Annotated in this window: 73 protein-coding genes; 27 read left to right on the top strand and 46 right to left on the bottom strand. The window is 64.8% G+C overall.

Annotated elements, in window-relative coordinates; genetic code table 11:
• The coding region (locus RBA40_RS24905) for a ShlB/FhaC/HecB family hemolysin secretion/activation protein (protein ID WP_306650830.1) at positions 1-913 on the bottom strand (913 nt) is incomplete at its 3' end.
• Between the two features lie 470 nt (positions 914-1,383).
• Here RBA40_RS24905 and RBA40_RS24910 point away from each other — a divergent pair.
• On the top strand, positions 1,384-1,905 hold the full coding sequence (locus RBA40_RS24910; RefSeq protein ID WP_306650831.1) for a hypothetical protein: 522 nt from the start codon (positions 1,384-1,386) through the stop codon (positions 1,903-1,905).
• Positions 1,906-2,066: 161 nt separating this feature from the next.
• Here RBA40_RS24910 and RBA40_RS24915 read toward each other — a convergent pair whose 3' ends face one another.
• The 7 genes from RBA40_RS24915 to RBA40_RS24945 all read right to left on the bottom strand — a co-directional run bounded on the left by RBA40_RS24915 (position 2,067) and on the right by RBA40_RS24945 (position 8,036).
• Complete coding sequence (locus RBA40_RS24915) at positions 2,067-2,402, bottom strand: hypothetical protein (protein WP_306650833.1); 336 nt, start codon at positions 2,400-2,402, stop codon at positions 2,067-2,069.
• A 203-nt stretch (positions 2,403-2,605) separates the two neighbouring features.
• Positions 2,606-2,815, bottom strand: coding sequence for a TrfB-related DNA-binding protein (locus RBA40_RS24920; protein WP_306650834.1), 210 nt, complete (start codon positions 2,813-2,815; stop codon positions 2,606-2,608).
• Positions 2,812-3,072 (bottom strand): hypothetical protein, encoded by a 261-nt coding sequence (locus RBA40_RS24925; protein ID WP_306650835.1) that lies wholly within the window; start codon positions 3,070-3,072, stop codon positions 2,812-2,814. Before RBA40_RS24925 ends, RBA40_RS24920 begins: the two co-directional genes overlap by 4 nt.
• Positions 3,073-3,185: 113 nt before the next feature.
• Positions 3,186-4,235, bottom strand: coding sequence for an aldose epimerase family protein (locus tag RBA40_RS24930; RefSeq protein ID WP_306650837.1), 1,050 nt, complete (start codon positions 4,233-4,235; stop codon positions 3,186-3,188).
• Positions 4,235-5,458 (bottom strand): XylR family transcriptional regulator, encoded by a 1,224-nt coding sequence (locus tag RBA40_RS24935; RefSeq protein ID WP_306650838.1) that lies wholly within the window; start codon positions 5,456-5,458, stop codon positions 4,235-4,237. The genes RBA40_RS24930 and RBA40_RS24935 overlap by 1 nt, the downstream gene beginning before the upstream one ends.
• A gap of 348 nt (positions 5,459-5,806) precedes the next feature.
• Positions 5,807-7,027: a hypothetical protein gene (locus RBA40_RS24940; protein WP_306650839.1), complete on the bottom strand. Its 1,221-nt coding sequence runs from the start codon at positions 7,025-7,027 to the stop codon at positions 5,807-5,809.
• Positions 7,028-7,118: 91 nt separating this feature from the next.
• Positions 7,119-8,036 carry a LysR family transcriptional regulator gene (locus RBA40_RS24945; RefSeq protein ID WP_306650935.1) on the bottom strand — a complete coding sequence of 306 codons (918 nt, stop codon included), beginning with the start codon at positions 8,034-8,036 and terminating at the stop codon, positions 7,119-7,121.
• 135 nt (positions 8,037-8,171) lie between these two features.
• On the opposite strand from RBA40_RS24945, the gene RBA40_RS24950 reads away from it, so the two are divergent.
• Positions 8,172-9,386 (top strand): MFS transporter, encoded by a 1,215-nt coding sequence (locus RBA40_RS24950; RefSeq protein WP_306650840.1) that lies wholly within the window; start codon positions 8,172-8,174, stop codon positions 9,384-9,386.
• A 187-nt stretch (positions 9,387-9,573) separates the two neighbouring features.
• On the opposite strand, the gene RBA40_RS24955 is transcribed toward RBA40_RS24950, so the two are convergent.
• On the bottom strand, positions 9,574-10,563 hold the full coding sequence (locus RBA40_RS24955) for an MBL fold metallo-hydrolase (protein WP_306650842.1): 990 nt from the start codon (positions 10,561-10,563) through the stop codon (positions 9,574-9,576).
• A 103-nt stretch (positions 10,564-10,666) separates the two neighbouring features.
• Here RBA40_RS24955 and RBA40_RS24960 point away from each other — a divergent pair, with 103 nt between their 5' ends.
• The 5 genes from RBA40_RS24960 (at position 10,667) to RBA40_RS24980 (ending at position 16,300) form a co-directional block, all read left to right on the top strand.
• Positions 10,667-11,560 (top strand): LysR family transcriptional regulator, encoded by an 894-nt coding sequence (locus RBA40_RS24960; protein WP_306650843.1) that lies wholly within the window; start codon positions 10,667-10,669, stop codon positions 11,558-11,560.
• Between the two features lie 158 nt (positions 11,561-11,718).
• Positions 11,719-14,082 carry a WG repeat-containing protein gene (locus RBA40_RS24965; RefSeq protein WP_306650844.1) on the top strand — a complete coding sequence of 788 codons (2,364 nt, stop codon included), beginning with the start codon at positions 11,719-11,721 and terminating at the stop codon, positions 14,080-14,082.
• A gap of 80 nt (positions 14,083-14,162) precedes the next feature.
• Positions 14,163-14,585: a hypothetical protein gene (locus tag RBA40_RS24970; protein WP_306650845.1), complete on the top strand. Its 423-nt coding sequence runs from the start codon at positions 14,163-14,165 to the stop codon at positions 14,583-14,585.
• Positions 14,586-14,863: 278 nt separating this feature from the next.
• Complete coding sequence (locus RBA40_RS24975; RefSeq protein WP_306650846.1) at positions 14,864-15,346, top strand: hypothetical protein; 483 nt, start codon at positions 14,864-14,866, stop codon at positions 15,344-15,346.
• 66 nt (positions 15,347-15,412) lie between these two features.
• Entirely contained in the window at positions 15,413-16,300 is an 888-nt protein-coding gene (locus RBA40_RS24980) for a hypothetical protein (RefSeq protein ID WP_306650847.1), read from the top strand.
• A 19-nt stretch (positions 16,301-16,319) separates the two neighbouring features.
• Here RBA40_RS24980 and RBA40_RS24985 read toward each other — a convergent pair whose 3' ends face one another.
• On the bottom strand, positions 16,320-16,640 hold the full coding sequence (locus tag RBA40_RS24985; protein WP_306650848.1) for a hypothetical protein: 321 nt from the start codon (positions 16,638-16,640) through the stop codon (positions 16,320-16,322).
• A gap of 179 nt (positions 16,641-16,819) precedes the next feature.
• Here RBA40_RS24985 and RBA40_RS24990 point away from each other — a divergent pair, with 179 nt between their 5' ends.
• The gene (locus tag RBA40_RS24990) at positions 16,820-17,287 is read left to right on the top strand and encodes a hypothetical protein (RefSeq protein WP_306650849.1); all 468 of its coding nucleotides are present in this window, start codon (positions 16,820-16,822) and stop codon (positions 17,285-17,287) included.
• Between the two features lie 10 nt (positions 17,288-17,297).
• On the opposite strand, the gene RBA40_RS24995 is transcribed toward RBA40_RS24990, so the two are convergent.
• From RBA40_RS24995 to RBA40_RS25010, 4 genes are all read right to left on the bottom strand, one after another.
• On the bottom strand, positions 17,298-17,834 hold the full coding sequence (locus tag RBA40_RS24995) for a gluconokinase (RefSeq protein WP_306650850.1): 537 nt from the start codon (positions 17,832-17,834) through the stop codon (positions 17,298-17,300).
• 468 nt (positions 17,835-18,302) lie between these two features.
• On the bottom strand, positions 18,303-19,118 hold the full coding sequence (locus RBA40_RS25000) for a M48 family metallopeptidase (protein ID WP_306650852.1): 816 nt from the start codon (positions 19,116-19,118) through the stop codon (positions 18,303-18,305).
• Between the two features lie 9 nt (positions 19,119-19,127).
• Entirely contained in the window at positions 19,128-19,583 is a 456-nt protein-coding gene (locus RBA40_RS25005) for a YbjQ family protein (protein WP_306650854.1), read from the bottom strand.
• A 4-nt stretch (positions 19,584-19,587) separates the two neighbouring features.
• Entirely contained in the window at positions 19,588-19,902 is a 315-nt protein-coding gene (locus RBA40_RS25010) for a YbjQ family protein (RefSeq protein ID WP_099877330.1), read from the bottom strand.
• 561 nt (positions 19,903-20,463) lie between these two features.
• Between RBA40_RS25010 and RBA40_RS25015 the strand changes: the two genes are divergently transcribed.
• On the top strand, positions 20,464-23,217 hold the full coding sequence (locus tag RBA40_RS25015) for a TonB-dependent receptor (RefSeq protein ID WP_306650856.1): 2,754 nt from the start codon (positions 20,464-20,466) through the stop codon (positions 23,215-23,217).
• A 105-nt stretch (positions 23,218-23,322) separates the two neighbouring features.
• On the opposite strand, the gene RBA40_RS25020 is transcribed toward RBA40_RS25015, so the two are convergent.
• A complete protein-coding gene (locus RBA40_RS25020; RefSeq protein ID WP_306650857.1) occupies positions 23,323-25,221 on the bottom strand; it encodes a GmrSD restriction endonuclease domain-containing protein in 1,899 nt (632 codons plus the stop codon).
• Positions 25,222-25,667: 446 nt separating this feature from the next.
• Here RBA40_RS25020 and RBA40_RS25025 point away from each other — a divergent pair, with 446 nt between their 5' ends.
• Both RBA40_RS25025 and RBA40_RS25030 read left to right on the top strand, forming a co-directional pair.
• Positions 25,668-26,615 carry a radical SAM protein gene (locus RBA40_RS25025; RefSeq protein WP_306650859.1) on the top strand — a complete coding sequence of 316 codons (948 nt, stop codon included), beginning with the start codon at positions 25,668-25,670 and terminating at the stop codon, positions 26,613-26,615.
• Positions 26,612-27,211, top strand: coding sequence for a D-glycero-alpha-D-manno-heptose-1,7-bisphosphate 7-phosphatase (locus RBA40_RS25030; protein WP_306650860.1), 600 nt, complete (start codon positions 26,612-26,614; stop codon positions 27,209-27,211). The genes RBA40_RS25025 and RBA40_RS25030 overlap by 4 nt, the downstream gene beginning before the upstream one ends.
• 29 nt (positions 27,212-27,240) lie before the next feature.
• Here RBA40_RS25030 and RBA40_RS25035 read toward each other — a convergent pair whose 3' ends face one another.
• The 15 genes from RBA40_RS25035 to RBA40_RS25105 form a co-directional block, all read right to left on the bottom strand.
• Complete coding sequence (locus RBA40_RS25035) at positions 27,241-27,957, bottom strand: nucleotidyltransferase family protein (RefSeq protein WP_306650862.1); 717 nt, start codon at positions 27,955-27,957, stop codon at positions 27,241-27,243.
• Positions 27,954-30,098: a peptidase domain-containing ABC transporter gene (locus RBA40_RS25040; RefSeq protein WP_306650863.1), complete on the bottom strand. Its 2,145-nt coding sequence runs from the start codon at positions 30,096-30,098 to the stop codon at positions 27,954-27,956. Before RBA40_RS25040 ends, RBA40_RS25035 begins: the two co-directional genes overlap by 4 nt.
• Positions 30,095-30,595, bottom strand: coding sequence for a hypothetical protein (locus RBA40_RS25045; protein ID WP_306650865.1), 501 nt, complete (start codon positions 30,593-30,595; stop codon positions 30,095-30,097). The genes RBA40_RS25040 and RBA40_RS25045 overlap by 4 nt, the downstream gene beginning before the upstream one ends.
• 34 nt (positions 30,596-30,629) lie before the next feature.
• The gene (locus RBA40_RS25050; RefSeq protein ID WP_306650867.1) at positions 30,630-32,864 is read right to left on the bottom strand and encodes a TonB-dependent receptor plug domain-containing protein; all 2,235 of its coding nucleotides are present in this window, start codon (positions 32,862-32,864) and stop codon (positions 30,630-30,632) included.
• A 58-nt stretch (positions 32,865-32,922) separates the two neighbouring features.
• Entirely contained in the window at positions 32,923-34,212 is a 1,290-nt protein-coding gene (locus tag RBA40_RS25055) for a UDP-N-acetylglucosamine 2-epimerase (RefSeq protein WP_306650868.1), read from the bottom strand.
• Positions 34,209-35,267 (bottom strand): LLM class flavin-dependent oxidoreductase, encoded by a 1,059-nt coding sequence (locus tag RBA40_RS25060; RefSeq protein WP_306650870.1) that lies wholly within the window; start codon positions 35,265-35,267, stop codon positions 34,209-34,211. Before RBA40_RS25060 ends, RBA40_RS25055 begins: the two co-directional genes overlap by 4 nt.
• 25 nt (positions 35,268-35,292) lie before the next feature.
• Positions 35,293-36,105, bottom strand: a complete 813-nt coding sequence (locus RBA40_RS25065) for a glycosyltransferase family 2 protein (protein WP_306650872.1) — start codon at positions 36,103-36,105, stop codon at positions 35,293-35,295.
• The gene (locus RBA40_RS25070; protein ID WP_306650874.1) at positions 36,102-37,583 is read right to left on the bottom strand and encodes a glycosyltransferase family 4 protein; all 1,482 of its coding nucleotides are present in this window, start codon (positions 37,581-37,583) and stop codon (positions 36,102-36,104) included. Before RBA40_RS25070 ends, RBA40_RS25065 begins: the two co-directional genes overlap by 4 nt.
• Positions 37,584-37,721: 138 nt before the next feature.
• Positions 37,722-39,365: a hypothetical protein gene (locus tag RBA40_RS25075; RefSeq protein ID WP_306650875.1), complete on the bottom strand. Its 1,644-nt coding sequence runs from the start codon at positions 39,363-39,365 to the stop codon at positions 37,722-37,724.
• Positions 39,366-39,542: 177 nt separating this feature from the next.
• Positions 39,543-39,716, bottom strand: a complete 174-nt coding sequence (locus RBA40_RS25080) for a hypothetical protein (protein WP_306650876.1) — start codon at positions 39,714-39,716, stop codon at positions 39,543-39,545.
• 280 nt (positions 39,717-39,996) lie between these two features.
• Positions 39,997-40,179, bottom strand: coding sequence for a hypothetical protein (locus RBA40_RS25085; RefSeq protein ID WP_306650877.1), 183 nt, complete (start codon positions 40,177-40,179; stop codon positions 39,997-39,999).
• Between the two features lie 349 nt (positions 40,180-40,528).
• A complete protein-coding gene (locus RBA40_RS25090) occupies positions 40,529-40,699 on the bottom strand; it encodes a hypothetical protein (RefSeq protein WP_306650878.1) in 171 nt (56 codons plus the stop codon).
• 163 nt (positions 40,700-40,862) lie between these two features.
• Complete coding sequence (locus RBA40_RS25095; RefSeq protein WP_306650880.1) at positions 40,863-41,942, bottom strand: GHMP family kinase ATP-binding protein; 1,080 nt, start codon at positions 41,940-41,942, stop codon at positions 40,863-40,865.
• On the bottom strand, positions 41,939-44,356 hold the full coding sequence (locus RBA40_RS25100; protein WP_306650882.1) for a S9 family peptidase: 2,418 nt from the start codon (positions 44,354-44,356) through the stop codon (positions 41,939-41,941). The genes RBA40_RS25095 and RBA40_RS25100 overlap by 4 nt, the downstream gene beginning before the upstream one ends.
• A gap of 266 nt (positions 44,357-44,622) precedes the next feature.
• Complete coding sequence (locus RBA40_RS25105) at positions 44,623-44,895, bottom strand: hypothetical protein (protein WP_306650884.1); 273 nt, start codon at positions 44,893-44,895, stop codon at positions 44,623-44,625.
• 274 nt (positions 44,896-45,169) lie between these two features.
• On the opposite strand from RBA40_RS25105, the gene RBA40_RS25110 reads away from it, so the two are divergent.
• Positions 45,170-45,973: an alpha/beta fold hydrolase gene (locus tag RBA40_RS25110; RefSeq protein WP_306650885.1), complete on the top strand. Its 804-nt coding sequence runs from the start codon at positions 45,170-45,172 to the stop codon at positions 45,971-45,973.
• 5 nt (positions 45,974-45,978) lie between these two features.
• Positions 45,979-47,553 (top strand): hybrid sensor histidine kinase/response regulator, encoded by a 1,575-nt coding sequence (locus tag RBA40_RS25115; protein WP_306650887.1) that lies wholly within the window; start codon positions 45,979-45,981, stop codon positions 47,551-47,553.
• A gap of 18 nt (positions 47,554-47,571) precedes the next feature.
• Here RBA40_RS25115 and RBA40_RS25120 read toward each other — a convergent pair whose 3' ends face one another.
• The gene (locus RBA40_RS25120; RefSeq protein WP_306650889.1) at positions 47,572-48,177 is read right to left on the bottom strand and encodes a phosphatase PAP2 family protein; all 606 of its coding nucleotides are present in this window, start codon (positions 48,175-48,177) and stop codon (positions 47,572-47,574) included.
• A gap of 4 nt (positions 48,178-48,181) precedes the next feature.
• On the opposite strand from RBA40_RS25120, the gene RBA40_RS25125 reads away from it, so the two are divergent.
• A complete protein-coding gene (locus RBA40_RS25125) occupies positions 48,182-49,468 on the top strand; it encodes a hypothetical protein (RefSeq protein ID WP_306650890.1) in 1,287 nt (428 codons plus the stop codon).
• Here RBA40_RS25125 and RBA40_RS25130 read toward each other — a convergent pair.
• From RBA40_RS25130 to RBA40_RS25160, 7 genes are all read right to left on the bottom strand, one after another.
• On the bottom strand, positions 49,460-50,029 hold the full coding sequence (locus RBA40_RS25130) for an SRPBCC family protein (protein WP_157778604.1): 570 nt from the start codon (positions 50,027-50,029) through the stop codon (positions 49,460-49,462). The two genes, RBA40_RS25125 and RBA40_RS25130, sit on opposite strands and share 9 nt — an antisense overlap.
• Positions 50,026-51,096 carry an NAD-dependent epimerase/dehydratase family protein gene (locus tag RBA40_RS25135; RefSeq protein ID WP_306650892.1) on the bottom strand — a complete coding sequence of 357 codons (1,071 nt, stop codon included), beginning with the start codon at positions 51,094-51,096 and terminating at the stop codon, positions 50,026-50,028. The genes RBA40_RS25130 and RBA40_RS25135 overlap by 4 nt, the downstream gene beginning before the upstream one ends.
• Positions 51,097-51,107: 11 nt before the next feature.
• Entirely contained in the window at positions 51,108-53,246 is a 2,139-nt protein-coding gene (locus RBA40_RS25140; RefSeq protein WP_306650893.1) for a DUF362 domain-containing protein, read from the bottom strand.
• Between the two features lie 7 nt (positions 53,247-53,253).
• Positions 53,254-53,649, bottom strand: a complete 396-nt coding sequence (locus RBA40_RS25145) for a hypothetical protein (RefSeq protein ID WP_306650895.1) — start codon at positions 53,647-53,649, stop codon at positions 53,254-53,256.
• A gap of 95 nt (positions 53,650-53,744) precedes the next feature.
• The gene (locus RBA40_RS25150) at positions 53,745-54,548 is read right to left on the bottom strand and encodes a phosphate/phosphite/phosphonate ABC transporter substrate-binding protein (protein WP_306650897.1); all 804 of its coding nucleotides are present in this window, start codon (positions 54,546-54,548) and stop codon (positions 53,745-53,747) included.
• Positions 54,517-55,527: a fatty acid desaturase gene (locus RBA40_RS25155; RefSeq protein WP_306650898.1), complete on the bottom strand. Its 1,011-nt coding sequence runs from the start codon at positions 55,525-55,527 to the stop codon at positions 54,517-54,519. Before RBA40_RS25155 ends, RBA40_RS25150 begins: the two co-directional genes overlap by 32 nt.
• A gap of 98 nt (positions 55,528-55,625) precedes the next feature.
• Entirely contained in the window at positions 55,626-57,944 is a 2,319-nt protein-coding gene (locus tag RBA40_RS25160; protein ID WP_306650899.1) for a TonB-dependent receptor, read from the bottom strand.
• Between the two features lie 405 nt (positions 57,945-58,349).
• Here RBA40_RS25160 and RBA40_RS25165 point away from each other — a divergent pair, with 405 nt between their 5' ends.
• On the top strand, positions 58,350-58,892 hold the full coding sequence (locus RBA40_RS25165; RefSeq protein ID WP_306650901.1) for a hypothetical protein: 543 nt from the start codon (positions 58,350-58,352) through the stop codon (positions 58,890-58,892).
• A 26-nt stretch (positions 58,893-58,918) separates the two neighbouring features.
• Here RBA40_RS25165 and RBA40_RS25170 read toward each other — a convergent pair whose 3' ends face one another.
• Together RBA40_RS25170 and RBA40_RS25175 are read right to left on the bottom strand one after the other, a co-directional pair.
• On the bottom strand, positions 58,919-62,200 hold the full coding sequence (locus RBA40_RS25170) for an eCIS core domain-containing protein (RefSeq protein ID WP_306650903.1): 3,282 nt from the start codon (positions 62,198-62,200) through the stop codon (positions 58,919-58,921).
• Positions 62,201-62,281: 81 nt separating this feature from the next.
• A complete protein-coding gene (locus RBA40_RS25175) occupies positions 62,282-62,446 on the bottom strand; it encodes a hypothetical protein (RefSeq protein ID WP_306650905.1) in 165 nt (54 codons plus the stop codon).
• A gap of 32 nt (positions 62,447-62,478) precedes the next feature.
• Between RBA40_RS25175 and RBA40_RS25180 the strand changes: the two genes are divergently transcribed.
• The 3 genes from RBA40_RS25180 (at position 62,479) to RBA40_RS25190 (ending at position 66,577) form a co-directional block, all read left to right on the top strand.
• Positions 62,479-63,555: a tetratricopeptide repeat protein gene (locus RBA40_RS25180; protein WP_306650907.1), complete on the top strand. Its 1,077-nt coding sequence runs from the start codon at positions 62,479-62,481 to the stop codon at positions 63,553-63,555.
• A gap of 36 nt (positions 63,556-63,591) precedes the next feature.
• A complete protein-coding gene (locus RBA40_RS25185) occupies positions 63,592-64,518 on the top strand; it encodes a GGDEF domain-containing protein (protein WP_306650909.1) in 927 nt (308 codons plus the stop codon).
• Positions 64,519-64,693: 175 nt separating this feature from the next.
• On the top strand, positions 64,694-66,577 hold the full coding sequence (locus RBA40_RS25190; protein ID WP_306650911.1) for a DUF3857 domain-containing transglutaminase family protein: 1,884 nt from the start codon (positions 64,694-64,696) through the stop codon (positions 66,575-66,577).
• Between the two features lie 76 nt (positions 66,578-66,653).
• Here the strand turns inward: RBA40_RS25190 and RBA40_RS25195 are convergent, their stop codons facing one another.
• Entirely contained in the window at positions 66,654-67,778 is a 1,125-nt protein-coding gene (locus RBA40_RS25195) for a YiiX/YebB-like N1pC/P60 family cysteine hydrolase (protein WP_306650913.1), read from the bottom strand.
• Positions 67,779-68,445: 667 nt separating this feature from the next.
• Between RBA40_RS25195 and RBA40_RS25200 the strand changes: the two genes are divergently transcribed.
• Both RBA40_RS25200 and RBA40_RS25205 read left to right on the top strand, forming a co-directional pair.
• Positions 68,446-73,845 (top strand): PAS domain S-box protein, encoded by a 5,400-nt coding sequence (locus tag RBA40_RS25200; RefSeq protein WP_306650914.1) that lies wholly within the window; start codon positions 68,446-68,448, stop codon positions 73,843-73,845.
• Positions 73,842-74,729 (top strand): GGDEF domain-containing protein, encoded by an 888-nt coding sequence (locus tag RBA40_RS25205; protein ID WP_306650915.1) that lies wholly within the window; start codon positions 73,842-73,844, stop codon positions 74,727-74,729. Before RBA40_RS25200 ends, RBA40_RS25205 begins: the two co-directional genes overlap by 4 nt.
• 67 nt (positions 74,730-74,796) lie before the next feature.
• Here the strand turns inward: RBA40_RS25205 and RBA40_RS25210 are convergent, their stop codons facing one another.
• Positions 74,797-75,651, bottom strand: coding sequence for a pirin family protein (locus tag RBA40_RS25210; protein ID WP_306650936.1), 855 nt, complete (start codon positions 75,649-75,651; stop codon positions 74,797-74,799).
• A gap of 5 nt (positions 75,652-75,656) precedes the next feature.
• Positions 75,657-76,259, bottom strand: coding sequence for an isochorismatase family protein (locus RBA40_RS25215; RefSeq protein WP_306650916.1), 603 nt, complete (start codon positions 76,257-76,259; stop codon positions 75,657-75,659).
• Between the two features lie 93 nt (positions 76,260-76,352).
• Here RBA40_RS25215 and RBA40_RS25220 point away from each other — a divergent pair, with 93 nt between their 5' ends.
• The gene (locus RBA40_RS25220; RefSeq protein WP_306650918.1) at positions 76,353-77,309 is read left to right on the top strand and encodes a LysR family transcriptional regulator; all 957 of its coding nucleotides are present in this window, start codon (positions 76,353-76,355) and stop codon (positions 77,307-77,309) included.
• A gap of 86 nt (positions 77,310-77,395) precedes the next feature.
• On the opposite strand, the gene RBA40_RS25225 is transcribed toward RBA40_RS25220, so the two are convergent.
• Positions 77,396-78,148, bottom strand: coding sequence for a substrate-binding periplasmic protein (locus tag RBA40_RS25225; RefSeq protein WP_306650920.1), 753 nt, complete (start codon positions 78,146-78,148; stop codon positions 77,396-77,398).
• 409 nt (positions 78,149-78,557) lie between these two features.
• Here RBA40_RS25225 and RBA40_RS25230 point away from each other — a divergent pair, with 409 nt between their 5' ends.
• Positions 78,558-79,541: an esterase/lipase family protein gene (locus tag RBA40_RS25230; RefSeq protein ID WP_306650922.1), complete on the top strand. Its 984-nt coding sequence runs from the start codon at positions 78,558-78,560 to the stop codon at positions 79,539-79,541.
• Positions 79,542-79,616: 75 nt separating this feature from the next.
• Here the strand turns inward: RBA40_RS25230 and RBA40_RS25235 are convergent, their stop codons facing one another.
• Positions 79,617-81,017, bottom strand: a complete 1,401-nt coding sequence (locus RBA40_RS25235; protein WP_306650923.1) for a diaminobutyrate--2-oxoglutarate transaminase — start codon at positions 81,015-81,017, stop codon at positions 79,617-79,619.
• Between the two features lie 40 nt (positions 81,018-81,057).
• Positions 81,058-83,112, bottom strand: coding sequence for a TonB-dependent receptor (locus RBA40_RS25240; RefSeq protein ID WP_306650925.1), 2,055 nt, complete (start codon positions 83,110-83,112; stop codon positions 81,058-81,060).
• Between the two features lie 224 nt (positions 83,113-83,336).
• Between RBA40_RS25240 and RBA40_RS25245 the strand changes: the two genes are divergently transcribed.
• The 5 genes from RBA40_RS25245 to RBA40_RS25265 all read left to right on the top strand — a co-directional run.
• Positions 83,337-84,278: a TauD/TfdA family dioxygenase gene (locus tag RBA40_RS25245; RefSeq protein ID WP_306650927.1), complete on the top strand. Its 942-nt coding sequence runs from the start codon at positions 83,337-83,339 to the stop codon at positions 84,276-84,278.
• A 33-nt stretch (positions 84,279-84,311) separates the two neighbouring features.
• On the top strand, positions 84,312-87,788 hold the full coding sequence (locus tag RBA40_RS25250) for a condensation domain-containing protein (RefSeq protein ID WP_306650928.1): 3,477 nt from the start codon (positions 84,312-84,314) through the stop codon (positions 87,786-87,788).
• A 24-nt stretch (positions 87,789-87,812) separates the two neighbouring features.
• Positions 87,813-88,847 (top strand): TauD/TfdA family dioxygenase, encoded by a 1,035-nt coding sequence (locus RBA40_RS25255; protein WP_306650930.1) that lies wholly within the window; start codon positions 87,813-87,815, stop codon positions 88,845-88,847.
• A gap of 12 nt (positions 88,848-88,859) precedes the next feature.
• Positions 88,860-92,414 carry a non-ribosomal peptide synthetase gene (locus tag RBA40_RS25260; RefSeq protein WP_306650932.1) on the top strand — a complete coding sequence of 1,185 codons (3,555 nt, stop codon included), beginning with the start codon at positions 88,860-88,862 and terminating at the stop codon, positions 92,412-92,414.
• Between the two features lie 41 nt (positions 92,415-92,455).
• A partial coding sequence (locus tag RBA40_RS25265; protein WP_306650934.1) for a non-ribosomal peptide synthetase occupies positions 92,456-97,622 on the top strand: 5,167 nt, incomplete at its 3' end.

Here is a 97,622-nt window from a genome sequence, read left to right on the forward strand (position 1 = left end):
GGTCGTGGAAGCGCTTGTCGTCGTAGGCAAGCAGCATGGAATGGTTGCTGTTGCGCGTGCGCACCAGCGGGTAGCTGACAAACACGCTGGCGATGCCGGCCCGGCCGTGGGCGTGCAATGGGGCAAATTCCTCGCTCAGTTTGTAGCGCAACATGCTGTACGCCGCACCCGCCCGTGCCTTGCCAAATTGCATCTGGTAAGCGACGCGCGCATAGTTCAAGCCCGCCCCGGATGTGAGCACGTACACGCCGAGCACGTCACCCATGCCCAGCAGCTCGTTGACGTTGAGATTGGCGCCAATCCGGTATTGGCCAGTGTAGCGGTTGCCCGCGTTGTCGGCATCGACGCTTCCGGACATCGACTTCCCGGGCGTGACATCGACGATCAGGTCGGACGTGCCGAGCGATGCGCCCGGCACCAGGGTCGATTTGATATTGACGCCGGGAATGTCCGAGAGCCGCAAAAGCCGGCTCTCGAGCGGCGCGCTGGTGACAACGTCGCCGCTATCGAGGCCCGCCAACTGGCTATGGACAAATTGATCCGACAGCCTGGAAGTGTTGCGCACCGCGATCTTGCCGTACTGGCCTTCCATGACCGTCATGGTCACGGCGCCGTCCTTGATGTCTTGCGCCGGCAAAAAGACCTGCGCCAGCAAATAGCCATCGCCGTGGTAGCGCGCACGGATTGCCGCCGCCATGCGCATCAGCTCGGACATGGTCAATTCGCTGTCCGGCTTGAAGCCTGTGAGGGCGAGCAGTTCCGCCTCCGGATAGGCGCGCGTGCCCGTCAGGCGCAGGCTGTCGACGACGATCTTCACCTGGTCCGCCGCGCTCGGCCCGGGCTTGGTGTCCGCGTCGATGCGTATCACCGGCTCGCTCTTGGGCACCGTCGGGGGGGCGGGAATTTGCTGCATCTGGCTGCCGGCGGTGGGCGCCTGCGCCGAAGCGACTGCCTGGACCAAGGCGGACAACGCAATGGGTAATATTTTGTTATATAACATGAAACTGCCCCTTTACATGCTAACCGGATGCCATCTTCTACATTGAAAATTTTACTCCAATGCAATATTTGATCCGTACGCAACCGTACGGACAGCACGGATATCGGCAATGTGTTGCTTTCGGGGGTAATCGACATGTTGCACAGTCGTCGCGACTTCCGTGCGATGGTCCGCGAGGTCTGTCGGGCTGGTATTCCCGTGCACTGACGCGTCCCACCTGGGCCTTCATTGGGAGGCGCAACGCAGCGCGCGCCGCACGTGCGGCCGGCCCGCTTTGCCCATCGAGTTGTATGATGTGTGGTTTTCGGGCTGCGGATCGCTGCCGGGCCCGGCGAACAAACTTTGATTATTTGAAAATGCCGCAATGACGGCAAGTGCGCGCCATGCTTCATCTCTCGATTCGACTTGTCTTCTACTTTGCGCTCGGCTGGCTGATCGCCATGCCATTGGGCGGCTTTTTCGGCGCGATGCTGCCGCTTGTATTGATTTTGTGGTGTGTGGGCGGGTGCATGCATTTTGCCGCCGATTTCATCAATATCGTGCCGGCGATCAGGCGCTCGGCGCGCCGCTCGGCCTGCGAAAAATGGAATGGCCGCTATTACGCGTACTACGGCGCTCAGATCCGCTTGTGCCTGGTGGACAACATGGTCTGGATCGTGGAAGAAGATGTGCGGGCGATCATGTCACCCGCCGTCAGCGAGCGGGAAAAACGCTTGTCCGGCGTCGATTACGCAGTCATTCCCGGCACCGTGCTGCATGGCTATAGTGAGCAGGGTTTGTTACGGCTGATTAAAGTCCGTCTGATGCGACGGGGTGGCGAAGCTGACATGAAGAAATTCATTGTCTGGCTTCAAAACGAAGCGCTACCGAATGTCAAACGCGTTCCGACTTCATCCGCGATATGAGTCAGCCGCTACCGGTCCATGCCGCGCCTTGGATCGATCGCCAGTGGGGACAGCAGGCCAGGCGGTGCCACGGCACCCGGACCATCTTCCCTTCCTGGCCGGACGAAAAGGCCGACGCTGCGAGGAGCAATTTGTCGGCCATCAAGCCACTCGAATGCCTGTCAAAAAATGTGCATGCCGGAGTTGACATGCCCGACGCCACCTACCAGTTCGATCGTACCGGTCCTTGGGTCTAACCGGCTTACGGCGATACACACGTTATTGATACTGTGGATGTAGCCAATCGCACCTGCAGGCATGTTACGGACCCGGGTCGATCGATGCAGGCCCGTCACGCCCTGCGCGGTGCGCCAGATGATGTCTTGATGCTCAGAAACAATCCCAGTAAGCGCATTAGGAAAGCTGACACGCGCGACCCGAACCCGGGAAGGTTGCCCTTGCGGTACTGGCTGGACAGCTGCCCCAGTCTGGTCACGGCGAATATTTAAACGTGGCATTCATTCTCCTGGTGTTGGAAAGTGGTGGGACAGCACTCATCGACTGCACCCGATGCAAACGGTGCTGCGAAAGTCGCCATCGTTTTCAACGAATTCCAGATCCGCTGGCCCACAATCATGAAGAATGATTTTCCAGTGTCGCCGCGCAGAAGTGTACTTCTGACAACCATTATAGATGTCTAGACGTTACATTGCAGCATTATTTACAATGTTTTCTTGTACGCTGCGATGATCTTTTCGTCCGCTGTCTTGAATCGCGCGACTGCATTGGAAACGGACTGCGAGGACAAGCCGCACCGCTCTGCGGCCGCCGTGGTTGTTGCTCCTTCGATCAGCACCAGGCGCGCTGCCGCACGGGCCGGATCGCGCGAGCCGAGCAGTTCGGCGACCACATCGAATTGGGCCGGCGTCATCGAAACACTCGCGCCGTCATGGCGCCCAGGCGCACCGGGTCGGCATCAATGAGCGACCTGGCGGCACCTACCGTTTTCATGGCCCACCGTACTTTGATGTGCTTCAGGTTGATGTGCTTGCGCGCCAGCCGTGCGGGGAACCTGCGGCTGACTTCCGCCGCTTTGAGCAAGTGTGTCAATGGGTGATCTTCGATAAAGGGTGCTTTTGCCATCCGTTGGGTGGACTTTTTGGTGTTATTCAGAACCAGCCGGCTCAAGAATATGCGCAAACAAGGCTGCAAGCAAGTACGCGTCCGAAGTTCGGGGAAAAGCCGGCAACGGCGTTAAAGCGGTGCTGCGCAAAAGCTGGACGGTTTGGCTGGGCGCCCGGCTAGGATTGCAGCGACAGCCGGTACACCGTCGTCTGACGGTACACCTGCCCCGGCCTGAGAATCACCGCCGACGCACACTGCCCGTTCAACTGATCCGGATACGCGTGCGCTTCCAGGCAAAACCCGTCGTGCCGCGCGTACGGCCGTTCCGCCCGGCCCTGCACGCCATCGAGCCAGTTGCCGCTGTAGAACTGCAATCCCGGCTCGGTGGTCGACACCTGCAGGCGCCGCCCCGATCCCGGGTCGACCACGCGCGCCACCTCGCGCAGCGGCCCGGCCCTGCCCATCGCATGCGGCTTGACGCAGTAACAGTGATCGAAGCCGCCCGCCAGGCGAATCTGCGCATCCGGCCAGCCGAGGCGCGGCCCGATCGCGGCCGGCTGACGGAAGTCGAACGGCGTGCCGCCCACCGCCGCCACCCCGACCGGAATGCCGCCCGGGTCGGTCTCGAGATAAAAATCGGCATCGATCTGCAGCATGTGGTCGCCCACGTCGGCGCTGCCGCCATTCAGGTTGAAATACGGATGCGCGGTCAGGTTGACCGGAGTCGGCGCGTCCGACACCGCCTCGAAGTCGATCGTCAGGCGGCCTTCGTCATCGAGACGGTAATGCACCTGCACGTCGAGCTTGCCGGGAAATCCGCCGTCTCCATCGGGCGAGCTAAGACGCAGCGACACGCCCGCGTTCGATGCGCTCAGCTTCCAGCGCGCCTTGTGAAAGCCATCGTCGCCGCCGTGCAGATGGTTGCCGCGGTCATTCACGGCCGCCTGCACCGGCGCGCCGTCGAGCATGAAGCGGCCCTGCGCGATGCGGTTGGCCCAGCGTCCGATCACGGCGCCGAAATAGGCGCTGTTATCGGCATAGCCATGCGCGTCGCGATAGCCGAGCAGCACGTCGGCCACCTTGCCGTACCGGTCCGGCGCCCACCACGACACCAGCGCCGCCCCGCGCTCGCTGATGGTCAGGCACATGTCGTTGGCGTTGCGCAGGGTGAACAGCTGGTCTGCGGCGCGCAGCGGGGGTGTGGCAAGGAATTGGTTGGTCGTCATTACGAATCTGCATGTTGAAATTGGGGGTCCGGTGCCGGCTCGGCCTGGCCTTGCAGGGCCTGGTCCTGGTAGGCGCGCGGGGTGCAGCCAAGCTCGCGCTTGAACACCGAGTGCATGTACTGGCTCGACGTGAAGCCGCAGCTGAGCGCCACATTGGCCAGGTTGCAGTCGCCGCGCCCGAGGATGGCAATCGCCGCGTCCAGGCGGAAGCGCAGGATTTCGTCATGCACGCTGCAGCCGAGCTCCTGGCGGAAATACGATTCCAGCGACGAGCGCGAAATGCCGACGTAATCGGCCACCTGCCCGGTCTTGATGCCCTGGCAGGCGTACTGGCGGATGAAGTGGCGCGCGCGCATCACGTGCGGATGCTTGGCCGGTTCGTGCTTGCTCGACGCCAGCACGTTGATGCCGGCCGGCGGCACCAGGATGCGCGTATCGGCCAGGCGCGCGCCGTGCAGCATCTGGTCGAGCAAATGGGCAGCGGCGCGGCCCATTTCCTGCGCGCCCTGGATCACGGAACTGAGCGGAATGCGGGTAAGCATGCGCGCCAGCGGGTCGTTGTCGATGCCGATCAGGGCCACCTGTTCCGGCACTTCGATGCCGGCGATCATGCAGGCCTGCATCAGCTGGCGCGCCCTGGCATCGGTCACGGCGATGATGCCGCACGGTTTGGGCAGGCTGTGCAGCCAGTTGATCTGCTGCTGCACCGCTTCGTCCCACGACGGCGCGCTGGTGCCCTGGCCGCGAAAGACTTCGGCTTCCATGCGGTCGCGCCGCATCAGGCTGCGGAACGCGTTTTCGCGTTCCTGGGCCCAGCGGTTTTCCTGCGCTTCGGGCAGGCTGAACAGGGCGAAGTGGCGCAGGCCGGCTTCGATCAGGTGTTCGTAAGCCAGTTTGATGAGCTTGAAATTGTCGGTGGCGACGTAGGGCACGCCGGCCGGGTAAGCGTTGACGTTTTCGTACGAGCCGCCCACGGCAACCACCGGAATGCGGCTGCGCGCGAGGGCGGCGGCGACCGCCGGGTCGTCGAAATCGGCGATCACGCCGTCGCCCTGCCAGTCTTCGATGCCGGGCAGGCGCAGGCGGAAGTCCTCTTCCAGGAACAGGTCCCACGAGCTGCGCGTGCTCGACAGATAAGCAGCGATTCCTTCAATAACTTCACGATCGAAAATCTTGTTTGCGTTAAACAGCAATGCGATTCGATGCGATTTTGGCATCAACATGGTCGATTGTCTCCTTAAGCCCCGCTGGCGCACCTCTTTATCGGGAGCGCTTCCTTTATTGATTGTATAGCCAAAACTAATTGCTTTAGTATCAATGAACTGGACGGTGTAGCGGGGCTGCGGCTCATTCTGCAAGCAACGGAACGGAGTTTCAATTATGAAAATCACCAAGCGGCGTAGCGATTCTCGGTGAAGGCAGCGTGTCGCATAGCGCGTCGCATAGCGCGCCGCATGGTTCGCGGGATGGGATGGGAAGCGCAAGCGCTTGCCGCTTGCGGGGCGGGGAACTGCGCACTTCGGGCACCCGCGCGCAGCCTCAGTCCCCATGCCGGCGCTTTGCCAGGACGCCTATGGCAGTTTGGCGCGCACGACACCCTTGTCCACGGTCACATACAAACGGCCATCCGCATCCATCGCCAGGCCCATCGGCGCTCCCAGCCCACCGGGCAACTCGCCGGTTTTGGTCTGCGCTTGCCCGGCCACGCCCAGGACCGTCGTAACCACGCCGGCGGGCGTGATCTTGCGAACCGTCGCATTGCCGCGGTCGAGCACGAACACATTGGCGACCTTGTCCACCACTAACTGGGTCGGCTGATTGAAGCGTGCAGCCGTACCGGTGCCGTCGGCGCTGCCCGCCTCCGTCACGGCGCCGGCAAAAATGCTGGCGCTTCCGGTCGGGGTGACCTTGATGATGGCATGGCGGGCCGTGTCGGCGATGTAGCCATTGCCCGCGCTGTCGACGGCCAGGCCGCCATCGTTACGGCCCAGCCGTCCCGCTGTCGCGCCAAGATCGGCGGGATACGTATACGTAAATGGGCCACGCGGGTCGTGCCTGCCGGGTGACGAGTGGCCCGATTCCTGCGAATACACAAGCCGCCCGCTGCCGTCGGGATTGACGGTCTGCCAGCCATTGAAGCTCACGCTGTACGAGCCAACAGTGGGGGTGCTGGACGGGGCATGGTAGCCGGCCCCGTAGGCATGAAGCGCACCGTCCGGGCCGATTGCCAGCGCGACCGGACGCTGCGCGATGGTGGTGGGCACCGGGCTGTAATTCGCATGGGTCGGCGTATCCGCCAGGCGGAGCGTGCCGACCACGCCAGCGGCGCTGATCGGACGGATGACGCCAAGAGAATAGGATGAGTCCATACCCATGTCGAGCGCATACAGGGTCTGGGTGGTGGAATTGAAGACCAGTTGAACGACCTGTCCCGGAGCCACCGCAGGGCCCGCGCCGGTATAGATGCTGGTTTGATTGATGAAGGGAGAAACCGTACCGGTTTGCGAAACCTTCACGACTTCAATGGTTGCCTCCGCGGGGCCCGAGGGCGGCAGTTGCGCCGGCAAACCGTTGCCGACGTAGATGGTGCCCGCTGCATCGACCGCGATACCGCCCGGCATGAACTGCTTTCCGACCATGCTTTCGCCCAGGAGCTTGACAGGTGGTTCAGGCGGCGGTGGCGTGACAGGCGCAGGTGTGCTGTCGGACGAACCGTGGCAGGCGCTGAGCAAGACGCCCGAAATAAGCAGGCACAAGGGATGGACTCGGAAGGAACGAAGGATCGGGATCATGGCCGCCATCTGAAAAGTATTGGGAAATCATTATTGCATGATGTATAACAATAAACCATATGCCTGGCCTGATCATCCTCCCATTCTTCATTCACCGCTGTCTGGCGGCTACCGCCAGATCCGGGTCGCTGTCGAACAGCGCCGTCAGCCACCCGGCAAACGCGGCCAGCTTTGGCGCCGCCATGCGCCCCTGCGGGTACAGCAGCGACACCGGCATGGGCGTGGGCGGCGTGTCCGCCAGCACCTGCACCAGCGAGCCGTCGGCCAGGTGCCTGCGTACCTGGTAGGTGGCGGCCTGCGTCAGCCCCAGCCCCTGCAAGGCGCAGATGAGGTTGGCGCCGGCATCGTTGACCGCAATCGGGCCGCTGATGGCGATTCTTGTCACCGTGTCGCCCACCACGAAATCCCAGTCGAAGGGCCGCCCCGTGCGCGCGGAAAAATGCACCACGCTGCGATGCGCATGCAGATCCGTAATGCTCTTTGGCACGCCATGGCGTGCCAGATAGGATGGCGCGGCGCAGGTGACAAAGCGCATCTCGCCAATCTGGCGCCCGATCATCGAGGAATCCTGCAACTGCCCCACCCGCACCGCGCAATCGATGCCATCGCGAATCATGTCGACCAGGCGGTCGGTGATACTGATGCCCAGTTCGACGTCGGGATACGCTTCATGAAAGGCGGCAATGTGCGGCAGGATCACGTGCCGCGCCACCGCCGACGGCAGGTCGATCCGCAGCTTGCCCTTGGGCCGGGTCGAACCGGCGCCGAAAAACGGTTGCTCGGAGGCGTCGATCGCGGCCAGGATCTCGATGCAGTGGGCGTAATATTGCGCGCCGTCGGGCGTCAGCGAGAGCTTGCGGGTGGTGCGCTGGAGTAGCTGGCGGCCGAGAAAGGATTCCAGGTTCTTCATCGTTGCCGTGAGCGAAGCGCGCGGCAGGCGCAGACTTTCGGCCGCACGCGAAAAGCTGTTCGCCTCCACGATCCGCACGAACGTGTGCATTGCTTTCACCTTGTCCAAGCGGCTTCTCCGATCGATTGTTCACATAATATGAAAAGTATAGGCGCATTATGAGCATATAATCACCTGAGCTGTTTTGTCTACAATGTCCTCAGTTCAACGCGAGTTGATTTTTGAGGATGCAATATGAAACCGAACACCGAACACGCAGGCGCCATGTCGTCCGGCATGGTGCTGCTGCTGGCGGTCGCCGCCGGCTTGATCGTGGCCAATCTGTACTACGCGCAAACGCTGGTGGGGCCGATCAGCCGCGCCACTGGCTTGTCCGCCGGGGCCGCCGGCCTGATCGTCACCCTCACCCAGATCGGCTACACCATCGGCCTGCTGTTCATCGTGCCGCTTGGCGATGTGCTGGAAAACCGTCGCCTGGTGATCGGCGCACTGCTGCTGACCGCCATTGCTCTGCTCACCGCGGCTTTCAGTACCGCCGGCTGGGTGTTCCTGGCGGCGGCGCTGGCCATCGGTTTGGGTTCGGTCGCCGCGCAAGTGCTGGTGCCGTTTGCCGCCCATCTGTCGCCGGAAGCGACGCGCGGCCAGGTGGTGGGCAAGGTCGTCAGCGGCCTGCTGCTGGGCATCATGCTGGCGCGTCCGGTGGCCAGCCTGGTGGCCGACGCCAGCAACTGGCACGTGGTGTTCGGCGGCGCCGCCGTGCTAATCCTGGTGCTGGCCGCCGTGCTGCGCGTCAAGCTGCCGCAGCGGGTGCCAGAGTCGACGCTGCCGTATGCGCGCCTGATCGGCTCGCTGTGGACCCTGTTCAAGACCACCCCGCTGCTGCGCCGCCGCGCCGCCTATCAGGCCGGCCTGTTCGGTGCATTCAGCCTGTTCTGGACAGTCACGCCGATGATGCTGTCCGGCCCGCAATTTCAACTGTCGCAGACGGGCATCGCGATTTTTGCGCTGGTGGGCATGGCCGGCGCCATCGCCTCGCCGATTGCCGGCCGCCTGGCCGACGCCGGGAAAACCCTGCCGGCGACCGGTGTCGCCCTGTCGCTTGGCGTGATTGCCTTTGCCCTGCCGTTGCTGATTCCCGGAGCGCGCGACGTGGCGCTGGCGGTGCTGGTGGTGGCATCCATCATTCTGGACATGGGCGTGGCGGCCAGCCTGGTGCTGGGCCAGCGCGCCATTTTCGGCATGGCGCCCGAGGTGCGCAGCCGCCTGAACGCGATTTACCTGGCGCTGTTCTTCGCCGGCGGTGCGCTCGGATCGGCACTCGGCGGATGGGTATTGGCGAGCTATGGCTGGCACGCCGTGTTGCTCGCCGGGATGGCATTTCCGGCGCTGGGACTGGGCCTGTGGCTGTCGGAATTGCGGCCCGCCCCGGCGATCCAAACGAGCAAATGAACGATGTCGCGCAGTCCGGCGCGATTTGTCTACCACAAGCTTCGCGCGCAGGCGAGCTAGCGCGATAGATGCAGATCGCGTCGCGCTGCCGTCAAGCGCATACGCTGCAAGTGTACGCCGCCTTTGGCATGCGGCGACAGGCTAGTCCGGTGGCCTCAACACCGGGCACCAGTTTCCCCTCCCCTGATTATTTGGCCGCTGGCGCAACGTGGTCGTTCATGTACGGCATCGGCACCCAGCGATAGCCGTCGCCATCGGCGCGCAGGCGGCCTACGCCCGGAAAGGCGATGTGGTCGCCCGCCACCCAGTATTTTTCCCTGGCCGCTTCGGCAAACGCGCGCTTGCGCTCGGCAGCCGCGGCTACCGGGTCGACATCGAACACGATGGTAACCGCCGGGTCCGGCATCTGCACTTCGGCCACGTGCAGCAAATCGCCCCAGAACACCAGTTTCTCGCCGCCGCTTTCAAGCACGTAAAAACTGTGCCCCGGCGTGTGGCCGTAGCTCGGCACCGAGCGCAGGCCGGGAACGAGTTGCGTGGCGCCGTGGAAGGGCTTGACCTGGCCGGCATCGACATACGGCCTTACCTTCATCAACGCCTCGTCGAAGTGCTGGCGTTTGTTGTCGGGCGCCCTGGCGCGGTTGGTGGCGCTCATCCAGTAGTCCAGCTCGCGCGCATCGACATGCAAGGTAGCGTTGGGAAACACCATGCGCTGGCCATTCATCAGCCCACCCGTGTGGTCGGTGTGGATATGCGTGATCAGGATGTCGGTGATCTGCCCGGGCTGGTAACCGACAGCCTGCAGGGACGCCACCAGTTTGTTGAGCGTCGGGCCGTACAGCTCGCCGCTGCCGGTATCGACCAGCACCAGCCGGCTGCCGCTCTCGATCAGGTAGGCGTTCACGGAAGCATGGACATGGGTGCCTTGGAACGTCGCCGCCAGGCGCGCGGCCACTTGCCCGGGCGCCACGTTGGTCAGCAGATCGCCCGGCGGAATCGCCAGGGTGCCATCGGACAAGGCCGTCACGTTCACATTGCCCACCTTGAAATGGTAATAGCCAGCCTGGGCCTTCGTCATGCTGCTCACCGGTGCGATCTGGGCCAGCGCGTGCGGCGCCAGCATGCCGAACGCGAGGAAAGCGGCGGCGAGACAGCCGGTCATGGCGGTGTTGTTCATGGTGCATCCTTGAAAGCGTTAAAGAAATCGATTATATTTATTTCACTTTCATTGATACATGAGCTAAAAATACAATGTCTATCTTCACAGCGTTGATAATCGGATGATCGACAACATACTCGATCTCAACATTTTCGCGCGGGTGGTGCATACCGGCAGCATGACCGATGCCGCGGGCGAACTCGACTTGTCGCTGGCCGTGGTCAGCAAGCGCATGGCGGCGCTGGAAGACCGGCTCGGTGTGCGCCTGCTCAACCGCACCACGCGCAAGCAGTCGCTCACGCAGGAAGGCGCACGCTTCCACCAGCGCTGCATCCGCATCCTGGCCGAGGTGCAGGATGCCGAGGCCGACATGACCGACAGCCGCACCAGCATCGCCGGCATGCTGCGGGTGGCGGCGCCGCGCGGCTTCGGGCGCCGTTACCTGAGCGGCATCGCGGCCGCCTTCCAGCGCCAGCATCCGGCCCTGTGCATCGAACTGAGTCTCGAGGACGCCTTCGTCGACCTGGTCGACTCGGCCATCGACGTGGCCCTGCGCTTCGGCAACCTGAACGATTCGAGCATGATCGCGCGGCCCGTCGCCACCGGTTACCGCATCATGTGCGCCTCGCCCGGCTACATCGAACGGCACGGCGAGCCGCTCACGCCCGAGGATCTGGTGCGGCACGCCTGCATCGTGTACCGGGCCGATTCGACCCGGCACTGGGTGTTCGAGCGCGACGGCAAACCGGTGACCGCCGCCATCACGCCCACCTTCTTCTGCAACGACGGCGACGCCGCCCAGGCCATCGCGCGCGAAGGCGGCGGCATCTTCTACAAAGCCTTGTGGGATGTGAGCGCGGATCTGGACGATGGCTCCCTGGTGCGCGTGCTCAAGCAGTACAGCGCGCCCAGCGAGCCGCTGCAGGTGGTGTATCCGCACGCGCTGCACCTGTCGCCGCGCGTGCGCCAGTTCGCCGACTTCGCCATCGAACGGCTGCGCGCGCAACTGCCCTGAGGCCATTTTGCGCCGGGGCGCGTTCTGCCGCGAAAAGAAGAAGGCGTTGGCGTTACCCTGTCGGTTATCTTGATGATTCATCACGCCGCGCGGGTAAAATGCATGAATGACAAGCGCGCCGGTGCGCGTTTGCACTCCTCATACACGACCCAGACACCATGCCGACGCAACCCATCCTGATCCGCAACCATCTGCGCGCAGCAGACGCGCCCTCCGAACTGCTGATGATCCATGAGGGACGGGTGATCACCCTGTCGCCCGCGCTGGTCAATGTGATCGGCGCCTTTTCCGACGACGGCCAGGGTGGCCTGATCGCCGCCGCCAGGGCCGCCAACGGCCGCTGCGGCTACATCAACGCGCGCGGCCACTGGCTGGTCGCGCCCGAACTGGACGACACCCGTGCCTTCGGCGACGGCACGCTGGCGCGCTATTGCGAGAACGGCCAGTGGGGTTACATGCACCTGAGCGGCAAGCCGGCAATCGCCCCGCGCTGGGCCAACGTGGCCCCCTTCCGCCACGGCCTGGCCGCGGTCCTGGTCGCGCAGGAGTCGTGGCGTTACATCGATGCCAGCGGGGAGTTCGCCTTCGATGGCGAATTCTTCGTTGCCAAGCCGTTCACCGCCAACGGCCTGGCGGCAGCGAGCACCGGACCGCGCGACAAGTTCGGCTACCTGGACCGCCAGGGCGCATGGGCCATTGCACCGCAATTCGAGCGCGCGCTTCAGTTTTCCGATGAGGGCGTGGCGCCTGCGTCGACGAAAAGCGATGCGCACGGCTTGATCGACGCCACGGGCAAGTGGGTGGTACGGCCGCGCTACTACTGGATGGAGGAATTCAATGCCGATGGCCTGGCGTTTTGCATTGAACGCGGCAAGGGCTGGTCGATGGACAACGGCTATCTGGATGCGAGCGGCACGAACGTTTTCAAGGACGCCCGGCATCTATCCGGGCACATGGTCGACGGCGTGGTGCGGCAGGACGAATGCATGTACATTTCGCGTGACGGCTACTTCCACGTTTCCAACAACATGGACTGGGGCACCGACTTCAACGCACACAGTTTTGCCATCGGACGCGCGTCGAACGCCTGGGAACGCGAACACGGCCAGCCCGACCTGCTGCCGGCGTGGGGCATCGTGCGCACCGATGGCCAGTTCACGCCGGCGCCGGCCAACGCCATCGAACCGATGACATCGAGCGACGGCATGTTCATGGAGACCGAATCGAACACGCCGCTGGCCGTCTTCATCGGCAACGACGACGACCTGCTGATGCTCGACCGCGATGCCAGCGTGGCGTACCGCCTGCGCCGCGAGCAAGGCGCGGATGGCCAGTTCGCGGCGCTGTACGACGACCAGGCGCGCCTGCTGTGGACCGGCGCCGTCGGCGAGGCGATTGCCGTACCGGCCCCCTTCTTCGCCGCTCCGGGCGCAACCCTGTTCGAGGAACTCAAGTCGGCCGACCACCTGATCGATTTCGCCAAAGCGATGCTGCTGGAGACCGAGCAAAAGCTGCAGCGGCTGGCGCGCGATCCCGAACTCGATATCGATACCGGAGAGGAAGACGATGACGATGACGATGACGACGATGACGATGACGATGACGATCTTGACGCCCAGATCGCGAATGATGTCTGCACCCGGCGCCGCATCGCCCGCTTCTACCTCGACGAAGGATTAAACGGCTACTACCCATTCCTCAACGAGATGCGCCGTGCCCTTCTCGACCGCATCCACGTGGACCTGGCGGCGCGGCTGACGGCGCAATTCGGCCCGAGCGACGACGATCCTGACTTCGCAGGCAGGCCGGCCGACGAATGGACGGACGCCTGGCCTTTCCGCCTGAACGAACCGCTGCCCGGCGGCGACGCCGACACGCTTGAAACGAACCGCCTGTGGCTCGGCCTGAGCTGGACCGGCGACACCGGCGACGGCGACGAATGGGGCAACCTGTGGCTCACGTGCGCACCAAGCGTCGCCACGCTGGAACTGGCGATCGACGCCTGCGCCAGCCTGGCCGCGCCAGACGAGGATGACGCTGCGGCGGAACCGGACGGCCTCGACCTGCTGGCCCTCGTCACCGACTCCGCCGAAGGCATCCTGGCGCTCGCGGAAGAACAGATCACCGCCGAACTGGCCGACGCCGCGACCAACGCCAATGCCGGCGCACTGGCATTCCTGCCCGCGCATTTCCAGACGCCCGCACGGCTCGACGCGCTGATCCGCAAGAACGTCCACTCCGCCCACGAAATCCCCAGCGTCTGCATGAGCGCGGACGGCCTGGCGCTGGCCCGCTCGCTGTACGGCGGCGACAAGCGCTGGAAAAAGCATGACGCCCACCGCTCCACGGCGCCCGAGCGCTGGGATGAGCACTGCGTGTCGGCGTACTGGGGCGCCCTGCTCGACGCCGGCACCAGCGAACGCGCCCTGCGCGCAGGCGCGCCATTGTCCGACATTCCGCTGTGGCTGCGCACGCCGGAACTTGAAGCGCTGGCACGCAGTCTGGCGCCCTCGACACCGTAAGACTTACCATAGCCTCGGCCAAGCGCTCGCCGGCGCGCCAGCACCGGCGCGTTCCCATCCACCTTTAACGAAAGCATGCCATGCGCGCTGCCCTCACCCTCACCTGTTCCCTGTTCATCGCCGCAGCCCTGACCGGCGGCGCCTCCGCGTTCGCCGCAGCGACACCACCCGCCGCCAACGACCAGGCCAATCTTGCGCGCGATGCGCAAGGCAAGGTCGATACCGACGCCATGTTCGCCTTCATGCGGGCACGCAGCGCAACCAAGGGCGAGGCGCTGAGCGAAAAGAAGCTGCAGTGTTACGGCGTATCGCGCGCGCAGTTCCTGGCGGCGGTCGATGCCTCGCTCGTCGCCTGCTATCCGCAGATCGCGCCGGAGAACAGGCTGCGCATCCTGCCCGAACATGTCATTCCCGCGCTCGGCCTGTGCGCGCGCAAGACACTGCTGGCAGGGTTGAAACTGGACCCCGGCACGGCCAACGCCTGCGTCGCCACGGCGGATTAATCCGGGTGCAGATGGCGCCAGCCGGTCGCCATGCCCGAAAAAAGGTCAACCAGAGACGATAACATGTAAGCAACCCCTGCGGCCGCATGTTGCAAATTTGGCCTCACCATCAACTTTTGTCACAAAGTCGAAACTATTGTCATGCATACTATTTCCTGCTCTGCGGTATAAATCAGAACCGATTTCCCCGACAACAAAGGCTCTCTGATTGACAAGTGCACCTATGGGTACCGGCTCATCCGGCACCTTCCCTTGAGGTATGAAACAGGAGAAGTAAATTGACCAAATCAATCTTTGCTCTGCTTTTGTTGTCCCAGTCGCTGTGCGCATTCGCTTCCGAGCAATCCACCTGCACGGCGAACAAGGGGGCCTACATTACCGGCACCGTCGTCAGTGCGCCCAAGTTTGCGTCCGCATCGACCACCATCGAGGGCGTGAAGCTGACCCACACGCGCCTGAACGTGCGCGCCGACCAGGATGGCAAGACCTACGACGTGGCTATCGGTAACGTGTACGCCGTCGACCATGTCAAGAACGCGTCCACCATGCCGCCGTCACTCGCTGCCATCAAGGTCAACCAACGGCTCGGCCTGTGCGGTAAAAAATACACCAGCGGCACCGGCATTCACTGGGTACACAGCAACTGCGGCGAGGTGCCGACCACGTCGGAGCCGAACGGCTGGGTCAAGGTGATTGCATCGTCCGGTTCGGTCAGCGCCAGCAAGACGCGCAGTCAGAACTATTGCTACCTCTGGGATTGAACGACCAACCCTGCACTGGCGCCGTGCGGAGCATTCCGCATGGCGCTGCCATCGTCGAGTAAGCTGATGAATGCACGCCTGCCCCTGTTGATTTGTCTCGGCCTTGGCGCCGCCGGCCTTGGTCTCTGGCTCGCGACCGGCCTGCTGGCGGGCGACGCGCCAGCGCCCGTCGTGGCCCCCCGGCCTGCCGCCGCCGCCACGCTCGCAGAGCCGCGCTGGTTTTCATCCGTGCCCGAGGCGGGCGCCGCCCGTCCGGGGCCAGGCATGCTGTCGGAAAGAAAGGCCCCGGTCTACGGCCGCAACGGCCGCGTCATCGAGCTTGGCGGCTTGAGCATCGCGCAGTACATCGGCACGCGCATCGCGGCCGCGCGCAGCGGCGACGCCAGGGCCGCCTACGAGGTGTACCAGGCCGAATCGGTGTGCGCGGCCAACGAGGACCCGGTGCCCGACTACAACGATCCGGCCGAACTGGCAGCCTTCCAGGCCGAGCGCAAGGAACTGACCGCATTGTGCGTGGGCATCTCTCCGGCCCAGGTACAGGAACGGCTGAGCTTTCTGAACCTGGCGGCGCGCTCGGGCAACAAGGCGGCGCAGATCGATGTGTACATGGAAGGCCCGTACGGGCGCAGCGTGGACCTGACGCAAAATCCCGACGACCCGATCGTCAAGCAATGGAAAGACGATGCGCTGGCCTACCTGAAACAGGCCGGCGACCAGTGCGACCATTTTGCGCTGGCCCTGCTCTCGACCGTGTACGACGCCGGGCAGATCACGGAGCGCGACTTGCGAACCTCGATGGCCTACAGCATCGCCGCCGCCATACCACGCAAGAAGCCGGTAACGCAGGAACAATTGCGTGACCGTTTTGGCGAGCAATTGTCGGCCGACGATTTCGCCGGCGCGCTTGCGCTCGGCGAGCAGCTTGGAAAACAGGCTTGCCCGGCGCGGCGCTAGCCCGTGCTCCGGCAGTCCTCTAGCGGCTGTCCTTGACCGCGATTTCGACCAGCGTTTTGCCGTCGGCGCTCACCACGCAACGGGCGATCATGGTCGAGGCGATATTCATTTCGTTCTTGGCGGAGAATTTGAGCGACAGCTCCAGCTGCCCATTGGCGGCGCGCGTGACGGCACTCGGTGTATCGCCGATATAGGAAACCGACTTGCTGTTGATGGCGCGCGACTCGATCGTGTTCATGCAGGTGCGGCGGGCGGCGGCGTCGAGCGGATTTTCCGGCGCGGCAGGCTTGCCGCAGGCCGCAAGGGCAAACATCATTGGCAGCAGTGTCAGTGTTTTCATCGTGTCCCCATCAAAGTCCGAAAATGATACATGACCCGGCAAGCCGCCAGCAAGTCCCCGAGCTGGGTTTCCAGATTCCCCCGATACGTAAAGACAATCACCACATGTGACGAAAAAGCACGTAGAATTGCAATTTAGGTAACCCATTTCAATTCAACAACCTTGAAAGTCCATTCTGTATGAACCACGCCCTGATCCGCACCCTGCTCGCCGTCGCCCTGTCCACGGTTTTCGCGAGTGCGCAAGCGCAACTGCCCGAGGCTACGGCGCAGGAACTCGCCGACCTCGAGAGCGCCGCGCCGAATCTGGTTGCCGCCATCGAATGCAAACGGAAACTGGTTTATACGGATGCGGTCAAGACGTTCGTGAAGGATCCGAACAGCTTCGAGAACATTATCCTGCCGGCGCCCGTGAGCATTTTCGGACTCAGGACCGTGGTGATCGGCGTGACCGAAGATGACGGCAACGGCGGCGGCGGCTATGTCGCCAAGTTCAGCAACGTGTCGCTGAAAGAAGTCGCCAAAGCCGCCAGGGTCAAGGGGCCTGACTATAAACGCAACGTCAAAGGCGGCGGCATGATCGAAGTGGGCAGCGAAGACAAGGAGACGGTCTACATCACCTGCATCCGCGGCGCGAGCGACGACTGATAGCGCGCCGTCATGCGCCGTTGATGGCGCCTTGTCCGAGAATGTGCGCGACCTGCTGGACGGGCGCGATGCCGATGTCGAGGACCACGCCCGCTTCGTCGGCCTGCAGCGGTTCGAGGTCGCGCAACTGGCTCTCGAGCAGCGACGGCGGCATGTAGTGATCGGCGCGCGCGCGCATGCGCCCTGCGATCAGATCGCGCGAGCCGTCCAGGTGGGCGAAACGCAGCGCCGGATCGCCCTGGCGCAGCAGGTCGCGGTAGCGCCGCTTGAGCGCCGAGCAGGATACGACCAGGCCGGCGCCGCGTTCCCGGGCATCGCGGATCTGCTCTTGCAGCGCACCCAGCCAGCCGGCCCGGTCGCTATCGTCGAGCGCCATGCCGGCGGACATCTTGGCGACGTTGGCGGCCGGATGAAACCGATCACCCTCCACAAAAGGTACACCGAGTTCATGCGCCAGGGCTTGCCCGACCGTGCTCTTGCCGCAGCCACTCACCCCCATCACCACCCAGCGAACCTCGTTGCCGTGCTTGCTGTCTGAATTGATCATTCTGCTGTCCAGGCGAAAGTTAGCGCTAACATAGAGCTCGAAGTCTAGCGCATTGGCCGAATTTGTAAAGACCTTTTGCAGAACGCCCTGGCGATGTCCACAGTTGTAAACAAATTCTGTGGATAAGTGTGTTAACAAGCACAGTGTGACAGCGCCAAGTCATTGCTTTTAAAGAGGAAAATGCCACTGCGCGCTTTTCGGGCAGTGTGGACAGTTGCCGCGTCGATGCAAGTTGCAAACAGAATCTGTGGATAAGTTTGTTAACAAGCCAGCCCTTCCCGTCCTAAGTCCTTGTTTATGAACGAAAGACCGGTGCTGCGCGCTTTTCAGGCAGTGTGGGCTGATGATGTTCGGAGTGCAACTTGCAAACAGAAACTGTGGATAAGTTTGTTAACAAGCCTGTCGCCCGCCCGCTAAGTCCTTGCTTTCAAACACAAATCTGCCGCTGCGCGCTTTTCGGGCAGAAAATCAGCGTGCCAGCCGCAAGGGCAGCACCGGGCCCAGCTTCATCCCGTTCGCCTTGATGGCGGCGTTGAGCGTATCGATGCGGTCCTGCATGGCCGGATGCGAGGCAGCGTAGTGGGACAAGCCGGCGAAGGCCTCGTCCTCCTCCTTCAGGGCGGCAAACAGCTCGGTGGCGCCGCCGGCATGGCCGTAGCGGCAGTTCAGGATGCGCAGGGCCGCGCCATCGGCGGCCGCTTCGCGGTTGCGTGAATACTTGGCCTGCCCCAAGTGATTCACGGGCGCCAGCAAGTCGCTCAGACCCGAATCGCTCCCGGTCAGCAGCGTCGATAAGCCGAACAGCACGATGGCCCGTCCCATGGCCCGCAAATGGTCGCGCTGGGTGATGTGCGCCAGCTCGTGCGCAAGCACGAAAGCGAGGCCATTCTCCGAGCGCACCTGCCCCAGCAAGCCGCTGAAGACGATGATATTGCCGCCCGGGACGACCGCCGCGTTGGGCGTGTCCGACTTGGTCAGCGTGATGGTGGCCGGCAAGCGCAAGCCGGCGCAGCTGCGCATGCTGTCGACCAGCGCCTGCAGCTGCACCTGCTGCGCACGCTCGGCGGGTGCGGTTTCCATCGCCTTCGCCGGCAGCAGCGCGTACAGGCGCGCTTCGCTTTCGTGGCTGAGGCGGTCGACCATGGCATCGACGGCCAGCCCGAGCAGCCAGAAAATGAGGAGCGTGGCCGCCAGCAGCCAGCCCGCGATGACGATGAAGTCCTTCAATGGGTGCTCGTACGACACATTGTCGTTATGCTCGGGCAGCGAGGGCTGGTATTTCATTGCGTTCTTTTACTTGGCGAAATAGATGGCGGTACCGTAGGCCAGCACTTCGACCGAGGTGACGCTGCCCGGGGTCTTGCCCGAAATCGACATCGCTTCCAGGCGCAGGTTGACGATCTCGTGCGCGCCGGGGCAGCTTTCCTTCAGCCGCAGCACCGCTTCACGGCGGGCACGGTCGATCAGCGTTTCGTGCGACTTGACCGCACCGCCGATGAACGAGCGCAAGCCGGCCACGGCCTGCTTGAAGTAATCGATCGAGACGACCACGTTGCCATACACCAGCTCGCTGCGTTCGACCGGACGGGCCGGATCGAGCAAGGTCTTAAGCGAGGTCGACGGCAGATGCAGCCAGGCTTTTTCGCGGCTGTGGATGGAGCGGTAGTGCTTGGCTTCGGCGGCACGGCCGCAGAAATAGCCGATCACGACCAGCCCCAGCCACATTCCCATGATGGCTAATTCAAACATCGTCTCAGCCCACGGTGACGGCGGTGCCGTACACATAGATTTCCGCGGCGCCGGCAGCAACGGACGAGGTCGAGAAGCGCACGTTGACGATGGCATTCGCGCCCATCTGGGTCGCCTGCGCCTGCATGCGTTCGATTGCGCTGTCGCGCGATTCATTGAGCAGCTCGGTGTAGCCCTTGAGCTCGCCGCCGACGATATTTTTCAGGCCGGCCATGATGTCGCGCCCAACGTGCTTGGCCCGCACCGTGCTGCCCGACACAACGCCGTGGCAAGTGATGATGGACTTGCCCGGAATGGTTTCGATGTTCGTCATTAACATAAATTAACTTTCTTGCTACTTTGGATGGAGATCAATTATAGTTGCAAACTTGCCAATCCCAAAGCTTTTCCGAGCTCCATGCCTACCTTCGCCCACAGCGCCCCGGGCAAAAACACAACAGTATCGATGAGCTAACGATCGCATTTCCGCATCCGCGGCGCATAGCCTTATGCCAACCACATGCACCGCCGTTGCTGGGCTTGCGCCTTCTGTCCGCCGCGCCAGCCTCACCCCGCTGGCGCGCTCGCGGGCCATGGTGGCGCCGGCTGGCACAGGAAACTATTGAGCTTTCGGCACGTTGTGCGTAAAGTGGAAAACTTGTTAAAAACTTACATGCGTGTCAGACAGGGAAAACAGCATACATTATTTACCCAGACAAGCTGCCAGCCGGGCCTGCCCAGGCGCCCGGCGCCGTGCAGGTGCCGCCGCCATGGCAGCCGCACCGTTGACGCAGAGGCCGGACACCGTCCGCCCGCGCGAGCGCGCCTGCCCTGACCCGGCCGGCCGGCGCCTGTCCACCCGCCTGCACCGCAATCCCCTTATCCCCACGGAGCCTCCAGCATGCGCAAGCCCTATCGCCAGTATTGTCATCCCCTCCCCGTTTCGCGCCTGACGCGCGCCGTCCGGCTGGCGCTCCACGCGGGCGCCGCCGCCGGCCTGCTGGCCCATGGTGCCGCCTCGGCCCAGGTAAGCGACGCGCCGATGCCGAAGGTGGAGATCACCGGTTCGGCCATCAAGCGCATTGAAACCGACACCCCGCTGCCGGTGCAGATCGTCACGCGCGAAGAGATTGAAAAAGCCGGCGTAACCACCGCCGCCGAACTGATGGCGCGCATTTCGTCCAACGTGGGCGGCCTGACCGACGGCGCCAGCATCAACGTCGGGGGCGACCAGCGCGGCTTCAACAGCGCCAACCTGCGCGGCATCGGCACCTCGTCCACCCTGGTGCTGCTCAACGGCCGCCGCATGGCCAACTTCGCCTCGCCCGGCGACGATACCGGCGTCGACCTGAACAACATCCCCGCGGCCGCCATCGCCCGCGTCGAAGTGCTGCTCGACGGCGCCTCGGCCCTGTACGGCACCGACGCGGTCGGCGGCGTAATCAACTTCATCACGCGCAAGGATTTCCGCGGGGTGGAAGCGAACGCCTACGCGCTCGGCACCAGGGAAGGCGGCGCCGGCAAGCGCGCCGCCACCCTGAGCCTGGGCACGGGCGAGCTGGAAAAGGATGGCTACAACGTCTTCGCCGTGCTCGACGTGCAGGGCACCGAGCGCCTCAACACGTCGCAGCGCAAGTTCGTGAGCGAGCTGAAGATACCGCAGCGGCTCGGCCATCTGCTGTCGAGCTTTACCAGCCCGGCGAATATCCGCCTGACCCCGGCGCAGCGCGACCACCTGCAGGAAACCGGCTTCCTGCTCAACGGCCGGCCGATCACCAACCGCCAGATCAACCTGTCGATCCCGGCCTGCGCGCCGCCGGCCAATCTGTACCTGCCCGATGGCACCGGCGGGGTCGATGCCTGCACCTACGACTACATGGGCGACACCGAGCTGTATCCGAAGTCGACCAAGCAGAACCTTCTCAGCCGCGGGGTGATCAAGCTCGGCGCCGACACCCAGGCGTATGCCGAAATGGCGCTGAGCCGCTCGCGCACCAACTATGTCGGCTCGTCGGCGCGCGTGATCGGCTACATCGATTACCGCAAGATTCCGGCCCTGGCCAATACCGGCCTGGACCAGCTCGATGACGACATCCCCGGCGAAATCCAGCTGCGCATGCGCCTGAACGAAGCCGGCATGCGCACCAGCGAACTGACCAGCGAAAGCCAGCGCTACGTGGTGGGCGTTTCCGGCGTCGCGGCCGGCTGGGATTACGACGCTGGCTACAACCGCAGCGTGAACACGGTCAAGGACAAGGACACGCACGGCTACGTGCTGAGCGACCAGCTGATGGCCGGCATCGCCGACGGCAGGATCAATCCGTTCGGTCCGTCCAGCGCCGAAGGCGTGGCGCTACTTAACAGCATCCAGGTCAACGATGTGGTGCGGCGCGCGCGCGGCACCATGGATTCGCTCGACTTCAAGGCCTCGCGCTCACTCATGACCCTGGCCGGGGGCGAGCTTGGCGTGGCGGTGGGCGCCGAAGCGCGCCGCGAGCGCACCGATTTCCGCCCATCGGCATTGCTGATGAGTAACAACATCAACAACGATGCCGCGCCCGAAGGCGGCAGAGCGACCAGCGACCAGCGCAAGGTGTACGCCGTGTTCGGCGAACTGCTGGCGCCGTTCACCAAGGAGTGGCAGGGCCAGCTCTCGGCCCGCTACGACCGCTACCAGCAGGTCGGCGGCGCCCTGAGTCCGAAAATCGGCATGGCCTACACCCCGAACAAGGCGCTCACGGTGCGCGCCTCGGCCGGCAAGGGCTTCCGCGCGCCATCGATGTCCGACCTGTACCGCCCGACCGTCTACGGTCTCACCGCCATCCTGCCCGACCCGGTCTACTGCGCCACCGTCGAGAACAATTACGCCGACTGCGCCGACGCCTGGGATACGCGGCGCTACAGCAATGTGAACCTGAAACCGGAAAGCAGCCGCCAGTTCTCGGCCGGCCTGGTGGTCGAGCCGAGCAAGCACTGGAACGCCAGCCTGGACTACTGGAAGATCAAGCGCACCGATCTGATCAGCGAGATCGGCGACGACATCATCCTCGGCAACCTGGGCAAATACGGCAACCTGGTGCACCGCGATGAAGACGGCGACATCGACTACATCGAGCTGCACAAGGAAAACCGCGGCGCCCAGCTTGCCAGCGGCCTGGACCTGGTGGTCAACCTGCGCAGCGTCAACACCGGCATGGGCCGCTTCGGCGCGCGCCTGAACGGCACCTACGTGCTCGATTCAAGCATCCAGACCAGCCCCGGCGACGCCTACATCAGCAACCTGGGCAAGTTCGTTACCGACGGCGTGGTGCAGCGCTGGCGCCACACGGTCAGCATGGACTGGGAACAGGGCCCGCTGTCGGCGACCTTGTCGAACACCTTTTCGGCATCCTACGACGACCAGAACTCGGCCATCAACATCGACGACGGCAGCGTGGTCGCGCCCAACCGCGTGAAAGCGTACTCGCTGTGGGACATGTCGCTATCCTACCGATGGAGCAAGAACCTGAAACTGCGCGCCGGCGTGCAGAATATGTTCGACAAGGCGCCGCCCTACTCGAACCAGGCCAACTTCTTCATTTCCGGCTACGATCCGACCTACACCGACCCGCGCGGGCGGCGCTTGTATGCGAGCGTAAATTACGCGTTCCGCTAAAAAGCCGCGTCCGCACGCCCAAGGAAAAACGCTCACCGTCCGTCCGGATAGTGAGCGTTTTTCGTCTCTGGCAGCCTTCGCCATGGCGGCCCGCGCTTCCTGGCGTTAGTTACCTGCTCCAGGCGCGTCTTCCGGTTCGGCTGCTTCGCTTTCAGCCTCGTTGGCGCCGGTGCTCAGGATCACCTCTTTCTGCATGGCGCCGGCAACCAGCCTGGCTAGTGCCTGGCTGCGTGCCGCGTAGAATGCGGCGAAATCGTCACAGCGCAAGTGCTCGGGTTCCAGCAGATGCGTGCGCAAAATCTCGTCAAGATCCGCGCTGGACAGTCCTGTGCTGGTTTCGATGCGCTTCAGGTACACGGAAGGCGCATCCCCGCCGACCGACATATTCGACAGTTTGGATAAGGGCGTTTTATTGATGATCGAATCGAACACCTCTTTGTCAATTCCCTGCTTCTTGCACCAGGCTTGAGGGAAGACATGATGAATGTCGATATCGTCGTTGAAGAAAGTCATCACATCCGTGGGCCGGCCGCTGATGAAGTCTCTGCAGCCGTGGCGCATCATCAAGGCATGCAAGCCCTTGTAGGCCGCGGATTGCCGCGACCGCAACGATCGCAGCCGTATTTCCTGGAACATGGCTTCATTCAACGAGCGCGGCATCGCCCCGTCGTGCGCTATCCAGTCCGCCAGTTCCGGCACGTCACGGGCCAGACGCGACTCGGTGCTCGATCCGAACAGTTCTCCGAGGGTCACCGACCAGAACCACTGTGCCAGCTGCTGCTTGGCTTTGGCGGTGCCGGCCTTCTTCCCAAGAATGGCGAACACGGCCGCCAGTCCGACGATCAAGGGCGGATAAGAAACGTCCTTATGCCAAATGATCTTCAGTTCGTTGAGAAAAATGCCTGCTTCGATAAAGCCCTTTTCGACCGCGTCGGCGTGGTTTTTAAACCCCTGCAATGGCAATCCCAGCAGCGCGTCGCGCTTGCAGGATATCTGCGGCAAATCGCCATCCTTGGTGCCCCTGGCGGCGCTGTCGATGCGTGCCTGGCGCGTGTGCAGCAGGGTACACGCCTGCAAAAAATCCGTGCTGGCGACCTGGGAAAGTACATCGCGCGGATTCGGCGAGCCGATCATGCGCGCCCGCCGGCCCGGTGTCGCCGACTGCTTTACGCCATTCCAGTCTGCGCGAAGGTCGAACTCGTCGGCCGCATAGATCGCGGTGACGAGTTCGAACGCATCGAGTTTCTTGCCACCGACGTTGACCTTTTCAAACACCAGGCAGATGGCCTCGCGCTGGTTGCTCTTGTCGAGTCTGATGATGGGCATTTTGTAGCGCTCGATGGATTCGACAATACTGCGTACGAACGCCGTATCGAGACCGGAGACATCGCGCCCCTGTGCTTTCCAATAGTCGCGCCAGTCATAAAACCAGTTGCGGCTTTCAAAAACCTGATTCAGCGGAAACAGGTCCTGCTCGAACTCCAGCGCCTGGGTCGAGACATCGAGATCGACCGTTTTACCAAAATTTGAACGAACGATCCTGTCGGCCGGAACGCCGATAATGGCATCTTCCAGATCGGCCAGACTGCCGATGGATTTTTTGATATCGATGTAATACAGGCGCTCGACGAGCTTGCCCTGGGCGGTCTTGGTGCGCACGGGCGCTTTTGCAAACGTGGCCTGAAAGAGCGAGGTCATGCGCTGCTGTCCATCCAGCAAGAGTTCTTCCGCGCGAACCTCCTTGGGCACGACGCCCTCCAGCAAGCGTGGCGTGAACTGCACTTCGCCGCCTGTTTCCAGGGTCAGCAGCGCACCCACCGGAAACCCCTTTGCGATCGAGGCGATCAGGCTACGCACATCGTTGTCGCCCCATACATAGTCGCGCTGGAAGTCGGGAAGCTGCAGCTTGCCCTCCTGGACTTTGCGCAGAATGTCTTTCAAATCGTCTTTTGTGGTATCAAACATGCGGGGCGCTTTCTCGGCAACGTTCGGTTGCGCGTTCATTCATCTTGTTGAAAGTGGCTTCGATTTTTTAGCGGGGAATGCCCATGCGGACCGGGTCGTACCACCTGCGTAATATTTCCACAGATAAACATTCTCGCATAGGCAATACCTTAAATCAACATCGAATCGCGACCCTCAATCACGTTCGCCGCGGTCAGGTGCCGCCGTGCCGAAACCTGCATGCTGTCACGGCCCGGCGGGGATCGGATAGACTTGCCGGGAACGCCAGTGACCAGGTAACCGGGCATCCCCTCGGGATAGTGGCGCCGGCGGGGCCGGTAGATCCCGAATCCGCAGTGAACCGGGATATCCATTCCGGCACGCCAACAATGCATATTCGCCAATGTTTTCCCTTTTTTAAAGTTACCGCGCATGCTAGAGTAGACGGTTGCCGCAATACGCGCCGCGCCCGCGCGTCCGCTGGCCTGCTCAAGGAAACGAAAACGATGAACGACACTGCGGCGCTGAACTATGTGATCAAGGATCAGCTGATCTATTTGCGCAAGGTGGAAGTCCAGGTCGCCTTCAACTGCAACCTCACGTGCAAAGGGTGCGTGCACGGCTCTCCGGCCCGCCCTGCCAAGATGCTCTCCCCCGAGGAGTTCGCGCGCGACCTGGCGGCGCTCGGCAGCGCCGCGCGCGTGCACAAACTGCTTCTGGTGGGCGGCGAACCCTTGCTGCATCCGGACCTTGTGGAACTGCTGAAACTGGCCAAGGCCAGCGGCGTGGCCAAGTACGTGTGCGTTACCACCAATGGCGTCGGCCTGGAAAACATGTCCGACGACTTCTTCAGCAACGTCGATTCCATCGAGGTCAGCCATTATCCGCGCGTGCGCCTGCGCTACACCCGCGACGACCTCGAGCGCAAGGCGCAGCAATTCGGCTTCACCTTCGCGATCAGTGCGTATGCCACGTTCCAGGAAACCCACTTGAGCGTGCCGCTGGACGATCCGGCCCTGGTGCAGCAAATTTACAACCGCTGCAAGCCGCGCGCCGAGTGGAGCTGCCACACCTTTGCCGAGGGCCGCTACTACATGTGCCCGCGCAGCCCGATCCTGGGCGAACGCCTGGGCAGCTGCGGCCAACTGGTGGACAACCGCCCGGCCGACGGCGTCATGATGCGCGACAATCCCGATCTGTTCGGCGACCTGCTGCGCTACCTGCAACGCGATGATCCCCTTGAAGCATGCAAATGGTGCCTCGGTTCGGACGGCGCCAGCTTCCCCCATCTGCTGCAAAGCAAAAAAGCCGCCATCGAAGAGGCGTCACGGATCGTGCATTTCGCCCCCACGCTGCTGAGTCCGCGCGCGCGCGCCGAACTCGCCGGCCTGCTGGCGCCCGCCGGCGCCGCGGCCGCGCCCGAGGACGGCCAGCCAGAGGCCGCAGCGCCGTGACGATCACGCCGGCGATCCACCACGTGACCGCCTTCGGCACCCAGCCGCAGCGCGGCGGCCTCAGGCAGGCGGTCTTCCTCGATCGCGATGGGGTCCTGATCAGGGACAAGCACTATTTGTCGGAAGTGGCGGGCATCGAGATCCTGCCCGGCGTCATCGGGGCATTGCGCGCACTGGCGCCGCACTTTCGCCTGATCATGGTGACCAACCAGAGCGGCGTGGCGCGCGCCCTGTTTACCGTCGCCCGCCTGGCGCAGATTCACGACGCCCTGCTCGCGCAATTCGCCCGCCAGGACGTGCACCTCGACGCCCTGTATTGCTGCCCTCACCACCGCGACGGTACGCTGGCGCCCTACGCCATCGCGTGCGCCTGCCGCAAGCCGCAGCCCGGCATGCTGCTGCACGCCATCGAAAAATGGGAGCTGGACCCGGCGCGCTGCTTCATGCTTGGCGACCAGGAGAGCGACATGCTGGCCGGCCATGGCGCCGGCGTGCGCAGCCTCATGATCGGACCGGATGGCGCGGGCAAGCATGCCCACCCCCTGTACCCGGACCTCGGCCAGGCCGCGCGCCATATGCTTGCGCACGCGCGCTGACGGCGCCGGCATGGCGCGCCTTCCCCGCCTCAGCCCGGACCGGGCGCGCGCAGCGGCATATGACGGCGCGCCCGTTCGAGATCGTCCGGCACGCCGATGTCGATAAAATAGCCGTCCGCGATAAAGGCACTCGGCTGCAGCGCCGCGCAGTGCGCCTGCAGCAGTTCCGTCTCGAAGGAATAGTGCGGCGGCAGCGCGAACGGGCGCAACATATTCTCGGTCAGCAGGTACAGGCCGGCATTGATCAGCCCTGCCGCGCCGGGCTGCTTTTCGGCGAAGTCGATCACTTGCCCGGCGCGCACCACGACCCTGCCGTAGCGCGAGCAATCGGACAGTTCGGTCAGCGCCATGGCCAGGTGCGCCGGGCGCGCGCGCCAGCAAGCGATAAAGGCGTGGTAATCGATGTCGAAGCAGGTATCGCCGTTCATCACCAGCCATGGCGCGTCGCCCTGCCCCGCCAGGGCCAGGGCGATCGCCCCGCCGGTGCCCAGCGCGCTCGGCTCGGTCACATGGCGCAGCGTCACGCCGCCATGGCGCTGGCCGAAGTGGCCGATGATGCAGTCGGCCTGGTATCCCAGCGACAAGGTCACGTCGGTCAATCCGGCCGCGTCGAGCCGCTCGATCAGGTGCGCGAGAAACGGCCGTCCGCCGACCATCGCCATCGGCTTGGGCAGGCCTCCCAGCAGCGGGCCGAGCCGCGTGCCCTTGCCGCCCGCCAGGATCAGCACCCGCGGCAGCGCCATCATGCGGCGCCGCCCGCCGCCGGCGCCATGGGCGCGCCGGCCTGCCCGGCATCGTCCGCCGCCAGGGGGAAGTTGATCACGCGGTCGGCCATCCGGATCGTTTCGGCCCGGTGCGCAATAATGACGCGCGTCAGCGGCAGGGCCCGGATCGCCCGGTTGACCGTCTGCTCGCGCCCGGCGTCCAGATGGCTGGTCGCTTCGTCGAGAAACAGCAGCCTGGGCTTGCGGTACAGGGCGCGCGCCATCAGCAGGCGCTGCCGCTGCCCGCCCGAAAGCAGGCTGCCCATGTCGCCGATCAAGGTATCGTAGCCCATCGGCATTTTCGCAATGTCGCCGTCGATGTCGGCCATCACGGCGGCTTCGGCAATGGCGCCGGGGTTCACGTCGCTGTCGAAAAAGCTGATGTTCTCGGCAATCGAGCCGGCGAACAGGGTATCGTCCTGCATCACCGAACCGATCGAGCGGCGCCAGGTCTTCAGGCCGATGCGCTGCAAGGGCACGCCGCCGACCAGCACCTGGCCTTCGGTCGGCTGCAGCAAGCCCAGCATGATCTTCATCAGGGTGGTCTTGCCGCAGCCGGACGGCCCGGTGATGGCCACGCACTCGCCCGGCGCGATGCGCAGGTTCACGTGGCGCAGCACCGGTTCCTCCGCCGGCGAGTAGCGAAAGCCGACATCGACCAGTTCGATGCCCGCCTCAAACGCGCCTTCCCGCGCCGGGTCACCATCGGTCTTTTCGGCATCGGTCAGGGCAATGTCCGCCACCCGCTCGCGGTGCAGCCCCAGCATCGAATAATCGGTCACCTTGTCGACCAGGCTGCCGAGCCGGCTGACAAACTGCAGCTTGTACGAGAGGAAGGCAAACAGCATCCCCACCGACATGGCGCCATTGATGACCGCGGTGGCGCCGGCGCTGATGACGACAATGTTTTCGATCCCGAACAACAGGGTGTTGAGCAGTTGAAAGCTGACGCTCACGCGCTGGGTGCGCAAGCTGGCGTTGAAGGTCGCGACGACCGAGTTGAGCCAGGTGCTGCCGCGGGCCTGCTCGCGCCCGAACAGCTTGATGCTCTGGATGCCGCGCACCGATTCCAGGAACTGGCTCTGCTGCCGGGCGGCGCACACGATCTGTTCCTGGGTCGACATCCGGTACGCGCGGTACAGCTTGATGCGCAGCACGACATAGATGGCCGCCGCGGCCAGCACCACGCACGACAGCGTGGCGCTGTAAAAGAACATCATCGCCAGCGTCACCAGCGCCATCGCGCCGTCGAGGATGGCGGCCAGGAAGCCGTTGGTGAGCGTGCGCTGGATCGTATTGAGCGAATCGAAGCGCGACGCGATGTCGCCCAGGTGGCGGCGCTCGAAAAATTCGATGGGCAGGCGCAGCAGGTGATGGAACAGGTTGCCGATCAGGCGCAGATTGAGGTGGGTCCCCAGGTAGGTCATCAGCCAGCTGCGCGACGCGGAAATGGCCACCTGGGCCAGCAGCAGCAGGAAGAAGGCCTGGGCCAGCTGCAGCACCAGCGTGGTGTCGCGTGCCAGCACCGCGTGATCGATGACCAGCTGCATGAACAGCGGCGCCAGCACGCTGAACAGTTCGAGCACGAGCGAGAGCGCCACGATGCGCAGCGCCTGGCGGCGCAAGCCGGTCACCCGCCCCAGCAGTTGCCGGAATCCGATCGTGCGCCGCTCGCGCCGCGCCTGGAAGTGCGGCATGGGCCGCGTTTCCATGGCCACGCCGGTAAAGTGCAGCGACAGTTCCGACAGCGCCAGCGTGCGGCGCCCGCGCGCGGGATCGAAAATTTCGGCGCTGTCCTTGCCGACCTTGGTGAGCACCACGAAATGGTTGAAGTCCCAGTGCAGGATGGCGGGCAGTTGCAGCAGGTCGAGCGCGGCAAGATTGAGTTTGACGGCGCGCGCCGACAGCGCCAGCTGTTCCGCGATGTCCATCAGCTCGACCAGCCGCATGCCCTTGGGCGACGGCGAATAGCGCCGCCGCAGGGTGCCCAGGTCGATCTGGCAGCCATGAAAGCTGGCCACCATCGCCAGGCAGGCGATGCCGCATTCGGCCGCCTCGGACTGCAACACAAGGACCGGCGCGGGCGCGCGCAGGCGCCCGGACAGCGTGCGCCAGCGGCTCACCGCTTGCCGCCGCGCTGCAGCGCCACGCCGAACAGCCACTGGCCGAAGGTTTGCGCCGGCAGCGGCAGTTCGAGGCGCAGCTCGGCCCCGCCCCGCAGCATGTCCGCCAGCTGCGCCGCATGGGCCGCGTCGGTGCTAAAGAGCACGCGCACCGGCGTGCCGGCCTCGAAGCGGGCCACGCTGCCCGGCAAGGCCAGCGCCGGCGCCCCGGCGCGGCGCAGCAGCGCCTGCTGGCCTGGCCTGAGCACCGGCGCCGGTCCGGCCAGCGCCAGCCGGACCGCGTGCGGCGCCATCGGTTCCCCGGCCAGCGCCACGGCCGGCACCTGCACGATCCTGGCGGCGCGCCCCAGCATCAGCGAGGCCATCAGCAACACCGCCAGCGTCACCACCAGCAGCGACGCCCCTTTGAACAGGAACGGCCGCAGCTCGAGCATGGCGCCATACGCGCTTTCCTGCCTGGCCGCCGTGGCTTCCTGGCGGTACATATCCAACATCATTACTCCTGCGAATCGGCCGCCTGCGCGGCGCGGCTCAGAATTTCAGTTCAAGAATCGCCCGCAGCACCGTGTAGGTGGGGGACGTCACCGTCTTGGTTTGCCATAAGGTATCGCCATCATAGCTCGAGCGCTTGACATCGTCTTCATGCAAAAGGTTCGATCCGCTCAGGCGCAGTTGCATTTTGGGCTGGATTTTCCACAGGAGATAGCCTTCGAGCACGCGTTTATTGGTCTCGGCGGAGGTTTCGAAGCGCGACAGGCGCACGCTGCCGTTGCGGATATAGCCGACCGTCGCGCCGGCCGAGATCGGTGCCGACTTGAAGCTGTAGTCGCCCCCCACATTGATCGACAGCGGCGCCTGGGTGCCGATCCGGTTGTCCGGCCCCGGCACCGCGTCGACCGACGACCAGGTGCGCGAGAGCGAGCCGCGCAGCTCGACCGCGGGCGCCCCGCCGACCAGCTGCGGCAGCTTGAACTTGGTCTCGAGCGTGATACCGCGCGCCAGCGCGCGCCCGCTGTTGGTGGGACGGGCCAGCCAGCGGCCATCCTCGCGCACGGTCTGGGTCAGGGTCACATCGTCGATGCGGCGCGCGAACAGGCCCACGCTGACCAGGCCATCCTGGCTCAGATAGTGTTCGTACGCCAGGTCCAATCCCAGCGCCCGTTCGGGCCGCAGGTTCGGGTTGCCGCCGCTGTCGGGCCGGGTCACCGTATTGTTCACCGACACGGTGCGCCCGGCGATCAGGCTGTCGGCCTGCGGCATGCGCCAGGTCCGCGCCAGGCCCAGGCGCAGCTGGTCGGACTTGGTGTCGGGCAGGCGCCAGACCGTCTGCAATACCGGGCTCAGCATCGCCTTGGCGTAATCGACCTTGCGCCCCAGATTGTTCTCGCTGTGCAGGGACACGCGCTCCCAGCGCAAGCCGAGGTAGAGCGCGACGCGCGCCGCGATATCCCATTCATCCTGGGCATACAGGGCGTGGCGACGGCTATCGACCCGGAAACTGTTGCCGGTCCGGTCGAGCCGCGACAGCGCATCGATCACGTCGCTACGGTCGAGCTCGTCGCGGTCATGCTGGACCTCGATGCCGCTGACGAAGGCATGCTTGTCCATGTAGGCGTTGCGCAGCTTGGCCGACGCGCTCAGGCTGCGGTTGCGGTTGTCGCGCGCGAGATCCTGGCGGTTCAGCACGCGCCTGTGGCCGTCGACATAATCGACCCCGCTCGAACTGTCCGAGCGGACCAGGGTCGCGCCCGCCTTCGCCTCCAGCTTGCTGGTGCTGCTCAGGGTGCTCAGCCAGGTCAGGTTGTTGCGTACCGTCAGCGAGGAACCCTCGCTGGTGTAGTCTTCATTGGCCAGCGCCGTCGGCGGCCCCTGCACGAACGTGGTGCGCCCGTAGCCGGCGCTGTCGTAGACGATGCCGGCGACATAGCTTTGCCAGGTCAGCGTATCGTCGCCGCCGAGCTTTTTGGTGATGCGCGGGGCGATGCTCCAGTTCCAGCCCCGATCCTCGTTGTACTGCTCCAGGTGACGCAGGATGGGCCCGTCCTCGCCGCCGCCGTCGGTGCGGGTCAGGAAGGGTTCGTCGGCGCTCATGCGGCGCGCCGACGCCGTCACCAGCCACGCCAGCGACTCATCCTGGTCGCCGTAGGTGGCGGAGACCTGGGGCTTGGTGCGGTCGTTGTCGTGAAACACGCCGGCGCGCAGCTGCAGCTGGCGTTTGCCGCTGCTGCGCTTGAGGATGATATTGATGGTTCCCGCGATGGCCTGGGTTCCCATCTCGACCGTGGGCACCGTCATGATCTCGATGCGTTCGACCACATCGGGAGAAAGATTATCGAGCAAAAAATTTGGCGGCGCCGGATCGCCGTTGAGCAGGATGCGCACATAGCCACTGCCCAGCCCGCGCATGCTCAGTTCGCCACCTTTGCGTCCCGGCACGCCGCTGACGACGATCCCGGGCTGGCGCCGCAGCACGTCGAGCACGCTGCCATCGCCATAGCGCACCAGGTCGGCCGTGCCGAGAACCTGGCGGAAGGTACTGGACTGGCGGCGGTCATCGTTGCGGCTGGCGGCAATTTCCACCTGCGGCACAGGGCCGGGTGCGGCGCTGACCGGCGCGGCGGGGCTGGCCGGTGCCGGTGCCGCGGCCGCGGACGGCGCCGGCGCGGCGGGCGCGGACGGGGCGTCTTGCGCCTGTGCCTCGCTGCACAGCACCATGGCCGCCAGCACGGGCGGGCTGAGGAATTGAGAAAACTTAATGATCGTCATGGCAAGTCAGGTTAGAGGGTAAAAAGGCGGGACCGGGCGCGCACGCCGGCCGCGCCTGCTATTGAATGGACACCGTTGCGAGCAGGTGGTCGACGATGGCGCGGGCGACATGCTCGCCGTACAGGCTCCGCCCCAGGTCGCGCCATGCGCCGCTGCGCCCCTGTTCCAGGCAGTGCAGCACGGCGCGGTAGACCAGCTCGGCGCTGTCGGGCGGAATCAGCAGATTGCCGCGGGTGTCGAGGATGGTTTCCGGACGGTCGGTCGAATAGCGGCACGTCATGCAGGGCACGCCGAGGATATTGGCCTCTTCCTGCAAACCGCCGCTGTCGGTGTAGATGGCCAGGCAGGCCGGCGAACGCAGGAACGCGATCACGTCCACGTACGAGGGCCACAAGCGGTGGCACTGCACGCCGCTGCGTTCGAGCCGCTGGCGGAACTGCTGCTCGGGATGGCGCTCCTGGGCAAAGTTGAACTGGTTGGTCAGGATGAAGATGACCGGCAGGCCCTGCCCGGCCAGCCGGCACAGCGCATCGACCACGCTGTTCAGGCGCGCCGGCGACATGTTTTCGCGCCGGTGCAGATCGACCCGCAGCCAGCGCTTGCCGGCCAGTCCCGGATACAGGCGCTCGAGCTGGTCGCTCCCGCCCTGCGCGCCTGCCAGGCGCACCGCGTCGGCGCTGAGCGAACCGCTCATGCGGATGGCCGCCTGCGCGTAACCCTCGCGCAGCAGGCTGTCGCGGTTGCGGCCCACCGGCGCGAGCAGCAGCGAGGACGCTACCGAGGTCAGGCGTGAATCGAGCGCTTCGGGAAATGGCTCGTCCGGCTCGATGCGCCATGGCAGTTGCGCCTGCGCGAGCACGGCCTCGTGCGAGACCGGCTGGCCCGGCGCGAACGGCGACAGGCTGCGCAAGCCGGCTTCGACGTGGACCGAACGGATGCCGGTTTGCAGATACCAGAACACGGGAAAGGTGCCCGAGGTCGAGGTATCGCCCGACACCACCGGGATGAAGCGGGTCGTCTCCGACTGCGCGTGCAGGTAGCCGTGCAGCCGCTCGACCTGGGCGGCCAGGGCGGCGGTGCGGCCGAGCATCGTGCCGCGGATATCGAGGAACACGTCGATCTCGCTCAGATAGCCGAACTCCTGGGCCGCGCCGGTGAGCACCACGTCGTAGTGCTGACCGGCGTCGATCATCAGGGCCGGCACCGCGCGCTCGCGCAACTCCTTCACCAGCGAGGCCAGCTTGATGTAGCAGGGCTTGGTGGCGATCACCAGCAGGTACACCGGCTGGCCCAGCTCGCGCGCCTGCGCGACGATCTGCTGCAGGCGGGAGGGATCGTGAATCTTCATCGTGGTTCCGTGGGTGAATTGGTGCGTGCCGGCGGCGCGCGCCGCGGCATGAGTGCCTCGGCCACGATCTCGTAGGAGCGCAGGCGCGCGTCGATGTCGTGGATTTCGGTATTGATCAGGAGTTCGTCGGGTGCGCAGCGCGCGATGATGGCGCCCAGGCCGGCGCGCAGCGCGGCATGGTCGCCCTCGATGCTCGCGCCCAGGGCCAGCTCGAGCGCCTGCTGCTCGGCCGCGTCCGGGCCATCGGTGTCGAATGCGGCGGGCGCCTGCAGCGGCAGCGGCCGCGCGCGCATCACGCCCAGCACCCGGCGCCGGCGCGAGGTGGCCAGCCAGGCGGCTTCGGCGGCGCTGTCGGCGCCGATCACGTTGATGCTCATCATCGCATACGGCGCGCGCTGGGCGGCCGAGGGCCGGAAGGCGCTGCGGTAGGCGGCCAGCGAGGGCGCCGCGTCATCCTTGAGGTGGCCGGCATACGCGAACGGCAAGCCGCGCTCGCCGGCGAACGCGGCCGCGGCCGGACTGCCGCCGAGAATGTAGAGCGGCAGCGCCAGTCCCGCGCCGGGCACCGCGCGCACGCCCGCAGCCGGATCGGCTTCCTCGAAATATGCGCTCAGCTCGCCGAGCATGGCGCCGAACGGGCGCGGCTCGCCGCCGCGCTTGAGGCGCGTGGCGGCCACCGGATCGGCGCCGGCGCTGCGCCCCACGCCCAGGTCGATGCGGCCCGGATAGAGCGATTCGAGCGTGCCGAACTGTTCGGCGACCATCAGCGGCGCGTGGTTGGGCAGCATGATTCCGCCCGCGCCGACGCGGATGGTGCTGGTGCCCTCGGCCACATAGCCCATCAGCACACTGGTGGCGGCACTGGCGAACGAGGCGGCGTTGTGGTGTTCGGCCAGCCAGTAGCGCCGAAATCCCAGCGCCTCGGCGCCTTGCGCCAGGCGCCGCGTGTTGCGCAGCGCCTGGCCCAGCGAATGGCCGACCGTGATCGGGACCAGGTCCAGCACCGACAAGGCCGGACCGTCATACAGGGTATCGTTGATTGCAATATCATTCATCGGAAAGACTCCATGACGGCCGGGTTCACGCCGGCTGTGCGGCGCGGTAGCTGAAGGCCGCCACATCCTGCGCGTAGCTGCCCTCGAACTGGCCTGCGTCGTACAGCCGCATGCAGATGTGCTGGTTGCGCTGATTGTTGGCGCCCGGACTGTCGCCGATGAAAAAACGGTGCTCATCGCCATGGCTCAGATGCACGCCCTCGCCCAGCCCGGCCGCCGGGCGTCCCAGCGCCAGGCCGAGCCGCACATGGACGTCGACGTCTTCCCAGCCCCAGCCCACCAGCTGCGAATTGAAGCCGCCGATGGCGAGCAGGTCGGCGCGGCGCAGGAACATGATGCCGGGGCACGAGCGCGCACCGTCGTCGAAATAATGACGCTTGGTTTCGACGCGGGCGCGGCGTCCGTCGCCGAGGACGATGTCGAAGCTGTTGGCATACTCGGCAATCTGGCCGCGCTTGCCCGGCGGCGGCACCGACTCCCTGACCTTGCCCAGGGTCAGCCAGCCACCGGCGTGCGCCTCGGCGATGGCCCGCTCGACGTCGAAATCGGTGAGGATCACATCGGCGTCGAGCAGCAGCAGATACGGGCCGCGCGCCACGTGCGCACCGAGATTGAGCGCGCGCGACTTGTTGAAACCGTCCGCCGCCACTTCCAGCAGGCGCACCGGCGCGTTCTCGAACGGCGCGAGCAGCGCCTCCAGCGCGGCCGGATCGCCACCGTAGTTGACGATGACGATCTCGGCGTCCCACGCTGCGACCAGGTCCAGGTTGGCGGCCAGGGTGGTGCCCAGCTCGGCGCGGTTGCGCCAGGCGATGACGATGGAAACGCGCGGCGTCATGCGCCCCCCGCGGCGCCGTTGCGGGTGATCAGCATGCCAAGCGCGAGCATCCGGTCGAGATCGTGCAAGGTGGCCCCGGTCGCCTCCAGCAATGCCGCGGCCGGCAACGGCGCTGCGCTGCGCGCGAGCACCTCGCGCTGCAGCGGCGTGGCGTGGTAGGCGGCCGGCCAGGCGGGATTGTCCAGCACGATGGCGCCGTCGGCGCGCGCGCTGTGCGGCGCATACGCCTGCAGTACGCAGTCGGGGCCGGCGGTCGGCGTGATCCGGCTGGTGTAGTCCAGGATCGAGGCGGCGAAGTCGGACAAGGGCTCGCCGGCGGGCGTCAGATGGCGGTCGTAGGCGCGCATGTCGGGAACCGCGCGCAGCTGCAGCGCACGGCGGCTGGAGCGGTCCCAGTTGGCGGCGCTGCGCCGCACGATGTCTTGCAGCACGGCAGTGCAGTGCGCGCGCGAATAGCTTTCCTCGGCGTGGCGGCGCGCGTTGGCGCCCATGCTCCTGGCATGGGCCTGGTCGCCCAGCAGCGCCTCCAGGCCATGCAGCAGCGCCGCCCGGTCTTCGCGCAGGCCGCCCAGGCTCAGCCATGAGGGCGCGAGATAGCCGGTGACGCCGTCGATCACGGTATCTTTCAGGCCGCCATAGGCGCAGCCGACCACGGGAACCCCGCTGGCCATGGCTTCGACCGGGGCGTAGCCGAAGTTTTCATCGATCGAATTGGTCGGATGCAGCAGCACGTCGAAAGCGCGGTAGGCGGTGGCCAGTTCGGCGTCGGCCAGCGAGGCGGGCAGATAGCTCACCACCTGGTCCAGGCCGTACTCGCCGATGAGACTCCTGAGCTGGCCCGAATAAGCGGTCTCGCTAAAACGCAGTACCGGGTAGTCGATCCAGAAATTACCGATGATCACGACCCGGATGGCTTGCCCGGGATGGCGCTGCACCAGCTCGCGCACCACGTCGAGCGCGCCGTGAACATTTTTTTGCGGCAGCAGCCGGGCCACGATGCCGATGCAGAAATGCTGCTCGGTCAAACCGAGCTGCGCGCGCGCCGCGTCACGTCCTTGCGGCGTAAACAGATCGGTATCTGCAGGCAAGGGCAATAATTCCAGCGCCGGGGTGGCATCGCCCAGCATGTTGCGGATGACCTCGGCGTCGGAACTGCAATTGACGATCAAGCCATCTTGTGAGTTGAGCGTTGGCAAGCGCTGGCCCAGGAACTTGCGGCTGAGCACACATCCTCCGTGCATGCCGAACAGGCAGGGAAAGTCGCGCTCGCCGCGCGCCAGGTCCCAGCCGGCATTGCCGGAAAAATTCAGGAGCACACTGATGCCGTGCGGCATGGCGCTGGTCTCGTCGACCTCCAGCAGTTCCGGGGTGAGCGCGGCCAGGGCGTCGCGATAGAACTGCGCGGTACGCGTGACGCTGGGCCATTTGTGGGCCGACAGGCCGGCGGTGGCAAGCGTAAGCGGGGGAAACAGGTGCAAAATTGATTCCTCAATGGATTCGATGGCAGGGAGGGAGCCGGCCGCCGCCGCACGGCGCGGCGTGCGGCGGGGCCGAACGGCGGGGCCGAACGGCGGGGCCGTGCGGCGGGGCCGTGCGGCGGGGCCGAACGACGGCCCTTAGTGCGCCGCCGCGCTCGCGTCCAGGCGGCTGCGCTGGATGCCGTGCACCGGATTGTGCAACTCGGCCGAGACGATCGGACTCATGAAGGCGACAAATTCCTGCATCGACTTGGAAATGTCGACCGGCCCGGTGGCCGGGTCGTGATACAGCCGGATTTTCGCCTCGCTGCGGTCGGAGCGGCGCAAACCGTGCACCTCAATGCCAGGAAACTTTTCCTGGAGCGCCGGAATGGACGCGGCCACCGCATCCATCAGCGGCACCAGGTCCGCGTTTTCGAAGTGCAGTTCGACGCCCACGCGGTCCGCATAGTCGAGGAATTCGAAATGCATCTGGCGCGGCCAGCCGTCCGGATGGAGGCGCCGGAAATGGTCGAAGCCGCCGTACAGGTCCATCCCGGTCGAATTACCTTGGGCAAATTCATCAAGCACCGACTGGAAGAAGGGACGCACCTTGGCCGAATGCTGGGCGCGATTGTACAGCGCGTCCACCGGGGCCGCCGGCAGTTCGGCGAGCGTGCCGTCACTGGTATCGAAGTTGGCCCAATACCCGGTCAGCGCCGCGCGCGAGGCGCTATCCTGATCCGTTTCGGCTTCATGCAGGTTGGCGTACAGCGAGATGGCGCGCCGGAAGTGGCCCATCGGCAGGAACGCGGCGGTCGGGGCGAACCGGGTCATCGAACGCTGCACGCAACCGTTGAAGTGATTCAGAAGGTGGTGGATGGCGCTGCGATGGACGTCGCTGACCTGGTAGCCCATGCGCATGGCCAGCGCCGCCAGCTCGATCACATGGCCGGCCGAGTACACGTGGTTCTCCAGCAATGCGCCGATCAGCATGGCCTTGCGCAGGGCGGGAATGCTGCTCTCGTCCATGGTCAGGGTACCGGCGGCGACCGCCTCGAGCTGGGCGACCAGCAGCGACAGGGTCAGCATGACTTCGAGCTGGCCGTCGAGGAATTTCTGTGCGACCGGCTGGTAGCGCGCGAAGGCCGGATAGGTGGCGGCGATGGCGCACAAGCCTTCGGTCAGATGGAACTTGCGGCAGACATAGAACGGTCCGAAATGGTGGGCCTTGACCGCCTCGTCCATCATGGCGGCCAAGGTCAGCGGCTTGCCGTTGAATTCGAAGGTGAGCGTGTCGGGCAGGCCGAGCGCGGCGTGCGCGTACATCAGGTGCCCCAGATCGTCCATGGCCGAGGTGCGGATGACGGTCGAATGCTGCGCGATCTCGCGCAGGGTGAACGGCAAGGCGCCAACCTTGGCCTCGGGGTCGATCCCGGCCATCATGGTGTAGGCAAAGGTTTGCCACGGATGGAAGTCGCCCTCCGGGTGGCATTGGTAAATATACGGCTTGCCGGACGGGTCCTGGTGGACGAAGGAAGCTACCCGGTCGAGCAGCGGCGTGCCGTTCACGGTCGCATTGCCCCAGCCGACGAAGACGTGGCCGAGATACGGAAGGCTGTCGCGCGCGACGATCCCCTGAACCGGCTTGGCCAGGAAATCGACCAGCGCGCGTTCGACCTGCCTGGACAGGCCGGCATCGAATTGCACCGGGGCGCCCCGTAACCAGTCCTTATGCGCGGCAAGGGAGTCTTCCAGCTCATCGCTCAATTCGAGGGGCCACCAATAGCGGGTTTCGGTCATCTGTAATCTTTCAAGTAACTTCTTTGTATTCGGATAAAACACGGCTACGGCCGCGGCACTCGCCAGGATCGCCGCTCAAGCCGTCGCGCCGGAGCGGCGCCACGCGCAACAGCCTGGCATACTATTGCCGGCCGCCGGATCACCGGCAGCGCGGCCACACGCCGGCAAACGCGGCGATTATTTCCAGTCGTCGCTACCGTCTTTCGGCTCCGGGCAGCAACCCTGGGTGCAGCAACCTTCGATAACGGTGTTATCCCAGTCGCGTACCTTCACCAATTGCTCGCTCAAGGTTGCCCCTCCCGCGACAGTGGCGGCGGCTTCGCGGTTCAATTCTGCGATCATTTTCTTCATGTTTCTCTCCGGTGTAGTATTGATGAGTACTATTGATGACCTGACAAATCACGCGCATCGCCTTCCCAATTCAGGAATGAGAACGCCAATGCACGCCCGTTGCTTATTTTTTCAGTGCAGCGCCGTTTTGATCCGTGTTTCTTAAATCGCGACGCCCATGCCAGCATGGGTCGGGCGGCCGTGCCGGATAACACTGCGTCATCTGCCCGCCCGCCCGCCTTCAGAATGGCGAAGCGCCTGAAACATCAGTGCCGCGCTCACGCATCAGGAACCTGGCTGATTACAGCCAAGGGTTGGAGCCGTCGCCAGGCTGCTCTTCGTTCTTGCAGCACTTCTGCGAGCAGCAACCTTCGATGACGCTGGCATCCCAGTCGCGCACGTTGACCAGTTTTTCGGTCAGGGTTGCGCCGCCGGCGACACCGACGACGTCGTCGCGGGTCAATTCAGCAATAATTTTTTCCATGTTTTACTCCGGATAATATTTGATAACATGGCCAATTCCATGCATCGCGCTCCCATTTTAAGGACAAGAACGCCGAAGCATTCTAAACAGTTTTAACTTCCAGTCAAGCTTTCATGTTCTGCCATGTTGCATTACCAATTCCCCGCCCAACTGCTTACGGCAAGCGCCAGTTTTCAGCCCAGGCGCGCGGATAAACCGAAGAGTATGCCGCTCATTTAATACAGGATGCGCACGCCCGCGCTATCCGGGCGATATTGCCGCTTGCGCGCCTGAGTTCAGGCCCGTCCGCATGGGCCGTACCGGGATTCCCCGACAGGGAGCGCCCGCATCGTCTTACTTAACTAGAAACTTATTCCCAGTTGGTCTCACGCATTGGATCGTTGCAGCACTCCTGCACGCAGCAACCTTCGATGACACTGGCATCCCAATCGCGCACTTTGACCAGTTTTTCGGTCAGCGTTGCGCCGCCGGCGACGCCAACGACTTCGTCGCGATTCAATTCAGCGATGATTTTTTTCATGTTAATTCCTTTAAATGATTGATAACATGGCAAATGCCATGCACCGCATTCTCTCGAACGAGAGTGCCATTGCATTCTAAGCACTTATATCAATGAGTCAAGCTTTATTGATTTGCAATAGATGCACCAACCGCACGCGCGCGTGCCGGGCCGGCTGCGCCGCTCAGGCCGGCGCCGCCTGCAAGGCGTCATCGGACACGCCGGCGCCAACCCGCCAAGCCGTGCTGCCGGCCTCGTCGAAGCGGCAGCGGCTCACCTGCCCGCCCATGTCCGCCAGCGCCCGGCCGACCATGGCGCGCCGCCCGGCGGGCGCGAGAAACATCATGAAGCCGCCGCCGCCCGCGCCCGACACCTTGCCAGCGAGTGCGCCGGCCTGCAGCGCGGCCGCATACATGGCGTCGATGTGGGTATTCGACACCGAACGGGCCAGCTTTTTCTTGTTTTCCCAGCCGGTCTGCATGGATGCGACGATGCCTTGCATATCGCCGGCCAGCAGGCAATGCCGCATCGAGGCCGCCTCCAGCTTGAGCGCGTGGGTCGCTTCCAGCGCGGCGCTGGCACCCTGGCGAATGTTCTCGCTCTGGTCGTTGATAATCTGCGCCGAGGCGCGCGACATTCCGGTGTAGCACAGGATCAACGACGATGCCAGTTCGCGCGTGAGCGCCACCGGCACGTCCAGCGGCGCAATGTCGGCTCCACCGCCTGAGGGAAAGGTCATGAAGTTGAAGCCGCCGTAGGCCGCGGCGAACTGGTCCTGGCGCCCGCCCTGCAAGCCGCACACCACACGCTCGATATGAAAAGCCAGTTCCGCGATCTCGTGCGCACCCAGGTTCAGCGCCAGGTAGACCGAGAAGGCATGGATCATCGCCACCACCATGGTCGAGGACGATCCGAGGCCGGAACCGGCAGGCGCGTCCGAGCGCGTGCTGAACGTGAGCGCGAGCGGCTTGCCGCCGTGATAGCGCTCGATCATGTGGCGATACACTGCCTGGTGCAGCACCAGTGCCGGCACGGCCTGGGCCGGCTCGGGTCCGGCCAGGCGCATGCTGCATCCCTGGTCGAGCGAGCGCAGCAGACAGGCATTGTCCTCGCCGGGCGCCAGTTCCGCATACGCGTAGCGGGCAATGGTCGCATTGACCACCTGCCCGCCGTAGATGTCGCAATACGGGGAAACGTCGGTGCCGCCGCCGGCCAGGCCCAGGCGCAGCGGCGCGCGCGCACGCACGATCTCAGGCCGGCTCATGGGCGCAGGAAGCGTTGCAGCCAGCGTTCACGCTCCCACAGCACGTGCGAGACCGATTCGGCGGCGCGCACCACGTGCTCTTCGTCCGGCAGGGTGACCAGACGCGCCTGCGTTCCCATGCTGTTCAGGGCCTGGAACAGGCGTTCGCTTTGCTGCGGCATGGTGCCGGGATTGCTGTCGGCCTGGCCGTGGATCATCAGCAGGGGGGCGGCGATCTTGTCCGCATGGTGAAACGGCGACATGGCCTGGTATACCTGGGGTGCCTGCCACAGGGTGCGCTTTTCGAACTGGAAACCGAACGGCGTCAGGCTGCGGTTATAGGCGCCCGATTCGGCGATGCCGGCGGCGAACAGCCTGGTATGGGCAAGCAGGTTGGCGACCGTGAAGGCGCCGTAACTGTGGCCGCCGATGGCGATGCGCTTGCGGTCCGCCACCCCGAGACGTACCAGCTCGTCGACCGCCGCCTCGGCCGAGGCGGTGAGCTGGGCCAGGTAAGCATCGTTGGCCGCGCCACCCTCCCCGGCCACGATCGGCATGCTCGGGTTGTCCAGCACGGCATAACCGAGACGCACCAGCGCCAGCGGACTGAGCGGATCGATGTCGGCATAGCGATGGGAGGAATCGGGCACCTCGGCCGCAGCCGAGCGCGACTGGAAGTCGCGCGGGTACACCCACATCAGCACCCCGACCGGGCCATCGCGCCCTGGCTGGTAGCCCGGCGGCAGGTACAGTTTGCCGCTCAGCGCCACCCCGTCGGCGCGCTGGTAGCGCAGCACCCGCACCTCGACCGACTTCATCCACGCGAACGGGCTGGGCACGGCGGTCAGCGCGCGTGGCGGCGCACCGTCCTCGCGTACGAACAGGTTGGGCGGCTCGTCCTGGCTCTCGCGCTGGGTTACGAAACGCCGCCCATCGCGGTCGAGCATGACCAGGACCCGTTCGTAATACGGCGCCTGGGCACGCCACAAGGTGGTCGTTTCACCATCGTCCAGTCGGTAGCGGGTCAGCTGCGGACGGTCGCCCTCCTCGCTCGCGCCGGCGCTCGCATAGAACAGCGATGCGCCATCGGTGCTGGTCAGCAGCACGCGTTCGCCATTGTCGAGCGCGCGCTTCATCGGGCGCCCGGGATCGCCGTAGCGGTCTTCGATTTTCCTGCGAAACATCAGCGCCGGCGCCGCATCGGGCTGCTGCGGGCGGATGCGCCAGATGCGCCGCTCGCCCTGCTGGAACCAGGTCTCGCTCAACACCGCCAGCGCGTCGCTGCCCCAGGCCACATCGTTGATGCGGCCCTTGACGCGCGCCAGCACCTGCGCCGGCTGGCGCCATGGCGCGCGTTGTTCGTACAGGACATCGCGCCATTCGGCCTGGCTGCGCGGATCGCCGCCGTCGCCGGCCTCGAACCAGTGCAAGGCCGCGCCGGCGTCGGCGCGCCAGCCGAATTCGCGCGGCCCCGGCTCGACGGCATCGCGGTCCTGGGCCGGACGATCGTTCAGCGCATTGTCATGCAGCACCTTGACCAGCTTCCCGCGCCGGTCCCACAGTTCGGTCCTGCGTGCCCAGCGCAACACGGACACGGCGGGCGCAAAGGGTGCTTGCAAGCGGCTGGCCAGAATGTAATTGCCGTCGGGCGAAGGCGCTGCCGCCAGCAGCCGGTCCGCGGCGCCGATCGGGGTCAGTTTTCCCGACACATCGACGCTGGCGAGCTGGCGCTGCAAGTACCAGCCGAGCATCTCGGCGGCGCGACCCGCGGGCAGCGGATCGGCGATGGCGCTGACCTGTACCGGCTTGCCGGCGACGCTTTCCTGGACCGCCGGGGCAACTGGCGCAGCGGCCGGCGCTGGCTTTGCACCCTCGGGGGCCAGGCTGACCAGCAGCGTGCGGGAGCCGGCCATCCAGCTGAAACCATTGCTCAGGACAGTGTTCAGCGGCCGCTCCAGCAAGCGCCGGGCGCGCGCCGCCGCCACATCGACCAGCCACAACTGGACCCGGCCCTCGTGCCACAGCGATAGCGCGATCCAGCGCTCATCGGGCGAAAACTCGACATGCGCGATGCGCGCCCGTGGAGGCAGCCCCGAGACCGGGCGCTGCCGCCCATCGGCGACGTTGAGCAGGTTCAGCTCATGGCCGAATGCGGGCTGGGCGCCGGCGCAATGCAAGGTATCGATGGTCAGGCCGGACAGCTTGATGCTGCCCTTGGGCAGATCGTGCAGAGCCGGACGGGCGGGCCGTTCCAGCAGCGCGACCGTGCGCCGCTGCGGACCGCCGATGGCCGAGGGAGGGCGCGGCGCGTCGACGATGGCTTGCAAGGGTGCGCTGGGTTGCTGGTAGCCCGTCGGCGTGGCGCCGGCGGAGCTCGCATCGTCGGGTACGGGCAGGAGAAGGATGCCAACGCACAGGTAAAAAAACAATTTCATTGTCGAACGTCATTCATGATAGTCGCCTCTGCCCGACAATAAGGCGCTTGCCTGCGCCGTCAATCAGCGCAAATGAAATCATCGTTCATATTGTTAATAATGTCAATTTTCAAATATTGCATGTGAAGCATGGCTAGCGCCGCCCGTGCCAATCCGTGACAGGCGCAGCCCGGCATGCCGCGAAACGGCATCGATAAAACCGGACGCACGAAAGTATCTGGAGGCGACGACGACCGGCGCGCCTGTTCAGCGCCGCCGTGGCCGCGTCAGCGTTTTCTCGTCAGGTACTGGTAAATGAAGACGCACACGAAGAACACCACGCCGATGGCCGCGCCGATTTCCGGCGCCAGGCTGGAGTCGAACGGGACGCCGTACTTGCGCGACAGCGCGGCAATCATCACGCCGCATACATAGCCGCCGGCGGCGCTGAACGCGCCGCCGAACACGACCAGCAGGGCCGGCAGCATCGTCAGGCCGGCGAGCAGCACGCTGGTGGGTACGCGGCGCCGGGAAGGGGGAGTCTGGTCTTCTTCTGTCATGGAGCGATCCTCGGAAATACCGATATCATACCGGCACCATGGCGGAAAACCCAGTTGCGGAACTGGCGGATGTCGCCTCGCATTTCCGCTCCAGCCGGACATGGGTATTTACTCGGGCACGCAGCGTGCGTGCATCCTCGCCCGCCGGCAGCATCGTCCCACCTTGCCGACTCGCCTTGTTCACGCAATGTCCTCTCGTGCGCGAGGTAGATTGCTATAATAATCGTCCGCGGTTTCCAACCCTGCCGCACCGTCTATTTATGGAAGAACTGGCATGCGCATTCAAAACCGCAACAACGTCAAGGTGTGCGGGCGCGGCCCGGTGACACTGGTGTTCGCTCACGGATTCGGCTGCGACCAGTCGATGTGGCGCTTCCTCGTGCCCTCGTTTGTGGAGCGGTACCGCATCGTGTCATTCGACTCCGTCGGCAGCGGCGCATCCGACCCGGCCGCCTACGACCGCGGCAAGTACGACAGCCTGCACGGCTACGCCGACGACCTGATCGAGATCGTTACCGAGTTCGGTGCCGGCCCGGTCGTCTTCGTCGGTCATTCGGTCGCGGCCATGGTCGGCGTGCTGGCCACCATCAAGGCGCCCGAACTGTTCGCCGCCCAGGTCATGGTCAGTCCCTCGCCCTCGTACATCAACGATGGCGACTACGTCGGCGGCTTTTCGCGCGAAGATATCGATGAATTGCTCCAGACCCTGCAAGACAACTATCTCGGCTGGTCGAGCAATATGGCCCCGGCCATCATGGGCGCGCCCGCCCAGCCCGAACTTTCCGAGGAACTGACCAACAGCTTCTGCCGCAACGATCCGGTCATCGCCGCCCATTTCGCGCGCGTGACCTTCCTGTCCGACCACCGCGCCGACTTGCCGAAGTCGTCCACCCCGGCGCTGATTCTCCAGTGTACCGACGACATGATCGCACCCGTGGCCGTGGGCGAGTACATGCACCGCACCCTGCCGTCGAGCGTGCTGTCGCTGATCGACAATATCGGGCATTGCCCCCACATGAGTGCGCCCAGCGCCAGTACGGATGCGATCAAGGCGTTCCTGGCCAGGGCGCTGGCCTGACGCCAATGCGTGAGCGCACCCTCCCCTCGCCGGAGGACACCTTTGCCCAGGCGGCGTGCGGGCTGATGCTCACTGACGTAGCCGGCAACATCCTGCGCGCCAACCAGACGCTGGCGGCCTGGCTCGGGTTCACCGAAGCCGACATGGCGGCCGGCATGCGCCTGCAGGACTTGCTCAGCGTCGGTGGCCGCCTGTTTCACCAGACGCACTGCGCGCCGCTGCTGCAACTGCAGGGATCGGTAAGCGAGGTCCAGGTCGATCTGGTCCGCAAGGACCGCAGCCGCGTTCCCGCCCTGCTCAATATCGCCAGGCGCCGCTCGGGCGACGGGTTTGTGGATCAGGTGGCGGTCTTCATCGCCAACGACCGCCGCGCCTACGAGCGTGAACTGCTGCGCGCGCGCAGCGCCGCCGAAACCGCGCTGGCGGCGCAAATGGGGGCTGAAGCGAGGCTGCGCCAGGCCAACGAACAATTGTCGCTGGCCGACCGCCGCAAGGATGAATTCCTGGCGACCCTGGCGCATGAGCTGAGGAACCCGCTGGCCCCGATGCGCAGCGGGGTCGACTTGCTCAAGATGCAGTTGCCGGACAACGCGCCGCACCGGCGCATGGTGGACATGTTCGACCGCCAGCTGCGCCAGATGTCCCATCTGGTCGACGACCTGATGGAAGTGTCGCGCATCAGCCAGGGCAAGCTGGTCTTGCGCACCGAGCCGGTCTGCCTGGCCGCCATCATCCAGGGCGCCGTGGGCGACATGCAAGCCCAGATCGCGGCCGCCCGCCATGCGCTGAGCGTCACCTTGCCGGCGCAGCCGCTGACGACGCAGGGCGACCCGACCAGGCTGACGCAGATGCTGGTCAACCTCCTGACCAACGCCTGCAAATACACGCCGTCCGGCGGGCGCATTGCGCTGGAGATGCGCGATGAAGGCGGCGCAGCGGTCATTTCGATCAGCGACAGCGGCATCGGCATCCCGCGCGAGGCGCTCGAAAGCGTGTTCGAGATGTTCTCGCAACTCGAACCCGCACTGCAGCGCGCGCACGGCGGCCTGGGCATCGGCCTGGCGCTGGTCAAGGGCTTGGTCGAGCTGCATGGCGGCACCATCGGCGCCGCCAGCGAGGGACCGGGGAAAGGCAGCACGTTCACGGTCCGCCTGCCGCTCGTGGAGCAGGCGGCGGCCACGCCGCACGCGCAGACGGCGCCGCGCGCCGGCGCACCGCTGCGGGTGCTGCTGGTGGACGACAACCGCGACGCCGCGCAGATGCTCCAGGCCATGCTCGAGCTGAGCGGCTATCCGACCGCCGTCGCTTTTTGCGGGGAGGACGCCACCGCCTGCATGCAGGCGCATGAGGCACAGGCATGCATCATGGATATCGGCCTTCCCGATATCGACGGTTACGAGCTGGCGCGCCGGATTCGCGCGATGCCGCTGGCCACGCAACCGGTCCTGATCGCCCTGACCGGCTGGGGCCAGCCAGCCGATATCGACGCCGCCCTGGCCGCCGGATTCGATCATCACCTGGCCAAGCCGGTCGAGTTCGCGACATTGCAGCATCTGCTGGCCGGCGTGGCGCCGGGCTGACCTGCGCAATCGCGCACGTCAGGCCGGCATCAACCAGGCGGACACGGGAATCGCAATCGCCGCTCCCAGGCCGATACCGGCCAGCACATCGCTGGGATAGTGATGCGCCGCGATCAGGCGGCACAGCGCCAGCAGCGCCAGCGCGCCCACGGCAATGGGGATGGTGGCTGGCGCGGCATGGGCAATCGGCACCAGCGCGGTGGTCAGCGTCATGCAGTGCCCGCTCGGGAAGGAATACTTGTCCAGCACCTTGGTGAGCGATTGCAGCGTCGGGTCCCGGTCGAACGGACGCAGGCGCGCCACGCTCCGCTTGAGCGTCCGGTAAAACAGGTGCCCGATCAGGGTCGACAGCAACGCCGCCTGCAGCACCGCGACCGGATTGCGGATCTGCGAGAAAAAGATGGCGGCGGCCAGCGGCGCATACACCCACCCGTTACCTAGCAGATTGATGATGTTCGTTGTAAAGCGGACGATGCGGTAGCGCGCAAGCGGCGCGATGCGTTGTACAATAATTAACTCCAGCCGCCCTGCCCGCACCAGGGTGCAGCGCCAGCGGCTGGCAGGCTCCAGCTCGATTGTTTCCGAAGTTTGCGATTGCCTGGATCGACGAAAAGGAAGAGACATTTTGATGCATCCTCACAAAGAAATGGAACTGCCAGACGCCCCCGGGAACGCCTCATCCGACCCCGCCAGCCGGGTCTACAGCCAGCGCTTCCACATCGCCCTTGACGGCAACGGCGCCAATGGCCTGGAGGGCATGGCCGGCGTGTGCCTGTTTCTGTTCGATCAGGTGTCGCAGCGCTACGCGTACAAGATTCGTTACTACGACGGCATCGCCGCCGGCCATGCCGTGTCGGTCAATCCGTCCGGCACCATCGGTTTCCTGGGCAACGCCGGCCAGCACCTGCTGTTCTACGACGCCCGCACGCTCGACGAGATCGGCCGCGTGTCGACCCTGCGCTACGAATGTCCGCCCTCCTCGTTGCAGGGATCGACCCATCTGGTATGGATGTCGGACAAGGAATTCATCACCGTAATCGGTGCCCATTTCTACCGCTTTTCCATCGATGCGCTGGAGCACGGCGAACGCCTGTGCGCCCACCGGCTCAAGCTGCCGCACGGCATGAAGCGCAGCGCATCGGGCCGCTACATCGTGTACGGCTCGATGGACAGCCCGCACGACGGCCGCCGTGGCGAAGCCTGCCACGTCGCCATCCTGGACCTGGAGTCGATGGCGGTGCGCGTGGTCGATCTGCCGGCCACCTGCTGGCACGTGGCCGCGCATCCGGCCGAGGACCGGTTTTACGGCGTCTCGTTCCGGGTGCTGCCGCAGGATCATGTCGATTATCACGAGTGGGCCATGGCCTTTCTGAAAGAATATGCCTTTGAAATCGATGCGGCCAGCGGCCAGGTGCTGCGCCACTGGGCGGCCGGGCGCGAGATTCCGGCGCACATCAATTCCGATGTCTGCCTGTCCGATAGCGAGCTGATTTTCTGCAACGGCGGCAGCCAGAACGTGATCGCCATCGACCTGGCCACCTTCGCCAGCTACCGCCAGCTGGTCGACGAACGCCCGGACGCCGCGGCGCAGCTGAACCGGGCGCGCGAGGTGGGGTCCCAGGTCGCCGACGTTTTCACACGCGGCAATTTCTTTTCAAACAGCCAGCACTTCCTCGGCGCGCTGCAAGTGTCGCGCAAGTCCTTGCTCGATTCCATTTATGGCTGCCAGCTGTCGGCCGGCCAGTCGCTGCTGTTCACGGCCAACCGCGGACTGAACCACATCACGATCTACGACTACCCTACCGGAACCTTGCGCCTGCGCGTTGAGATGCCACCGCTGCAGACGTATTTTTCGTGGATGTCGCCGCTGGCCGATCCGCGCCTGGGCTTCCACCACGCCTGGCTGCTAGGGTGACGCCGGCGGCGCCAGGGTCTGGCCCGGCGCTGGCGCTCCGCTGAACTCGGCGGCGGCATTGATGGCTTTGGACAAATTGCGAGGGATGAGGGTCGAGACGATGTTCTCGACCAGGCTCAGAATCGCCGGCTCGAACGCTGCCGGCAGGCGGTTCAGGAATCCCGGCTTGAGCGTGAAGCTGCCGTCGAAGGTCACGCGGGTGCCGCGTCCCGCCATGGCCGGCTCGTAGCGCGTGCTGCCGCGGCATTCGATGTGCTCGGGCAGCACCGACGGCGTGATGGCCCATTCGCAGACGTGCGCGGCGTCGTCCCACTGCGCGCGGTCGACCCAGGAAATGAGCTCGCCCCCCAGCGCCCCGCGCAGCATCGCCGGAATGGTTTGCCGGGCTTGCCAGCGGTTCACCAGCAGCAGGCGGCCATCGCTGCCGGTGCTGCGTTCGAGCTGCACGATGGAATCGAGATCGTCCAGCTGGACCGCCAGCTCGGCCAAATGATCGCGCATCACCAGCCAGATCTGGTCGACCGGACGCTTAACCATGGTAAAGCTATGAAAAGGTGTCATTGCAGCTCCTGGGTGGATGGCATGCCGGCGCGCGCCCGGTGCACGTCGCCGGCCAGGGTCATCGAGGTGCGCACCTCCCGGCTGATGTGCGGGCTCGACGCCAGCCAGGCGCAGGCCTCGGCCAGCGCGGCGCGGGCCGGCATGGGCGCGTAGCCGAGCTGCGCGACCCTGGCGTGCGAATACCAGTAATAGCGGCCGATCATGCGCGCCTGCTCGCGGCTGGTCAGCGGGGCGCGCCCTTGCAAGCGGGCGCGCACTTCCTCGTACGAAGCCGCCAGATAGGCCGCCGTGTGATTGACTTCCAGGCGTGGGGCATCGACGCCGCACAGGGCGGCAATGGCGGCATGAATCGCGTTCCATTCGAGGTTCCCGGACCCGAGGATGTAGCTTTCGCCCGGCGTGCCGCGCGTGGCGATCAGCCAGTGGCCGTGCGCCACATCGCGCACCGACACGATATTGCAGCCGCCCGGATAGGTCAGGCGCAGCGGATCGTTGAGATAGGCCACGATGACGCCGTTCGACGGCCCCAGCACGGTCGCGTGCGGGCCGACCGCCATGGTCGGACAGGCCAGCAGAATGTCGACACCGCGTTCGCGGCCGAGGGCGATGGCCAGCCGGTCCTGTTTGATTTTCGACTGGATGTAGGGTGGCTCGACGAAGCCGTCATCCGGCCCGCCGTGCTCGTCGCGTACCAGTGGGGTTGTCGAAGAGCCGAACACGACGGACGACGAGGTGATCACCACGCGCCCTACCCCGGCCAGTGCGGCCGCCTCGATCATGTTGCTGGTGCCGGTCAGGGCTGTACGGTCGAGTTCGGCCGCGCTGATGCCGCTGTAGGCGAAACGCGCCGCCGCATGAAACACCACGTCGCAGCCGGCGCACAAGGCCGCCAGGCTGGCGGGCGTATCGAAAATGTCGCCCTCCACGTGCTCCAGCGCCAGACCGTGCAAGGCGCGCCTGTCGCTGCCGGCGCGGGTCATGGCGCGCACCTCGCACTCGCGCAGCAGCAGTTCGCGGCACAGATTGGCGCCGATCAGGCCGTTCGCTCCCGTCACCAGTGCGCGCATATGCCCTCCCCTCAGGTGCGCGGCCAGAGCGCTTGCACGCTCTTGCCGAGATCGCGGGCGACAGCCTCGCCATAGCCCTGCCAGAAGCTGCCCACCCATGCGCCGAGCGCGTTCTGCGGCGCCGATGCGGCGGCGGGCGCCTCGAAATGGGCAAAGCCATCGCGGTCGATGCGCGCCCTGCCCGGCGCCGTCCCCGGCTGCAGCACGCCCTCGAACAGGGTGGCGGCAAGGTCGCCCAGCCTGGCCGCCAGCTCGGCGAGCGCGTCCACCGGGCGCGGCGCGCTGTCGTGCGGCGTGGACGGGACATGCCGGGCCATGCCGATGGCAATCTCGCGCCCTTCCAGCAAGGCTTCGAAATTGGAAAAGGTACGGGCGAAAAAAGTGGAGTAAGCGTGTTCGGTCAGGCGGTCCCTGAGTTCCGGATAGCGCTCGAGCTGCAAGCTTTCCAGCAAGGGCGGCAGGGCAAACAGCTGGCGCCCGAAAATGCTCACGCGGGTGCCGCCGTCGGTCGCCGAAAAGGTGATGATGCCGTCGTCGAACACTGCCGACGCGTTCTCGGAATGCACCGTTTTCCAATACATGCGCTGCTCGTCATCGCCATAGTGCACGCTCTCGATCTTGGACACGTCGATTTCCTTGCCGCCCCACCAGGCGACATAATTCGGCTGCGGCAGGTAGACGTTGCGTTCGGCCTGATGCAGCGGCCTGCCCTGCGCGTCGCGCGTGAGCGCACGCAGTTCGCCGCCGATGTAATCGTTCATGTACTCGATCGAGCGGGCGATGTCGACGCGGCTGGCAAACTCGGCCAGCGGCACGGGAAACGCGCGCTGGTATTCGAACAGCAGCGCCTGCTCGATGCGGCGCCAGCGCAGGGGGCCGGCAACCTCGGGCGGCGTGGCCAGCCAGCCGCGCAGTTCGTCGAGCTCGCGCTCCATGGCGAGGAAATCGGGCTTGCTGCAAGCGAGCGTGGCGGCGCAAATGCGCGCCTCCTTGCGCAGGAGCTGGTCCTTGGCGCCGCCGATGCGCGCCGCTTCCACCGCCGCCGCCCACGTCCCCACAGCCCAGTTGGCGTAGACCAGCAGCGCCCTGGAGGATGGATCGTCGTCCAGGCGATCCAGGCGCGGCGCGATGGCCTGGTTGCATTTGGCGTCGAGCGGATGCTTGAAGGGGAACAAGGCGCTGTCTACCTGCTGCAGCCACGGCGCGCTCAGGCGCAGCAAGGTGGGCGAGCGCTGGCGCTGGCGCGTGGTATCGACCAGCATGGGATCGGGCAACAGAAAGCCGGGAAACGGGGCCAGCGAGCCGGCCAGGCCCGACAGGGAGGGACGGCCCAGGCGCGCGATCAGTGCCGCGATCAGCGGCGAACTGGCGGGATCGGCGCCCATCTTGATGGCAGTGGCGCAGTCGACCGCCAGCACATCGTTGCCGGCGATAATGGCGTGCGTCGCCAACGCACGCGGCGCCTGCAATCCGCCCGAGCCATGAGCGGCGCCGCAGGCGTCGACGATGGCGATGTGCGGTGGGCTGGTCTCCAGCAATGGCAGCAGGGCCAGCCAGGGATCGCTGCGCAGCCGGTAATGATCATCCTTGTCGGCCAGCGGCAGCGCGTACAGCAAGGTATTCATGCACAGCGCAACGTTATCGTGCTGGTCGGTGCGGCACTTGGCGAAGACGATGCGCAGGTCCGCTTCGGTCCAGGCGCGCGACAGCCGCCCGGCCCACTGGTCGTGGCCGGCGGCCGGCGGAGAGTCGGGCAGCTGCTCGGAGAGGTCGATGACATCGTACGGCGTGCCGCTGCCGGTCACGTACTGGTAGCCGAGCAAGTCCGCGAGAACGGCGACGTCGCGGTTGCCGAGCCAGGTGCTGGCGCTGTCGGCGCTGGAGGCAATGGCGAGGCTGGCCCAGCCATCGGCGGCGAGCAGGTCGAGCAGCGCCTCGACCAGTTCGCGGCGCACCACCACGGGACTGTCGGACGCGAACGCGGCCAGGTCGAGCAGAACGATGGCACTGTTCTTGTTCGCGTCCGGCACGGCTGGCAAACAGCCCGCCTGCCGCAGCGCCAGCCGCAGCAGGTCGACCGGGCTGGCGGCGGCATCGTCGGCAACGGCCACCGCCGGCCCGGCAGGGATCGGGGCGCGATTCTTTGCCATCGGCGCGTTATTTTTTGCGGCCGGCGGCAGCCGTTGCCGGTACATCACCATCCGGCGCGACCCCGGCCGCCGGCAGCGGCTGGCCGATCCCGACCAGCGCATAGGCCCAGTTCACATACGCGGTACCGAAGCGGATGGTGTCGTCCACGGCGCCCATCGCGCCGCGCAGCGCCAGCTCCACGCCGGTTTTTGCCACATCGCCGGCACCGACGCTGCCGCTGCCGAAATCGAGCAGGGCTTGACCATATTCGACGGCGGAACGCCCATAGCGGTTGGCGGATATCTGCAGCGACGTTTTTGCGGCATTCTTAATTTCATCAAGAGCGACGGCCATGATGCTCTCCAATATCAAAAGGGCGACCTGATGGAAGTGAAGTGTTAATTCGGCGCAATAGGAATGCACTGCTTACATGCTATCGGAAATAAGGCAGCCCAATCGCAAGCGATTGATGTCGATGACCAAGCATTGATCTATGTCAAAATCAGCGTCTTTCGCGGTCAGGCAAGCTGCGCATAGCCACACGCACGCGCTTCGTCAGCGAGCGCGCCGATGCGGGCGTAGTCGGCGTCGTCGCAGTGCGCGAAGGCGCGGATCGACAGTGCCGCCATCAGGTTGGCCAGTTCCGGCGGCGGCGCCAGCAGAGCCCCTTGCAGGCACTGGCGCACGGCCTGCGGCACGGCGGCGCCGGTCACGAACGGCAAGGCGGGCGCTGGCGCCGAATGGCACAGGATGGCTAGCCCATCGAGGCTGGATGGTTCTTCCCGGCGCAGATAGCCGAGCGTCACGCAATCGATGGCCGCCAGGTCCGCCTCGCCGGTCTGCACCAGCGACAGGCTGGCGCGGTGGCTGCCCGACCACGTGAGCGCGCCAAAAAACCGCCCGTCGTGTGCCAGCGGCGCTACGGCATGGCGCAGCGCGTTCATGCCGCTGTGGGAATCGATATCGTTAGCGGCGGCGACGCAGCCGCGCGCGTCGGCCAGCACACCGATGGCGCCGTTGGCGCGCACCACGACGGCGCTCGAATAATCGCTCCCCTCGCAGCCGGGAAACGCATACGCGGGCGTGGCGACCAACCCGACATGGCCACGCAAGCGGGTGACATAAGGATAGCCGCAAGTCTGGCTGAGCAGCATGTCGGGGCGTTTCCAGAATTCCGGCAATACTGGGGCGCGTTCGAGTTCGACGGCGTCGCGAAAGCCGTCCGCGCGCAGCACGTCGAGCAGCGCCGCGAACAGGGCTTCATACCCTGCCCTGACGCCGGCCGACACGTTATACATGGGGAAAGCGGCTTTCCACGTCATGGACTGACTCCGGCATATGAGGATGAACTGGCGGGTCGACCGGCGTCACGCCGAAGCGGCGCATCAGTTCGCCGTAACCGCGCACATGAAACCCGCCGCTGCGGGCGATGTACGCATCGCGCCGCGCGTGATACACCCGCCCCAGCAGGTACCACGGCAGCGACGGGAAATCGTGGTGCACCAGATGAAAATTATTGTTCAAGAATAACAGGCGGAAGACAAACCCCGCTTCATTGAGCACGATGCGCTCTTTATGCTCTTCGGCCGGACGATGCTCGTAAAACGAGCGGATCATCACCAGCGACTGGGCCGGATAGGAAATCGCCAGCACATAATAGCGTGCCGACACGCCAAACACCGCATCGACCGACCACAGCATGGCCGCGAGCATGCCCAGATGGCGCAGCCACATCGGCACGTTGCTCCAGTTCCCCTGCAGCGGCTCGCGCACCGCTTGCACCCACGCACCGGCAATCGCATTGGCCGGCCCCAGCAGCATCCGTCCCCAGAAGGTCTTGTTCAACCACAGCAGTGCCTGCATGGGCTTGCCCAAGCCGGCCCAGGTGGCCGGCGACACATAATAGCTTTCGGTATCGAGCGCCGGCACGGTCAGGTGGAAATCGACATGATGGCGCAGATGGCTGTCCCGATACAGCCGGTAGGGATACCACACCGCCAACGGCATGGTGCCGAACACGCGGTTCAGCGCGGGCCAGCGGGTGGGATGGCCATGGATCAATTCATGCTGAAGCGACATGTACCACGCGCACCACCAGATCATCAGCCCGGTGGCGGCGGGCGTACCCAGCTCACGCCAGAACCCCAGCGTGGCCAGCCAGCCTCCATGGATGACGCCAATCAGCAGCCAGGTGGGCCACTCCGCCCACCACAGCAGGCGCGCGCGTTCGCCGCGGATTTGCCCCTGCTGCGCCGCATCCATGTAGTTCGAGGGCGCCTGCCGTGCCAGTGGTGATTGCATAAGTCATCCTTGGTTGCTCACACTGGAATTGTGGGTGGGCGTGGCAGGTCAGATGTTGACCTGCCGCATCACCGCCTGTGCGCGGCAGTGCCGTGCGATCAGAACCGCGATTTGACGCGCAGGCCGACCGTGCGCGGACGCGCCATGAACAAGGTATCGCCGGGCTGGATGGCGATGCTGTTGGTCGTGACGTCGCTGACCTGGTTGCCGTTCGTGAGATTGGTGCCGAACAGGCCCACTTCGATGCCGCGTGTGAGGTGGGTCACGGTGGCGTTGAGCGTGTTCGATGATGGTATTTCCGCATAGCTTCCCTGGGCGGCGGCAAAGTTGGTGTAGGCACGGCCCTTGTAGGCATAGCTGGCCGCCAGGGCGATCGCATCGCTGCCGGCCAGCGCAATGCGGTAGCTGGCGCTGGCGCTGGCCGCCACGCGCGGCGCGTACGGGGTGCGCGCACCGGCCGGGATATTCTGCGCCGCAATGCCGGTGATCACGGCATTCCTGGCGTAGGCGTGGTTATAGGCAGCATTCAAGCCGATGCTGGCGTGCCGCGTCAGCTTGACGGATGTTTCCAGTTCCACGCCTTCGCTGCGGATCTTGCCGGCGTTCTGGGTAAAGTAATACGTGCATGGCAACTTGTTAAACACCTGCACATCGTTCCAGTTGGTGAGGTAGGCGTTCACATTGAGCGTCATGCGCTGCCCGAACAGCGTATTTTTGGAGCCGGCTTCGTAGCTCCACAGGCTGTCCGGCGCAAAGGTGGCCGGCGCATTCACGCCGCAAAAGTTGAACGGCACCGGCTGGTTGTTGCCGCCGTAGCGGAAACCCTTGCCCACATTCGCATACAGCATGTGTTGCCGGTCGATGCGGTAGGCCGCCGCGAAGCGCGGATTGGCGCCCTGGGCGGTGGCGCTGCTGCTGCTCGTTTCCGCTCTGCCGACCGGCGCGGCGGGCGTCGCGCCCACCAGATTGCCGAACAGGCCGCTGAAGTGCAGGTCGAAATCCTGCCTGCCCTTGAACAGGCGCAGCCCAGCGGTCAGGTCCAGCTTGTCGAACACGGTGTAGGTGCCTTCGGCAAAAAGCGCGACCTGATGCGAACTGGTATCTTGCCGGCCCGAGAAGTAATTATCGGGCGTGCTGGCCAGGTCGTTGGCTTGCGAGCTGTAGCCGGGGAAATTGCGGGTCTCGCCGAAGCGCGCGTCGAAGCCGGCGGTTGGCTGTTCCTGGCGCAGCTTGCGCTTGCCGGTTTCAAAAAACGCGCCCGCGGTCCACTTCAAAGGGCCGCCATGGCGCGAGTTCAGGCGCAGTTCCTGGGCCAGGCCGGTGATGGCATTGTCGATCGCATAAGCCGACGCCATCAGGGGATTCTTGCCGCCGAAGATGAAGGCGGTGGCCGGATACTGGGCCGACGTGGCGTACCGCGTGTCGCGGTGCAGATACGAGGTCGACGACACCAGCTGCGCGCTGTCCAGATCGTAGTTCACGGCCAGGTTGTACAGCTGCAGCGCATCGTTGCTCTTTTGCGGCAGCAGCGCATAGGTGGTGAACGGCGCCAGCTTGGCGTAGGCATCGTTGATGCCACCCTTGATGTTGGAGGCGGTGACGCTGGCGTCGATCACCAGGCCGGGCTGGGCGCGGATGCGCAAGGCGGCGCGGCCCTGGCTGGTCGAGACAGCGTTGGTGGTGGCGCCATTGAATGCGTTGCGGATGTAGCCCGAATCGGCGCCGGTGTAGGCCGTCAGGCGCAGGCCCGCCACCTCGTCCCTGAGCGGCACGTTGAGCATGCCGCGCAGGTTGTGGTTGTTGCCGCCGAAGCCGGAGGTACGCGAACCGACCGCTTCCACCGAACCGAACAGGTCGTTGGTATCGGGTTTCCGGGTGATCTGGCGCACCGCCCCGGCCATGGCGCTGGCGCCGAACAGGGTACCCTGCGGGCCTTGCAGCACTTCGATGCGTTCCAGGTCCAGCACCCGCAGATCGGGGTTGCCCGATTTGAGGGTCACCGGCATGTCATCCACATACACCGCCACCAGCGACGAATCCTGGATTTCGGACGGCACGATGCCGCGCACCACCAGAGCGCGCATGGTGATGTTGTTCACGCCCGGCCCCTGCTCCTGCACGCTCATGGCGGGCACCAGGCTGGAGATATCGCTCAGGTTGCCCAGCCCGAATTTGGCCAGGCTTTCCGGCTGCAGCACCGTGATCGCTGCCGCCACCTGCTGCGCGTCGACCGCGTTGACGGCGCGCGTGGCGGTGATCTCGACGCGGTCGATTTTGTCGGAATCGCTGGTTCCGGCGGCCTGGCGCGCGCCGGCCCGCTGCGCGGCGTCCGCGCCTACCTGCTGCGCCTGTGCCGTGCCGATCACGCCAAGCGACAACATCGCCAGCGCTCCATGTGCAATCAACTGCTTCCCCATCACGATGTTCCAATCTGTTTATTGATACTGCAGACAAAAAAAGTATATCGACGCCATCCGTGCTTGAACACGAAGATTACCGACTTTGCTTATCTGGAAATGTTAGCCAGGGACCGGCGAGGCGCGCCCGGCCGCAGGCGAGCATGGCGGCGACGACCGTCGATCGGAGGACCTGGAAAGGCGGGGGCATCGTCATGGCGGGTCGGGGCAGGAGGCAGGAACGGGCACGCGCTGCGCGTGTCGTTGCCTCAGGTCTGGAATGAGGCGCCGGAATGATCGATCATTTTGACAACAATGTCAATTTCCCCATGATTCATGAACGCCTCTCAAGCCTCTTGGGCGCGGTAGAATACAGCGATCGCTGCGCGCCGGACGGCCTGCGGCGGCCAAGGAGAAACACGCGCAATGCATATCAGCCAGCACCCCACCCATACCCTCGACCTGCGCGTGCGCGAGCTGCGCCAGTTGTTCAACTCGCTCGATCCGGCGCCCTTCCTGAACAAGGACCTCGACCGTGCGTGCGAGGCCTACATCGAGAACTGGGCGCTGTCGCTGCCGCACGATTGCCACCTGCACCTGACCATTCATGTCGAACAGCTGCCGTCCGCGAGCGAAGCGGGCGCGCTGGTGGGCGACGCCATCCACAATTATTACGGATACAAAATCGAACTGGTGCGCGGCGAGCTCAGGCAACTGCTGCGGCTGGGCCGCCTCAGCCTCGGCGTGGGCCTGGTCTTCGTCGCCGCCTGCCTGCTGCTGGCCGAAGCCATCACCAGCCTGATGCCCGGCCCCGCCGCGAAAATCGCCCGCGAAAGCCTGACCATCATCGGCTGGGTGGCGATGTGGCGCCCGGTCCAGATTTTCCTGTACGACTGGTGGCCGCTCAAGGGGCGCATCAAGGTATTCGAGAATCTGCGCTTTGCCCGCGTGAGCGTGATCAAGGCCTGAGCGCGGGGACCTCGCGAACCGGGCCGCTACGCCCATTCATCGCTGTCGTCGATCGAGCCGTGCCCGTCCCCCTGCTGCTGAGGATCGCGCTCTTCCTCCATACTTTCATTGCCATCCTCGCCGCCATCGAGGTCATCGTAATCGTCAGCAAGTTCGTCCTCATCGTGCCGGAGCGCGGCAGCGTCTTCGAGCGCGTCCGCGCTGGCTGAACGCTGCTTTTTGGAAGGTACTTCGTCATCGTCAATCACGAACACCTGCCGCTCATTGGCGCCCGGGTCAGTGGCGGCCTTGCGTTTTCCGTTCAAGCTCGCGCGATGCTCGGCACGATGCTTCATCTCAAACAAGGTTCTCTGTGAGGGCCCGGTCTTTTTGTCGAGCACCCGCTTGAACTTCTGGTCATCCTTGGCTTTTTTGGGAGCGGATTGTTTTCGCGTGCTCGTCAAGGCGTTGTGGTGAGCATGTTCCTTTTTGGCCCTGGTCGCCGCGCTCTTGACCCGGGGCGCCCTGGTGAGAGCGGCATCGGAGTGCACGTCCATGGCGACGTTCATGCGGGTGCTGTCCCACTGATCCATCGGAATATCAGCGAGGACATGGTCGAGCAAGCGCGACAGGCGCGTCGGCCCGTGCGGACCTTCCAACTCTTCCAACCAGGCCGCGCCGAGCGCGGAGTTAGCCGACGAGCCGCCGAAGTGCCGTGCGATCAAGCTGTGATACAGCGTTTCCGCGAACTCAAGCGCCTCCCTGGCCTGCTCGACCACCAGCTGCGCCGCAGCCACCCGGTTCGTCTTTTCCGGTTGATAGGCTTTTTCCTGCTGGGTGCTGGAACTGAAAAAGTTCTTGAACGCACCGGGCTGTTTCGTCAGGACACGCGCGCTAACGGTCGACTCTTTCGCTGCGCTGAGTTTGCTCGTCGCACTATCGAACACCTGTCTTGCGCGGATCAGGCTGCTCCTGGCCGCATCCAGCCGCCGCTTGCTCTGCTCCTCATGCAGGATGTCCATCGAACCGCCCATGACCTGGTCGGGGTTATGCAATACCGCCATTTGCTCGTCCGCCTTCAGGTCCACTTCGCGCACGCCGCGCGCGTACTTCTTCCGGAACCAGTGCTCGTCGCCGTCGCCATGCTGGCGGCCGATTCCGCCGCTGAGTCCAGCCACGCTAATCGTTTCCATTTTACGAATGCCGCCCAGCGAGACGAATTGCATGTAAGGCGCGTGGTGCTTTTTGGCTGCCAGCGCCAGCTCCGCCACCTCCAGCGCGAACTTTTCCGCGGTGTGATTGCCGCTGCGCCGGAGGCGTGCAGCCAGTTGCGTCATGCGCTTGAAGATGGCGTCGAGCACCAGTAGCCCGAGTGCGTGATGATCCTGGTCTTCGTTCTTGCCGCTCCCGGCAGGCAATCCCTGGCGCCCTGCGAGCAAACTGTCGATCTTGCCGGCGAGTCTGACGCCACCGGCCGTGGCATAGCCCTTCACCACCGCATCGGCCGTCTTGCTGCGGTTGATCAGCGTATTGACCAGCCATTCCTCCACGCTCATCCGGTTCAGCCCTTCCAGCTGCAGCGTCAACTGCCGCCGCACTTCGTCATGCAATGGGGAACTGACAGTGATGGGATCGAGCCGGAACGCGCCGTCATCCATGTCAGAGGTCGCGCTCGCGCCGTGCGAGGTCTTGCCAGTTGACGCGGTGTCGCGCGGCACCAGGGCCTCGTCCACGTCGCCGCTCAGCGAATGCGCTGCCTTGTAGCCGGACAGATATCGGTCATAGGCCTTGTCGAAGCTCGCCTGCACCCCGGGATCGAGCGGCGCGGCCAGTGCAGGCCCGCCATGGCGCGCGACGGCGGCCAGGTTGATTCGCTCGTAGATGTAGGCTGACGCGTGCACGCTCATGTCGGCGCCGCGCGCTCCCTGGGGCGCGTTGCCGGCTTGTGGCATGACGTTATCGAGTCCGGCGACCTGCTCCGTATCGTCCTCGATGTCATCGCTGCGCCACCACTCGGCGGCCGCATCGCCGCCGCGATCGAGGTAGCTGACGAAGTGCCCGCCGACGAAGCCCCGGTCCCGGTAAATGGCCGATCGCAGCCGGTAGTCGATCATCGTGCCATCGTTCGACGGGAGCGCGAACGTGGGCGGCGCCGGCCGCGCATTGCCGGCGCCGCGGTTGATATGGATCACGTTCGGGAACATCCCCCCCGGGTCGCCATGCTGGCTCTGCAGCACCTGCACGCTCGATCCCGCCGTTTGCTGCAGCGACAGGTCCGGAAACCAGACGCTCACGCCGGCGCTGACCGGCATATTGTTCAGCTGGGCGGCCCGAGGATTACCTGCCGTCAGCACATTCACGGCGCGGGTGATGATGCTGTTGACGTCCTCCGCCTCGGTGGCGTCGGCGATCACGCCGCTGCGCGCCAGCGCGACCATCAGGTTGCGCATCCAGGCCTTGGGGACGCCCAGGTCGGCGTCGACGCTGTTGACCGCCCCACGCAAAAAATGCTGGAGAGGGGCGGCCGCCGGGTTGCCGGAAAGATCGTTGGCCCCCGGATCGAGCAGGTTGCGCAGCGACGTCGTGACGGTGAACACGTTGACCAGGGCGGCGGCGAAGCAGCTGTTGAGTACGTGCTGGATCGGGCCCGGCTTGGCCATCTGCACGACAGCCGCGCGCTGCAGCGTCGCCGACGCCGCTGCGGCGCGCTGCCCACCGGCGCCGGGCGCCACGGCAGCGCCGGCAGGCGCCTGCAATGCGCGCTGCCCCATCACGTCGGCCTCGGCCTCAAGTGCCGGATCGGTGTTGACGCCGATCCCGCCAATGTCGGCCTGCACCGGCACCCGGCCTTGCGCCTGCTGAACGACGTGCCACGCCTCGTGCGCCAGGTGTGCATCCTGGCCAGGGGCGAGATGAATCTGCGCGCCCTGCGCAAGCGCATGCGCCTGGAACTGCGCCGGCCGCGACGAGTTGCGGTGCACCGTCACATGCTCCAGCGACATCCCCGACAGCGATTCCATGCCGGCACGCAGGCCCCCCGGCAATCCGGACCGGGTGGACTGGGCCTGCACGCGGGCACTGGCGTGCATCGCATCGACCGCGCCGGCGCGTTCGCGCATGCGGGGCGATTCTTGCAGTGCGCTCATCGCGGCGCGCTGCGCGGCCTGGCGCGGGCTGTGGACGGCAAGCTGCTCCAGCCCGTGCGCCGACGACGATGCCGGGCCCGGCGCTGGGCCCGGACCGGCCGCATCGACGCCGCCGGGGCGTTCACGCTGGTACGCGCTCTGGCGCGGCGGGAGTTCCGGTTCGGCTTCGCTGGCCTTCCTCATCGCGGCGTCCTCGTTTGCTAAAGATGGGCTTGTTGCATCAGTGTACCGCAGACCAGCCGGCCGACGCTTCCACCCAAGCCATTAAATATATTGCAATATATATGAAAACATATGTTGTTTGATGGCATCAAAGTTGGCCAGCCGTGGTGCTATGTCGAGGCCTTGCTTTGGTAAATGGTTCTTCTGATCCATAATCAGGGAAGCCGGTTCCGCGCGTCTGCCGTTCATGTCCGCCACCGCGTCCATGGGGACTTGCCTCCCTCAATTTTCGGGTTGTTATGCCGCTTTTCTCCCGCCTCTTCCTGTGCCTTGTCCTCACTACCTGCCTGCCGGCTGCGGCGCAGTTTGCATCCTCCGGGGACGAACGCATCCACGCCGAACTGGCGGCGATCCGTACGCTCTCGCGCACCTCGACAGCCGATGCCCTGCGCCGGCTCGACGCCCTGCGCGCGCGCGTCGGCAAGGACACGCCTTACCCGCTGCGCCGCGAGGTATTGCGTATCGACGTGTGGCTGCACGAGGACGCCGGCCAGCTCGCGCGCTCGTACGAGGCCGAACGGCAGGCGCTGCAACTGGCGATCGAGAACAACGATCCGGCCTTCGCCGCCCGGGCCCGGCTCGGCGCGGTACGCCAGCTGCTCGACCAGAACCGTTCCAGCGAAGCCCTGGCGGCCCTGGCCGAGATCCGCGCTGCCGTGCCTAAGGATGCGCCGGTCGCCGTGCGCTACGCGCTCGAACACGTCCAGGGCGACGCCTACAACGGCAAGGGGCAGTTCGACAAGGCACTGGCAGCCTATCTGAAGTCGCTCAAGCTGCTGCAGGATGAGCCGGACGAGAGCGAAGGCCGCGCCACCGCCATGGCGCGCATCGCCCGGGTCTACAACAACATCGACAATCCGGCCAAGGCCATCGACACAACCCAACAGGCGCTGCTGGAGAAGGACGTGCCGATGCGCACCGTGGGGCGGCTGCAGTTCACGCAGGGCATCGCCATGCTCAAGCTGAACCGGGGCAAGGAAGGCATCGCCGCGTTCAACAACGCGCTCGAGACCGCCAAACGCGGCAAACTGACCGGCCTGGAAGCCGAGGTGCGCGGCAACATCGCCGATTATTTCCTGCGCCAGCACGATTATGCGCGCGCCGAACAGGAGGCACTGCTGGCCATGAAAGCGTCCGAGCGGGTGACCGACGTCAACATGATCCTCATGGCCAGGGCCAACCTCGGCTTCGCCCTGATGGGGCAGAAGCGTTTTGCCGAAGGCTTGCCCTACATCGATGGCGTGATTGCCGACCTGGACAAGGCCGGCGCCACGGCCGATCTCTACGCCATGCTCGACGAAAAGGGCCGCATGTAGGAACAGGCCGGCCTGTACAAGGAAGCGCTGGCCACCGTGCGCAAGCAGCAGGCGGCGCAGCAAGCCGATGTCCGCGCCGCGCGCGACCGCGCCGTGGCCGCCTTGCAGGAAGAATACGAGGCCGGCCAGCGCACGCGCCAGATCGACCTGCTGCGCCGCGAAAACCTGGTCAAGGACGCCGACCTGCGCAGTCGCCGCATGCTGCAGCTGCTCACCACCTTGGCCGCCCTGCTGACGGTGGCGGCGGGCATCTTCGTGTATGTGCTGTACCGGCGCTCGGCGGGCAGCAATGTGCGCCTGAACCAGCTCAATACCCAGCTCACCTACCATTCGCAGCACGACGCCCTGACCGGCCTGTACAACCGGCGCTCGTTCCTGGAAAAAATGGCGGCGCGCCCCGCGCACGACGAGCGCGAGCGGCGCGGCGATGCCCTGCAAGGGGTCGACTGCATCGTCCTGATGGACATCGACCATTTCAAGCACATCAACGACCGCTGGGGCCATGGCGTGGGCGACACGGTCCTGATGGAGGTCGCGCACCGGCTGACCGCGGCGGTGCGCGATAGCGACATGGTGATCCGCTGGGGCGGCGAGGAATTCCTCATTTACGCGCCCGGCGCCGACCCGGCCCACATCGCCGAGATCGTCTCGCGCGTGCTCCATGGCACCGGCGCCACGCCGGTCGACGCCGGCACCTGCAGCGTGCCGGTGACGCTCACCGCCGGCGTGGTGACGCTGCCGTTCGCCGGCGTCCCCGACAGCGGCTTCGAGTGGGAACGCGGCATCCGCCTGGCCGACTGGGCGCTCTATCACGGCAAAGCCAATGGGCGTAACCAGGCGCGCATCGTGACGCGCCTGTCGGCACCGGTCGACACGGTGCTGGCGGCCCTTGACGGCGCCGCCGCTGCCGAAGGGCTGGTCGACATGGAGTGCGTACACGGTCCCGCGCAGCCGGCGACGTGAGTCGGGCGGCCCACGATGGGCGGCCCTCGCCGGTTTCACATCAAAAAAGTTGTAAAAACTAATAAATAGAAAAATATTCAACTAGCCAATTTGCAACGACATCGTGCCGGTTTATAATGATTTCCAGCAAACAACAATTTGTTGTCAGAACGATTGAATCCACGTGGAGAAACACTTGAAAGCCAGATTACTGCACACTGCCGCATTGTTCATGTTGACCCTGCCCGCGAGTGCGGCCAGCGCCGCCCCGGCAGAGGAGCCGGCGGAACTGTACACCCGCCTCGAGCGCTATCACGTCAAGTATTCGCTCAACGACGATTACACCAGTGCCGAAACACACGACTGGGCGATGAAAGTACTCAAGGAAAAAGCCCTGTCCAATGCCAAGGAAGCTTCCATCTCGTACAGCACCAGCATTGAAAAAGCCGAAGTGCTGAGCGCCTACACCATCAAGGCCGACGGCCGCCGCATCGAGGCGCCCAAATCGAATTACCAGGTGGTCACCAACACCGGCAACGACAAGGATGCGCCGGTGTATTCCGACCGGACCACGCTCACGGTGGTGTTCCCGGAAGTGGCGGTCGGCGACACCGTCGGTTTTTCGTACAAGCTGACGCAGACCGAACCGATGTTCCCGAAACATTACTCGATCGTCCAATACTTCAACCGCGGCACCGCCTATGACGACGTCAAGATCACGCTCGACTATCCGGCAGCGCTCGCGGCCCAGCTCGACGTGCGCGAACTGACCCCGGTCGCCAGCACCGAAAAGAACGGCCGCAAGGAACTGTCGTGGAGCTTCACCACCAAGGTACCGCTCAAGAACAAGCGCCGCGATTATTCCGTGTATGACGTCGACACCCTGCCGGGACTGGCGTTTTCGACCTTCAAATCGTATGCGGACATTGCCCAGGCCTACGGCGCGCGCGCCACGCCCAAAGCGGCCGTGACCGGGGAAGTCCAGGCCCTGGCGGACCAGATCGCCAAAGACCAGAAGACGCCGCGCGACACCGCCCGCGCCCTGTACGACTGGGTGGCCACCAACATCACCTACGCGGGCAACTGCATCGGTACCGGCGCGGTAGTCCCGCACGACATTTCCTTCATCCTGAAAAACAAGATGGGCGATTGCAAGGACCACGCAACGCTGCTGCAAGCGCTGCTGGCGGCCAAGAAGATCGAGAGCACGCAGGCGCTGATCAACGCGGGCAGCAGTTTCAAGCTGGCCAAGGTGCCGGTGGTATCGCGCGTCAATCACGTGATCAACTACTTGCCGGCGTTCGATCTGTTCCTCGACTCGACATCGAGCACCACGCCATTCGGCATGCTGCCCTACAGTTCGCAGGACAAACCGGCGTTGCTGGTCGACGGTTTCAAGGAAGGACTCAAGACTCCGGCCGCGCAGCCTGGATCGAATGCCCAGACCATGAAAACGCGCATCAAGATCAACGATGACGGTTCGGTGACCGGCAGCGTGGACGTGGCGACCAAGGGTGAGTATGCCCTCGGCCTGCGCAACGGCCTGCGCGGTGCCGGCAAGGAGACCATGGATGACATGGTCAAGAACGTGCTCAAGAGCATGGGCCATACCGGCACGGGCAAGTTTGAAAGCGACGACCCGACCGCCTTGATCAATACCCTGAACTACAAGGCCAGTTTCGAGTTCAAGAATTTCACCCAGTTTCCCGGCGCGGGCGCCTTTGTCATTCATCCGCTGTTTACCAGCAGCTCGCCCGTTGCGAGCTTCATGCTGGGTGGTTCGGACGACGATGAAACGCTGACCGAATTTTCCTGCTCCAACGGGGCGAGCCTGGAAGAATATGTGTTCACCTTCCCGAAGAAGATGAAAGTGCTGGCCGTGCCCGATAACATGACGGTCAAGTCGGCCAACGTCAGCTACAAGGCGAGCTATCGCTTGAAGGGAAACCAGCTGACGGTCACGCGCGAGATCGACGACCGCACCCGCGGCAACGTCTGCGCCCCGGCCATTGCGACCGAGTACAAGGAGTTTTCCAAAAAGGTGCTGACCAACCTGAAAGCGCAAGTCGTCTATAAATAAGCGACTTTTGCATTCAAAAAACGCTCACCGCCAGCAATGGCGGTGAGCGTTTTTTTTGGCCTGTGCCTTGCCCACATCAGAATGGCGGATGCGCCAGGAAGAACGCCTGTTCGTGCCGGTACATCTCCAGGTTTGCCGACAAGCCGGCATGCATGCGCCGGGAATGATCGAGCAGGACGGCGGCGGTGTGGAGCCCGTCCACGGCGCCGGCTTGAAATGCCGTGATGTCGCGTTGACGTTCCGCGATCAGCGCCTCGGTTGTTTTGATACGGTTGGCAACGAGCGCCAACATGATGGGATACGTGTCGGGACTGCACGAACGGACGCGCAGGACCAGGGTGCCGGCATCGTGCTCGCGCGCCTCTGCAACGAGTTTCTCCGTGCGCGCCAGCGCAGGCTCGCCGAGTTCATCGATTGAACTGCCCAAGAGCATGTCTAACTCGCCGAACCACGGCTTTGAGCGGTAATGAAAGTAAACCGCCAGCGCGGAAGCATAGTCGTCCACGGATGGCTCGCCGTGTTTTTCCAGATAGGCCGAGACTCTCTCTGCAACAATGCGTAGCGCAATATTGTATTCCTGTGGCGGGGAATCGGTATAGCCCTCATCCACGAAATAGCGCGGTGTCCCCGGAAGAAATTGGGCGTGCGCCAACACGCTGTCGGTAATATCGTCGAACAGTGGCGAGGCATCGATGTCCGCCGGGGTCGTCTTGCGCGGCGGTTTGCGCGGTGCCGTGATATTCAGTCCGGCCAGCGCATAGGCGGCGGCCACCAGATAAGAGCAGAACATGCGCGCGCCAGGGTCGAGATCCCAGTTCGGAAACAGCGATGCCAGCGCAGCGATCTTGTCGTACTCGCGCGTGCTATATCGATACGCTTGCTTGGCAGCGATCGTGCGGATCGCGTCACGGTTGGGAACGTCCGGCTTCAAGCGCAGAACCTTTCCGCATGCGCGCCGATGCAAGCCGAAGCGGGCCAGGGAAATCTCGGCGACCCCGGTGAAAGTCGCTTCGATGAAGTTGGGCGGATAGGTACAGAGCGCCGCGTGACTGAAGACGCCGCCGCTCGCTGTCTGGATGAGATTGCTGATCCGGCTATCCGGATCGGTACACAGCAAGATGTCGCCTTCCTGCAGCATATGCGTCAGGAACAGCGAGCCCTCGGTCGGGGCGCCCAGAGGCGTGGTTGTGCTTTTCGTCATTTTCTCACCTGTGCATCGTCGCGATGACCAGCCAGGGAGAAGCGTAATACTCCACGCCCGCGAAGTCCACCTTCAGCATGTAAAGGGACCGGCAACGCCGATCTGTCTTCAGATGATGTCCCTCACCAGGGGCGAATCAAGCTATTACATTTGAGAATTCCCATGAGAAAACGTTACCTTAAAACCATGGCGCCGCCACGATCGCCGCCGTCTAACCCACCTGCCGGCGGCAACACATTCGCGCTGCTGATCGGGTCTCCACGGCCAGCGCAGCGCGCACGTGCAGGTAGATCCGGGCCGGCGCATCAAGGCAACACGGGCTTACACGCAAGCGAACGTTGCGTGGCTGGCGCGCCAGTGGCCCCTCCCGCCGCCCGAGGTACGCCTGTGCAACGCCGGCCTTGCGTCGCGTGGTTTTTTTGCCGAACCTATCAGAAACGCACCGAAAGTCACAACCGATCTTGTATAGTCGTCGAACTGTCTCGGAAAACACACATATGAGCGCTGCCTTGTCGCCAGAGCCGCCAAAAGGCGCTCGCGCCCGGCTGCCCTGGCGATGGAAGGGGATGCTTGGGCCGTACCAGACGCGTAACCAACGCAACGCTCAACGTCACGAAAGGCAACGGTGGTGACATTCACACAGCTTCAACGATTGCTTGGGGCGCTGTTGTTGCTTCTAGGCGCCAGCGTGATCGCCGGCTGGGTCCTGCGCTCGCAGCAGCTGGTGCAGATTGTGCCCGGTGCGGTCGGGATGGTGCTCAATACCGCGCTGTGTTTCGTGTTTGCCGGCGCCGCCCTGACCGTCTCCGAACGGCGGCCGCGGCTGGCGCGCATGGCGCGCACATGGGCTTGTCTCGCCATGCTTGCCGTGGCCGGCGTGGTGGCGCTGCAAAACCTGCTCGGCATCGATTTGCATGTCGACGAGCTGTTCATCGATGTGTGGCTGGCCGACCCCAACCCCCATCCTGGACGCATGTCGCCGCTGGCCTGCGGCGGCTTCTGGCTGGCCGCCGCCTGCATCCTGCTGCAGGACAGCCAGGGCGCCGACGGCAACGCCGGCTGGCTGATCCAGCTGCTGTGCCTGGCGCTGGTATCGCTTGGCATCCTCGGCGTGACCGGCCACTCGCTCAAGCTCGAACTGCTCTATGAGTGGTACCAGCTGGTCCGGATGGCGCCGCACACGGCCTTCGGCTTTCTGTTGCTGAGCAGCACATTATGGCTACGCTGGTATCAGACCGTCAAAGCACGCAGCGCCAGCCACGAACGCGGCGACAGGCGCATCACAGCGATTGCGACGATCATCCTGCTATCGATGGCGCTGACGGCCGGGATGGTCAGCTCGGTCATGTCGGCCCACCGCACCGAAGCGGCCTTGCACCTGAATATGCGCGCGGCGCATTCAAATCGCGCCCAGCTGTTGAACTTTGTGCTGGATAACACGATCTTGCAGGCGCGTTCGCTCTCGAGCGACCCTGCCCTGCTCAAGGAGTATGCCCGCCTGCCCCAGGCTGCCGATACCGTCGCGATTGCGACCGAGCTGGAACGGCATCTGCTCAGCGACGGCTACTCCTCGGTGGCCGCGGCCAGCCAGAATGGGACCATGCTGCTGCGCGCCGGGGCGCCCGCCAGCAGCGCGCCGATCGCCCTGCGCCTGAACGATGCGCAGGAACTGCTCTGGTCGACTGTACCCATATTAAAGATCGCGGTGCCGGTGCGAAACGGCGACGTCGCCATCGGCACCATCCTGGCCGAGCGCAAGCTGCCCATCGTGCAGACCCTGCTGGCCGATGCCGCGCTACTGGGAAAAAGCGGCGATATCGCGATTTGCGCGGCAATCGGCAACGATCGCATGGATTGCCTGCCGAGCCGCCTGAACGCGCGCGGTTTTACTGGAGCGCCACGCATGCGCGACGGGGCCAGGCTGCCGATGAGCAATGCCCTCGATGGCAAGACTGGACTGGCCGTGGCGAAGGATTACCGCGGGCGGATGGTCGTCGCCGCTTACGGGCCGATCGGCTCGAGCGGCCTGGGCCTGGTGGTCAAGGAAGACGCGGTCGACCTGTATGAGCCGATCCGCACGCAAATAACGACCATGGCGGCGGTATTGGCTGTGCTGTTTTTTTGCGGGATGCTGCTCTTGCACTGGCAAGTCTCGCCACTCATTGCCGCGCTGCTGGCAGCCAGGCAAAAGGCGCGCGCCGGCGAAGGCAAGATCCAGGCGGTGCTCGACAATATGGCCGAAGGTCTGCTGACCATCGACGAGAACGGCAAAATCAGATCGATCAATCCGGCCGCGGCCGCCATGTTCGGCTATGCGGCGCCAGAGCTCCTCGATACGTCCCTGACGCTGCTGATCCCGGCCTGCCCGCCGCAGGCCGGCGAGCCAGCGCAGCCCGGCACGGCGCACGAGGGGCAAGTGAACGGACAACGCAAGGATGGCAGCCTGTTCCCCCTGCATATCGCGGTGCGCGAGGCGCTCCATGACGGAGGCCGGATGTCGGTGGCGATCCTGCGCGATATCAGCAGCGAACGCAAGGCGTCCGAAGTCAGCTCGCGCTTTAGCGCCTTCCTCGACGCAACCCCGAATCTGGTGGCGTTCGTCTCCGGAGAGCAGCAAATCCTGTATCTCAACGGCGCCGGCCGCGGCTTGCTGGGCATTGCGGCGCACGAAGACTGCATCGGCCTCTCCATGAATGAGTTTGCCTGCCCCGGGACCGATATCGGTTTCCTAGGAGGCATTTTCAAGGAAGCATCGCTTGCGGCCTGGCGCGGCGAATTCGCCTTGTGCACCCGCGCCGGCGGCATGGTCCCCTTCCTGTTTTCGGTGGTCCGTATCGAACATGAGGAGGGCGAGCCCAGTTCGTATGCGATGGTGGGGGTCGATGTCAGCGAGCGCAAGCGTGCCGAGGACGACCTGCGCAAGACGCTGGAGCGCTTCAACCTCGTTGCGCGCGCCACCAACGACACGGTGTGGGACTGGGAATTCGCGACCGACCAGATCTGGTGGAACGCGGGCATTGCGCATACCTTCGGTTACGACATGGCCAATACCGCGGCCCCGTCTCAGTGGTGGGTCGATCAGATCCACCCCGACGACCGCGACTGGGTCCTGCGCGAGGTCGACCATGAAATCCACGCCGGCGGCCAGTACTGGACCGGCGAATACCGCTTCCAGTGCGCGGACGGCACCTTTGCATACGTGCATGATCGCGGCTACATCATCCACGACGACAAGGGTGCGGCGGTGCGCATGATCGGTGCCATGATGAACATTACCGAGCGCAAACATGTCGAAGAACGCATGCGCCAGCTGGAAGAACGCTTCTCCAAGATTTTCAGCATGAGTCCGGTTGCGATCACTGTCAGCAGCATGGCCGATGGCTATTTCCTGGAGGTCAACGATGCATTTTGCACGCTGATCGGGCACGAGCGCAGCCTGCTGCTGACGCGGCCCGCCTCCCCGCTCGATTACTGGCTCGCGCCCGAAGCGCATCTGTCGATGATGGCGCGGCTGCGCGAAGAAGGTTCGATCAGCGACTTTGAAGCGGCCATGCGCACGGCCGACGGCGCCGTGATCAGCGTTCTGCTGTCGGCCGACGTGGTGGAGCTGTCGGGCGTGCCCCATCTGCTGTGCTTGTACAACGACATCACCCATCGCAAACAGACCGAAGATCAACTCCGCTTGAGCGAGGAAAAATTCCGCTCGATCGTGGAGACCACCAAGGATTGGATATGGTCGCTCGACAGCGAGGGTTGCATCCGCTATTCCAACCCGGCGGTCCAGGCCATGCTCGGCCACCATCCCGATGAACTGACGGGCAAGACGATGCTGCGCTACGTGCACCCGGACGAACAGGCCATCGTGGCCGACAAGTTAAGCCAGCTGCAGCGACGCGGCGAGGGCTGGAGCGGCTGGCTGATACGCTGGCGCCACCGCGACGGCAGCGATCGCTATCTGGAATCGTCGGCGGTGCCGGTATTCGACCGCATTGGCACCCTGATCGGCTATCGCGGCACCGACCATGACGTCACCACGATTAAAAAGTTCGAAATTCAGTTGCAGGAAGCTAAGCACAAAGCGGAATCGGCGAACGAAGCCAAGAGCGAGTTTCTGGCCAATATGAGCCATGAAATCCGCACGCCGATGAATTGCATCATCGGCTTCACCCGGCTGGTGCTGAAAACCGGACTGTCACCTCAGCAGCATGAGTACATGGAACTGATCGACTCGTCCGCCGACTCCTTGCTGCGTCTGCTCAACGATATCCTCGATTTTTCCAAGATGGAGGCCAAGAAACTTATCCTGGAAAAAACGGCGTTCGATCTGCGCGAAGAAATCGCCAATCTGTTCCGGACCCTGGCGGCCGGGGCGGCCGAAAAGCGCCTGGAACTGGCCTTCGACGTCGCGCCCGAGGTTCCGCGCATCATCGTCGCCGACAAGGGCCGGCTGGCACAGATACTGATCAACCTGGCCAGCAATGCCATCAAGTTCACCGCGCGCGGCGAAGTCGTGCTGACAGTGAGCCAGCAGGCGCGCCAGGCCGACAGCGCCGAGCTGCGCTTCAGCGTGCGCGACACGGGTATCGGCATTTCACGCCAGCAACAAGATCATATTTTCGAATCCTTCGTCCAGGCCGATGCCTCCACCACCCGCGAATACGGAGGCACCGGCCTGGGGCTGGCAATCGTTTCCCAGCTGGTCGCGTTGATGGACGGGCAGCTATGGGTCGACAGCGAACCGGGCGTGGGCACCCAGTTCCATTTCGCTGTTCCGGTCCAGGTTGCCCAGCGCACGGCGGCGCCGGACGAGGGCCCGCGCGACGCCGGACTGCAACACAAGGCCGTGCTGGTGATCGACGACAACGCCACCTCCGGCCAGATTGTCGTCAACCTGCTGAGCAGCTGGAAAATGCGCCCGCTGCTGGTGCAAGACAGCGCCGAACTGGCACGGCGGCTGCAGGGCGACGCCGCGCCCGCAGGCCCGTTTTGCGCGGCCATCTGCAGCGCTTCGTTCCTGAGCGAGGGCGCCACTGCGCTCGGCGTCGCCCTCGGCGCTGCCGGGCTGCCGCCAACATCGATCGTCGTCATGCTGCCGCTGCAAGACGACGGCGCCGCACTGCAAGCCGGCCTGGCGGCGGGGTTGACGGCGTTTATCAAGAAGCCCATCAGGCATTCCGAGCTGTTCAACGTGCTGATGGGGATTGTCGAGAGCCGTGCCGATAGCCCGCTCCGGGTCAGCGTCGAAGCGAGCGCACCGCCGCCCGCGCTGCCCCTGCAAAAACGCCTGCGCGTGCTGGTCGCCGACGACCATCCGGTCAACCAGATGCTGATCGCCGAGCTCCTGCGCTGCCGTGGGCACGCCTTCACCATGGTCGCCAATGGCGTCGAGGTGCTGCGGATGCTGGAGCAGGAGCCGTTCGACGTGATCCTGATGGATGGCCAGATGCCTGAAATGGACGGCTATCAGACCACCGCCGAAATCCGCCGGCGCGAGGCTGTTTCCGGCGAGCATATCCATATCGTCGCGGTGACCGCCCATGCGATGTCGGGCGACCGCCAGACCTGCCTCGAGGCGGGCATGGATGACTATCTCTCCAAACCGATCGAGCCGCTCGATCTGTATGCCTGCCTCGAACGTCCATGGGGGGACCCGCACACGCCGCCCGCGCCAGTGCAGCCCGAGCCCGAGCCGGCCGCCGGCACGCCGGCACGCTCGTTCATCTTCAACCCCGACCTGGCGCTCGAACGGGCACGCGGGAAGCGCAATTTACTGATTCTCATGGCCAAATCGTTCATCGATACCGCGCCCGAGCTGGTGCGCCAGTTGCACAGCGCCCGCGCGCGGCCAGATCCCCTGCTGCTCGAACGCGCGGCGCACCGCGTCAAAGGGGCGGCGGCCACGCTGGCCGGCGACGCCACCACGCAGGCCGCGGGCGCGCTCGAAGCCATGGCGCGCCGCGGCAATGACGCCAGCCACGACGACCTGGACAGTGCGGCACGCAACCTCGCCCTGCGCATCGATGAACTGGCCGCCACGCTCGCCACGACCCTGGAATTAAACCAATGAAAGTACTTGTCGCCGATGACGATCCGATTTCCGTCTTATACCTGCAGGACGTGCTCTCCGAATGGGGCTACGAGGTCGTTGTCGCCACCGATGGCCTGAGCGCCGAAGCGATCCTGCGCGAAGAAGACGGTCCCTTGCTGGCGGTGCTGGACTGGATGATGCCGGGCCTGGACGGCATCGATGTCTGCCACAACATCCGCCAGGCCGGCATGGAGCGGTATGTCTACATGATCATGCTGACCTCGCGCACGGAGACCGAGTTCATCGTCGCGGCCATGAACGCCGGGGCCGACGACTACATCGCCAAGCCCTTCATCGCCGAAGAGATGCGGGTGCGCGTGCGCGCCGGGCGCCGCATCGTCAACCTGGAACAGGAACTGCGCAGGCAGGCCACGCGCGATGCCCTGACCGGCATCTTCAATCGCGGCGCGATCCTCGACGTGCTGCAAAAGGAGATCGCTCGGCACGCCAGGGCGCCGAATTTTCTGTCCTTGATCTTCGCCGATCTCGATCACTTCAAGGGCATCAACGATACCTACGGCCATCTGGCTGGCGACGAGGTGTTGCGCGAAGCGACGCGCCGCATGGAGTCGACCTTGAGAAATTACGATTCCTTCGGGCGCTATGGCGGCGAGGAGCTGCTCGCCGTGCTCCCCAACTGCGATCCCGAAGGCGCCCTCGTCGTTGCCGAACGGATGCGCAGCGCCATGGCCGATACCACCGTGCATACCCCATACGGCGATGTTACCGTCACGGTCAGCATCGGCATCGCATCGGTGAACAACGCCGATAGGGCCGATATGACCGCACTGCTCCACCGCGCCGACGGCGCCCTGTATGCGGCCAAGCTCCTGGGGCGCAATTGCGTTACCGCGGCGCCATGACCGGCTGCGGCGATGGCGCCGGCGCCGGTGACATACTGCTGTTGTATCCGGGGGCGGACTGCCCGGGTCAGGAAGCTTCCAGGAACCCCATTTCCCCGCTGGCATAGCGCCGTTTGGCGTCGACCAACTGCGCCGCATCGCTCATGACGAAAGGACCGGATACCGCAATCGGCTCGGCCAGCGGCAAACCGGCCAATACGACCAGCGACGCCCCGTCCGTGGCAGCCTGGATTTCCAACGCCGTCCCGGCCGCATATCCGGCGACACCGCCCTCCTCCAGCAGCGAACCGCCGATCCGCAGGGCGCCGGCAGTGACCAGAACGTGCACCATCGAGCTTGGCGGAAGAGGAAGATTGACGACGGCATTCCCTTTCAGCTCGACGGTCCAGAGTGTGGATGCGGTCCGTGTGGTGAGCGCAGCCTTGACGTCATCGAAATCGCCAACGTAACAATGCACCGTTGCCCCCGGAAATGCGACGACCGGTACGTCGGCGCGATCGACATGATGGATCGCCGGTTCGGCCAGCTTGTGTTGCGATGGGAGATTGACGAAAATCTGTAACCCCAGGCAATCGACTCCATCGACCTGCGGCACTTCTTCATGCACGATCCCACGCGCCGCTTCGGTCCAATGCAAGTCGCCCGGGTTGATGCGATTGCGGCTGCCAAGACTATCCCGGTTGATCAATCCACCGGGGGACTGGGGAAGCACGAAAGTCACGGCGGAAAAGCCGGCGTGCGGGTGCGGAGGAAAAAATGGCAAACGCATGCGGAACCAGTCGACCTGCAGAAAAGGGTCGAGCGCCCAGCCGAGCGAGGAGGGGTCTAGCTTTGCCAGAGATAATCCCTCGCCGGCCGCTTGCGACTCAAGCCTGCGCATCCCCAGCAGCGTGCGTGGATCGGCAGGGGCGCCCCGTACCATCGCGTTCAACCGATCACACCGGCGAGCACTTCGGCGAGCACTTCCTCAAGGAGCAGTTTCTGCAGCTGCGTACCCTCTTTCGAGCTCCAGTCATGCGCCAGTTCGGCAAACACGGTGATCGTCGCGGTCAGTATGACCCCGGCCAACTCCATGCGGCGGCGGGCCATTTCCTCCGATAAGCCAAACGGCGAGCCCGACGCATCGAGCACGGCTTGCACGCCGAATCCTTCGCTGCGCGCGCTGATGGCCGGGAAGACCAGGCACACGTCCGTGGTGACGCCGGCCATGATCAGATTGGACCGTCCGGTTGCACGCACGGCGCCGGCGAATGCGGCGTCGTCCCAGGCGTTGACCACTCCCGCGCGTTTGATGCGGGCCGCGTGGGCGTGCGGCAGAATGTCTTCGAGCTCTTTCATCAAGGGCCCCTGGAACTGATCTTCCTGTGAACTGGTCAGAACGACTGGCATGTCGAGGATGACCGCCATGCGCGCCAGCGCCAGCGTGTTGCGCCGCACCGTTTCCAAGGCATGGTTTTTGATCAATCCCATCGTTCCGACTTGATGGTCAATCAATACGAGTGCGGAGTTTGCAGGGGAAAAGTAGTTCATGATGGGAGCTCGCAATGAAGTGAAAGGAGTTTCAGAATAGCTGCGTTCGCCGTAGAATCACGATCACGAACATATTGTCCGGCGGAGAGAACAATGAGCATGTCGACAATGGCGCCGCAGCTGGACAACATTCGCATCTTCGTCGCGGTTGCCGAGACCGCCAGCGTGACCAAGGCGGCGCTGGCGCTGGGGCTGGCGAAATCGACGGTCAGCGACCGGATCAGGGATTTGGAAGCGCAACTGAACGTTCGGCTGATCAGTTCGACGACGCGCCGCATCACGCTCACCGAATCGGGGCGCATCTATTACGAACGCTGCGGCGGTGTGCTTGCCGCGCTGAACGCGGCAAACGCCGAAGTGAGTGCGATGCAAACGCGCGTCACCGGAACCATCCGCGTGAGCGCGCCAGTCGAGCTTGCAGTTCACCTGCTCGGACCGGCCATCGGGCAATTCCTCGGCAAGAATCCAGCCGCCAAAATTCACTTGCATCTTGGCAGCGAGAACCTGGACATGGTCAAGGAAAGGATGGACCTGTCGCTGAGAATCGGGACAGTGCACGATCAAGACCTTGTCGCGCGCCGGATATGCTCGGTATCGCGACGTGCTTTTGCCAGCCCGGCCTATATTCGACGCTACGGCATGCCGCTCAAGCCGCAGGACCTGGTGCGCCACCAGTGCATTCTTTTTCCTCATGTCGACGACCAGGCCGACTGGCTGTTCTTATGGGGCGATCGGCGCCAGACTGTCACCGTGGCCGGTCCCATCAGCGTCAATAGTCTCGGATTCGTCAGGGAGGCGGTGGTGGCCGGTGTGGGAGTCGGTATCTTGCCCGAGTTGCTGAGCATGGACCTGCTCCGGCAGGGGGTGATCGTGCCGGTCTGCGGCAACTGGCAAGCTCCCTCTCTCGACGTGAGCATTCTGACGCCGACGCGCCACGTACTGGCGAAAACAAGGGCATTGATCGAGTTCCTGGTCCACCAGGTGCCGAAGGCCCTGACCGAGGCCGGCGCGTCTCCAGGCCCACCGCTGGGGGCGGCTATCGAATCGTGATGCACCGCACGATGCCACCGGTCCGGCCTTGCGAGAGAGGCCCGCAAGCCTGCCTCGACGCCTTCTGTGGCAATCCGTCCGCGCGTCTAGTTCGCGCCGCCAGCGCTCAACGCTGCCGCGAGCACGGCCTCGATATCAATCCGCTTCAAGCCCTCGTTGACAATCGCGCGCACCCGCTCGCCCTCGGCGTTGGGACGAAAGCAAATATAGAGCTTCTTGTCTTCCAGCAGGCGCGGATGGAAACGCAGCGTCGGCGCCAGCGGGCGCAGGTCGGCGTCGTTGAGGATCAGATGTTCATACACCCGCCGGTCGATCAGCACCAGCGGCACGCGCTTGGCGGCGAGCTTGCGCAGGTTCTGCTTGTCGTTCACCGCGGCATCGACCATTTGCTTTCCCTGGCGCACCCGTATGTCGAACTCATCGGTATTGACATAGCCTTCGACCACGCCGATACGGTACTTCGACAGGTCGGCCATGGTGTCCCATTGAACCGGTGCGGCGGCGTGGTAGGCAAAGCCGAGCGGACCGCTGCCGATCGGGTCGGAAATGAGAAACTCGCGTGCCACCCCGGGCGAGAGGTATTCGGGGTAGTACCCGGCAAAGGGAGAATTGTGTTTGATCAGGGCCGTGGCCCGGGTCCATGGAAAGTATTGAACTTCCAGGCGGTAGCCCATGCTGGCCAGCGCGGCGGCGATCACCGCCGTCATGGCGCCTTGCCGGGGCAGCGACGCTCCGGTGTAAGGAGGCCATTCGAGCGAGGACAGCCGTATGATGCGGGTGCTGTCGGCGGGCGCAGGGATCGCCGAGGCAGCCAGTGCCGCGCTGGAACCGAACAGCATGGCCAAGCCATAAACCCACGCCGAAAGAAAATGTAAGCCCGGCCGCATAGTTGGGACCACTGATCAGGACAAGCTTCTGTCGATACGAAATGATACACCCAAACAGGGATATTTCCCTCGGGGAAATGCTATTATCCAGCCATTCGTGCGCACCTTGAGCAGAGAAATACGCTGGCTGTCGAGCCATCATAAGAATGAGACAAACTTGGTTTCCTGCTCATCTTTCCTATCCAAGCCCGCCGGGTTCGGGCATGTCGCTTGGTGTCCAAGGAACAACGACTTACCTCATCGCCTCTTTTTTCGCCCCTTAAGCCCGCTCAATCGCCATACAATTCGCACACCATTGGCCCGGTTGATGGGGCGATCAGCTAAACTCGGTAGCATACGCGCCCCTACACTGGAATAATAAATGATAAGAAATTTCGCAGCCGTCATGGCCATTGCGGCCCTTGGATTCATGACCGGTTGCGCCACGCCGCCACCGGGCGAGCCGCCGCTGATGACGATTGATAGTTCGCGCTTACCGCCGGCCAACATCAGCCTGACGATTCCCGGCCTGAGCCAGTGCACCGACAGTGGCGACCATACACTGAAACTGAACGCCCAGCAGCCGGTCACCGTGCTGGTGCATGGCTGTTTCAGCTCCGCCGGGCGCTACCGCGGCATGGCCCAGGTGCTGGCCTTTCACGGCCAGCAGACCGTGTGCTTCAGCTACAACGACCGCGACAGCCTGGTGGCCAGTGCCGGCCAGCTCGATACGGCGCTCAATCAGTTGAGCCAGAAATTGGATAACAAGCACATTACCGTCATGGGTCACAGCCAGGGAGCCCTGATCGCCCGCAAGGCGATGTCCGTGACCAAGAGCGCTGCCATCGAAGGCGGGGATGTAAAAATGCGCCTGGTGACCGTGTCCGGACCGTTCGGCGGCATTGCGGCGGCGCGCCATTGCGGCAACCCGCTGTGGCGGACGCTGTCGCTTGGACTGGTCGCGCCGATCTGCCAGATTGTCACAGGCGATAAATGGTCGGAAATTACCTATACCTCGCCGTTCATCGTCGAACCCGGCGCACTCGATCCGCGCGTGAAGGATTTTCTCAAGATCGTCACCGATGAAGGTGGCAGCTGCCGGCGCATGAGCAACGGCGCCTGCGTGGAATCGGATGCGATTTTTTCCCTGGCGGAGCAGCGCAACCCGGCCGTCGACAGCGACCCGCTGGTCAACATCGTGGAGGTGAAGGCGGGCCATGTGGAGATTGTGGGTAACAATCGCACCGGGCCGGTCAAGCTGATCACCGTATTGCAGGAACACGGGGTGATCAAGCCGACCGAGCCGGATCGCAAGGAGAAGTTCGGCCAGTTGCTGACGCGCTTGTTTGGAGAGGCGGCGCGCTGATCGTCAACAAACTGGCGGCATGCACCTTGACGCCGCCGCCGACCAGCCGTCATGCAGTCTCTCAGAGGCGCTCCGCTAAATGGCAGCTGCTGCGGCGAACAGAATCGTCGCCACAAAATCTATTTCCGCGTCGGTAATGATCAATGGTGGCAGCAGCCGCACCGTGGCGCTGTGCCTGCCGCCCAATTCGAGAATCAGGCCGCGCTGCAGGCATGCCTGCTGGAATTGCTTGGCGCGGGCCGTATGGACCGGCGGATGCCCCTGCCCGTCCGGTTCGCCGTCGCGGTCGACAATCTCCATGCCCAGCATCAGGCCGCGTCCGCGGACATCGCCGATCCAGCCGAATGCACTCTGCAGCTTGAGCAGATGGGCGCGCAGACGCTCGCCCACCTGGTGCGCATGGTCCGCCACCGCATGCTGCTTGAGATAGCGCAGCGTTGCCGTGCCGGCCGCCATGGCCAGCTGGTTGCCGCGGAAGGTGCCGGCGTGCGCGCCGGGTTGCCAGACGTCGAGCTCTTCGCGGTAGACCACCACCGCCAGCGGCAAACCGCCGCCGATGGCCTTGGACAGCGGCATGATATCCGGAATGATGTCCGCATGCTCGAAGGCGAACATCTTGCCGGTGCGCGCGATGCCGCACTGAATCTCGTCGACGATCAGCGCAATGCCGCGCTCCTGCGTGATGCGGCGCAGGCCCTGCAGCCAGCGGTCGGGCGCGGCGATGACGCCACCCTCCCCCTGCACCGGCTCCAGGATCATGGCGCTCGGCGCCGTGATGCCGCTTTCAGGGTCGGACAAAAGCTGCTCGATATAGCGCAGGTTCAAATCGATCGCCTGTTCGCCGCCGGTACCGAAAGGGCAACGGTAGTTGTGCGGATACGGCAGCATCTGTACGCCGGACAGCAAGGCGCCCAGGGCATTCTTGGGTCCGAGGTTGCCGCTGATCGACATCGTGCCGAGCGTCATTCCATGATAGGCGCCCTGGAAGGCCAGTACGTTCTGGCGTGCGCTGGTGGTGCGCGCCAGCTTGAGCGAGGCCTCGACAGCGTCCGCGCCGGTGGGCCCGCAAAACTGAATCCGCGCCTGCCTGGCGAACGCCGGCGGCAAGCTGTCGAAAATCTCCTGCACGAAGGCATCCTTGACCGGCGTGGTCAGGTCCAGCGTGTGCATCGGCAGGTTCGATGACATGGCGGCATGGATCGCTTCCAGCACCACCGGATGGTTGTGGCCGAGTGCCAGCGTGCCGGCGCCGGCCAGGCAATCGATGAAGACCTGTCCGCGGCTGTCCTGAACGTAAATCCCGCTCGCGCGTTCCAGCACCAGGGGAATCCGGCGCGGATAGCTGCGCGCATTCGATTCCTGGCGACTCTGCCGGTCCAGCACGGGCGTGCTGTCAAGGCAATACAGGGCATCGAGACCGGTATGGCTCCGGCGCAGCCGGGTAGCCAGGTCCATCCCTCTTTCAGGTGCATTCATGTCGATCCTCTCACTCGGTTGGTCGCTGCAAATGCAGCGCTTACAGGTCGTAACGCAGAGCAACGCCGACGGTGCGCGGCGCCGCTACGTCCACGACCCTGCCAGACTGATTATTGGCAATGTACTGGCGGTCGAAAACATTCTTTACATAAGCGCTGACGGTGGCCTTGCCGAAGCGGTAGGCCAGGTTGGCGTTGACCAGGGCCGCGTCGTCGCTGCGGCGCACGTTGCTGACCTTGCCGCTGGCATCGGTCAGGTAGGCCGACGCGCTGCCATCCTGATAAATGGCGTCGGCGCTGGCCGTCAGCGCGCCGTTGAGGCGATACACCATGCCCAGGTTGACTTTGCGGCGCGGCGCGCCAATGAACGATTGCCCGCTCAGCGTGTCTCCGTAGGCGACAAAATCCACATAGCGCGTATGGCTGTACGACGCGCCCGCCAGCAGCTGCAGCGCCGGGCTCAGGCGATACTCGGCGCCCAGTTCCACGCCCTTCATGCGGCTGTGGCCGGCGTTCGCCACTTGCAATTCCTCATCGGCGTCAAGCAGCGCCACCTGCTGGTCCTTCCAGTCGGTGAAGTACACATTGGCCGTGGTGCGCAGTTTCTTGTCGAGCCAGGCGGCGCGGTGCGACAGCTCGACGGTATTGGTGTACTCGGGATCGTAAGCGCGGTGCGCGGTGCCGACCCGGACGTTGACGCCGCCGCTGCGGTAGCCGCGCTGGACGAAAGCGCCGAACAATTGATCGGGCCCGAGGCGGTAGTTCAGGCCCAGCTTCGGCAGCAAGGCGCTCAATGTCTTGACCTGGTTCACCGAAGACACGGAGGCCAGCCCGTCTTCCAGCGCCGTCTTGTTGCGCTCTCGCTCGTAGCGCAGGCCGCCCACCAACTGCCAGTTCGGCACCAAGTCCCAATTGACTTCGCCAAACACGCTACGGCTGGCGATACGGGTCGTCCCGGTGACGCTGCCCACGGTCTCGCCGCTGAAATCGAGGCGGTCGTTCATGTCGTTGCCGACGGTGCCGTAGTAGACGCCTGCCTGCGCCTGCAGGCCGGGAACCTTGTATGCCAGCCTGACTTCCTGGTTGAACAGCTTGTTCTTGTGGACCCGCAGCACTTCCTGGGTGCGGTCGGCGCGCTGGTCGAAGTCGAGCAGCGAATCGTAGGTGCCGCGCGAGGACGACGTAATGCTGGTCAGGGTCAGGGCCGGATTGACGACATAATCGGCGCGCAGGGTCGCGCTGTCCTGGTCGAGCTGGTCGAACTCCCCGGTGTTATAGCTCACCGTATAGTATTGAGGACCCTGGTTGACGGCCTGGATCCCGCGCCGGTTGCGCGCGTGCGAGAGCGTCAACAGCAAGTCGAGGCCGTCGACTGGTTCGAGCAGCAGTTTGGCACGCAGGTTGACGTTGCGCTGCGGATTGGCATCCTTGCCCAGGGTGTCGTTGCGAATGTACCCGTCGCCGCTCTGCACATCGGCTGCGAAGCGGGCTGCCACCTTGCCATCGACGATCGCGCCGCCACCAGCCACGGCAGCGCCGCGCTGGCCATGATTGCCACCATTGATCCGCGCCGACAGCGACGGCGTGTAACCCGGGTTCCTGGTCTGGAACACGACCGCGCCGGCCAGCGCGTTGCGGCCTTGCATGGTCGACTGGGAGCCGCGGTACACCTCGATCTGCTCCACGTCCCACAGTGGTAACGGACTCAGGGTCAGCATCCGGTGCGGCTGCAATGCATCGTCCACATACACCGACACCGCGCCATTGCTGGTAGCCGGTCCCTGGTCGTCGAAGCCTGCCACCGGCACGCCGCGAATCCCCCAGGTTTCATTGCCCGACTGGGTATTCACGCCGGGCAGGCGCGCCATGATGTCGGTCAGCGACGCATCGGCATGGTCGGCGATATCGCGCGCCGTCACCACTGCCACGCTGGCCAGCGTGTCATCGAGCGGGCGGTCGATTTTCTGGCCTTTGACGATCACGGTCTCGACTGTCGGCGCGGCATCGGCCGCGTTGGCTACTCCGGGTGCCATGAGCCACAGCGCCGCCGCAACCGCGACCGCCATCTTGTTCTTTTTGACGTTCAACAACTTCATGAATTCACTCCAGCTTGCTTTTGATTGCTATCTGGCTACGCGCGTTGCGCTACGCACCAGGACCGGAGCGGATATTACCTAGCTTTATTGACATTGTAAATCTGAATATAAATGAGAAGCGTTCGTATTATCGTTTACATTTAAGTCGGCCGTGATTATGATTGCGTCAACGTTGCAGCACCGCTTATCAAGGGGCTTCTCCCCCACTTCCAAGGAATCGCACCATGCCAGTAATTACGGCCGGCAACTGCCTGCAATCGCCGTTGCCTTTTGTCATTCAGGCCGACAAACCCGAGGCGCTGACGGCAATCGGAGCCGACGCGCGGCAGACGGCGGCCACGGCGCTGGCCAGCGCCGGTGGCGTCTTGTTCCGCGGCTTCGGCGTGCCCACGCCGCTGGAGTTCAAGAAATTCGCAGCCAGCTTCGGCCTGCCGCTGGCCAGCTACGAGTTCGGTTCCACGCCGCGCAGCAAGGTGTTTGCCGGCGTCTACAGCTCCACCGAGTATCCGGCGCACCAGAGCATTGCGCTGCATAACGAACAGTCCTACACGCGCCAGTGGCCGTCGCTGATCTGGTTCCACTGCATCAAGCCCAGCATGACCGGCGGCGAAACGCCGATTGCCGACAGCCGCCTGGTGTACCAGCGCATTCCCGTCGAACTGCGCGACGAATTCGCGCGCCGCGAACTGCTGTACGTGCGCAACTACAGCGCCGCCCTCGACCTGCCCTGGCAGCGCGTGTTCAACACCGAGCAGCGCGCGCAGGTTGAAAGCTACTGCGCCGCCAATGGCATCGAATGGGAATGGAAAGCCGACGACGAACTGCGCACGCGCCAGCGCTGCCAGGCGGTGCTGCAGCACCCCGTCAGCGGCGAGTGGGTCTGGTTCAACCAGGCGCACCTGTTTCACGAATCGGCCAACGACGCGGCGCTGCGCGCCAACCTGTTGCAGGCGGTCGGCTACGACAACCTTCCGCGCAACGTGTGCTTTGGCGACGGTAGCCCGATCGCCGACGAGAAGCTGGACGCCGTCCGCGCCGTGTACCAGCGCACCGCGGTGGCCTTCCCGTGGCAGGCAGGCGACGTGCTCATGCTCGACAACCTGCTGGTCGCGCACGGGCGCAACCCGTTTTCGGGCGAGCGCAAAGTCATTGTCGCCATGGCCTGAGCCGTCCACGACCCACCAAGTGAACCTACACCCATGAACCACCACCATTTCATCGACGTACTGGAAGCCCGGGCGGCGCACCGCGCCGGCCACGCCGCCGTGCAGTTTCTTGCGGACGGGCGCGAAGTGAGCGCCACCGCCAGTTTCGCCGCGCTGCACGAGCGCGCGGTCAGCCTGGCCGCCCTGCTCCAGCAGCGCTATGCGCCCGAGGCGCGCATCCTCCTGATGCTCCCGTCGGGCATGGAGTATGTCGATACATTCTGCGCCTGCCAGTACGCCGGCATGATCGCCGTGCCCTTGTTCGCCCCCCAGTCGCGCCGCCCGCGCCACCTTGACCGGGTGCGCAACATCGTGGCCGACGCGCGCCCCGCCCTGATCCTGTCGACCGACGCGGCGCAGCCGGTACTGCGCGAGCTGGCCGCCTCGCTCGGCATCGAGGTCGACATCATGACCGTCGCCCAGCTAGACGCCGCGTCCCCTGCACCGGCGTGGCGGCGGCCCGTGTCCGACCCCGACGCCGTCGCCTTCCTGCAGTACACGTCCGGCTCCACCGGCGCGCCCAAAGGCGTGGTGATCCGGCAGCGCAATTTGCTGGCCAACCTGGAGTTGATGCGCGCCGGCGTCGACTTCCTGCCTGATGACTGCATGGTCAACTGGCTGCCCTTGTACCACGACATGGGGCTGATCGGCGGGCTGCTGCTGCCCATCTACGCCGGCATGCGCTGCGTGCTGATGGAGACGAAGAGTTTTGTCCAGTCGCCATCGGTCTGGCTCCAGGCCATCAGCCGTTACCGCGGCACGGCCAGCTTTGCGCCCAATTCCGCCTACGCACTGTGCGTCTCGGGCATCGACGACGCCACCATCGCCCAGCTGGACCTGAGTTGCTGGAAGCACGCCATCAGCGGCGCCGAACCGGTACACGCGGCCACCCTCGCGGCCTTCGGTGCGCGTTTCGCCGACGCCGGCTTTCGCCAGCAGGCGCTCTGCCCCGGCTACGGACAGGCCGAAGCGACCCTGTGCGTGTGCACGGTAGCGGCATCCGAACTGCCGTTGACGCTGCGCCTGGACAAAGCGGCACTGCAAAACGGGCGCGCGGTCCTGGCGCAGGACAGCGATGACGCGGCCGAATTCGTCGGCTGCGGCCAGGCGCAGGCGCTGCACCGCATCGCGATCGTCAACCCTGACACGATGAGCCATTGCCCGCCGGGTCACATCGGCGAAATCTGGCTGCATGGGCCGAGCAACGCCGACGCCTACTGGGGCCAGCCGGAAATCAGCGAGCAAACGTTCCGTGCCCGTGCCGCCGGGGACGATGCCCACTACCTGCGCTCGGGCGACCTGGGTTTCATGCATGAGGGACAGCTGGTCATCTGCGGGCGCCTGAAAGACCTGATTATCCTCAACGGGCGCAATCTGTACCCCAATGATATCGAGTTCGCGGTCACCCAGGCTGAATCGGGCATCCGCGCCGGCCGCATCGCCGCGTTCTCGGTGCCCGATCCGCATGGAGCGCGCGAACAGCTGGTCATCGTGGCCGAGCCGCACCGGCGCTGCGCCGACGGCGCGGCGCGTGAGCTGCTGTTCGCAGCCATGCGCGACGCGGTCAGGGAAGCGGCCGATTGCGCTGTCGATGTCATCGTCCTGATCGCAGCGGCCACGATTCCAATGACCACCAGCGGAAAAATCAGCCGCAGCGGCGCGCGCCGCCAATACCTGGACAACACGCTGGAAGTGATCGCTGTCACCGGCGGCCAGGCCGCCGGCACCGCGTTACCGCAGGCGCTGCCCGACCTGGCCACGCTGCGCGCGGAAGGCGCCACCGGGGAAGAGATGGCCGCGGCCTGCGCCGCCTGGCTGAACCTGCAGGTCGTCGCGCTGCGCCCGGGCGCGGCGCCCGCCCCGCAGGCCACGCTCATCGGGCTCGGATTCGACTCGATTGCCATCGCCACCCTGCACGGCCGCCTGCGGATGCACACCGGCTGGCATGCACCGCTCGAGACGATGTTCGGCGACGGGTCGCTGGACATGCTGGCCCACGGCCTGCAGCGGCACCTGGAACTGCAGCAGGCGAGCGGCGATGCGATACCAGCCCTGCCCGGACGCGCCGAGAAGCGCCAGTCCCACGCCCAGCGCCGCCTGTGGTTCCTCAACCGCCTCGATCCGCGCGGCTGCGAACACAATATCGCGGTTCGTCTCAGTTTGCGTGGCCCGCTCGACGCCGACGCGCTGCGCCGCAGTTTGCACGACCTGACCGAGCGTCATTCCGTACTGCGAACGGCCTACCGCGATTCGACCCAGGGGCCATTGCAGCTTACGGTGCCGGGGGCGCCGGCGCCGCTGCAATGCATCGACCTGTCGGCACTGCCCGCGCTTGAGCAGCAGGAAAAATTGGCCCGCATGGTCAGACAGGAACGCGACACCCCGTTCGACCTGGCGGCCGGCGTGATGCTGCGCGCAGCGCTGGCAAGCTGCACGCCGGACCAGCATGAGCTGCTGATTGGGCTTCACCATATCGCCTTCGACGGGCGCTCGGCCGAGATCTTCCTGGCCGACCTGGACCGCCTGTATGCGGCGCACAGCACCGGCGGCGCATGCGAATTCGGCCCGCGCCCGCTGGACTATGCCGACTTTGCCGAATGGGAGCACGCGCGCCTGACCGCTCCACTGGTCGACGCCGAACTGCAATTCTGGCACGGCTACCTGAACGACATGCCGCACACCCTGGCGCTGCCGGTCCAGAATGGCGCGCACGCAGGCAAGGGACTGCACACGTTCAAACTGGCGTCGCTGGCAGTGGCGCGGCTGGAACAATACTGCCGCTCCCACAACAGCACCGTGTTCATGGGACTGCTCACATTGTTTGGCGCCTGCCTCCATTACTGGAGCGGACAGCAGCGCTTCATCATCGGCACCGACGTCGCCGGCCGCGCGCATCCGCAACTGGACGACATCATCGGCTTTTTCGTCAACCAGCTGCCGTTGCGCTGCGACCTCGATGGCAATCCGAGCCTGGCCGAACTGTTTTCACGCGTCGCCGCCGACGCCCAGGCGGCGTACGCCCATCAGGAGCTGCCATTCAACCTGCTGGTGTCGGCCATTGCGCCCGAGCGCTCCGGCAAGGAGTCGCCGCTGTTCCAGGTAAAGCTGAACTGGCAGCCGGAACGCGCCCACGCCACATCGCTGGGCGCACTGCGCATCGCCGACATCGCCCAGTACCAGGACGGCGGCGCTTTCGACCTGGTGCTGGACCTGACCCATGGCGCCAACGGCGTGACGGCAAACCTCAAGTACCAGACCGCGCGCTTCGACCAGCACGCCATCGACCGTTTCGTCCAGCTGTGGACCGGCTTGATCGACGGCTTCGACGCCCTGCTCCCGCTGCCGCTGTCGCTGCTCACGCAGCAGATGCGCGAGCGCGACAACGCATTGCGCCTCGCGCTCCAGCAGCGGCAAACGTCCGACAGCCGCGCCTTGCTTGGCGCGGCCAGGCGCCGCGTGGCGCAGGCATAGACCAACCCTTCACCGAGACCGGATATGAATCTTCCCGCAGCCCCTGGCGTCATGCGCCGCAAAGCCATCACCGTTTCCGAGCATACCCTCGTGTCGGAACGCATGCTCTCCCCCGACACCACGCTGCCGCTGGTGATCGAACCGGCCGCCGCCAGCGTCAGCCTGGTTGCGTGGGCCGCAAGCCAGCGGCAAGTGCTGGAAAAAAAGCTGCTTGAGCATGGCGCCATCCTGTTCCGCAATTTCGGCATCCATACGGTGGAGCAGTTCGAACAGGTCATCGCCGCGCTCTCGCCCGGCGCGCTCGAGTACCAGTTCCGCGCCTCGCCGCGTACCCGCGTGGGCGGGAACATCTATACGTCGACCGACTATCCGGCCGACCAGATGATCTTCCCGCATAACGAGCACTCGTACTCGCCCAAATTCCCCTTGCGCCTGTTTTTCTACTGCCACGTGGCTCCCGAGGTGCGCGGCGAAACGCCGATCGGCTCCACGCGCGACGTCATGCGCCGCATTCCCGCCGCGGTCGTCGACAAATTCCGCGAAAAGAAGGTGCTCTATGTGCGTAACTACGGCGACGGCTTCGGCCTTGCATGGCCAACCGTCTTCCAGACCGAAGATCGCGCCGAGGTCGAAGCGTATTGCGCCTCGATCGGCATCACGGTCGAGTGGAAGTCGGGCAACCGCCTGCGCACCACCCAGCAAGGTCCCGCCATCATGCGCCACCCTCGCACCGGCGAAGAGGTGTGGTTCAACCATGCCACCTTCTTCAACGTGAGCACCCTGCCGGAAGCCATCGGCACCTCGCTGCAGGCCAGCTTCGGTCCGCAGGACCTTCCTACCAACACCTTCTACGGCGACGGCAGCGAGATCGAACCGGAGGTGCTCGAACAGCTGCGCGCCGCGTATCTGCAGTCCCTGATGAAGTTTCAATGGCAGCAGGGCGATGTGCTCTTTATCGACAACATGCTGTGCGTGCACGGCCGCGAACCGTTTTCCGGCAAGCGCGCCATCATGACCGGCATGGCCGAAGCGCTCTACAGCAAAGACCTGGATCAATAAATGGAGTTGAACATGACCGAAGTAACCGGCTTTCGCGCCTCGCCCCAACAAGCCGCCTGCTGGAGCCTCCGGGACGGCGCCGCCAGCCATCCGTACTGGGCCAGCCTGCGCTTGCAGATCGACGGCCCTTGCGATACGGCCGCGATCAATGCCCGCTTCCAGGCCTTGGTACAGGCCGAGGAAATCCTGAGCACGCGCCTGTGCGCGGTGCCGGGAATGCGCCTGCCGATACAGCAGATCGGCGGCGCCAGCGCGCCGGTTCTTCAACTCGGCGAAGCGCAGCAGCAGGACGCCAGCACGCTGCAAGCGAACCTGTGGCAGAGCGGCGATCAGCGCCATGTGCTGGCCTTGCGCGCGCCCGCCACCCATGCCGATGCCGCCAGCTTGCGGCTGATCGCCGCGCAGCTGATCGCGCCAGGTGACGACAGCGAGCGGCTGCAGTATGCCGACTACGCCGAGTGGAAGAACACCCTGCTCGAAGCGCCCGACGCGCCCGGAATGCAATACTGGCAGCAGCAACTGGCCGACCCGGCACCGCCACTGTCGCTGCGCCTTGGCTCAAGCGGTGCGCACGGCGCTTTCCAGCCCCAATCGATGGCGCTGGCAACGACCGTCGATTCCACCGTCTTCGCCGCTGCGCGTTGCACAGCGGCCCAATGGCTATCGGCCGCCTGGATGATTTTCCTGTCGCGCCTGAGCGGACAATCGCTGGTGGAAATCGCGTACACCGATAGCGGCCGTGGCGATGCGCTGGACAATGCACTCGGTCTCTACGAGCTGGCGCTCCCGGTGCGCGCCACGATCGATCATCAGCTCTCGCTGCACAACCAGATCGGCGCGCTGCGCGATGCGGCCAGCCTGGCGCTTGGCTGGCGCGACTACCATGATGGCGGCGCCGTCCCGCAGTTTGGCTTCGCATGCGTCGAGGAGCCGGCATGGCCCGGCACCACCATCCTTCAGGAGCAGTGCATTGCCCGCCGCTTCAGCCTGCGCCTGTCCGTACGCGCCGGCATACGGCGTGCTGCCTGCGCGTTCGACTACGATCCCGCGATCTGGGATGCGGCCGCCCTGCGACTGCTCGCCGAACAGTGGGATCTGTTCGTGACTGCGCTGGCCGAAGACAGCGGCCGTCCAACCGGCGCCATAGCGCTGTTCGGCCCCGTGCAGCGCGCCATCGTCGCCATGCCAGCCGATCAGCCGCCGGTCGAGGCAATCAGTATCGTGGACCTGATCGAACGCCAGGCCGCGCACCATCCGGCGGCGCCGGCCCTGGCCGACATCAGCGCCACGCTCAGTTACGGCGCGATGAACAGCCGGGCAAACCAGTTGGCGCACCGGCTGCTGCGCAGCGGGGTCGCACCGGGTGACATCGTCGGCATCGTCCTGCCACGCTGTAACGACATGATCGTCGCGATCCTGGCCGTGCTCAAAGCCGGCGCCGCCTACCTGGCGCTCGATCCCGGCTATCCGTCCGAACGCCTGGAATTCATGGTGCGCGATAGCGGCGTGCGCCAGGTGATCGGCTATGCAGCGCAGCCTGGCACGGCGCCGCATGTGACGATCGCGCTCGACCAGGAGGCGCCATCGGATGCGCAGCTGCCGGACACCAATCCAGGCCTCGCCGGCGACCTTGCGCTGCCCGCATACCTGATCTATACATCGGGTTCCAGCGGCCAGCCGAAAGCGGTCGAAATCAGCCACCGCAGCCTGAGCCAGTCGACCCAGGTACGGATGGCCTTCTACCGGCAACCGGTGCGCGCCTTCCTGCTGCTGTCCTCATTCTCCTTCGACAGTTCGGTCGCGGGCATCTTCTGGACGCTTGCGCAAGGCGGCAAACTGGTCTTGCCTGCAAGCGGCGACGAACTGGTGCTCGATACCCTTTGCAACCTCATTGAAAAGCATGGGGTCACTCACAGCCTGTCGCTGCCGTCGCTGTACGGCGCGCTACTCGACCATGCGTCGCCCGCCCGCCTGGCCGGGATCGCGACATGGGTCGTCGCCGGAGAAGCCTGCACCGACGGGCTGGTGGCCCACCACCACGACCTGCTGCCCCAGGCAAGCCTGGTCAACGAATACGGCCCGACCGAAGGCGGCGTGTGGGCCAGCGCCGAAGTGCTGACCTGCGCGCGCGCGGCAGGCATCGGCCGTCCGGTTGCTGGCATGACGGTGGACCTGGTCAACGAATACGGCGCCGCGGCGGCAATCGGCGAGACTGGCGAAATCTATCTGGCGGGTGCGCAGCTGGCGACCGGATACCGCGGCCATCCGGAACAGACGGCGGCATCGTTCGCGAGCAATGCGCACATCGCCGGCGGCCAGCGCGCCTATCGCAGTGGCGACCTGGCATGCTGGAATGCCGACGGCAGGCTGCATTTCCTGGGCCGGCGCGACCACCAGGTCAAGATCCGCGGACACCGCGTGGAGCTGGCGGAAATCGAACGCCACCTGCTGGGACATGGCGACATCGGCGATTGCGTGGTGGTGGCGCAGGAACAAGCAGGCGGCAAGCGCCTGCTGGCCTACTTTACCGGCCGCCAGGCGTCGCCGCCGGATGATGGCGCGCTGCGCAACTACCTTGCCGAACGCCTTCCCGCGTACATGGTGCCGGCGCTGTTCATCGCACTGCGCACGATGCCGCTGACGCCGAACGGCAAGCGCGACGTCAATGCGCTGCCCGATCCGGACAGCGCGGCCCGCATGCGCGACCAGTATGTGGCGCCGCGAACGGCGCTCGAACAGGAGCTGGCCGATATCTGCGCCGGCGTGCTGCGCATGCCGCGCATCGGCGTGACCGACAATTTTTTCCAGATCGGTGGCGACTCCATCCTGAGCCTGCAGGTTGTCACGCGCGCGAACCGCAGCGGCATTACCCTCAGCACGCGCCAAGTGTTCGAGCACCAGACGGTCGAAGCCATGGCAGCCGTGGCCGAGTGGCGCCAGGCCGACTCCTTCGAGGCCGACGTGGGCTGGCTACAAAGCTGGACCGACGGCGCCATGCTGGACGCATTTGCACTAGGCGCCACACGCTACCGAATGGATGCCGGCGAGGTGTTGGCCGCGGCGCTGGCCCGTGCCCTGCTGGCCGAGCGCGATGGCAGGCCGCTGCGCCTGACACGGCTGCACGACGGCGGCAACGGCCAGTACGTAACCCATCACGCGTTCCAGGCCGGCGACACCGGCTGGCAATCCTTCGCCCATGAAGCCAAGGCGGCGCTGCGCCGCGAAGCCGAAGCCGGACCGGCCGGCGACGTCTGCCTGGCCGTGCGCGAAGCAGCCGGCGCCCCGCTTGAGGTCCAGCCGGCACGCGCCCAGGCGCCGCTGCAGCTGACCGCCACCCTGCTGCCCCACGCCCTGACATTGGCCTGGTCGGCCGACAGCGGCCACTACACCGAAGAGCGCTTGCACCAGCTCTCGGGCGCGGTGGCGCAAGGCTTGCTGGAGCTGGCGCAGCACTGCGCTGCCAATGCCGGCGCTGGCCTGATGGCGCAAGACTTCCCCGCCGCGGGCCTTGACCAGGATGCCTTGGAAGAGCTGCTGGCCGAACTTAACTCGGACAGCGCCTCGTAACGCGCTCGCCGACTACAAATAACAGAACAAGGATTTCCTGGATGACCGCAGTCAACGCCCACAATATCGAAGACATCTACCCGCTTTCGCCGCTGCAGCAAGGTATGCTGTTCCATACCCTGCTCGATGGCGACTCCGGTGTGTACCTGATGCAGGACCGCTATCGCATCGGCGGTGCCATCGATGGCCAGGCCTTCCTGCGCGCCTGGCAGCTTGTGGTGCAAGCCCATCCCGCGCTACGCACCAGCTTTTTGTGGAAAACGCAAAAGCAACCCATGCAGATCGTCCACCAGCACGTTGACGTGCCGGTTGAACAGTTCGACCTGCGTGGGCAGAAAGACGCCGAACAGGAAGCCTTCATCCAGCAAGTGCTGGCGGACGAGCAAAAACGCGGCTTTGACCTGAGCAAGCCACCGCTGATCCGCTTCCGGCTGGTGCGCCTGGCCGATGAATCCTATGAGTTCATCCGCAGCTTCCACCACATCCTGATGGATGCCTGGTGCATTTCGCTGGTGACGATCGATTGCATGAACGCCTACGCGGAACTGATCGCAGGGCGCACGCCCCAGCTGCCGCGTCCACGTCGCTACCGCGACTACATCGACTGGCTGCAAAAGCAGGACCGCGGTCAGGCGCAGCAATTCTGGCAGCGCGAACTGGCCGGCATGAACGCACCGACCGGCCTAACGGTCGATCAGGGCGCGCGCGGCGAGCAATACACGTCGGCCGTGCAGGTCCAGGACATGACCGTGTTCCTCGACCAGGCGCAGAGCCTGGGCCTGGAACGCTTTTGCCAGACCCACCGCATCACGCCGAACACGCTGTTCCAGGGGGTGTGGGCGCTCTTGTTAAGCCGCTACAGCGGCAACCGCGATGTCCTGTTCGGCGTCACCGTCGCCGGCCGGCCAGCCGACCTGGCGGGCGTTGAGCAGATGATCGGGCTGTTCATCAACACCCTTCCGCTGCGGGTCGCGGTGGAGGAAGACCGGCACGTGGTGGCGTGGCTGCAGCAAGTGCAAGCGCATAACCTGGAAATCCGGCAGTTCGAACACACGCCGCTGGTGGACATCCAGGGCTGGAGCGACTTCGCGCGTGGCGAATCGCTGTTCGACAGCATCCTGGTCTACGAAAACGCGCCGGTCGACGAAAAACTGCTGCGCGGCGAACTGGCCGTGAAGTTCGACAGCATGGACCATAGCGTCCACACGCACTATGGCCTCACCGCCGTGGTGCTGCCGGGCGAGCGTGTCGGCATGCGCCTGTCGTACGACACCCGCCGCTTCGCCAGCGATTCGGTGACGCGCATGCTGGGGCATATGCGCGAGCTTCTGCTCGGCATGCTGGCCCAGCCCGAGTCGCCGCTGTCCGCCATCGAGATGCTCACCGCAGATGAGCGCAACACGCTGCTGCGCGACTGGAACGCGAGCGAACATGACTTCCCGCTTGACGAGACCTATGCCTCATTGTTCGCTCGGCGTGCCGCCGCGCATCCGGATCGCGTTGCCGCGGTCTGCGGCGCCGATTCGTTCACCTACGAGGAACTCGATCGCCGCGCCAACCGCATCGCGCGTGCGCTGCGTGCGGCCGGCGCCGGACCGGACACGCTCGTGGCGCTGATGGCCGAACGCGGCTTGCCGCTGTTGACCATGATGATCGCTGTCTTCAAGGCTGGCGCGGCCTACCTGCCGCTCGATGTGCTGCACCCGCCCGGCCGCCTGGCCGACATCCTTGCCCTCGCCCGGGCACCGCTGCTGCTGGCATCGGAAACCAGCGGCATGCTGCTCGACCAGGTCATGAGCGGCGCGCAGCACCGTCCCGTCGCCCTGCTGGCCGAGTCGATCTGGCTGCGCGGCGACGACAGTGCGCTGGCGCCACTTGGCAACCCAGGGGACCTGGCTTACGTCATTTTCACGTCCGGCTCCACCGGCCAGCCAAAGGGCGCGATGGTCGAACAACGCGGCATGCTGAATAATATTTTCGGCAAGGTCCCGACGCTCGGCATGGACGAGAACGACCGCATTGCGCAAACCGCATCGCCCGCATTCGACATTTCGGTCTGGCAGTTCCTGGCGGCCCCGCTGGTGGGCGGCACCGTGCATATCCTGCCCGACGCCGTCGCCCATGATCCATTCCTGCTTCTGAAGGCGATCGACGCCGCGGCATTGACCCTGATCGAAGCGGTACCGACGGTCATTCGCGGCATGCTGGACGTGTGCCCGCCGGACTGCACGCTTGCATCGCTGCGCTGGGTCCTGCCGACCGGCGAAGCACTGCCGCCAACCGTGTGCCGCAGCTGGTTCGAGCGCTTCCCTTCGATCCCGTTCATGAATGCCTACGGCCCGGCGGAATGCTCGGACGATGTGGCCTTCCACGCCATTAGCACCCCGCCGAACGAGGCCATGCTGGCCATGCCGATCGGCCGGCCCACCGCGAATAACCGCCTGTTCATTCTCGACGCGGCACTGCGCGCGGTTCCGATTGGCGTGCCGGGCGAAATCTGCGTGGCCGGCGTGGGCGTCGGACGCGGTTACCTCAACGATCCGGAGCGCACCCTCGCCGCCTTTGTCCCCCACCCGTTCGAGGCCGGCGCCCGCTTCTATCGCACCGGCGACATGGGCCGCTATGGGGCCGACGGCGTCATTGAATTCCTCGGCCGCCGCGACCAGCAGGTCAAGGTGCGCGGCTACCGCATCGAACTGGGCGAAATCGAATCGCGCCTGGCCCAGCATGAGGCGGTCAATGAAGCGGCGGTGGTGACCCAGGCCGATGTCCGTGGTGAAACCCAGCTGCTGGCCTATTGGTCGCGCAAGGAAGGCCATGACGTCGATGCGAACGCGCTGCGCGATCACCTGGCGCTGCAGCTGCCGCACTACATGGTCCCGGCCATGCTGGTCGAACTGGAACGCCTGCCGCTGAACCCGAACGGCAAAGTGGACCGCAAAGCGTTAAGCGCGCGCCGCACTGACCTGAACCAGCAGCAGCGCCGCCATGTCGCGCCGCGCACCTCGACCGAACAGCAGCTCGCCGCGATCTGGACCGCCGTGCTGGCGGTGCCGGACCTCGGCATCGAAGACAGCTTCTTCTCGCTGGGCGGCCATTCGCTGCTCGCGACGCAGGTCATTTCCCGCATTCGCACCGGGTTCAAGCTCGAATTGCCGCTGCGCGCCGTGTTCGAATTCCCGACCATCGCCCAGCTGGCGCGCGCCATCGACGACACCCTGGCGCGCCAGAACAGCCAGCCGCTCTTGCCCGCCATCGTGGCGCAGCAGCGGCCCGCGCGCCTGCTGCTGTCGTTTGCCCAGCAGCGGCTATGGTTCCTGGAGCAGTTCAATCCCGGCACCAGTCTGTTCAACATTCCGTTCGCGCTGGAACTGACCGGTGAACTGCATGTCGGCCTGCTGGTTCGCAGCTTTGAATCCCTGCTGGCGCGCCATGAAGTACTGCGCACCGGGTTCGCCAGCGAAGGCGGCGAGGCATGGCAGCAAGTGGCGCCGGCGGCGCCGTTCGCGCTGCCGCTGATCGACCTGCCCGAAACCGAACTCTCCGAACGGCTGGTCAATTTCTTCCGCCAGCCATTCGACCTTGCCAGCCCTCCGCTGCTGCGCGCCCAGTTGCTGCGCCTGGACGAGCGGCGCACCATCCTTGCGGTGGTGCTGCACCATCTGGTTTCGGACGCCTGGTCGGCCACGCTGGCCATGCGCGAGCTGACGGCCTGCTACGCCGCCTACCGCACTGGCGCCGAGCCAAAGCTGGACGTACTTCCGATTCAATATGCCGACTTCGCGCTGTGGCAGCGCGCGCACCTGCAAGGGCCGGAGCTGGAACGCCAGCTCGCCTACTGGCGCACCGCCCTCGGTCCTGTCGGCGGCCGCCAGCCACGTTATGTGCTCGACCTGCCGCATGACCATCCGCGTCCATCCGTTCAAAACTACGAGTCCGGCAGCCTGTCGCTGCGCCTGCCGCCGGCCCTCTCCCAGCGGCTGCACCGCCACGCCGGCGAAACCAGGCTATCCGCGTTCAGCCTTGTTTTCGCCGCGTTCGCCGCGCTGCTGCACCGTTTCAGCGGCGAGACGGATATCCTGATCGGCACGCCAGCGTCGAACCGCCAGCGCGCGGAAACCGAATCGATGCTAGGCATTCTGCTCAATAACCTTGTCATCCGTACGGAGTTCAGCGACCGCCCCACCTTTACAACGCTCGCCCGCCGCGTCGGTGACGCCCTGTTTGAAGCGCAGCGCCATCAGGACCTGCCGTTCGAGCAGTTGGTCGACGCCCTGGCCGTGCCGCGCAGCGTGGAACACGCGCCACTGTTCCAGGTGATGGTCGCCCAGCAGTTGACGATGGAGTCGCGCGTGTCGCTCCCTGGCCTGGAGATGCGCGCGCTCGACACGCCGCTGGCCCAGTCCGAATGCGAGCTCGATCTGCACGTCGCCTGCCCGCACGACGGCCCCGTGGACCTGGAACTGCTGTACGCAAGTGCCCTGTTCGAGAAAACGACGGCGCAGCGTCTGCTGGCCCAGCTGGAAGCGTTGCTGGAAGAAGTGCTTGACGCTCCCCAGCGTGCGCTTGTGGCGGGAGACCGTCAGCCGCGCAGCGTGGAAGCGCAAGCGCTCGCGCCATCGGCGCCGTCGGTCGTGCCGGAGGGCCACACAGAGCTGGCAATTGCCGCGATCTGGACCGACGTGCTGCGCCTGCCGCAAGGACGCGTCGGCCGGCATGACAACTTCTTCCACCTTGGCGGTCACTCCCTGCTCGCCACGGTCGTGCTGGCGCGCATGCGTGATCGGTTTGGCGTCGTGCCGGCATTACGCGAGCTGTTCTCCAATCCGACCATCGCGCAACTGGCCCCGCTTGTCGGCACGTCAAGCACACCTGCCGCCCCTTCCATCGGCGTTCAGCCCCGGCCTGCCGTGCTGCCGCTGTCGTTCGCCCAGCAGCGCCTGTGGTTCCTGAGCCAGCTCGCGCCGGCGGCCGCCTACAACATCAGTTCGGCCATCGAGCTGCACGGCCGCTTCGAGCCTGCCCGCATGCAGCGGGCACTTGAACTGGTATCGGCGCGCCACGAGATCCTGCGCAGCCGCATCGTTGAACAGGGCGCCGGCGCCGTGCTGCTGATCGACGAAGACGCATCGCTGCCCCTGCCGCTGGAGCTGGCCACACCTGCCAGCGACGACGCCTGGGAACAGGCGATGCGGAACGCCGCCTCGT

The sequence above is a fragment of the Massilia pseudoviolaceinigra genome (assembly GCF_030846505.1).
GTDB lineage: Bacteria > Pseudomonadota > Gammaproteobacteria > Burkholderiales > Burkholderiaceae_D > Telluria_A > Telluria_A violaceinigra.

Bases quoted from the DNA above. Each gene is read 5' to 3' on its own strand.
- RBA40_RS25125 (WP_306650890.1), top strand. From the start codon at position 48,182: ATGCATCCTCACAAAGAAATGGAACTGCCAGACGCCCCCGGGAACGCC.
- RBA40_RS25140 (WP_306650893.1), bottom strand. From the start codon at position 53,246: ATGGCAAAGAATCGCGCCCCGATCCCTGCCGGGCCGGCGGTGGCCGTT.
- RBA40_RS25025 (WP_306650859.1), top strand. From the start codon at position 25,668: ATGAACGACACTGCGGCGCTGAACTATGTGATCAAGGATCAGCTGATC.
- RBA40_RS25080 (WP_306650876.1), bottom strand. From the start codon at position 39,716: ATGAAGAAAATGATCGCAGAATTGAACCGCGAAGCCGCCGCCACTGTC.
- RBA40_RS24980 (WP_306650847.1), top strand. From the start codon at position 15,413: ATGAATGCACGCCTGCCCCTGTTGATTTGTCTCGGCCTTGGCGCCGCC.
- RBA40_RS24970 (WP_306650845.1), top strand. From the start codon at position 14,163: ATGCGCGCTGCCCTCACCCTCACCTGTTCCCTGTTCATCGCCGCAGCC.
- RBA40_RS25230 (WP_306650922.1), top strand. From the start codon at position 78,558: ATGATAAGAAATTTCGCAGCCGTCATGGCCATTGCGGCCCTTGGATTC.
- RBA40_RS25240 (WP_306650925.1), bottom strand. From the start codon at position 83,112: ATGAAGTTGTTGAACGTCAAAAAGAACAAGATGGCGGTCGCGGTTGCG.
- RBA40_RS25135 (WP_306650892.1), bottom strand. From the start codon at position 51,096: ATGCGCGCACTGGTGACGGGAGCGAACGGCCTGATCGGCGCCAATCTG.
- RBA40_RS25220 (WP_306650918.1), top strand. From the start codon at position 76,353: ATGAGCATGTCGACAATGGCGCCGCAGCTGGACAACATTCGCATCTTC.
- RBA40_RS25150 (WP_306650897.1), bottom strand. From the start codon at position 54,548: ATGACGTGGAAAGCCGCTTTCCCCATGTATAACGTGTCGGCCGGCGTC.
- RBA40_RS24935 (WP_306650838.1), bottom strand. From the start codon at position 5,458: ATGTTGATGCCAAAATCGCATCGAATCGCATTGCTGTTTAACGCAAAC.
- RBA40_RS25205 (WP_306650915.1), top strand. From the start codon at position 73,842: ATGAAAGTACTTGTCGCCGATGACGATCCGATTTCCGTCTTATACCTG.
- RBA40_RS25210 (WP_306650936.1), bottom strand. From the start codon at position 75,651: ATGGTACGGGGCGCCCCTGCCGATCCACGCACGCTGCTGGGGATGCGC.
- RBA40_RS25095 (WP_306650880.1), bottom strand. From the start codon at position 41,942: ATGAGCCGGCCTGAGATCGTGCGTGCGCGCGCGCCGCTGCGCCTGGGC.
- RBA40_RS24920 (WP_306650834.1), bottom strand. From the start codon at position 2,815: ATGACGCCGGCCCAATTCGATGTGGTCGCCGAACTGCTCGGCTCGCGC.
- RBA40_RS25255 (WP_306650930.1), top strand. From the start codon at position 87,813: ATGAATCTTCCCGCAGCCCCTGGCGTCATGCGCCGCAAAGCCATCACC.
- RBA40_RS25015 (WP_306650856.1), top strand. From the start codon at position 20,464: ATGCGCAAGCCCTATCGCCAGTATTGTCATCCCCTCCCCGTTTCGCGC.
- RBA40_RS25260 (WP_306650932.1), top strand. From the start codon at position 88,860: ATGACCGAAGTAACCGGCTTTCGCGCCTCGCCCCAACAAGCCGCCTGC.
- RBA40_RS25020 (WP_306650857.1), bottom strand. From the start codon at position 25,221: ATGAACGCGCAACCGAACGTTGCCGAGAAAGCGCCCCGCATGTTTGAT.
- RBA40_RS25155 (WP_306650898.1), bottom strand. From the start codon at position 55,527: ATGCAATCACCACTGGCACGGCAGGCGCCCTCGAACTACATGGATGCG.
- RBA40_RS25000 (WP_306650852.1), bottom strand. From the start codon at position 19,118: ATGAAATACCAGCCCTCGCTGCCCGAGCATAACGACAATGTGTCGTAC.
- RBA40_RS25065 (WP_306650872.1), bottom strand. From the start codon at position 36,105: ATGACGCCGCGCGTTTCCATCGTCATCGCCTGGCGCAACCGCGCCGAG.
- RBA40_RS25100 (WP_306650882.1), bottom strand. From the start codon at position 44,356: ATGAAATTGTTTTTTTACCTGTGCGTTGGCATCCTTCTCCTGCCCGTA.
- RBA40_RS25110 (WP_306650885.1), top strand. From the start codon at position 45,170: ATGCGCATTCAAAACCGCAACAACGTCAAGGTGTGCGGGCGCGGCCCG.
- RBA40_RS25005 (WP_306650854.1), bottom strand. From the start codon at position 19,583: ATGTTTGAATTAGCCATCATGGGAATGTGGCTGGGGCTGGTCGTGATC.
- RBA40_RS25055 (WP_306650868.1), bottom strand. From the start codon at position 34,212: ATGAAGATTCACGATCCCTCCCGCCTGCAGCAGATCGTCGCGCAGGCG.
- RBA40_RS24940 (WP_306650839.1), bottom strand. From the start codon at position 7,027: ATGATCCCGATCCTTCGTTCCTTCCGAGTCCATCCCTTGTGCCTGCTT.
- RBA40_RS25180 (WP_306650907.1), top strand. From the start codon at position 62,479: ATGCCGCTTTTCTCCCGCCTCTTCCTGTGCCTTGTCCTCACTACCTGC.
- RBA40_RS25115 (WP_306650887.1), top strand. From the start codon at position 45,979: ATGCGTGAGCGCACCCTCCCCTCGCCGGAGGACACCTTTGCCCAGGCG.
- RBA40_RS25105 (WP_306650884.1), bottom strand. From the start codon at position 44,895: ATGACAGAAGAAGACCAGACTCCCCCTTCCCGGCGCCGCGTACCCACC.
- RBA40_RS24960 (WP_306650843.1), top strand. From the start codon at position 10,667: ATGATCGACAACATACTCGATCTCAACATTTTCGCGCGGGTGGTGCAT.
- RBA40_RS25130 (WP_157778604.1), bottom strand. From the start codon at position 50,029: ATGACACCTTTTCATAGCTTTACCATGGTTAAGCGTCCGGTCGACCAG.
- RBA40_RS25225 (WP_306650920.1), bottom strand. From the start codon at position 78,148: ATGCTGTTCGGTTCCAGCGCGGCACTGGCTGCCTCGGCGATCCCTGCG.
- RBA40_RS25085 (WP_306650877.1), bottom strand. From the start codon at position 40,179: ATGGAAAAAATTATTGCTGAATTGACCCGCGACGACGTCGTCGGTGTC.
- RBA40_RS25050 (WP_306650867.1), bottom strand. From the start codon at position 32,864: ATGACGATCATTAAGTTTTCTCAATTCCTCAGCCCGCCCGTGCTGGCG.
- RBA40_RS25075 (WP_306650875.1), bottom strand. From the start codon at position 39,365: ATGACCGAAACCCGCTATTGGTGGCCCCTCGAATTGAGCGATGAGCTG.
- RBA40_RS25165 (WP_306650901.1), top strand. From the start codon at position 58,350: ATGCATATCAGCCAGCACCCCACCCATACCCTCGACCTGCGCGTGCGC.
- RBA40_RS25245 (WP_306650927.1), top strand. From the start codon at position 83,337: ATGCCAGTAATTACGGCCGGCAACTGCCTGCAATCGCCGTTGCCTTTT.
- RBA40_RS25250 (WP_306650928.1), top strand. From the start codon at position 84,312: ATGAACCACCACCATTTCATCGACGTACTGGAAGCCCGGGCGGCGCAC.
- RBA40_RS25060 (WP_306650870.1), bottom strand. From the start codon at position 35,267: ATGAATGATATTGCAATCAACGATACCCTGTATGACGGTCCGGCCTTG.
- RBA40_RS25170 (WP_306650903.1), bottom strand. From the start codon at position 62,200: ATGAGGAAGGCCAGCGAAGCCGAACCGGAACTCCCGCCGCGCCAGAGC.
- RBA40_RS25045 (WP_306650865.1), bottom strand. From the start codon at position 30,595: ATGATGTTGGATATGTACCGCCAGGAAGCCACGGCGGCCAGGCAGGAA.
- RBA40_RS24950 (WP_306650840.1), top strand. From the start codon at position 8,172: ATGAAACCGAACACCGAACACGCAGGCGCCATGTCGTCCGGCATGGTG.
- RBA40_RS25175 (WP_306650905.1), bottom strand. From the start codon at position 62,446: ATGGACGCGGTGGCGGACATGAACGGCAGACGCGCGGAACCGGCTTCC.
- RBA40_RS25090 (WP_306650878.1), bottom strand. From the start codon at position 40,699: ATGAAAAAAATCATCGCTGAATTGAATCGCGACGAAGTCGTTGGCGTC.
- RBA40_RS24985 (WP_306650848.1), bottom strand. From the start codon at position 16,640: ATGAAAACACTGACACTGCTGCCAATGATGTTTGCCCTTGCGGCCTGC.
- RBA40_RS24915 (WP_306650833.1), bottom strand. From the start codon at position 2,402: ATGCCACGTTTAAATATTCGCCGTGACCAGACTGGGGCAGCTGTCCAG.
- RBA40_RS25160 (WP_306650899.1), bottom strand. From the start codon at position 57,944: ATGGGGAAGCAGTTGATTGCACATGGAGCGCTGGCGATGTTGTCGCTT.
- RBA40_RS24995 (WP_306650850.1), bottom strand. From the start codon at position 17,834: ATGATCAATTCAGACAGCAAGCACGGCAACGAGGTTCGCTGGGTGGTG.
- RBA40_RS24930 (WP_306650837.1), bottom strand. From the start codon at position 4,235: ATGACGACCAACCAATTCCTTGCCACACCCCCGCTGCGCGCCGCAGAC.
- RBA40_RS24990 (WP_306650849.1), top strand. From the start codon at position 16,820: ATGAACCACGCCCTGATCCGCACCCTGCTCGCCGTCGCCCTGTCCACG.
- RBA40_RS25010 (WP_099877330.1), bottom strand. From the start codon at position 19,902: ATGTTAATGACGAACATCGAAACCATTCCGGGCAAGTCCATCATCACT.
- RBA40_RS25195 (WP_306650913.1), bottom strand. From the start codon at position 67,778: ATGACGAAAAGCACAACCACGCCTCTGGGCGCCCCGACCGAGGGCTCG.
- RBA40_RS25035 (WP_306650862.1), bottom strand. From the start codon at position 27,957: ATGATGGCGCTGCCGCGGGTGCTGATCCTGGCGGGCGGCAAGGGCACG.
- RBA40_RS24955 (WP_306650842.1), bottom strand. From the start codon at position 10,563: ATGAACAACACCGCCATGACCGGCTGTCTCGCCGCCGCTTTCCTCGCG.
- RBA40_RS25235 (WP_306650923.1), bottom strand. From the start codon at position 81,017: ATGAATGCACCTGAAAGAGGGATGGACCTGGCTACCCGGCTGCGCCGG.
- RBA40_RS24965 (WP_306650844.1), top strand. From the start codon at position 11,719: ATGCCGACGCAACCCATCCTGATCCGCAACCATCTGCGCGCAGCAGAC.
- RBA40_RS25215 (WP_306650916.1), bottom strand. From the start codon at position 76,259: ATGAACTACTTTTCCCCTGCAAACTCCGCACTCGTATTGATTGACCAT.
- RBA40_RS25120 (WP_306650889.1), bottom strand. From the start codon at position 48,177: ATGTCTCTTCCTTTTCGTCGATCCAGGCAATCGCAAACTTCGGAAACA.
- RBA40_RS24910 (WP_306650831.1), top strand. From the start codon at position 1,384: ATGCTTCATCTCTCGATTCGACTTGTCTTCTACTTTGCGCTCGGCTGG.